Source organism: Tomitella biformata AHU 1821 (assembly GCF_000524475.1).
GTDB classification, from domain to species: Bacteria; Actinomycetota; Actinomycetes; order Mycobacteriales; family Mycobacteriaceae; genus Tomitella; species Tomitella biformata.
This window is the reverse complement of record NZ_BAVQ01000070.1, coordinates 1-115,343: the sequence shown is the minus strand read 5'-3', so window position 1 is coordinate 115,343 and position 115,343 is coordinate 1. Positions and strand designations below refer to the sequence as shown.

The 115,343-nt window shown below is 69.3% G+C and carries 94 protein-coding genes, 1 tRNA gene and 2 pseudogenes (1 of these 97 running past the window's edge); 51 read left to right on the top strand and 46 right to left on the bottom strand.

Annotation, left to right across the window (positions count from 1 at the left end; all coding sequences use genetic code 11):
• From TBIF_RS15770 to TBIF_RS24570, 3 genes are all read left to right on the top strand, one after another.
• On the top strand, positions 1–1,836 hold the 3' portion of the coding sequence (locus TBIF_RS15770; RefSeq protein ID WP_024795736.1) for a (Fe-S)-binding protein. It extends 1,272 nt beyond the left edge of the window; 1,836 of the gene's 3,108 nt are visible here — the last part of the coding sequence; the start codon falls outside the window, past its left edge; the stop codon is at positions 1,834–1,836.
• Positions 1,837–1,944: 108 nt separating this feature from the next.
• Complete coding sequence (locus TBIF_RS15765) at positions 1,945–2,658, top strand: SIMPL domain-containing protein (protein ID WP_024795735.1); 714 nt, start codon at positions 1,945–1,947, stop codon at positions 2,656–2,658.
• Positions 2,659–2,854: 196 nt separating this feature from the next.
• On the top strand, positions 2,855–4,693 hold the full coding sequence (locus TBIF_RS24570) for a DUF222 domain-containing protein (protein WP_024795734.1): 1,839 nt from the start codon (positions 2,855–2,857) through the stop codon (positions 4,691–4,693).
• Positions 4,694–4,826: 133 nt separating this feature from the next.
• On the opposite strand, the gene TBIF_RS15755 is transcribed toward TBIF_RS24570, so the two are convergent.
• From TBIF_RS15755 to TBIF_RS26650, 6 genes are all read right to left on the bottom strand, one after another.
• The gene (locus tag TBIF_RS15755; protein ID WP_024795733.1) at positions 4,827–5,675 is read right to left on the bottom strand and encodes an ABC transporter permease; all 849 of its coding nucleotides are present in this window, start codon (positions 5,673–5,675) and stop codon (positions 4,827–4,829) included.
• Entirely contained in the window at positions 5,672–6,841 is a 1,170-nt protein-coding gene (locus TBIF_RS15750) for an ABC transporter substrate-binding protein (RefSeq protein WP_024795732.1), read from the bottom strand. The genes TBIF_RS15755 and TBIF_RS15750 overlap by 4 nt, the downstream gene beginning before the upstream one ends.
• 2 nt (positions 6,842–6,843) lie before the next feature.
• Positions 6,844–7,572 (bottom strand): ABC transporter ATP-binding protein, encoded by a 729-nt coding sequence (locus TBIF_RS15745; protein ID WP_024795731.1) that lies wholly within the window; start codon positions 7,570–7,572, stop codon positions 6,844–6,846.
• Positions 7,548–8,603, bottom strand: a complete 1,056-nt coding sequence (locus tag TBIF_RS15740; protein WP_024795730.1) for an acyl-CoA dehydrogenase family protein — start codon at positions 8,601–8,603, stop codon at positions 7,548–7,550. Before TBIF_RS15740 ends, TBIF_RS15745 begins: the two co-directional genes overlap by 25 nt.
• A gap of 38 nt (positions 8,604–8,641) precedes the next feature.
• Positions 8,642–9,163 (bottom strand): DUF4242 domain-containing protein, encoded by a 522-nt coding sequence (locus TBIF_RS15735; protein ID WP_024795729.1) that lies wholly within the window; start codon positions 9,161–9,163, stop codon positions 8,642–8,644.
• A 158-nt stretch (positions 9,164–9,321) separates the two neighbouring features.
• Positions 9,322–9,414 carry a putative leader peptide gene (locus TBIF_RS26650; RefSeq protein ID WP_369385424.1) on the bottom strand — a complete coding sequence of 31 codons (93 nt, stop codon included), beginning with the start codon at positions 9,412–9,414 and terminating at the stop codon, positions 9,322–9,324.
• Between the two features lie 63 nt (positions 9,415–9,477).
• On the opposite strand from TBIF_RS26650, the gene TBIF_RS23775 reads away from it, so the two are divergent.
• Positions 9,478–10,080 carry a TetR/AcrR family transcriptional regulator gene (locus TBIF_RS23775; protein ID WP_051461584.1) on the top strand — a complete coding sequence of 201 codons (603 nt, stop codon included), beginning with the start codon at positions 9,478–9,480 and terminating at the stop codon, positions 10,078–10,080.
• On the opposite strand, the gene TBIF_RS23770 is transcribed toward TBIF_RS23775, so the two are convergent.
• Positions 10,077–10,673, bottom strand: coding sequence for a DedA family protein (locus tag TBIF_RS23770; protein WP_038171511.1), 597 nt, complete (start codon positions 10,671–10,673; stop codon positions 10,077–10,079). The genes TBIF_RS23775 and TBIF_RS23770 overlap by 4 nt on opposite strands.
• Positions 10,674–10,730: 57 nt before the next feature.
• Here TBIF_RS23770 and TBIF_RS15720 point away from each other — a divergent pair, with 57 nt between their 5' ends.
• The gene (locus TBIF_RS15720) at positions 10,731–12,017 is read left to right on the top strand and encodes a pyridoxal phosphate-dependent aminotransferase (protein WP_024795728.1); all 1,287 of its coding nucleotides are present in this window, start codon (positions 10,731–10,733) and stop codon (positions 12,015–12,017) included.
• Between the two features lie 17 nt (positions 12,018–12,034).
• Here the strand turns inward: TBIF_RS15720 and TBIF_RS25725 are convergent, their stop codons facing one another.
• A complete protein-coding gene (locus tag TBIF_RS25725) occupies positions 12,035–13,195 on the bottom strand; it encodes a DUF7159 family protein (protein WP_024795727.1) in 1,161 nt (386 codons plus the stop codon).
• Positions 13,196–13,372: 177 nt separating this feature from the next.
• Entirely contained in the window at positions 13,373–13,939 is a 567-nt protein-coding gene (dcd, locus tag TBIF_RS15710; RefSeq protein WP_024795726.1) for a dCTP deaminase, read from the bottom strand.
• 150 nt (positions 13,940–14,089) lie between these two features.
• Between dcd and TBIF_RS15705 the strand changes: the two genes are divergently transcribed.
• Both TBIF_RS15705 and TBIF_RS15700 read left to right on the top strand, forming a co-directional pair.
• A tRNA-Gly gene (locus TBIF_RS15705) sits at positions 14,090–14,160 on the top strand.
• Between the two features lie 132 nt (positions 14,161–14,292).
• Positions 14,293–15,681 carry a dihydrolipoyl dehydrogenase family protein gene (locus TBIF_RS15700; RefSeq protein WP_024795725.1) on the top strand — a complete coding sequence of 463 codons (1,389 nt, stop codon included), beginning with the start codon at positions 14,293–14,295 and terminating at the stop codon, positions 15,679–15,681.
• Here the strand turns inward: TBIF_RS15700 and TBIF_RS15695 are convergent.
• Together TBIF_RS15695 and TBIF_RS15690 are read right to left on the bottom strand one after the other, a co-directional pair.
• Positions 15,678–16,946, bottom strand: a complete 1,269-nt coding sequence (locus TBIF_RS15695) for a calcium:cation antiporter family protein (RefSeq protein ID WP_024795724.1) — start codon at positions 16,944–16,946, stop codon at positions 15,678–15,680. The two genes, TBIF_RS15700 and TBIF_RS15695, sit on opposite strands and share 4 nt — an antisense overlap.
• A gap of 241 nt (positions 16,947–17,187) precedes the next feature.
• A complete protein-coding gene (locus TBIF_RS15690; RefSeq protein WP_024795723.1) occupies positions 17,188–17,655 on the bottom strand; it encodes a PaaI family thioesterase in 468 nt (155 codons plus the stop codon).
• Between the two features lie 324 nt (positions 17,656–17,979).
• On the opposite strand from TBIF_RS15690, the gene TBIF_RS15685 reads away from it, so the two are divergent.
• The 3 genes from TBIF_RS15685 to TBIF_RS25030 all read left to right on the top strand — a co-directional run bounded on the left by TBIF_RS15685 (position 17,980) and on the right by TBIF_RS25030 (position 21,952).
• Complete coding sequence (locus TBIF_RS15685; protein WP_024795722.1) at positions 17,980–19,593, top strand: AMP-binding protein; 1,614 nt, start codon at positions 17,980–17,982, stop codon at positions 19,591–19,593.
• A 26-nt stretch (positions 19,594–19,619) separates the two neighbouring features.
• Positions 19,620–20,522, top strand: coding sequence for an aldo/keto reductase (locus TBIF_RS15680; protein WP_024795721.1), 903 nt, complete (start codon positions 19,620–19,622; stop codon positions 20,520–20,522).
• A 206-nt stretch (positions 20,523–20,728) separates the two neighbouring features.
• Positions 20,729–21,952: a phosphatase PAP2 family protein gene (locus tag TBIF_RS25030; protein ID WP_024795720.1), complete on the top strand. Its 1,224-nt coding sequence runs from the start codon at positions 20,729–20,731 to the stop codon at positions 21,950–21,952.
• Here the strand turns inward: TBIF_RS25030 and TBIF_RS15670 are convergent.
• Positions 21,833–22,411, bottom strand: coding sequence for a TetR/AcrR family transcriptional regulator (locus TBIF_RS15670; RefSeq protein ID WP_235174788.1), 579 nt, complete (start codon positions 22,409–22,411; stop codon positions 21,833–21,835). The two genes, TBIF_RS25030 and TBIF_RS15670, sit on opposite strands and share 120 nt — an antisense overlap.
• Positions 22,412–22,440: 29 nt before the next feature.
• Complete coding sequence (locus TBIF_RS15665; protein WP_024795718.1) at positions 22,441–23,946, bottom strand: AMP-binding protein; 1,506 nt, start codon at positions 23,944–23,946, stop codon at positions 22,441–22,443.
• Between the two features lie 131 nt (positions 23,947–24,077).
• On the opposite strand from TBIF_RS15665, the gene TBIF_RS15660 reads away from it, so the two are divergent.
• Genes TBIF_RS15660 through TBIF_RS15645 form a run of 4 tightly spaced genes read left to right on the top strand, consistent with a single transcriptional unit; the run spans position 24,078 to position 27,932 of the window.
• Positions 24,078–25,289 carry an acyl-CoA dehydrogenase family protein gene (locus TBIF_RS15660; RefSeq protein WP_024795717.1) on the top strand — a complete coding sequence of 404 codons (1,212 nt, stop codon included), beginning with the start codon at positions 24,078–24,080 and terminating at the stop codon, positions 25,287–25,289.
• Positions 25,286–26,350 (top strand): phosphotransferase family protein, encoded by a 1,065-nt coding sequence (locus tag TBIF_RS15655; protein WP_024795716.1) that lies wholly within the window; start codon positions 25,286–25,288, stop codon positions 26,348–26,350. Before TBIF_RS15660 ends, TBIF_RS15655 begins: the two co-directional genes overlap by 4 nt.
• Positions 26,347–27,105, top strand: coding sequence for an SDR family oxidoreductase (locus TBIF_RS15650; protein ID WP_024795715.1), 759 nt, complete (start codon positions 26,347–26,349; stop codon positions 27,103–27,105). The genes TBIF_RS15655 and TBIF_RS15650 overlap by 4 nt, the downstream gene beginning before the upstream one ends.
• 50 nt (positions 27,106–27,155) lie before the next feature.
• Positions 27,156–27,932 (top strand): VOC family protein, encoded by a 777-nt coding sequence (locus TBIF_RS15645; protein ID WP_024795714.1) that lies wholly within the window; start codon positions 27,156–27,158, stop codon positions 27,930–27,932.
• Here TBIF_RS15645 and TBIF_RS15640 read toward each other — a convergent pair.
• Positions 27,913–29,259, bottom strand: a complete 1,347-nt coding sequence (locus tag TBIF_RS15640) for an MFS transporter (protein ID WP_024795713.1) — start codon at positions 29,257–29,259, stop codon at positions 27,913–27,915. The two genes, TBIF_RS15645 and TBIF_RS15640, sit on opposite strands and share 20 nt — an antisense overlap.
• Positions 29,260–29,280: 21 nt before the next feature.
• On the bottom strand, positions 29,281–30,300 hold the full coding sequence (locus tag TBIF_RS15635; protein WP_024795712.1) for a glutathione S-transferase family protein: 1,020 nt from the start codon (positions 30,298–30,300) through the stop codon (positions 29,281–29,283).
• An 81-nt stretch (positions 30,301–30,381) separates the two neighbouring features.
• Here TBIF_RS15635 and TBIF_RS15630 point away from each other — a divergent pair, with 81 nt between their 5' ends.
• The 4 genes from TBIF_RS15630 (at position 30,382) to TBIF_RS15615 (ending at position 35,923) form a co-directional block, all read left to right on the top strand.
• Positions 30,382–30,978 carry a class I SAM-dependent methyltransferase gene (locus TBIF_RS15630; protein WP_024795711.1) on the top strand — a complete coding sequence of 199 codons (597 nt, stop codon included), beginning with the start codon at positions 30,382–30,384 and terminating at the stop codon, positions 30,976–30,978.
• A gap of 316 nt (positions 30,979–31,294) precedes the next feature.
• Complete coding sequence (locus TBIF_RS15625) at positions 31,295–33,130, top strand: acyl-CoA dehydrogenase (RefSeq protein ID WP_024795710.1); 1,836 nt, start codon at positions 31,295–31,297, stop codon at positions 33,128–33,130.
• Positions 33,131–33,245: 115 nt separating this feature from the next.
• Positions 33,246–33,950, top strand: coding sequence for an ATP-binding cassette domain-containing protein (locus TBIF_RS15620; RefSeq protein WP_024795709.1), 705 nt, complete (start codon positions 33,246–33,248; stop codon positions 33,948–33,950).
• 2 nt (positions 33,951–33,952) lie between these two features.
• Positions 33,953–35,923, top strand: coding sequence for a YhgE/Pip domain-containing protein (locus TBIF_RS15615; RefSeq protein WP_024795708.1), 1,971 nt, complete (start codon positions 33,953–33,955; stop codon positions 35,921–35,923).
• 7 nt (positions 35,924–35,930) lie between these two features.
• Here the strand turns inward: TBIF_RS15615 and TBIF_RS15610 are convergent, their stop codons facing one another.
• Complete coding sequence (locus tag TBIF_RS15610) at positions 35,931–37,649, bottom strand: VanW family protein (RefSeq protein WP_024795707.1); 1,719 nt, start codon at positions 37,647–37,649, stop codon at positions 35,931–35,933.
• A 236-nt stretch (positions 37,650–37,885) separates the two neighbouring features.
• Between TBIF_RS15610 and TBIF_RS15605 the strand changes: the two genes are divergently transcribed.
• Complete coding sequence (locus TBIF_RS15605) at positions 37,886–38,962, top strand: AAA family ATPase (protein ID WP_024795706.1); 1,077 nt, start codon at positions 37,886–37,888, stop codon at positions 38,960–38,962.
• A gap of 20 nt (positions 38,963–38,982) precedes the next feature.
• Entirely contained in the window at positions 38,983–40,593 is a 1,611-nt protein-coding gene (locus TBIF_RS15600) for a helix-turn-helix transcriptional regulator (RefSeq protein WP_024795705.1), read from the top strand.
• Between the two features lie 4 nt (positions 40,594–40,597).
• Here the strand turns inward: TBIF_RS15600 and TBIF_RS15595 are convergent, their stop codons facing one another.
• Both TBIF_RS15595 and TBIF_RS15590 read right to left on the bottom strand, forming a co-directional pair.
• Positions 40,598–42,325 (bottom strand): FAD-dependent oxidoreductase, encoded by a 1,728-nt coding sequence (locus tag TBIF_RS15595; RefSeq protein WP_024795704.1) that lies wholly within the window; start codon positions 42,323–42,325, stop codon positions 40,598–40,600.
• Positions 42,326–42,375: 50 nt separating this feature from the next.
• On the bottom strand, positions 42,376–43,383 hold the full coding sequence (locus TBIF_RS15590) for an AurF N-oxygenase family protein (RefSeq protein ID WP_024795703.1): 1,008 nt from the start codon (positions 43,381–43,383) through the stop codon (positions 42,376–42,378).
• A gap of 277 nt (positions 43,384–43,660) precedes the next feature.
• Between TBIF_RS15590 and TBIF_RS15585 the strand changes: the two genes are divergently transcribed.
• Positions 43,661–44,107, top strand: a complete 447-nt coding sequence (locus TBIF_RS15585) for a cupin domain-containing protein (protein WP_024795702.1) — start codon at positions 43,661–43,663, stop codon at positions 44,105–44,107.
• Positions 44,108–44,184: 77 nt separating this feature from the next.
• Here the strand turns inward: TBIF_RS15585 and TBIF_RS15580 are convergent, their stop codons facing one another.
• Positions 44,185–45,552 (bottom strand): acetyl-CoA C-acetyltransferase, encoded by a 1,368-nt coding sequence (locus TBIF_RS15580; RefSeq protein ID WP_038171505.1) that lies wholly within the window; start codon positions 45,550–45,552, stop codon positions 44,185–44,187.
• Between the two features lie 138 nt (positions 45,553–45,690).
• On the opposite strand from TBIF_RS15580, the gene TBIF_RS15575 reads away from it, so the two are divergent.
• Positions 45,691–47,019 (top strand): 3-oxoacyl-ACP reductase, encoded by a 1,329-nt coding sequence (locus tag TBIF_RS15575; RefSeq protein WP_024795700.1) that lies wholly within the window; start codon positions 45,691–45,693, stop codon positions 47,017–47,019.
• Positions 47,020–47,063: 44 nt separating this feature from the next.
• On the top strand, positions 47,064–47,882 hold the full coding sequence (locus tag TBIF_RS15570; RefSeq protein WP_148302299.1) for a MaoC/PaaZ C-terminal domain-containing protein: 819 nt from the start codon (positions 47,064–47,066) through the stop codon (positions 47,880–47,882).
• Between the two features lie 82 nt (positions 47,883–47,964).
• Here TBIF_RS15570 and TBIF_RS15565 read toward each other — a convergent pair whose 3' ends face one another.
• The 3 genes from TBIF_RS15565 to TBIF_RS15555 are packed head-to-tail and all read right to left on the bottom strand — an operon-like array spanning position 47,965 to position 50,301.
• Positions 47,965–48,417: a 6,7-dimethyl-8-ribityllumazine synthase gene (locus tag TBIF_RS15565; RefSeq protein ID WP_024795698.1), complete on the bottom strand. Its 453-nt coding sequence runs from the start codon at positions 48,415–48,417 to the stop codon at positions 47,965–47,967.
• A 37-nt stretch (positions 48,418–48,454) separates the two neighbouring features.
• Positions 48,455–49,069, bottom strand: coding sequence for a TetR/AcrR family transcriptional regulator (locus tag TBIF_RS15560; protein ID WP_024795697.1), 615 nt, complete (start codon positions 49,067–49,069; stop codon positions 48,455–48,457).
• 56 nt (positions 49,070–49,125) lie between these two features.
• The gene (locus tag TBIF_RS15555) at positions 49,126–50,301 is read right to left on the bottom strand and encodes a glycoside hydrolase family 3 N-terminal domain-containing protein (RefSeq protein WP_024795696.1); all 1,176 of its coding nucleotides are present in this window, start codon (positions 50,299–50,301) and stop codon (positions 49,126–49,128) included.
• Positions 50,302–50,396: 95 nt separating this feature from the next.
• On the opposite strand from TBIF_RS15555, the gene TBIF_RS15550 reads away from it, so the two are divergent.
• The 4 genes from TBIF_RS15550 (at position 50,397) to TBIF_RS26730 (ending at position 56,584) form a co-directional block, all read left to right on the top strand.
• On the top strand, positions 50,397–50,873 hold the full coding sequence (locus TBIF_RS15550; protein WP_024795695.1) for a universal stress protein: 477 nt from the start codon (positions 50,397–50,399) through the stop codon (positions 50,871–50,873).
• Between the two features lie 27 nt (positions 50,874–50,900).
• Positions 50,901–52,049: an isochorismate synthase gene (locus TBIF_RS15545; protein ID WP_235174786.1), complete on the top strand. Its 1,149-nt coding sequence runs from the start codon at positions 50,901–50,903 to the stop codon at positions 52,047–52,049.
• A 100-nt stretch (positions 52,050–52,149) separates the two neighbouring features.
• Positions 52,150–52,311, top strand: a complete 162-nt coding sequence (locus TBIF_RS25465; protein ID WP_148302294.1) for a DUF2613 family protein — start codon at positions 52,150–52,152, stop codon at positions 52,309–52,311.
• 25 nt (positions 52,312–52,336) lie between these two features.
• Positions 52,337–56,584, top strand: coding sequence for an alpha-(1->3)-arabinofuranosyltransferase domain-containing protein (locus TBIF_RS26730; protein ID WP_024795693.1), 4,248 nt, complete (start codon positions 52,337–52,339; stop codon positions 56,582–56,584).
• An 11-nt stretch (positions 56,585–56,595) separates the two neighbouring features.
• Here the strand turns inward: TBIF_RS26730 and TBIF_RS25025 are convergent.
• Positions 56,596–57,714, bottom strand: a pseudogene (locus tag TBIF_RS25025) (acyltransferase family protein); the annotation flags it as partial.
• Between the two features lie 150 nt (positions 57,715–57,864).
• Between TBIF_RS25025 and pgfA the strand changes: the two are divergent.
• The 3 genes from pgfA to TBIF_RS23765 all read left to right on the top strand — a co-directional run bounded on the left by pgfA (position 57,865) and on the right by TBIF_RS23765 (position 61,393).
• Positions 57,865–59,058, top strand: coding sequence for a cell envelope lipid trafficking protein PgfA (pgfA, locus tag TBIF_RS15525; protein WP_024795691.1), 1,194 nt, complete (start codon positions 57,865–57,867; stop codon positions 59,056–59,058).
• 193 nt (positions 59,059–59,251) lie between these two features.
• A complete protein-coding gene (locus tag TBIF_RS26310) occupies positions 59,252–59,452 on the top strand; it encodes a hypothetical protein (protein ID WP_235174784.1) in 201 nt (66 codons plus the stop codon).
• A 144-nt stretch (positions 59,453–59,596) separates the two neighbouring features.
• Complete coding sequence (locus TBIF_RS23765) at positions 59,597–61,393, top strand: MMPL family transporter (protein ID WP_268746918.1); 1,797 nt, start codon at positions 59,597–59,599, stop codon at positions 61,391–61,393.
• On the opposite strand, the gene TBIF_RS15515 is transcribed toward TBIF_RS23765, so the two are convergent.
• Complete coding sequence (locus TBIF_RS15515) at positions 61,344–62,576, bottom strand: polysaccharide biosynthesis protein (protein ID WP_024795690.1); 1,233 nt, start codon at positions 62,574–62,576, stop codon at positions 61,344–61,346. The genes TBIF_RS23765 and TBIF_RS15515 overlap by 50 nt on opposite strands.
• 41 nt (positions 62,577–62,617) lie before the next feature.
• Here TBIF_RS15515 and TBIF_RS15510 point away from each other — a divergent pair, with 41 nt between their 5' ends.
• The gene (locus tag TBIF_RS15510; RefSeq protein WP_024795689.1) at positions 62,618–64,360 is read left to right on the top strand and encodes an MmpA family trehalose lipid delivery protein; all 1,743 of its coding nucleotides are present in this window, start codon (positions 62,618–62,620) and stop codon (positions 64,358–64,360) included.
• On the opposite strand, the gene TBIF_RS15505 is transcribed toward TBIF_RS15510, so the two are convergent.
• A complete protein-coding gene (locus TBIF_RS15505) occupies positions 64,277–65,524 on the bottom strand; it encodes a glycosyltransferase family 4 protein (protein WP_024795688.1) in 1,248 nt (415 codons plus the stop codon). The two genes, TBIF_RS15510 and TBIF_RS15505, sit on opposite strands and share 84 nt — an antisense overlap.
• Positions 65,525–65,633: 109 nt before the next feature.
• Between TBIF_RS15505 and TBIF_RS15500 the strand changes: the two genes are divergently transcribed.
• A complete protein-coding gene (locus TBIF_RS15500) occupies positions 65,634–66,437 on the top strand; it encodes a class I SAM-dependent methyltransferase (protein WP_024795687.1) in 804 nt (267 codons plus the stop codon).
• Between the two features lie 142 nt (positions 66,438–66,579).
• Positions 66,580–68,031: an aldehyde dehydrogenase gene (locus tag TBIF_RS15495; protein WP_024795686.1), complete on the top strand. Its 1,452-nt coding sequence runs from the start codon at positions 66,580–66,582 to the stop codon at positions 68,029–68,031.
• Between the two features lie 70 nt (positions 68,032–68,101).
• Here the strand turns inward: TBIF_RS15495 and TBIF_RS15490 are convergent, their stop codons facing one another.
• The 3 genes from TBIF_RS15490 to TBIF_RS15480 all read right to left on the bottom strand — a co-directional run bounded on the left by TBIF_RS15490 (position 68,102) and on the right by TBIF_RS15480 (position 70,505).
• The gene (locus TBIF_RS15490; protein ID WP_024795685.1) at positions 68,102–68,752 is read right to left on the bottom strand and encodes a hypothetical protein; all 651 of its coding nucleotides are present in this window, start codon (positions 68,750–68,752) and stop codon (positions 68,102–68,104) included.
• 201 nt (positions 68,753–68,953) lie between these two features.
• Positions 68,954–69,565, bottom strand: a complete 612-nt coding sequence (locus TBIF_RS15485) for a hypothetical protein (RefSeq protein WP_024795684.1) — start codon at positions 69,563–69,565, stop codon at positions 68,954–68,956.
• 163 nt (positions 69,566–69,728) lie between these two features.
• Positions 69,729–70,505 (bottom strand): enoyl-CoA hydratase/isomerase family protein, encoded by a 777-nt coding sequence (locus TBIF_RS15480; protein WP_024795683.1) that lies wholly within the window; start codon positions 70,503–70,505, stop codon positions 69,729–69,731.
• A gap of 152 nt (positions 70,506–70,657) precedes the next feature.
• Between TBIF_RS15480 and TBIF_RS15475 the strand changes: the two genes are divergently transcribed.
• Positions 70,658–71,623, top strand: a complete 966-nt coding sequence (locus TBIF_RS15475) for a pirin family protein (RefSeq protein ID WP_024795682.1) — start codon at positions 70,658–70,660, stop codon at positions 71,621–71,623.
• Positions 71,624–71,815: 192 nt separating this feature from the next.
• Here the strand turns inward: TBIF_RS15475 and TBIF_RS15470 are convergent, their stop codons facing one another.
• The 5 genes from TBIF_RS15470 to TBIF_RS15450 all read right to left on the bottom strand — a co-directional run bounded on the left by TBIF_RS15470 (position 71,816) and on the right by TBIF_RS15450 (position 77,366).
• Complete coding sequence (locus TBIF_RS15470) at positions 71,816–73,648, bottom strand: phosphoenolpyruvate carboxykinase (GTP) (protein ID WP_024795681.1); 1,833 nt, start codon at positions 73,646–73,648, stop codon at positions 71,816–71,818.
• 190 nt (positions 73,649–73,838) lie between these two features.
• Positions 73,839–74,774 (bottom strand): alpha/beta fold hydrolase, encoded by a 936-nt coding sequence (locus tag TBIF_RS15465; protein ID WP_024795680.1) that lies wholly within the window; start codon positions 74,772–74,774, stop codon positions 73,839–73,841.
• Between the two features lie 81 nt (positions 74,775–74,855).
• The gene (locus tag TBIF_RS23760; protein WP_024795679.1) at positions 74,856–75,176 is read right to left on the bottom strand and encodes a DUF6802 family protein; all 321 of its coding nucleotides are present in this window, start codon (positions 75,174–75,176) and stop codon (positions 74,856–74,858) included.
• Positions 75,163–76,593, bottom strand: coding sequence for an amino acid adenylation domain-containing protein (locus TBIF_RS15455; RefSeq protein WP_024795678.1), 1,431 nt, complete (start codon positions 76,591–76,593; stop codon positions 75,163–75,165). Before TBIF_RS15455 ends, TBIF_RS23760 begins: the two co-directional genes overlap by 14 nt.
• Positions 76,590–77,366, bottom strand: a complete 777-nt coding sequence (locus TBIF_RS15450) for a hypothetical protein (protein WP_148302293.1) — start codon at positions 77,364–77,366, stop codon at positions 76,590–76,592. The genes TBIF_RS15455 and TBIF_RS15450 overlap by 4 nt, the downstream gene beginning before the upstream one ends.
• Before the next feature lie 191 nt (positions 77,367–77,557).
• Between TBIF_RS15450 and trmB the strand changes: the two genes are divergently transcribed.
• The 15 genes and pseudogenes from trmB to TBIF_RS15375 all read left to right on the top strand — a co-directional run bounded on the left by trmB (position 77,558) and on the right by TBIF_RS15375 (position 97,766).
• The gene (trmB, locus tag TBIF_RS15445; protein WP_372435121.1) at positions 77,558–78,340 is read left to right on the top strand and encodes a tRNA (guanosine(46)-N7)-methyltransferase TrmB; all 783 of its coding nucleotides are present in this window, start codon (positions 77,558–77,560) and stop codon (positions 78,338–78,340) included.
• Entirely contained in the window at positions 78,337–78,996 is a 660-nt protein-coding gene (locus TBIF_RS15440; RefSeq protein ID WP_024795675.1) for an NYN domain-containing protein, read from the top strand. Before trmB ends, TBIF_RS15440 begins: the two co-directional genes overlap by 4 nt.
• A 16-nt stretch (positions 78,997–79,012) precedes the next feature.
• Positions 79,013–81,988 carry an MMPL family transporter gene (locus TBIF_RS15435; protein WP_024795674.1) on the top strand — a complete coding sequence of 992 codons (2,976 nt, stop codon included), beginning with the start codon at positions 79,013–79,015 and terminating at the stop codon, positions 81,986–81,988.
• Positions 81,989–82,147: 159 nt separating this feature from the next.
• Positions 82,148–83,872 (top strand): aa3-type cytochrome oxidase subunit I, encoded by a 1,725-nt coding sequence (ctaD, locus tag TBIF_RS23755; RefSeq protein ID WP_051461580.1) that lies wholly within the window; start codon positions 82,148–82,150, stop codon positions 83,870–83,872.
• Between the two features lie 61 nt (positions 83,873–83,933).
• On the top strand, positions 83,934–84,641 hold the full coding sequence (locus TBIF_RS15425; RefSeq protein ID WP_024795673.1) for a class II aldolase/adducin family protein: 708 nt from the start codon (positions 83,934–83,936) through the stop codon (positions 84,639–84,641).
• 109 nt (positions 84,642–84,750) lie between these two features.
• Positions 84,751–85,665, top strand: coding sequence for a carbohydrate kinase family protein (locus TBIF_RS15420; protein WP_038171499.1), 915 nt, complete (start codon positions 84,751–84,753; stop codon positions 85,663–85,665).
• A 75-nt stretch (positions 85,666–85,740) separates the two neighbouring features.
• Positions 85,741–87,270 carry an adenylate/guanylate cyclase domain-containing protein gene (locus tag TBIF_RS15415; protein ID WP_307810581.1) on the top strand — a complete coding sequence of 510 codons (1,530 nt, stop codon included), beginning with the start codon at positions 85,741–85,743 and terminating at the stop codon, positions 87,268–87,270.
• A 4-nt stretch (positions 87,271–87,274) separates the two neighbouring features.
• A complete protein-coding gene (locus TBIF_RS15410; RefSeq protein ID WP_024795670.1) occupies positions 87,275–88,435 on the top strand; it encodes a lysylphosphatidylglycerol synthase transmembrane domain-containing protein in 1,161 nt (386 codons plus the stop codon).
• 100 nt (positions 88,436–88,535) lie between these two features.
• Positions 88,536–89,537 (top strand): annotated as a pseudogene (locus TBIF_RS15405) (FecCD family ABC transporter permease); the annotation flags it as partial.
• 26 nt (positions 89,538–89,563) lie between these two features.
• Complete coding sequence (locus TBIF_RS15400) at positions 89,564–90,655, top strand: FecCD family ABC transporter permease (RefSeq protein ID WP_372435125.1); 1,092 nt, start codon at positions 89,564–89,566, stop codon at positions 90,653–90,655.
• Positions 90,652–91,482, top strand: a complete 831-nt coding sequence (locus tag TBIF_RS15395) for an ABC transporter ATP-binding protein (RefSeq protein WP_024795667.1) — start codon at positions 90,652–90,654, stop codon at positions 91,480–91,482. The genes TBIF_RS15400 and TBIF_RS15395 overlap by 4 nt, the downstream gene beginning before the upstream one ends.
• On the top strand, positions 91,479–93,185 hold the full coding sequence (locus TBIF_RS15390; RefSeq protein WP_051461578.1) for an ABC transporter transmembrane domain-containing protein: 1,707 nt from the start codon (positions 91,479–91,481) through the stop codon (positions 93,183–93,185). The genes TBIF_RS15395 and TBIF_RS15390 overlap by 4 nt, the downstream gene beginning before the upstream one ends.
• Positions 93,182–94,939, top strand: coding sequence for an ABC transporter ATP-binding protein (locus TBIF_RS15385; RefSeq protein ID WP_024795665.1), 1,758 nt, complete (start codon positions 93,182–93,184; stop codon positions 94,937–94,939). Before TBIF_RS15390 ends, TBIF_RS15385 begins: the two co-directional genes overlap by 4 nt.
• 59 nt (positions 94,940–94,998) lie before the next feature.
• The gene (locus TBIF_RS15380) at positions 94,999–96,774 is read left to right on the top strand and encodes a siderophore-interacting protein (protein ID WP_024795664.1); all 1,776 of its coding nucleotides are present in this window, start codon (positions 94,999–95,001) and stop codon (positions 96,772–96,774) included.
• An 11-nt stretch (positions 96,775–96,785) separates the two neighbouring features.
• Positions 96,786–97,766 carry an ABC transporter substrate-binding protein gene (locus TBIF_RS15375; protein WP_024795663.1) on the top strand — a complete coding sequence of 327 codons (981 nt, stop codon included), beginning with the start codon at positions 96,786–96,788 and terminating at the stop codon, positions 97,764–97,766.
• Between the two features lie 23 nt (positions 97,767–97,789).
• Here TBIF_RS15375 and TBIF_RS15370 read toward each other — a convergent pair whose 3' ends face one another.
• Both TBIF_RS15370 and TBIF_RS15365 read right to left on the bottom strand, forming a co-directional pair.
• On the bottom strand, positions 97,790–99,739 hold the full coding sequence (locus TBIF_RS15370; protein WP_024795662.1) for an acetoacetate--CoA ligase: 1,950 nt from the start codon (positions 99,737–99,739) through the stop codon (positions 97,790–97,792).
• Positions 99,740–99,775: 36 nt separating this feature from the next.
• On the bottom strand, positions 99,776–101,059 hold the full coding sequence (locus TBIF_RS15365; RefSeq protein WP_038171498.1) for an alpha-hydroxy-acid oxidizing protein: 1,284 nt from the start codon (positions 101,057–101,059) through the stop codon (positions 99,776–99,778).
• Between the two features lie 47 nt (positions 101,060–101,106).
• Here TBIF_RS15365 and TBIF_RS15360 point away from each other — a divergent pair, with 47 nt between their 5' ends.
• The gene (locus TBIF_RS15360) at positions 101,107–101,508 is read left to right on the top strand and encodes a YchJ family protein (protein WP_024795660.1); all 402 of its coding nucleotides are present in this window, start codon (positions 101,107–101,109) and stop codon (positions 101,506–101,508) included.
• Between the two features lie 29 nt (positions 101,509–101,537).
• On the opposite strand, the gene fahA is transcribed toward TBIF_RS15360, so the two are convergent.
• The 10 genes from fahA to TBIF_RS26005 all read right to left on the bottom strand — a co-directional run bounded on the left by fahA (position 101,538) and on the right by TBIF_RS26005 (position 113,775).
• Positions 101,538–102,722 (bottom strand): fumarylacetoacetase, encoded by a 1,185-nt coding sequence (gene fahA, locus TBIF_RS15355; protein WP_024795659.1) that lies wholly within the window; start codon positions 102,720–102,722, stop codon positions 101,538–101,540.
• Entirely contained in the window at positions 102,719–103,600 is an 882-nt protein-coding gene (locus TBIF_RS15350; RefSeq protein ID WP_038171557.1) for a hypothetical protein, read from the bottom strand. The genes fahA and TBIF_RS15350 overlap by 4 nt, the downstream gene beginning before the upstream one ends.
• Positions 103,597–104,796 (bottom strand): homogentisate 1,2-dioxygenase, encoded by a 1,200-nt coding sequence (locus TBIF_RS15345; RefSeq protein ID WP_024795657.1) that lies wholly within the window; start codon positions 104,794–104,796, stop codon positions 103,597–103,599. Before TBIF_RS15345 ends, TBIF_RS15350 begins: the two co-directional genes overlap by 4 nt.
• A 120-nt stretch (positions 104,797–104,916) precedes the next feature.
• Positions 104,917–105,471: a MarR family winged helix-turn-helix transcriptional regulator gene (locus TBIF_RS15340; protein WP_024795656.1), complete on the bottom strand. Its 555-nt coding sequence runs from the start codon at positions 105,469–105,471 to the stop codon at positions 104,917–104,919.
• A 136-nt stretch (positions 105,472–105,607) separates the two neighbouring features.
• A complete protein-coding gene (locus tag TBIF_RS15335) occupies positions 105,608–107,533 on the bottom strand; it encodes an FAD-dependent monooxygenase (RefSeq protein WP_024795655.1) in 1,926 nt (641 codons plus the stop codon).
• A 4-nt stretch (positions 107,534–107,537) separates the two neighbouring features.
• The gene (locus TBIF_RS15330; RefSeq protein WP_024795654.1) at positions 107,538–108,896 is read right to left on the bottom strand and encodes an MFS transporter; all 1,359 of its coding nucleotides are present in this window, start codon (positions 108,894–108,896) and stop codon (positions 107,538–107,540) included.
• A 133-nt stretch (positions 108,897–109,029) separates the two neighbouring features.
• Complete coding sequence (locus TBIF_RS15325) at positions 109,030–109,959, bottom strand: LysR substrate-binding domain-containing protein (protein WP_024795653.1); 930 nt, start codon at positions 109,957–109,959, stop codon at positions 109,030–109,032.
• 128 nt (positions 109,960–110,087) lie between these two features.
• Complete coding sequence (locus tag TBIF_RS15320) at positions 110,088–111,377, bottom strand: class I SAM-dependent methyltransferase (protein WP_024795652.1); 1,290 nt, start codon at positions 111,375–111,377, stop codon at positions 110,088–110,090.
• An 18-nt stretch (positions 111,378–111,395) separates the two neighbouring features.
• Complete coding sequence (locus tag TBIF_RS15315) at positions 111,396–112,199, bottom strand: enoyl-CoA hydratase/isomerase family protein (RefSeq protein WP_024795651.1); 804 nt, start codon at positions 112,197–112,199, stop codon at positions 111,396–111,398.
• Positions 112,192–113,775, bottom strand: a complete 1,584-nt coding sequence (locus TBIF_RS26005) for a class I adenylate-forming enzyme family protein (protein ID WP_200182754.1) — start codon at positions 113,773–113,775, stop codon at positions 112,192–112,194. Before TBIF_RS26005 ends, TBIF_RS15315 begins: the two co-directional genes overlap by 8 nt.
• A 78-nt stretch (positions 113,776–113,853) precedes the next feature.
• Between TBIF_RS26005 and TBIF_RS24565 the strand changes: the two genes are divergently transcribed.
• Positions 113,854–114,501, top strand: coding sequence for a TetR/AcrR family transcriptional regulator (locus TBIF_RS24565; RefSeq protein ID WP_084611729.1), 648 nt, complete (start codon positions 113,854–113,856; stop codon positions 114,499–114,501).
• Here TBIF_RS24565 and TBIF_RS15300 read toward each other — a convergent pair.
• Positions 114,498–115,130: a maleylpyruvate isomerase N-terminal domain-containing protein gene (locus TBIF_RS15300; protein ID WP_024795648.1), complete on the bottom strand. Its 633-nt coding sequence runs from the start codon at positions 115,128–115,130 to the stop codon at positions 114,498–114,500. The two genes, TBIF_RS24565 and TBIF_RS15300, sit on opposite strands and share 4 nt — an antisense overlap.
• Positions 115,131–115,343: the final 213 nt, after the last annotated feature.

Here is a 115,343-nt window from a genome sequence, read left to right as displayed (position 1 = left end):
ATGCGCCGCTACCAGGTGCTCATCGAGTCGGAGTTCCCGTCCGAGCTGGCCGGGCTGTTCAAGAACCTGGAGAACAAGGGCAATCCGTGGGGCCAGAACTCCCAGGACCGCCTCAGCTGGATCTCCGAGATGGACTTCGATATCCCCGTGTTCGGCAAGGACGTCGACTCCTTCGAGGACTTCGAGTACCTGTTCTGGGTCGGCTGCGCCGGCGCCTACGAGGACCGCGCCAAGCGCACCACCAAGGCTGTCGCGGAGCTCCTGAACATCGCGGCCGTGAACTTCATGGTCCTGGGCGACGGTGAGACCTGCACCGGCGACCCTGCCCGACGCGCCGGCAACGAGTTCCTGTTTCAGCAGCTCGCGATGCAGAACGTCGAGACCATCAACGGGCTCTTCGACGGCGTCGAGAAGCGCAAGCGCAAAGTCGTCGCGACCTGCGCCCACTGCTTCAACACCCTGACCAATGAGTACCCGGAGATCGGCGGCAACTACGAGGTTGTCCACCACACCCAGCTGCTCAACCGGCTGGTTCGCGACAAGCGCCTCGTGCCCGTCGCCAGCCCGGCGAAGGAGGACGTGACTTACCACGACCCCTGCTTCGTCGGCCGCCACAACAAGATCTACGACGCACCCCGTGAGCTCATCGGCACCAATGCGAACATCGTCGAGATGCCGCGCAACGCCGAACGGTCCCTCTGCTGTGGCGCCGGTGGCGCACGCATGTGGATGGAGGAGCAGGTCGGCAAGCGCATCAATATGGAGCGTGTCGACGAGGCCCTGACCACCAAGCCGAAGAAGATTGTCACAGCCTGCCCGTTCTGCAAGGTGATGATGGCCGATGGCGTCACCGCCAAGGAGGACGCCGCCGCGGGTGTCGAGGTTGTCGACGTCGCGCAGGTGCTCCTCGAGGGTGTTCAGCGGGGCCTGGCCCAGCTGAACGTCAGCTCCCCCGTCCGAGAGAAGGCCGCCGTCGCAGCAGCTCCCGCCGCCGCACCGGTTGCCGCACCGGCCCCCGCGGCCGCACCGGCCCCCGCGGCCGCGCCGGCTCCCGCCGCCGCACCGGCTTCCGCCGCCGCTGCTCCGGGCACCCCGAAGCCCGCGGTCAAGGGACTCGGCATGGCCGGCGGCATGAAGGCCCCCGGCAAGGGCCTGGGCATGGCTGGCGGGTTGAAGGCGCCTGGCGCGAAGGCAGCGGCTCCGGCCGCCGCTGACGCACCGGCCGCCGAGGCTCCCTCGGCACCGAAGCCCGCGGTCAAGGGACTCGGCATGGCTGGCGGCATGAAGCCCCCGGGCGCAAAGAAGGCCGCCGCTCCCACGCCCCCCGCCGCAGCGGCACCCGCCGCTGAGGCACCCGCCGCTGAGGCACCGGCTGCGGATGCTCCGGCCGCCTCGAAGCCTGCGGTCAAGGGACTCGGTATGGCAGGTGGGCTGAAGGCTCCGGGCGCGAAGCGTCCGGGCGCACCCAAGCCCCCCGCCACCGCTCCCGCCGCCCCGGCTCCCGAGGCACCCGACGCACCTGAGGCTCCTGTTGCCGAGGCTCCGGCTGCGGCGGAGAAGCCTGCTGGCCTAGCTGTCAAGCCCAAGGGCCTGGGCATGGCCGGCGGACTGGGCGCACCAGGCGCGAAGCGTCCCGGCGCACCCAAGGCTGCGGCGCCCAAGGCTGCTGAGCCCGCGCCTGCAGTGGAGGCTGAGCCTGCGGCCCCCGAGCCCGCCGCGGTGGCGGACGCTGCCGAGCCTTCTGAGCCTTCTGCGGCTCCTGAGACTCCGCCCCTAAGCGTGAAGCCCAAGGGCCTGGGCATGAAGGGCGGCCTCAAGCCGCCCGGCAAGAAGTAGCGAGAGCATCGACGGATCCCCGTCGGCCAGACGTTAACTCGTCTGACCGGCGGGGATCCGTCGTTAGTGCGCAACCGCCCTACCGATGCGCAATAGTGTGGTGTGCGAATGAATAAACGAGCCTCCGCTGCCCTGATCCTCTCCGCCACCACCGCGCTGCTGATCGCCGGCTGCTCCAGTTCCCCAGACACCTCATCCGACTCCACCCCCGTGGGCATCAGCACCATGGGCACGGGCATGGTCACCGGCACCCCCGACACCGTGACAGTGGTGCTCGGCGTGCAGACACAGGGCTCCGCGGCCGAGGGCGCGCTGGCGGAGAACGCGCGGCTCGCGTCCGGGCTGATCGAGACGATCAAGGCGAAGGGCGTGCAGGACGATGACATCCAGACCAGCAACCTGTCGGTGAGCCCGAATTATGATTCCGCCAGCGGGAAGGTCTCCGGATATTCCGTCACCAACCAGGTAACCGCCACAATGCACGACGTGTCCAAGGCTGGCGATCTCATCGATGCCGCCGCCGGCGCCGCAGGCGACGCGATCCGAGTCCAGCAGCTGACCTTCTCCATCGCCGACGACAGCGACCTCCGCACCCAGGCGCGCACGCAGGCCGTCAAGCAGGCGCAGGACCAGGCGAGGCAGATCGCCGATGCCGCCGGAGTCGAGCTGGGCGATATCCGCTCCATCACCGAGGACCACACCTCCAGCGCGCAGCCATTCCCACAGTCGATGGGACGCGCGGACATGGCCTCGGCCACGCCCATCGAGGCGGGCAGCCAGCAATTGTCGGTGTCCGTGGCAGTGGTCTACGAGATCGACTAAGGCTCACCCCGCAGGAAAGTTGGCCCGCTCACGGACACGTGAGCGGGCCTTCCCATTCACGCGCCACCAATCGTTACCTAACTGTTACATTCAACGGCTTCATTCTGGCACTTCTGGACCGATTTGTGTCAGACCCCTCCGCTAGCCTCAAGGCACAATCAAGATTCGAACATCCCAGCGCCCGAGGGGAGTGACGATGACTAATCAGTGGCAGCTCGACGGCCTCTCCACAGCCGAGCTAATGGACCTGTCCACTGCCTCGATCGCCGCCCTGCGCGGCCGTGAATACGGACACCTGGGCAACCTCGCACGCCTGGACCTGCTTGACGAGTTCGAGCACCTCCTCCGGGCCATCCCCGGCATCAATCACGAGCTGATCAACCAGCTCGGCCAACAAAACGCCGCCGAGGAGCTCCAGGCCAAGAAGCTGCACGTGCTCCTGTCCCAGCGCCTGCACATCGCCCCCGCCGAGGCCAAGCGCCGGATCGCCCATGCCGCATTGCTCGGCCCCGGCACCACGCTCGGCGGCCAACCGCTCCCCGCCGAACACGCGCCCACCGGCCAGGCCCAACGCGACGGCGATATCAATCCCGAGCACGCCGATGTGATCCTCAGATTCTTCAAGCGCCTACCTCCATCAATCTCCACCGAGGACCTCGAGAAGGCCGAGGCACAACTGGTGGACCTCGCGAAGCACACCCACCCGGAAGCAGTCGCGGTCGCCGCGAAACAGATCGAGGCGCACCTGAACCCCGACGGCGACGAGCCCTCCGAGCACGAGCGCGAGGGCCAGACTTTCTTCAATATGAAACCGCAGGGCCGCGACAAGCTCACCCGCGGCACCTTCTGTATAGACGCGGAAACCCGCGCCTATGTCGACGCCTATTTCGCCAAGACAGACACGGCGGGGCCCGCTAACGCCGACCATCCCCTATTTGATGTGGTCGACATCGGCAACCCCGCATCCGACGGTGAACGTCCCACTCCCCCACCGCCCACCGCGGCACAGCAGGACCTATTCGACTTCTTCGCCGCCGCCAGGGACAAGCAAGACCGCGCTGACGCAGAGAATCAAGCCGCCCCGGAGGCCACGGCAGCGCCAGTGCCTGACGATCCGGGAGCCGCCGCGACCGCGACCGCCAGCCCCGACACTTCAGCTGACGACACCACGCCATCCAAGCCCCCTGAATCCGGAGAGCCCAGCGCGCCCGAAAATCCCAGCGCCCCAGAAAGGCCCAGCGCTTCAGAGATGCAGTGGCCTCCGGAACCGACGGAAGCTCCTCCAAAGGAACCTCCCGATCCGCCCAGCGACCACTGCGAGGATCCGCCAGTGGACCGGCGCAGCCTCGGGCAGCGTCGACACGACGCGATCAAGCGCCTCTTCCGCTCAGTCCTAGGCTCGCCCGGCCTGGGCCAGCACCGAGGGCTGCCCGTGACCGCCATCATCACCATGACCCTCGAGCAACTCGAACAGGCCACCGGCAACGCCTTCGCCGGCAGCGGAACGATGATCCCGATGCGCGAGGCCATCCGCATGGCCGCCCGCGCCCACCATTACCTGTTGATCTACGACGATGACGGCAGGCCCCTGCACCTCGGCCGAGCGAAACGGCTGGCCTCCGCAGATCAGCGGCTAGTGCTCCATGCCGGGGCCCGCGGCTGCACTTTCCCCGACTGCACTCGGCCCGGCTACCGCTGCGAGGCGCATCACGTCGACGACTGGGCCAACGGCGGCCACACCGACATTGAGCGGCTAACCTTCGCGTGCCTGGAGCACCACCCGCTGATCGGGCCCGGAGATCAAGACTGGGCGACGACGGTGGGCGAGCCCGGGACCGATTACGCCTACCGCACGATCTGGCATCCCCCGGCCTGCATCGACCCACTGCGGCGCGGCCGGGTCAACCACCACCATCACCCGCGGGAGTATCTGCTGCCGCCGGCGCGATTCCCCGGCCCTCCCGGATACATCCCGAAGTCAGCACCTCCGCAGGACGCGGAGCTCTTCGACCCGCCCTGGCGGGAGACGGCGTAGGGATACCGCATGGCGAGGTCGATCAACATCGATGCCGCCAGCCGAGCACGGGTGATGGTCTTCGCGTTCCGCTGAGCGTGCCGCGGCCTGGGACCCCTCCGCCAGAAGGGATCCCGGGCCGCGGTGTTGCCTGCTAGATCGTGTATTCCACGGGTTTCGGCGCGTCCTCGATCTTGTCGACGCTGTCCGACTTTTCCGGGAGCTCCGGCGTCTTTCGCCGGCGCTCGCCCAGGAGGGCGCGGGCGGCGGAGTCCAGGATGTAGCCGAGGATGCCGATCACCAAGATCACCGCCATGACCTCGTTGTACGCCAATTGGTCACGGGCGTTGAGGATTTGGTAGCCGAGACCGGAGCGGACGCCCAGCATCTCGGCGGGCACCAGCACCACCCACGCGATGCCAAGGCCCACCCGCAGACCGGTCTGCACATGGTCGCGGATGGCGGGCAGCACAATGACGAACAGCCGTTCGCGGAACGTGGCCCCCATCGAGCGGGCGACCTGCAGGTGGCCGGGATCGATGGCGTGCACGCCGGCGGCGGTGTTGATCACTATCGGCCACACCGCGGCCGCGGCGATCAGGAAGATCACCGGACGATGGCCAACGCCGAAGAGCGCCACGGCAATAGGGGCCCAGGACAGCGGGGACACCATGCGGAGGAATTGCATCACGGGTCGGCTTGCCCGCTCGAGGACTCCGCTCAGCCCGATCACCAATCCCAGCGGGATGCCGATGACGCCGGCGATGAGCAGGCCCACCAGGAGGCGGTACATGCTGGCGCCGATGTCCGGCAGCAGCACGCCGCGCTCGAGGAGCTCCCACAGCGCTGGCAGGACATGTTGCGGGGCGAAGGAGCGGATCAGCGAGTCGGGCGCGGCCACCACGGCCGTGAGCAGCCACCAGACGGCAATGGCCAACACGATCGCGGCAGCGGGCGGCCAGAAGGCCGACCACGACAGCCTGCGGGGCTTCGTCGCACTCACGTCAGGTCCACTTCCTCAGTTCTGGTCAATCCGGTGGGCAGGCCGAATGCGGAGGGCCCGCCGACACCGGCGATGGAGGACCGCACGAAGCGGTCGTCGATCAATTCTTGGTGCACAGTGTCGATGTCGATGCGGTCCAAGAAGTCCCGGTTGCCGTCCACGACGGTCGAGTGCATGGCCCCCACCAGCGCGGTCGTGAAGGACTCGAACGGGAACGGCTGGTAGCCGATCTTCTGCGGCGACCAGGACGGGTTCGCGATCTGGTAGTTCTCAGGCGGGTAGGTCAGTGCCTTCGCGATGGCCTTCTCCGGCTGCGGCAAATAGCGGCCCCCGCTCAGCATGGCCGCGGCCGCGGGCCGGTCCGCGTTGATCATCATTTGCGCGGCGACGATGGAGTCCGTGAGGCCCTGCACTGCGGCGGGGTTGCGGTCGATCACGTCCTGGTGCACCAGCAGCGCGCAGCAGGCGTGATCTCGCCACACGTCTCCCAGGAAGCAATGGATCTTGCCGATGCCCTTGATCTCCGCGACCGCGTTGAACGGGTCGGCGACGGTGTATGCGGAGATCGCGCCGTTGGCCAGCGCCGGCACCATGTCCGACGGGCTCATCACGACCAGCCCCACCGTCCCGGCGGCTTTCGACGGCGCGGTGCGCACCACGGGAGTCAGGCCGCGGGCACGCAGCATGTCCTGCAGCACGATGTTGTGGATGGACCACCAGAACGGCACTGCCACTTGAGTTCCCGCGAGCTGTTCGAGGTCCGTGATGTGCGGGGCCACGGTCAGCGCGGAGCCGTTGGTGTGGTTCCAGCCGAGTATCCGGGCGGAGCTGCCGAGGGAGTACTTCAGCTGCACGGCCATCGGCATGAGCAGGTGGACCACGTCGACCTGCCGGCTGATGAACGCCTCTGCCAGGCTGGACCAGCTGCGGAACATCACCGGCTGGCTCGAGCTGACGACCTCGGGTTGGAACAGATCGGCGCCATGCGCCACCAGCAGCGGGGCGGCGTCGGTGATGGGCAGGTAGCCGACGCGCAGTTTGTCGGTGCCGTTGGAGCGGTCGGTGGCGGCGGCGCGGCCGAGGTCCACGATCCCGGCCACTCCGCCAAGCGCCGCTAGGCCGAGCGCGCCGCGCAGCACGGTTCTGCGCCCCACACCGTCGATCATCGTCACGACACCCGGATGCGCGTGGATGTGTCCCGGTACTCCGCCAGGATCTCTGTTCGCAGCACCACCTTGTCCACAGCATCTGTGCCGCAAAGCCATTCGCGTCGCACGATCCCGGCTGTGCCGAGCAGTGCGATGCGGTCCCCCAGGGTGATGGCCTCGTCGACGTCATGGGTGACCAGGACGGTGGTGAAGCCCAGCTCGCTGGCGACCTGCCCGAGCCACACCTGCAGATCTCCGCGGATCGCCGGGTCGAGGGCGCTGAAGGGCTCGTCGAGCAGCAGTGCCTGCGGTCGGATGGCGACGGCGCGGATCACGGCGATGCGCTGGGCCTGGCCCCCGGACAGCTGGTCCGGGTAGGAGTCGGCGAGGTCGGCAAGGCCGAAGTGGGTCAGCAGCTCGTCGGCGAAGGCCGCGTCGAAGGCCGCCTTGTTCGCCGCGAACCGCCCGCCCAAGCGGATGTTCTCCCGCACGTTCAGCCAGGGCAGCAGCAGTGGCTGCTGGAACACGACGCCGATGCGCGGGCCCTCGACGGCCCACTCGAGGTTGCCCCCATCGAGGGTCTCCAAACCCGCCATGATGCGCAGCAGCGTGGACTTGCCACTGCCGCTGCGGCCGAGGATCACCAGGAACTCGCCCTGGTCCACACCGATGTCGACGCCTTGGAGCACATCCGGGCGGCCCGGATAGCTCTTGCGGCCGCCGGTCAGCTGGAGCGCGCGAGTTCCCATCGCAGCTGTCCTTCCGACGGTGATTGGACGGGCAGGAAGGCGGCCTCGCGGAATCGGCGGTTGGTCGGCGACTTCATGGAGTAGCCGGCCCCGCCTTTCAGTGTCACCTCGAGGCGCGTCGCGGCCATCGCCAGGCGGGAGCCGTCAAGCCGTAGCTGGATGAGCTCGCGCGCGCTGGCGCTGGTGGTGTCGGCGGCGAAGCGCCCCAAGCGATCTCGCAAGGCGGCGAGCTCGACCGCTAGCTCGGCATGCTCGTCGACAAAGCCCTCGCCGAGCCCGCCGAGGCACTTGGCGGACTCCTCGACGGACGTGCGGGAGATGCCACTGCAGAATGCTGTCTGCAGCAGCAGGAACGTCGGGCGCACACCCTTGACGAACTCCGTCAGGTCCGTGCCGATAATGTTCTCGGCCGGGATGTGCACGGCGTCCAGAACCAGGGAGGTCGACGCCGTGGAGTTCAGCGCGAGCAACTGCGACGCGGGCCGGACGGTGATGCCGGGCGCCGACGCCTCGATGATCGCGACGTACGTCTTGGTGCTGTCCGCGCTGCGGGCGCACAGCACGATGAGCGCGTCGTCGAACACGTTGGATGCCCAGTGGATGGGTCCGCTGATCTGGAGCCCGCCGCCGTCGACCTCGGTGGCCACGAGCGCCACCTCACCGAGCCCGGCGACGTACTTGAGGCCGGCTGCCATCGCCGTGACGCCCACTGCGGCGCCAGACTCCAGCTTCGCCTGGTACTTGGCCTGGACCGCAGCCGGCCCGCGGACCACATATTCAAGCGCCATGCGATGCGCCCAGGCGCTGAAGCCCGCGGACAGGCTCTCGGCCGCCACATCTTCGATGACCGCGACCATCTCCGCCACCGGCCCGCCCTGACAGCCGAGGCCGAATAGGCCCAGCTCACCGAGCTTGGACACATCGATCCGGGTGTCGGTCTCGCCCAGGTCGAGTGCCGCGGCGCGCTCGCGAACGAACTCGCTCGCGCTCACGCGACGCTGCGCGATGGAATCGGTGATGGTTGCGGTCATCGTGTATTCCTACCCTGTCTCGTGTTCGAAGGAGCTGGTCAGTCGAGCTGGTGCAGGCGGCTGACCGGGGTGCTGACGACCTCACGGGCGCGGCGCACAGCATCCTCGTCGGCGGCGTCGTAGAAGCACAGGCACTTGGCCGTGTCCTCGCGGACGTAGGTGCGCAGGAAGCTCACGTCCTTGACATCGGCGTACAGCGGGGACTTCTCCTTCTTGCGGGCCAGGTAGGTGTCCATGTCGATCTCGGCGGGGATGTCCCACTCGACGAGGTAGCCGGCCTCGGGGCGGGCGGCCTTGATCTCTGCCAGCTCGGCGCCGACGAGGCGGACCTGGTGCGGGCCCTCGAGCTCGGCTCCAGCCAGCACGTCGACCTTGAGCTCCGGCGCTGCGCAGCCCGAGAACTCGGAGATCGCGAAGATGCGGCCGTGGTCCTTCGTCACCTGGGTCTCGATGAGCTCGCCGCCGGCGGTGGTGATCTCCGCGGCGAATTCCTTGATGATCTGCGAGATCTCGTCGCGACGCTCGGCCGCGGGAACAATTTCATACAGGTACAGCGACATGGGAATGCCTTCCAGAGTAGATCCGGTGAGAGGAGGCTCGGCCGCCAAGATCGTGTGGCCTAAACAGCCCGCAGTCCCGGCCAAATTATTGGCCTGCGGCGGGATGGCGATCTAGGGAATGGCTCGATGAGCCGAGAATTCGCTGGCGGGGTTGAAAATCAACAGCAACAGCAGCGACAGCGACAACACGCAGCGCCAGCCACCCGCACCAAGTCCAGGTGCAGGCGGCGGGTCAGAACGCTTCGGGTCACAGTGAGCGAGTGTAGCGGTAGCTAGACCGGTCTGTCTATTCTTCTGTTCTCGGCGGCCGGGCGATGTACTCTTGCCCCGTGCCCGCCTCGACCACCACTGCCACGCCCACCAAGCCCAGCCCCGCCGACCGCCTCCTGACGGCGGCCACCGAGCTCTTCGCCGCGCATGGCATCAGGGCCGTGGGCATCGACAGGATCATCGGCGAGGCCGGCGTCGCGCGCGCGAGCCTGTACTCCGGCTTCGGGTCGAAGGACGCCCTCGTCACCGAGTACCTCCACCAGCTGGACCTGCGCGATCGTCAGCGGTGGGAGGATGCCGTCGCCGGCCTCGACAGCCCCGTCGGACGCATCTTCGCCTTCTTCGACCTGGCGATCGCCTCCGCCCCCGTGCGCAACTACCGCGGCTGCCAATATCTCAATGCCGCAACGGAATTCCCGGGCGAGCTGCATGGCGTGCTGAGCCCCGTCAGCGAGCACCGCGTGTGGCTGCACGAGCAGTTGACGGCCCTCCTCACCACGGCCAAGATCCCCGACGCGCCCGTGCTGGCCACCAAGATCCAGACCATCTACGACGGCGCCCTGGCCGGGTCGAAGTTCGCGTGCAGCGAGGAGCCGATCCGCGTCGGCCGCGGCATGGTCGCGGACCTGCTGGCGGACGCGCGCTAGGCCTGCCGCCGCACCCGCCACACCACGACAGCGAGCACCACGAGCACCCCCAGAAGCAGTGCTGTGCCGGTCCCCAGCGCCGACGCCACCCGCTCATAGGACTGCGCGGCCACCACCCCGATCAGCACGTTGCCAATCCCCCAGATGATGCCCGCCGGCACGTTGTAGAACACGAACTTGCGGTAGCGGATCCCCGTGGCCCCGGCGATCGCGGGCACCACGGTGCGGACGAAGGCCACGAATCTGCCGAGGAAGATCGCGACCCCGCCATGGCGGTCCACAAAATCCCCGGCCCGCTCGAATCGCTGCTGCCTCTTGGAACCGTCCTGTCTCGCCGCCAGTCGGGGCCCGAGCCGCCTGCCCACGAAGTACCCGGCCGAGTCCCCCGCGACTGCCGCGACCGACACGACGGCCATCATCAGCCACAGGTTCACCCGGCCCTCGCTCACCAGGACCCCACCGAGAATCGCCGCGGTCTCGCCGGGCACGACGAATCCGAGCAATAGCGCGTCCTCCGCGAAAACCATCAGCCCGACGGCTATATAGATCACGTTGCCGCCGATACCCTGCAGCCATCCGAGCAGCGAGCTCATCACCCAACGCTAGCTATAACACGGTCGCGGCGCGCCTCATCCGCACTCAGTGGCACCATGTACAGGGTGAGCACACAAGAGAATGCGCGCTCGGAGAGCACTCCCGCGCCCAACCCGCACCCGCAGCAGCGTGTCCTGGAACAGTCCAGCAAGCTGCAGAACGTCCTCTACGAGATCCGTGGACCGGTGCACGCTCACGCCGCCCGCCTGGAGGCCGAGGGCCACCGCATCCTCAAGCTCAACATCGGCAACCCCGCCCCGTTCGGCTTCGACGCGCCCGACGTGATCATCCGCGACATGATCGCCGCGCTGCCGTACGCGCAGGGCTACTCCGAGTCCAAGGGCATCCTGTCTGCCCGCCGCGCCATCGTGACCCGCTACGAGCTGGTCAAGGACTTCCCGTACCTGGATGTCGAGGACATCTACCTCGGCAACGGAGTGTCAGAGCTGATCACGATCACCATGCAGGCGTTGCTCAACGACGGCGACGAGGTGTTGATCCCCGCCCCTGACTACCCGCTGTGGACCGCGATGACGAGCCTGTCCGGCGGCACTCCCGTGCATTACCTGTGCGACGAGTCCAGCGGCTGGGAACCAGACATCGAGGACCTCGAGTCGAAGATCACCCCGCGCACCAAGGCGCTGCTGGTGATCAACCCGAACAACCCGACGGGCGCGGTGTACTCCCGCGAGGTGCTCACGAAGATCGTGGAGTTGGCGCGCAAGCACAAGCTGCTGCTGCTGGCCGACGAGATCTACGACAAGATCCTCTACGACGACGCGGAGCACATCAGCCTGGCGTCGCTGGCCCCGGACCTGCTGTGCCTGACGTTCAACGGGCTGTCCAAGGCCTACCGTGTGGCGGGCTACCGCTCCGGCTGGCTCGCGATCACGGGCCCCAAGTCGCATGCGGCCGGGTTCCTCGAGGGCATCAACCTGCTCGCGTCGACACGCCTGTGCCCAAATGTCCCCGCGCAGCACGCGATCCAGGTGGCGCTCGGCGGCTACCAGTCGATCAATGACCTGATCCTGCCCGGCGGCCGCCTCCTCGAGCAGCGCGATGTCGCTGTGGCCAAACTCAACGAGATCCCCGGCGTCTCCTGCGTGGAGCCCAAGGGCTCGCTGTATGTGTTCCCGCACCTGGATCCCAACGTGCATGAGATCCACGACGACAACAAGCTGGTCTACGACCTCTTGCTGCAGGAGAAGATCCTGGTCACGCAGGGCACCGGCTTCAACTGGCCCAAGCCCGACCACATCCGCATCGTTACCCTGCCCTGGGCGCGGGACCTGGCAACGGCCATCGAGCGCTTCGGCAACTTCATGTCCAACTACAAGCAGTAGCCGCTCCGTAGTCGGCGTTAGAGCCCCGGGATCTGCGGCAGCTCGATGGGTGGCAGCCCGGGGATCTCGATAGCCGGCGGCGGTTCCGGGGCAGGAGGCAGGACCGGAGCGGGCGTCGGGGCCGGCGGCGGCGGCGCAGGCTGCGGGACCACCACCGGCTCGGGTGCCGGTGCCGGGGCGGGCGGCTCCACCGTGGTCAGCGCCGGGGCCTCCGAGGGCGGCTCGACAACGGGGGGCACGGCAGGCGCGGTGGTCGTCGGCGTGGTCGTCTCAGTGTCCCCGCTGGAGCCGCCCATATCTGAGAAGGTGCCCATCGCCACCAGGCCCAGCGCGGCAAGACCGCCCACCAGCACCAGCGCCAAAATCCCGCCGACGGCGGCCGCGTTGGGGAACCAGTCCGGCAGCGCCCGCTGTCTCTTGGCGAGCGGAGCCCAATCCGAGTCCGACGCGGCGACGGTGCCCGAGCCGCGCATTGGCCGGCTCGGCAGCAATGAGGCGCCGCGCGCGACGAGCAGCGCAGGGCTGTCGGGGACGATCAGGGGCCGGCCCAGCTCGCGCTCGACGTACTCGAGGTCGGCCACCTCCGCGGCGCTCTCCCCGACCAGCACCACCAGGTCCGGCTCCTGCCGTGCGGAGCGGGCCGCGGCGCTGACGACCGCCGCGATGCCGTCGAGCACGTCCGCATCCGCGGCCACCAGCGACTCCGTGGTCACCGTCTGGATCCCGCCGAGCAGTTCCCCGGAGACGTTGATGACGCCGCAGCTGTAGAGCCACGTGTCCAAGTCGCACACAGCAATCGAGCGGGCGAACCCCACTTGGCGGGTCACCACCAGTGCGGCGAGCGCGGCTGCGGGCGCGGAGACCAGGCTGTAGTTCGACAAACCCAGCGCTTCCATCGCGGTGGTGAGCCGCTTCGCCTGGTCCTCGTCGTGATAGGCGGCGACGACGGAACGGATGGGCACGCCGTCGCCCCGGCCGTCCTCGATCAGCTCCCGCAGCACCGCCGCCGTCTGCTCCTCCGGCGTGCCATGCGCCGGCACCCGCTCGAGGAAAGCCGAGATATCGAGCTCCTGCGTGGCCCGGGGGCGTATTCCGCCCCGACCCGCCGCCGTCCCGCCAACCTCCGCGGTGGGCGCATCGGCGATGGCCATGCGAATCACGTCCCCATTGACGCTCACGCCCAGAATCGCGCTGATGCGACCACTCTCGTGGCTGCCCCCATCTCCACTGACTGCGCGGACCACCGCTCCCCTTACCTCTACTGTGCCGATCGCCACCAGGCGCCGATCAGGTGCGCCACAGCCCCAGCGTAATGGGCCAGGCCGGGAGTTTTGGCCCGAATCGCGGCGGTTACGTCAGCGGGTGAAGTTCAGGTAAGCGCGCGACGGCGTCGGGCCCCGCTGGCCCTGGTATTTCGAGCCCGCCGCGGCACTGCCGTAGGGGCTCTCGGCGGGGCTGGTCAGTCGCAGCAGGCACAGCTGACCGATCTTCATCCCCGGCCACAGCGTGATCGGCAGGTTCGCGACGTTGGACAGCTCCAAGGTGATGTGCCCGGAGAAGCCGGGGTCGATGAACCCCGCGGTGGAGTGCGTCAGCAGGCCCAGACGGCCCAGGCTCGACTTGCCCTCCAACCGGCCCGCCAGGTCATCCGGCAGGGAGAACTTCTCGAGCGTCGAGCCCAGCACGAACTCGCCGGGGTGCAGCACAAAGGGCTCGCCCTCGGCCGGCTCGACGAGCGTTGTCAGCTCGTCTTGCTGCTTCGCGGGGTCGATATGCGTGTAGCGGGTGTTGTTGAAGACCCGAAACAAGCCGTCGAGGCGGACATCGATGCTCGACGGCTGCACAAGGGAGTCGTCGAACGGCTCGATGCCCAACTTGCCTTCGGCCAGGGACGCGCGGATGTCACGATCAGATAGCAGCACCCCGTCAGGGTATCCATCCCGCTTCGCGGCCGAGCGGCGGGCGCGCCGGAGCAGGGCCGTCTCGAGGCCCAGCGGGGTTCTGCTAGAGTCTCAAACTGCAAGCAATCACGGTCTGGGAGAGCTCGAAAGCCCAGGTCGCGAACTTTGTATGCCGATGTAGTTCAATGGTAGAACGCCAGCTTCCCAAGCTGGACACGCGGGTTCGATTCCCGTCATCGGCTCAGATGAAAGCCCCGGCCAGAGCGTTTTCTGGTCGGGGCTTTTCGTCTTGCGGGGACCTAGCAACCGTCCCGGGCGTAGGGTCATTTTCGACTGGCCGAACGGCAGTGGGTCGAACCGAATACGGGAGACGCATGGCATACGAGGAGCCCGAGGACTTCGATCTGTTGGTCGTCGGCGGAGGCAAGGCCGGCAAGTCGCTGGCGATGGACCGCGCCAAGGCCGGTTGGTCCGTGGCGATGGTCGAGCGGGACAAGGTCGGGGGCACCTGCATCAACGTCGCGTGCATCCCGACCAAGGCGCTGGTCGAGTCCGCGCGGGCCCTTGAGACGATCCGCCGCGCCGCCTCGATGGGTATCGACCTCGACGGCGAGCCCGCGGTCTCCCTGGAGGCACTGCGCCACCACAAGGAATCGGTCGTCGGCGGGATGGTGGACGCCCACCGGCAGATGTTCATCGACTCCGGCATGGACTTCATCATGGGCACGGCCCGGTTCATCGCACCCCGCACCGTGCAGATCACGGCCGACGACGGCACCGTCCGAGTGCTCCGCGGCCGGGATGTCGTGATCAACACCGGCGCCACCCCCGCGCTGCCCGATCTGCCCGGCATCGCCGAGTCGCACGTCTGGACCTCGGAGACGATTCTGCGGCTGGACCGGCTCCCGCAGACCCTGCTCATCCTTGGCGGCGGCTACATCGGGTGCGAGTTCGCGTCGATGTTCGCCCTGTTCGGGACGAAGGTCGTGCTGGTCCAGGGCCCCGCCCAGGTGCTGCCCCGCGAGGACCACGACATCGCCGCCGAGGTGGCCGAGATCCTCACCGGGCAGGGGGTCGACCTGCACACCGGCACGCGGGTCGCGTCGGTGCGGCGCGCGCCGAACCACGGCCCGGTCACGCTCACGCTCGAGGACGGATCCACACTGACGGGCGATGAGCTCCTGGTCGCCACGGGACGTGCCCCCGTGACCGCGCAGCTCGGGCTGGAGGCCGCGGGCGTGCAGGTGACGGACCGCGGCTTCGTGGACGTCGACGACCATCTGCGCACCAGCGCGGAGCACGTCTGGGCTGCGGGCGACGTGGCGGGCAGCCCACAGTTCACCCACGCCTCCTGGAACGACTTCCGCATCATGCGCGCGAACCTGACCGGTGCGGACACGTCGACCTCCGGCCGTTTGGTGCCCTACACCGTCTTCATAACCCCCGAACTGGCCCGGGTGGGGATGACGGAGACCGAGGCGCGTGCCGCCGGCCATCAGGTCGCGGTGGCGAAGATTGCCGTCTCCGCCATCCCCCGGGCCAAGACGACGCACGAGCAGACCGGCATGTGGAAGGCGGTGGTCGACGCAGAGTCGGGCGAGATCCTCGGCGCCGCACTGCTGGGGCGGGGCGCCGGCGAGGTGATCTCCGCGGTGCAGATGGCGATGATCGGCGGGCTGCCCTACCAGTCCGTCCGCGACGCGGTGCTGACCCACCCGACGATGGGCGAAGGCCTGAACCTGCTCTTCGACACGCTCGGCTAGAGCCCCGGGGACCCGTGCCCTCTGAACGGCGCTGTCAGGCTCGGCAGGATGTGCCGGCGGTTGACCACCAGCGCGCAGACTGCGATGACCGCGTAGACCCCGCAGATCACCAACCTGCCCTCGGTGGAGGTGATGGGGAACTGGATGAGGAACAGCGCCAGCAGCACCCAGGCGGACCAGCGGTGGAAGCCCAGCGCCAGGATCAGCGCGACGCCCATCATGGTCTGGGTGGCGGTCAGCAGCATCTCCTCGGTCTGGCGCCCGTCGAGCACCAGCGACGCGCCCTCGCCGCCCCCGGCGAGGTACGCGATCGGCAGCGAGCCGACGAGCAGGGTCCACTGGTTCACCTTGGAGGAGATGAGCATCGCGATCGCCGCGGTGCCTTTGCCGCGGGAGGCGAAGATGATCGCAATGATGAACTCCGGGGCCTCGGACGCAAGGGGCGCGAGCCACTGGACCAGCAGGAACTGGTCGATGCCGAGCTCAGAGCCGGCATCAATGAGGCTGTTCGCGAACGGCTCCGCGCACACGAGGATGACCATGGCGGCGAAGACGAGCATCGCGATGACGGTGCTCCGCCGGGCCTTCGTGGACATCCCGCCGATCGTGGCGGCGGTGCCGATCAGCTCCGGCTCCTCAACGTCGCCGCGGGTGAGCTTATAGAGGTAGAAGCCGAACCAGGCGAGCAGCGCGATGCCGAACACCACATGGATCCGGCCCGTCACGGGGATGATGAACGCCGCGATGCCCGCGATCAGCAGGAAGCCCAGCTCGACGCGATTGCCCTGCTCGAGCGCCAACGTGGACACCGGCTTTGCGGTCATCTTCTTCGCCGTCATCTTGTTCGCGACGGCGAGCGAGACCAGCACGACGACCGGCCACCCCAGGCCCATCAGCAGCCGGTTCGAGCCGGTCATGTTCGCCGCGGCGTATTGCACGTACTCGGGGTCGTGGCCCGCCGTATAGGCGTAATAGAGGTCGACGGCGTACTCGGGCAGCACGGCGATCAGCGCCAGCACCGCGATCGCCAGCCCGCCGGAGACGTCCATCTGCGCGGCCTCCGCGGCCCAGGCCAGCAGGAAGCTCGCCGAGATCACGGCGGCGCCGTAGACCACCAGGGCCACGACGGGATGGGGGTCCAGCGCGGAGAAGCGCAGGACCAGGGCGGGCAGAATGAAAACGGCGGTGATCGCCCCTGATCGCCACAAGACGTCCCGGCGCACGGTTACCCCGGTTGAATCTCGCACTGCAATTCGCGACGACATGATCACGGGCCCTTGCGTCAATGGCCATCGACCGTCCGACAGCGCAGTGGGGAGCTAATCCCCTTCGACAACAGACGCTAAAGACTCCGAAAAGGGGCGTGGGTCTTGGGGATTGCCGTGGGATTCCCCGTCGGGGCGCCGCTTAAGTAGATTTCGGTCGACCGGAACGCCGCTGCCCCCCGGCCGGTTCCGCCGGTTCCGGCTGACCTCTCCCCATGACAAACGGCCTCCCCCTGGCGTGCTACTTCCCGTGCGCGCGCAGCTGATACAGGCCGGTCGTGGTGGCCACGACGACGCCGTTCGCGTCCGTGACTGTCGCCTCGAGGGTGAAATCGCACTTGCCGTTCGCGGCGGCCGCCGCGGTGATCCGGTCCAGCTCCGCGTCGTCGAGCGAGGCCTCGGCCGTCACATCCGTCGTCGCGGGCCGGCGGAAGGAGATCTTGAGGTCCTTCACCAGCGGGTAGTAGGCGGCCGCGTCGAAGCTGGCGATCGCCAGGGCTCCGCCAAGGACCTCCGCGACCGTGAACAGCACGCCCGCGTACATCACGCCGAAGTGGTTGCCGTTGCCCTCCATCGGCACTGTGCTCGACGCGTAGCCGCGGCGGGCGACGGTAGCTTCGACGCCCATGCCATGCACCACGGGAATCGTCTTCTCCATCATGCCGTTGATCATGTCGGCGATCTGGGGAGCCTCGTTCGTGTCGGTCACAGCAGTCCTCTCGTGGACGGTTCCGCCACCCGGCGCGGGCGGCTGAGGCCACGGTAGCAACCCGGAAAGAGGCGCGGACGTTAACCGGGGTTCACCCCGGCGAAGCTGCGCGAGACCTGTCGCACGGCGGATTTCGCGCGCTGATCACGAGCACTGGCCCCGTCGCCGAAGTCGTCACCGCCGGCGCCGACGGCAGGAGCGGCCAATACCCTCTTTTGGGTCTACCGGGCGCCGGCCACATTCTGCCAAGCTTCGCTACGCTGGAACTATGACGTGGGACACAGTCCCCGATAGTCGAGAACACTGTGCCGGGAGGCGGAACCGATGACGGACATGGCCGAGTATGTCGAGGACCTGATCAACCAGTACAGCGCCCCGGAGGCGAGTGCCGCGGGCCTGCTGTGCGACCGACATGCGCCGGACGCCGTCGCGTTCACCATCATCGCCGCCGACCTGAGCTCCCAGGACATCACCTATGGCGAGCTGCGCACCCGATCCGAGCAGGGCGCCGCCGCACTGGCGGCGCTGGGCGTGCAGGAGGGCGACGCTGTCGCGACGCTGATGGGCAAGTCCGCGGACCTGGTCTTCACGCTCATGTCGATTTGGCGTCTTGGCGCGGTGCACGTGCCGCTGTTCACCGCATTCGCCTGGCCTGCAATCGAATTGCGCCTAGATGCCAGCGGCGCCCAGGTGGTGGTGACGGACCAGGACCAGCGGGCCAAGCTCACCGAGGCGAAGGCGTCCGTCGTGGTCGCCGGGCCCGACCCCGTGCTGGCCGGCGGGGACCTCTCGCTGGCCGCGCTCTTCGACGCCCAGGAGCCGGGCCGGGCCGCCGCGCAGACCGGGCCCGACGCGACCATGGTCATGATCTTCACCTCCGGCACCACCGGCACCCCGAAGGGCGTCCCGGTCCCGGTGTTCGCGCTGGCCTCCTTCCACGAGTACGTGGAGTTGGGCCTGGACGTGCGCGCGGACGACGTGTTCTGGAACGCCGCCGACCCCGGCTGGGCGTACGGGCTCTACTACGGCATCCTCGGGCCGCTGGCCGCGGGACGGCGCAGCCTGCTGCTATCTGCGGGCTTCTCCCCCGCCCTGTCCGTCGCTGTCCTGCGCACCTTCGGCGTGACGAACTTCGCCGCCGCCCCCACCGTCTACCGCTCGATGCGCGCCAAGCCGGAGGCCATCGGCTCCGGCCACCCGCTGCGCTGCGCGTCCTCCGCCGGCGAGCCGCTCACCCCCGAGGTGATCAGCTGGGCCACAGAGACTTTCGGCATCCCGGTGCGGGACCACTACGGACAGACCGAGCACGGCATGATGATCGTCAACGGCTGGCATGACGCGATCCGCGCCGACCTGCGCGCGGGCTCGATGGGCGAGCCCCTGCCCGGGTGGTCCGCGGAGGCGCTCCAGGAGGAGACCGACGTGCCCGCCGAGCGCGGCGCGATGGGCCGCATCGCGATCGACACCCCCGCCAGCCCCATGATGTGGTTCCGCGGCTACTACCAGTCCCCCGACAAGACCGCCGAGCGCTTCTCCGAGGACGGCCGCTGGTACCTCACCGGCGATGCCGGCGCCATCGATGAGGATGGGCACTTCTTCTTCTCCTCGCGCGATGACGACGTGATCATCATGGCGGGCTACCGCATCGGGCCGTTCGACGTCGAGAGCGTCCTCGCCACGCACCCCGCCGTCGCGGAGTCCGCGGTGATCGGCGTGCCCGACGAGATCCGCGGCGAGGTCCTCGAGGCCTACGTGGTCACCCGGGACGGCACCGTGGAGGACGACGCACTCGTCGCCGCGCTGCAAAAATGGGTCAAGGACGAGTTCGCCGCGCACGCGTTCCCGCGTCAAATCCACTTCACGCGGGCGCTGCCGAAGACCCCCAGCGGAAAGATCCAGCGCTTCCTGCTGCGCAAGGAGCGCGCTGAACAGCACTGACGTTGGTGCGCGCTAGCCTGGGACGCATGAGCGAACTAGGCGGCGGCGCGCCCCAGAAGAGTCCCACGGTCACCCTCAACTCCGGCGCGGCGATTCCGCAGTTGGGTCTCGGCGTCTGGCAGGCCACCGACTCCGAGACCGAGGGCGCCGTCGCCTACGCGCTGGGCGAGGCCGGCTATCGGCACATCGACACCGCCGCGGCCTACGGCAACGAGGCGGGCGTCGGGCGCGGGCTCGCCACGTCGGGAGTCCCTCGCGAGGACATCTTCCTCACCACCAAGCTGTGGAACTCCGACCAGGGCTACCAGCGCGCGTTCGACGCGTTCGACGTCAGCCTGGACAAGCTCGGCGTCGACTACGTGGATCTCTACCTGATCCACTGGCCGCTGCAGGACCGCGACCGGCTGCTGCGCACGTGGGAGGCGCTCGAGGAGATCGTGGCGTCCGGGCGCGCGAAGTCCATCGGCGTGTGCAACTTTGAGCCGCACCACCTGGAGTTCCTGGCCGACCGCGGCTCGATCCTGCCGGCCATCAACCAGGTGGAGCTGCACCCGCACCTCCCTCAGCATCAGATCCGGAGCGCTGCAGCGGGACTGGGAGTCGCGGTGCAGTCATGGAGTCCGCTGGGCGGCACCGCCAATGCCGGCTGGGGCCAAGACTCCAAGCCGAACACCCTCCTGACAGATCCCGCCATCGCCGCCATCGCGGGTCGGCACGGCAAGTCCCCGGCGCAGGTGTTGATCCGCTGGCACCTGCAGAACGGGCTGATCGTCATCCCGAAATCCGCCCACCCGGAGCGCATCGCCCAGAACATCGACGTGTTCGATTTCGACCTGACCGATGTGGACCTCGCCGAGATCGGCACCCTCGATGACGGGGCCCGCGTCGGCCTCCACCCGGACGAGATGAATCTCGGCGCGCCGGAGTGACCAACAACAAGTAGCCGGCCGTTCAGCTGCAGTACACCCGGCCGAAACCCGCCGCCACCTGCGGCCCCCGCGAATCGACGCGGGCCGATTCGATGACGAGGCCCGCTGCCGACGCGGTGGCCCCAGGTCAGGCTGTCCTCCCCCGGCTAACATTCACCTGCCGCTAAGGAATATCTGGACTATCAGCCCCACAGAGGACAAGCCGCATGCCCCAGCTGGAACCCGCTCGCGCCACGCTGTCCGAACAGGACGTGGCGCCGGACTCCCAGACTGGAGATGGGGACGTTGGCACAGCCACCTCCCCGCCGCGCGACCTGACCATGATCCGCCGCTGGGCCTATCTCGGCTGGGCCGCCGTCGTCGTCCTGCGGGTCGCGATCCTCGGCTGGTCCTTCGACCTCCTCCAGCTGCTGATCCTGATCTGCCTGGGCCTGGTCGCCACCAGCATCGGCCGCCGCTCCGTCCTCTTGGTGCTGCGGGACTGGCTGCCCTTCGCGCTCCTGCTGGGCGCCTATGACCTGAGCCGCCGCGCCGCGCTGGTCATCGGCATGCCCACCCAGTGGCATTTGGCGGTCGACGCGGACAAGTGGATGTTCTTCGGCCAGGTGCCGACGGTCTGGCTGCAGTCGCACCTCAAGTCGGTGGACGTGCCCTGGTGGGAGGTGCTGGTCAGCACGGTCTACATGTCCTACTTCATCATCCCGATCGGCGTGGCGACGATCCTGTGGCTGCGTAATAGGCAGGCGTGGCGCAGGTATGTGGTGCGGTTCGTGGTGATCTCGTTCGCGGCGCTCATCGGCTACATCCTGGTGCCGGCCGCGCCCCCGTGGGCCGCGGCCCGCTGCACCGCGGAGCAGGTCGCGGACCACCCGTCCAGCCCGCCGTGCATGTTCGACTCGCCGGCCGACGCGCCGAACGGCGGCCTCCTCGGCGTCGTCGACCCCCACCACCCCGGCGCGGCGCCCTACGTCGAGCGGATCTCCACCCGCGGCTGGGACGAGACGCACCTGACCGCGGCGACCACCGCCGTCGAGTCCGGCCAAGCCGGCTCCAACCTCGTCGCTGCGATCCCGTCCTTGCACGCGGGCCTCACGATGATGGTCGCGCTGTTCGTGTGGCCGCTGGTCCGCCGGCGATGGTGGGCCGTGTGGGCGGCGTACCCCCTCATCATGGGGTTCGCGCTGGTCTACACCGGCGAACACTATGTCCTTGATGTCCTCCTCGGCTGGGCCATGGCAGCCGCCGTGATCGTCGGCTGTGCCGCGGTCGAGCGTTGGTGGGCACGCAGGGGCGCGACCACCACCTCGGTGCTATCCCCGCCGAACCGGGCAGAACCGGACCGCATCCTCGAGCACGTCGGCCACCCCGATCTCGGGGACCGCCAGCCGGTCCACAGCGAGCGACTCCACCATCGACCACCAGCCTCGTAGCCGCAGCAGCGTCAGCGGCGTGGACTCCACGCCGAGCGCGACAACGGCCCGCTCGGCCATCGTGTCTTTGAGGTGCTCGTGGATCTCGCGAATCTGCGGGTCGGAGCCGAAGCCGCCGTGGAAGAACTCCTGGTAGTTGACCCCGTGCCGGTCAACAAAGGACACGAAGGCCGCGACGATGGCCCGCAGCTGATCGCCCGAGTCATCGTCCTCATCGGGCACGGCGGCGCGCAGCAATCGGCGCGCGGCCGCCGCCACGACGGCCACGTAATAGTCGTGTTTGGTGGGGAAATAGCGGAAGAGCAGTCCGCGGGAGATGCCGGCGAGCTCCGCGATGTGGTCGATCGACAGGGCCTGGATGGGTCTGTTCGACAGCTCCTGCAGGCCGATGGCCACCAGTTGCCGGCGGCGCTCGTCCGGCGGCAGGCGCTTACGCTGGGGCCGCTCTGTCGTGCTCACACCCGCCAGCATAACTGAGCATTGCTCAACTATCGGGAGCTCTCATAGGCCTCGCGCAGCGCTCCCCTGTTGACCTTGCCCATGGGCGTGCGGGGCAGCGCGGCCACGACCTCGAGCACTCGCGGGAGCTTGAACTTGGCCAGGCTCTCGCGGCAGTGCCGGGCCAACTCCTCGGTGCCGACCGGCTCCCGCAGCTCGACCAGGGCCACCACGGACTGACCCCACTCCGGGTCCGCCGCGCCGAAGACGGCGGCGTCATGCACGTCGGGATGCGCCAGCAGGACGCCCTCGATCTCCGCCGGGTAGATGTTGACGCCGCCGGAGACGATCAGGTCTGTGCGCCGGTCGCACACGAACAGCCAGCCGTCCTCATCGAGGTAGCCGATATCGCCGGGGATGAAGTAGCCGTCCTGGTAGCTGCTCGCCGTCTTGGCCGGGTCGCCGATGTACTCGACGGTGAATCCGGTGTGCAGCTGGATCATTCCCGTCGTCCCCACGGGCCGCTCCACACCGTCCTCGCCGCAGATGCGCACCTTCAAGCCGGGCTTCGGCCGACCAACGGAGCCCTCGTGGCGCAGCCAGTCCGCGCTGCCGATGAGGGTGACCGCGCGCGACTCGCTGGAGCCGTAGTACTCCATCAGCACCGGGCCGAGCCAGTCGATCATCGCGCGCTTGACGGCCACCGGGCACATGCCGCCGCCGTGTAGGACCGTGCGCAGCGAGGACACATCGAACTCCACGCGGCCGGGGGCCGCCAACAGCCGATGCATCATCGTCGGCACGAGGAAGGTGTCGGTCACCGCATAGTTCTGGATCAGGGCCAGCGCGGACGCCGGGTCGAAGCGCGGCGCGAGGATCACCGTCTGCCCCAGCTGCAGGCCCATGAACATGTTCTGGTTGGGGGCCGCATGGTAGAGCGGGCCCACGGACAGGAACATTCCGTCCGGCGTCATCCCCAGCGCCTCGCCGGCCTCGATCATGCGCTCCTGCTCCAGCTCCGGCGTCAGGCCCGAGAGCTGGCGCAAGATCCCCTTGGGCCGCCCGGTGGTCCCGGAGCTGTAGAACAGCATGGCCCCGGCGACCCGGTCCGCGGGCGGGGTCGGCTCGCCGAGCAGCGCCGCGTAATCCCGCAAACCCGCTACGACGCCGATCCCATAGACCGCCGTGATCCCCGCCTGGGCCGCGGCCGCCACGGCCACCTCCGCGGTGCGCTCGTCCACCACCACTAGCGCCGCCCCGCTGTCAGCCAGGATGTGCGCGGTCTCCGGCGTCGTCAGATGGCGGTTGACCGGCAGCAGGTGCAGCCCGATCTGATGTGCCGCCAGCTGCAGGGCCAGGTATTCCACCCGGTTCGACAGCACCAGCGCCAGCACGTCGCCGACCCCCAGCCCGCGCCCGCGCAGCCCATTGGAGAGCCGGTTCGCAGTCGCCGCCAGCTCGCCGAAGGTCGTGACCTCCCCGTCCGCCACAGTTACTACGGCCGGGCGCTGCGGGTCCCGCGCCGCGAGCTTCCAGAATCCACGGATGGTCGTCATGCCCGCAATCAAATCACCCCCGCCTGTCCGACGAGCCTCCACCTGGATTATCCAAACCCTTGATTCGCCCGCGCCCGGGACGCTAACCTAACTAAGCATTGCTCAATTAGACCCGCTCCGGGAGGAACCCCATGGACTTCGCCCATTCCGCACGCTCGCGCGAGTACCTAGAGAAGCTCCGCGCCTTCATCGCCACCGAGGTCGTGCCGGTCGAGGCCCAGCTCAGGGCGGAACGCGCCGCCGCCGTGGATTGGACAGTGCCGCCCGAGTACCGCGAATTGCAGCGCAAGGCCCGCGCGGCCGGCCTGTGGAATCTCTTCCTGCCCGACGCGCAACTCGGCGCCGGCCTGTCCAACGTGGAGTACGCCCCACTGGCCGAGGAGATGGGCCGCTCCCCCTTCAACGCCGGCGTCTTCAACTGCAATGCCCCCGACACCGGCAACATGGAGGTGCTCTACCACTACGGCAGCACCGCCCAGAAGGAACGCTGGCTGCAGCCCCTGCTCAACGGCGACATCCGCTCCGCGTTCTGCATGACCGAGCCCGACGTCGCCTCCTCCGACGCCACCAATATGGCCGCGACCGCCACTGTGGAGGGCGACGAGGTGGTCCTGAACGGCCGCAAGTGGTGGAGCACCGGGGTCGGCAGCGCCGACTGCAAGGTGCTGATCTTCATGGGCGTCACCGACCCGGAGGCCCCACGCCACCAACGGCATTCGATGGTCCTGGTCCCGATGGACACCCCCGGCGTCAGCGTCGACCGGATGCTCTCGACCATGGGCCTCTACGACGAGCCCGGCGGGCACGGCCAGGTCAGCTTCGACAACGTCCGGCTGTCCCTGGACGCGATCATCGCCGGGCCCGGCCGCGGCTTCGAGATCGCCCAGGGGCGCCTCGGACCCGGCCGCGTGCACCACTGCATGCGGCTGGTCGGCCTCGCGGAGATGGCCCTCGACCTCGCCTGCAAGCGCGGCCTCGAGCGTGTCGCCTTCGGCAAGCCGGTGATCAACCTCGGGGGCAACCGCGAGCGCGTCGCCGACGCCCGCATCGCCATCAACTCGCTGCGGCTGCTCGTCCTCAACTGCGCCTGGCTGCTCGACACCCAGGGCCTCACCGGCGCACAGTCCGCGGTGGCCGAGATCAAGGTCGCCGCGCCGCGCGTAGTCCAGCAGGTCGTCGACTTCTCGATGCAGATCCACGGCGGGGCAGGCCTTTCCGACGACTTCCCACTCGCCGAGGCGTGGACCGTCGCCCGCGCCCTGCGCCTGGCGGACGGCCCCGACGAGGTGCACCAGGGCATGGTGGCCCGCTACGAACTCGGAAAGCACGGGGCGGGCCGATGAACTCCGACCTCCCCGCCAACGCACTGCCAGCCAACGCCCAGCCCGTCCGCGCCGAGGATGCCTTCGACGTCGCCGCCGTCGCGTCGTGGCTGGCGGCCGAGGCTGGCGTCGAGGGAGTTCCCGAGGTGCGCCAGTTCGCCGGCGGCGCATCGAATCTGACGTATCTGCTGCGCTACCCGGGCCGCGACCTCGTGCTGCGCCGGCCCCCCACGGGCGCGAAGCCGTCGTCGGGGCACGACATGCACCGGGAGCACCGCATCCAGTCGCTGCTCGCCGGGGCGTATCCACACGTGCCGCAGATGATCGGCCTGTGCCAGGACCCCGCCGTCATCGGCGGCGATTTCTACGTGATGGAGCGCGTGCCCGGCCAGATCCTGCGCGGGGACGCGGCGCCGGACCTCTCGCCGGCCCAGGCCCGCGCGCTGTGCACGAGCGTGTTCGACTTGCTCATCGAGCTGCACCAGGTAGATCCCGTCGCCACCGGCCTTGACGAGTTCAGCAGGGGCGCAGGCTATGTGGCGCGGCAGGTGTCTGGGTGGACCGGCCGCTTCGCCAAGGCGCACACGGAGAACGTGCCGGACTTCGCGCGCGTGACCCGGTGGCTCGCCGAGCACCAGCCGGTGGATGTCGCGTCGGCCGTGATCCACGGGGACTTCCGCCTCGACAACATCGTGCTCGGCCCGGACCTCGCACCCGCCGCGGTGCTGGACTGGGAACTCGCCACCATCGGCGACCCGCTCATGGACCTCGGCGCAGCGCTCGCGTATTGGGTTGAGGCGGAGGATGATCCGATGATGCGGCTGACCAAACGCCAGCCCTCGGACCTGCCGGGCATGCTCACCCGCGCCGAGATCGTCGAGTACTACCTGGACAAGACCGGGCTGTCCACGGACAACTGGCGCTTCTATGAGGTGTTCGGCCTGTTCCGCCTGGCCGTGATCGCCCAGCAGATCTACTACCGCTACCACCACGGGCAGACGACCAATCCGGCGTTCAAGGACTTCTGGGTCATCGTCGGCTACCTGGACTCCCGCTGCACGCAACTGATCGAGGCCGCATGACCAAAAAGCACCGCCAAGCCATCCTCATCACCGGCGCCAGCTCGGGCCTGGGCGCCGGGATGGCCCGCGAGTTCGCCGACCGCGGGCGCGATCTCGCGCTGTGCGCGCGCCGGACCGAGCGCCTCGAGGCGCTGCGCGCGGAGCTGACGGCGAAGCACCCCGGCATCCGGATCACGGTGCGCGCCTTGGACGTCAACGTCCACGAGGATGTGTTCACCGTGTTCCGCGAGCTCGACGAGGAGCTCGGCGGTATCGACCGCTTCATCGCCAACGCGGGCCTGGGCAAGGGGCAGCCCCTCGGCACCGGCTACTTCCACGCCAACGCGCAGACCGCCAACACCAACTTCCTCGGGGTGCTCGCCCAGAGCGAGGCGGCCCTGGAGTTGTTGCGGCCCAGGGGCGATGGCCACCTGGTGCTGGTCTCCTCCATCAGCGCGATGCGCGGGATGCCCCGCAACCTCACCACGTACGCGGCGTCGAAGGCGGCCGTCGCCACCCTCGGCGAGGGCATGGCCGCGGACCTGGCCGGGACCGGCATTACGGTGACCACCGTCTTCCCCGGCTTCATCCGCTCGGAGATCAACGAGAAGGTCAAGAAGGCGCCGTTCATCGTCGACACCGAGACCGGCTGCCGGGCCCTGGCCGCCGCCATCGAGCGCGAGCCGCGGAAGGCCTCCGTGCCCGCCTGGCCGTGGGTGCCGCTGGGGCTCGCGATGCGGTACCTGCCGTTGCCGATTGTCGCCAAGATGGTGTGAAGTCGGCGTAGATTCGAGGCTGCCCCTCGCCCCTCGATTGGAGCATTCGTATGACTGTGAGACCTCTCCCCCTCGGCACGCCCTGTTGGATCGACCTGATGAGCTCCGACACCGCGGCCGCCATCGACTTCTACTCCGCGGTGTTCGGCTGGCAGGCGGATGTCAGCGACGACCCGCGCTACGGCGGCTACGGGACCTTCAGCAAGTACGACAGCCCGGTGGCCGGCGTCATGCCCGCGCAGGAGGGCAATCCAGACCAGAACGTGTGGTCCGTCTACCTCGCCACCGATGACATCGCGGCCAGCTCAGCCAAGGCGGAGTCCGCTGGCGGCCAGGTCATCATGCCCGCGATGACTGTCCCCGAACAGGGCCAGATGGCGATGTTGACAGACCCCGCCGGCGCCGTCATCTCGCTGTGGCAGGCGGGCGGGCACAACGGCTTCGACCGCTCCGAGCGCCCCGGCACGCCGGTGTGGTTCGAGTCCATGTCCCGCGACTACGCCAAGGCGGTGCCGTTCTACACCGACGTGTTCGACCTGACGGCGCAGGTCCAGGGTGACACCGACGAGTTCCGCTACAGCACGCTGACCCGCGCCGGCGAGGATCTTGCGGGCCTCATGGATGCCGACGGCTTCCTGCCCGCGGGGGTCCCCTCGTTCTGGCAGGTCTACATCAGCTCGGCGGACGTCGACGCCACCCTCGCCGCCGTCATCGCGAACGGCGGCACTGTCGACCGCCCCGCCGAGGACACCCCGTACGGCCGCATGGCCGGCGTCGCCGACCCCCTGGGCGCGCGTTTCTGCGTGATCACCCGGCCTGCGAGCTGACCTTGTCGAACGCGCGGTCGCGCGGCGCCTGGATCGCCAGCAGCGCCGCGAGACCGAGCGCCAGCACCACCAGCAGGCCCACGATCCCCGCGCGGTCCGCGCCGAACCACCAGGCGAAGAAGCCGAACAGCGTCGGGGCCAGGAAGGACACGGCGCGGCCCGTCGTGGCGTAGAGGCCGAACATCTCGCCCTCGCGCCCCGGCGGGGTGATGCGGGACATGAACGCGCGTGAGGACGCCTGCGCCGGGCCCACGAACAGGCACAGCAGCAGCCCGAATAGCCAGAACATCGCCGGCCCGCTGACGATCAGCAGCGCGATGCCCACACCGATCATCGCGAACAGCGAGAACACGATGACGGCCTTGGGCCCCACCTTGTCGTCCAGCCGGCCCGCGATCAACGCGCCCGCCGCGGCCACAACGTTCGCGGCGACGCCGAACAGCAGCACGTCCGCCGCGCTGATGCCGTAGACGCCCACCGCGAGGACCGCGCCGAACGTGAACACGCCGGCGAGCCCGTCTCGGAACAACGCGGAGGCGCCCAGGAACCACACCGTCGCGCGGTCCTCGAGCCACAGGCTCTTCAGATCGCCCCAGAGGATCTTGTACGACGCGAGCAGGCCCGGCTTCGGTTCGCCAACGGCGGCGGTCGGCGCCCTCTCCGGCACCGCGAACAGCACCGGCAGCGCGAACACCGCGAACCAGAGCGCCGCGAACAGTGCGATGAGCCGGATGTTCAGCCCGCCGTCCGTGGTGATGGACAAGAACCCCCGATTGTCGCCGTCGCCCGCCACGAACCCCGTGTAGACCAGCAGCAGCAGCACAACGCCGCCCAAATAGCCCATGGCCCAACCGAATCCGGAGACACGGCCGACCGTCTCAGGTGTGGACACCTGCCGGAGCATCGCGTTGTAGGGCACCTGCGCCAGCTCCGCGACCACCGAGGCCGCGCCCAGCAGCACCAGGCCCAGCCACAGGTAGTGGTAGTCGTCCTGGACCAGGAACATCAAGGCCATCAGCGCGACGGTGCCGAACGTGAGCAGGGCCAGGGACTTCTTGCGGCGACCGTTCGCGTCGTTCTGCCGGCCCGAAACCGGGGCCACCAGCGCGATGATCAGGCCCGAGAGGCCCAGCACCCACCCCAGCCAAGAGCTCGCGGAGATCCCGCCGGGCAGGTCGTCCCCCACCGCGTCCGTGAGGTAGACGGAGAAGACGAACGTGAGGATCACCGCGTGGAACGCGGAGCCGCCCCAGTCCCACAGACCCCACGCGAACACCTGCCGACGGGGCACTGCGACGGACGGGGCGAGATCCGCGGTTGCGCTCATGGCTGGGAGCCTAGCCGCAGCTCAGGCCCGCAGCACCCGCTCGTCCTCGCGCACCGGCTCGGGCAGCGTGCCCTCGCCAAACGGCCGCCCGCCGAGCATCTCGCGGTTGTGCGGCTCCAGCCAGCCGAACAGGCTCGGCCCCTTGGGCACGATCTGCGTGGGGTTCAGGTCCCTATGCACCACGTAGTAGTGCTTCTTGATCTGCCGGAAGTCGGTGGTGTCACCGAAGCCGGGGGTCTGGAACAGGTCCCGCGCGTAGTTCCACAGCACCGGCATCTCGGAGAGCTTTTGCCTGTTGCACTTGAAGTGCCCGTGATAGACCGCGTCGAAGCGGGCCAGGGTCGTGAACAGTCGGACGTCGGCCTCGGTGATGGTGTCCCCCATCAGGAAGCGCTGGCCCAGCAGCCGCTCGGAGAGCCAGTCGAGGCGGGCGAACAGCGCGTCGTACGCCGACTCGTAGGCTTCCTGGGAGCCGGCGAACCCGGCCTTGTAGACGCCGTCGTTCACATCGGTGTGGATGGTCTGCATCAGCTCGTCCATCTCGGCGCGCATCGACTCCGGGTACAGGTCCGGGGCTCCGCGGCGGTGGAACTCGCCCCACTCGAGGGACATGTCGAGCGTGATCTGCCGGAAATCGTTCGTCACGACCTGGCCAGTGGGGATCTCGACCATCGCGGGCACGGTGATGCCGCGGGGATAGTCGGCGAAACGGGCGAAATACGCGTCCTGCAGGCGCGGGATCTTCAGCACCGGGTCCACCCCGCCGGGGTCGAGGTCGAAGGTCCAGGAGCGCTGGTCGTGCGTTGGCCCGCACAACCCCAGCGAGATTGCGTCCTCCAGCCCCAGGAGCCGGCGCACAATCATCGCCCGATTCGCCCACGGGCACGCGCGTGCGGCGACGAGCCGGTATCGGCCGGCCGCCACCTGGTAGCCGCTTGTCCCGTCCGCGGTGATCCGGTCGTTGATGTAGTTCATGTCGCGGTCGAACGGCTCTCCGGCCTTCACATAGAGCTCCTCGTCGACATTCTTGTCCGCACCCATGTCCGCTCCTTTTCAACTGTTCCCGCTTCGCCCCCACCGTAGTGCCGAATCAGGATTCTCGGGGGCGCTAGATTTGGACCCATGGACGCACAGGACTGGGACAACCGCTACCAGGGATCCGAATTGGTCTGGGGCGCACCGCCAAATGAGATCGTCGTGGAACTGGCCACGGCTCTGCCCCGGGGACGGGCCATCGACATCGGCTGCGGAGAGGGCCGCAACGCCCTGTGGCTGGCAACGCGCGGTTGGCAGGTCGAGGGCCTCGACTTCTCCGCCGCCGCGCTCGAGAAGGCGGCCGCCACCACAGCCGACGCGCCCGCCGCCGTGCTGGAGCGGCTCACCTGGACGTGCGCGGACTTGCGCGCCGCGCCCCTCGGCGCGGACGTCGACCTCGCGCTGATCGTCTACATCCACCTGCCTGCCGACGAACGCGCCCAGCTGCTGCGCCGCGCACAGGATGCCCTCGCCCCCGGCGGCGCGCTGCTGGTGCTTGGCCACCATGTCCGCAACCTCGCCGAGGGCGTCGGCGGGCCCCAGAACGCCGCGATCTTATTCAGCCCTGCAGATATCGTGGCGGAACTGGACCCGACGATGCAGGTCGACTTCGCCCGCGACCTGGGCCGGGACACCCCGCACGGGTTGGCGATCGACGCGCTCGTCTTCGCCCGCAAGCCGTGACCGCCGCACCGTGGGGCAGGCGATAGCGCGGCCCGCGGGCGCCGGACGTCATTCCGAGCACCCGGGTGCGTTGTACACCACAGGAGCAATTTGAGCAATGCCTCACGTTTGCAACATTCAGATTTAGGCGTAGGCTATCCGTAAGTTACTGACCAGTAGCATGCCTGTGGGCCAGTAACCGGCAGTCACACTGACCGCCGACGACAGAGACCACCACCCCAACTCCACCGCAATGTGGCCGGAAGACTGGCATGATCAGTCCACGCACCGGGCACACCGCCAGCCGAGTCAAGGCTTGTCACGAAAGAGCGCAGACATGGGCCATTACAAGAGCAACACCCGCGATATCGAGTTCAACCTCTTCGAGGTGCTCGAGATCCAGAAGCCGATGGCGGACGGAGCCTGGGGCGACCTGGACGAGGACACCGCCCGCACCATGATCGACGAGGTCGCGAAGCTGGCCGAGGGCCCGCTCGCCGAGTCCTTCGCCGACACCGACCGCAATCCCCCCGTGTTCGACCCCAAGACGCACACCGCCTCGATCCCCGAGGGCTTCAAGAAGGCCTTCAAGTCGATGTGGGACGGCGAGTGGTACCGCATGGGCCTCGCAGATGAGCTCGGCGGCATCCCCGCGCCCCGCGCGCTCGGCTGGAGCCTGAACGAGATGATGCTCGGCGCGCAGCCTGCGGCGTTCATGTACGCGGCGGGCCCGTCCTTCGCCGGTGTGCTGTTCGAGAACGGCACACCGGAGCAGAAGAAGTGGGCCGCCACCTGTGTCGAGCGCGGCTGGGGCGCCACGATGGTGCTCACCGAGCCCGACGCCGGATCGGACGTCGGCGCGGGTGTGACCAAGGCGATCGCGCAGGATGACGGCTCGTGGCACATCGAGGGCGTCAAGCGCTTCATCACGTCGGCGGACTCGGACGACATGTTCGAGAACATCTTCCACCTGGTGCTCGCCCGCCCCGAGGGTGCCGGCCCCGGCACCAAGGGCCTGAGCCTGTTCTTCGTCCCGAAGACCCACTTCGACTTCGAGACCAACACGATGGGCGAGCGCAACGGCGTTTTTGTCACGAACGTCGAGCACAAGATGGGCCTGAAGGCCTCCACCACCTGTGAGCTCACGTTCGGCGGCCACGGCGTCCCGGCGCAGGGCTGGCTCGTCGGCGAGGTCCACAACGGCATTGCCCAGATGTTCGATGTCATCGAGCACGCCCGCATGATGGTCGGCACCAAGGCCATCGGCACCCTGTCCACCGGCTACCTCAACGCGCTGGAGTACGCCAAGGAGCGCATCCAGGGCGCGGACATGACCCAGATGACGGACAAGGCCGCGCCGCGCGTGTCCATCACCCACCACCCGGACGTGCGCCGCTCGCTGATGGTCCAGAAGGCCTACTCCGAGGGCCTGCGCGCCATCTACGCCTACACCGCCGCGCACCAGGACGACGCGATGGCGCTGCACGTCTCCGGCGCGGACCACGCGACCGCGCACCGCGTCAACGACCTGCTGCTCCCCATCGTCAAGGGTGTGGGCTCCGAGCGCGCCTACCAGCACCTGACGGACAGCCTGCAGACCCTCGGCGGCTCCGGCTTCCTGCAGGACTACCCCATCGAGCAGTACATCCGCGATGCCAAGATCGACTCGCTGTACGAGGGCACCACCGCCATCCAGGCGCAGGACTTCTTCTTCCGGAAGATCGCCCGCGACCGTGGCGTCGCCCTGGCCCACCTGGCCGGTCAGATCCAGGCGTTCCTCACCAGTGACTCGGCGGACAGCCGGCTCAAGGGCGAGCGCGTGCTGCTGGCCACCGCCCTCGAGGACATCCAGGGCATGGTCACCACCATGACCGGCTGGCTCATGGGCGCGCAGGAGACGCCGACCGACCTGTACAAGGTGGGCCTGGCCTCCGTGCGCTTCCTCATGGGCTTCGGCGACCTGCTCGTCGGCTGGCAGCTTCTGCACCACGCCGAGATCGCCCTCGCCGCGCTCGACAACGAGCCCGCCGAAAAGGATCGCGCCTTCTACCAGGGCAAGGTGTCCGTCGCCCAGTTCTTCGCCCGCAACATGCTCCCCGAGCTGACCGCGTCGCGAAAGGTCGTCGACCACACCGACATCGACATCATGGAGCTCGACGAGGCTGCGTTCTGATTGCCAGCCCTGTGCTGATCCCGATCAGCGCCGAATAGCCAGATGCGGCCCTGCAGCCAAGCTCCACTGCCGGGCCGCATCTGTGTTTCAGCTACCACCAAAAGAAGGAATCCCTGTGTCCACCCCCGACACGCCCCTGCCGCCGCCCCGTCCAGGCATCACCGCCCGCGGCCTGAGTGTCGCCGGCCCCGACGGCATCGCATTCGGCCCTCTCGACCTACGCCTGCCGGCCGGTGGCCTGCACGTGCTGCATGGCCCGTCCGGATCCGGCCGCACATCCCTGCTGCTGACGCTCGCCGGCCGCTTCAAGCCGGTCGCCGGCGAGCTCGACGTGCTGGGCGCCCACGAAGCCCGTGCGATCCGCGGCATCAGCACCGTCGCGGGCTTCCGCGACATCGACGTGCTGGACGATGCAGTCCGCGTGCGCGACGTCCTCAACGAGCAGATCGCGTGGGACACGCAGTGGTTCCGCCGAGCACCCAAAGTCGACGCGCAGAGCTATGACCGCCTGTGCGGCCCCGTCTTCGGGCCCCGGCCCCTGCCTCCCCTGGACCGGTACATCAGCGACCTCGCGGAGCTGGACCGCATGCTGCTGCGCATCGCGCTCGCCGCCTTCTTCTCCCCCCAGCTGCTTGTGGTCGACGACCTCGAACAGGTCCGCTCGCTGCCGGAGCAGGCCGAGCTGATCGACCGGCTCATCGAGTTGGGCCAGGTTGCCACCGTCGTCGCGTCCGCGATCAACCCGCTGCCCGCCGCCCCCGGTCTGCAGGTCCACCATCTGCCCGCACTCGGCTCGTCCACAACAGCAGAAGAGGTCTAGTCATGGTCGCCGGACTATCCATCGGCACCGAGCTGAGACGATTCAAAAAGGGCAAGATGCCCAAGATCGCGCTCCTCGCCATCGTCCTGATGCCGCTGCTCTATGGGGCGATGTACCTGTGGGCGTTCTGGAACCCGTTCGGCCAGGTCCAGCACCTGCCGATCGCCCTCGTCAACAACGACCGCGGCGCGGTGGTCGAGGGCACCGCCCTCAACGCCGGCACCGAGATCACCGACCAGCTCCTCGCCGGCGGGGACCTCGACTGGCAGACCGTCACCGCCGAGGAGGCCCAGGACGGGGTCAAGCACGGGCGCTACTACTTCGCGCTCGAGATCCCCGCGGGCTTCAGCGCCGCTGTCGCGTCCCCCATGTCGGCCGACCCCCGCCAGGCGCAGCTCGAGGTCACCTTCAACGATGCCAACAACTACCTCTCCACCGTCATCGGCGAGAGCGCCATGAACCAGGTGCTGGCCGCGGTGACCGAGAAGATCAGCGCCCAAGCGGTCGACAAGGTGCTCGTGGGCCTGCAGACCGCCGGCGACGGCATCGCGCAGGCCGCCGACGGCGCCCACCAGCTCAACGACGGCGCGGCCCAACTCGACGAGGGCGCACAGCAATTGGGCGACGGCTTGAACACCGCCGAGTCCGGCTCCGCGGAACTGGCCACCGGCGCGGCGACACTCTCGGAGGGCATCGACACCGCTTCCGTCGGCGCCTCCGCCCTCGCCAGCGGCCTCGGCCAGCTCAACACCGGCGCGGCGCAGTTGGGCGATGGCGCCACCCAGATCAGCGGCGGCATCGACACTCTCGTCGGCACCCTCGACCCCGTCGCCCAGGCGCAGCAGGAGGCACTGACCTCCGTGCAACAAGTTGCGAATTTGCTGCGCGCCAACCCCGATCCGCTCTCCCGCCAGGCCGTCACCGCGCTCGACCAACTCTCGGGCACTCTCTCCACTGAGGGCTTCAACCAGTCGATGGTCGGTCAGCTGTTCCAGCTCCGCGACGGCGCACGCCAGCTGGCGACCGAGCTGGGCGACCCGTCAAGCCAGTTCCGCGGCGGCCTCTCCCAGGCGGGCACTGGCGCGAACGAGCTCAGCTCCGGACTGATCCAGCTCTCCGACGGCGGCCACCGGCTGACCACCGGGGCCACCGACCTGCACTCCGGCCTGATCCAGCTCTCGGACGGCGCGGTGACGCTCGCCGACGGCACCTCCCAGCTCCGCGACGGTAGCGGCGAGTTGGCCACCAAGCTCACCGAGGGCGCGGACTCCGTGCCCAAATGGAACGACGCCGAACGGCTGAAGGTCGCCTCGACTGTCGGCGCGCCCGTCGCCCTGTCGACGATGAGCATGACGCACGCGCCCACCTTCGGCACGGGTTTCGCGCCGTTCTTCCTGCCGCTGGCGCTGTTCGTCGGCTGCATCATCATCTGGATGCTGATGCGCCCGCTGCAGACCCGGGCGCTGTCCACCAGGCTCAGCTCCCTGCGCGTCGTGGCCGCGTCCTACTGGCCGGCCCTGTGGATCGTGATCGCACAGGTCACAGTGATGTTCCTGGTGGTGCGCTTCGCCGTCGGGCTGCACCCCGCGCACACCTTCGGGATGGTCGCCTTCCTCCTGCTGATCGCGGCCACCTATCTGGCGCTGATCCAGGCGTTCAACATCGTGTTGGGCGTCTCGGTGGGGCGCGTGGTCACCCTCGCGTTCTTAATGGTGCAGCTGGTGTCCTCGGGCGGCGTCTATCCGGTGGAGACCACGGGCAAGCTGTTCCAGATTCTGCACCCGGTGAACCCGATGAGCTATGCCGTCAACGGGCTGCGCCAGCTCACGCTCGGCGGGATCGACCAGCGGCTGTGGACAGCGATCGCCGTGCTGATCGGGGTGCTCGTCGTGTCCCTGGCCGCCAGCTCTCTCGCGGTGCGCCGGGACCGGCGCTGGTCCATCGAGCGGCTGCACCCGCCGCTGCAGGTCTAGGCTCCCGCTATTTGCAGACCACAATCGGCGACGGGTCGTAGCGCACGTTGCGGGTGCTGCTGGAGAGCTGCTTGCCCGAGTTGGCGTCCTTGATGATGCGGGTGTCGCTGGTGGTGAAGCCCGGCGCGCCGCCGGATGGGGAGCAGTCGGGCTCCGTGACCGTCACCGTGTTCGGCTGCGTCGGGGCCCAGCGGCCGCCGTTCTTCGACGTGACGTCGACCGTCTTGGTCCCCCAGACCCGCACGGTGATGTCGGAGCCGGTGCCGATGGCCTCGATCAGCACACCGGTGTCGGAGTTGGCGCGGAACTGCAGGTCGATCGCGCCCTCGAAGACGGTGGCCTCGCGGCCCGCGGGGTAGCGCGAGATGTAGTAGCTGTGCTCGGTGTGGCCCGCGTCCTCCAGCCCCGCGAAGTACGCGGCGTTGTAGAGGGTCGTCGCGAACTGGCTGATGCCGCCGCCGACCGCGTTGTCCGCGCGTCCGTTGTTGATGATGCCGGACTCTACGTAGCCCTGCGCCGTCCCGCGCGGGCCGGTGTAGCCGTTGAGCGAGAACGTATCGCCGGGCCGCACCACCGCGCCGTTGACCTGCTTGGCCACCTGGCGGATGTTCACGCCCGACGCGTAGCTGAAGCCGCCCGTCGTGTACTCGGAGATGACCTCCTTGATGCCCATCGCCTCCGCGTCGGCCGTGGTGAACGCGGCTGGCGCGGGCTCGTAGACGGCCGGAGTCTCGCGCGCCGGGTTCACAGCTTGGGCCCCCAGCAGCGCTGGCAGCTCGGCCAGGGTGTGCTCCCAGTTGATGCGCTCACCGTCCGTAGACGGCACCACCTCGGGGCGGCCGCCGGCGAGGCGCACCGTGGCCTCGACGGTCTTCGTCTCGGTCGGCTCCAGCTGCGGCGCCAGGATCCTGGTTGCGGCCTCCGCATCGAATACGGGGTTGAGCACGCCGTCCTCGCCCAACTCGAATCGCAGCACCTCCGCCACTTGTGGGGGCGCCAGCACGGCGCGGGCGCCCTCGTGGCCGGTGACCACCACGTCGGCGCTGGTCGCGGGAACGGCGACGTCCTCGAACATCGCGCGCACCTGCGCTGGCCGGCTGCGCGTCGGCAGCGTCTCGGCGGCCAGCACGATTGGCTCCCCGCTGAACCATTGGGCGGCGAGCGCATCCTGCGCGGCGGCCGGGTCGGCGAGCGCCTGGCCGATCGTCGGCACCGTCTCCACCGGCAGCCCGTCCGCGAGCTCGATCGCCCCCTCCACCGGCTCCACCCGCGCGGCCGCCTCGACCTCGCCGACGACGGAGGCCAGCGCCTGGGTGTTCACCAACGGAATGATCTCGATGTCCCGGCTGCCGAAGAGCGAGGTGAGGCGGGTCAACGGGTTGAGCGGCTGCGTCCCGATCAGATCCAGCGTCGAGTCCAGATCCACGGTCAAACCTGCGCGCGAGGGCATCACCTCTTGCGTGATGTCCCCTACCTGCACGATCAGCGGCTTTCCCTGGATCTGGTCGACATGCGCCCCGATCACCTGCGCGACCTCCCCCCGTGTCATACCGCCAACCTCAATTCCCGCCACCCGGACGCCGCGCGGGGACTGGCCGGAGGACAGCGCTAGGTCCACGACATAGGCGCCTCCGGCGAGGACGAGCGCCCCCGCGACCGCCCAAACCAATCGCCGTCCCCAGCGGGGCGCGTCCGAGCCTGCGGGTGGGGCCGGGTGGCCGGGCATGGCTTCCTCCAAGTTGTTCACATGTTCAGCGGACCATTCTGGACCGCCACCAGCATATCGGCGACAGACAGAAAGCAGACCGCATCTCCTCGCCGGTCGGGGTTTGGCGAGGAAATGCGGTCTACTCCAGTTATCGGGACCACCTCCGCCGCTGTTACACCTCTTGGCCGCGGGCATCGCGGTTGGAGCCTGCCATTCGACGACCCCGATCCCCAGGCGTGAGTAACCTTCTGGCCATGTCACTGGGAATCTCGACGCGGCGGGAGCTGGTCGAGGAGGTGGTCGAGGGGGTCTCCGCCGCGTTGGGGCCGAAGCCGTCGAGCGGCGCCGACGTGTTCGCCGTTACCGGCTCCGCAGGGATGGGCAAGACCCACCTGCTCACCGACGTGGCGCGGCGCCTGCGGGCCGAGCTTGACGCCACCGTGCGGCTGACGACGGCCGAGGAGTTGACGACGTGGCATCCCGGCTCGGTCCTGGCCCAGTTGGTCGCCCAGGCACAGCCGCCCGCCGACGCGGCCGGCCAGTTGACGGCGGCACTGGCCGCACTCGAGGAGATGTCCGCGCGCGGACCCCACGTGCTGTTGCTCGACGACGCGCAGTTGGCCGACGGCGATTCGCTCGCCGCGCTGCACCGGCTCTCGCTGGAGCTGCCCCGCCTGCCGATCGCGCTGGTCATCGCGTGGCGGCAGGTCCCCGCCCGCACGGCGCTCGCGATGCTCGCCAGCGCCGTAAATGCCCGGGAGGTGCGGCTGCAGCCCTTGTCCGAGGACGAGGCGGCGGGATTGACGCGGGTCTGCATCGGCGCGGCCAGCGGCCCCAATTTACGGGGCGCGGTGGCGGCCACCGGTGGCAATCCGGGCCTGCTCACCCGGCTCTTGAACCAGGTGGGCGACGACGGCTTCCGCCGCGATCCAGTGGACGGCGCCCTGGACACCAGCCAGTCCGCCGACGAGCTCACCCGGGCCCTCGCCCGCACCGCGGTAGGCCACATCGCGGTGCTCGACCCTCAGATCCGGCAGTTGGCGGAGCTAATCGCGACGTGGGCTCGGCCCGTCGACATCGCCGACCTCGCGCGCGCCCGGCGCCAGCATCCGGGCGAGCTCGTGCCGGCCATCGATGCCGCGGTGGGCACCGGCATCCTCGGCTGGCAGGGCGACGCCCTCTGGTTCACGGCCGATGTGTACGCGACGGCCGTCCGCGCACAGCTCAGCGGCCCGATGCTCCGCCTGATCAGCGATTCAGTGGCTAGCGCCCGAGGCGCCGTCGCACCCGTGCTGGATGGGCGCCGGGAGCAGTCGAACGACCCAGCCTGAGTCTGCCCGCCACCCTGCAAGTGCATGGATCCCTACGGCTCGAGGGCCCGCCAACAGCCGGCGGCCGGCCCGCCGCGGTCGGCTTCGGCCCGGACCTCGCCAACGTCGAGGAGGTGCTCGCGCACGCGGCGACTCTTGCCGATAGCGGCCGGATGCTCGATGCGCGCGAGCTCACCCGGCGCGCGGCCTCGGTGGCCGACGGGCCGGATGCCCAGATCGCCTTGGCCTTCATGGCGATGGCGTTCTCCGTGATCTCGGCCCAGGTGGACGACGCGCTCGACTCGATCCGTCTGCTCGACACCCTCCCCACCCCGCCAGAATCCCTGGCCTGGGCACGGCAATGTGGGCACTGGCTCCTCGCCGTGACCGGCGCGGCGAAACCGCGGGATCTGTCCCCTCCCAGGCCGGCGGACGCGGGCATCACCGCCGCGGGCGCCGCGCACGCTATCTGGCAGCTTCTCGGGGGCGACTGCGTCGGCGCGCTGGGCGCCTTCGACGCCGCGCTGGAAAGCCGAGCCGGCCCCGGCCAGTGGCTCGGGGCCGAGGCCGCGGCGGCCTCGGCCTGGTCGCTGTGGGCCACCCGGTCCGCCTACGGCCCGGCGCTGGCGATCGCCCGCGCACCGCACGAGTTCGGACCGGACACGCGGATCACCAACCGCTGGCTCGGCCCCTTCCGCCAGGGCCTTCTCGCCGAGGCGCACATGGCCACCGGAGATCTCGGCATCGCCGCGATGCTGTTCGACGAGGCGCTGGTCGAGGCCGAGGGGATCGGCTCTGGCTGGATGTCCTCTGCCGTCGCCGACCGGGCACTGCTGGATCTGCACCTTGGACGGCTAGACCGCGCGGGCGAACGCCTGGACGCATGGGCCGCCCGGGCCCTGCCGGACCTGTTCGGCTTTCCGGATATCGAGTTGGCCCGCGCTGAGCTGCACCGACTGCGCGGTGAGGACGAGCTGGCCCACGCCGCGGCTGCCGGGGCCTTCGAGCTCGCTGCACGACAGGAGTTGACGCCCTGGGTCCTCGCGCGGTCGCCCATGCTCGCCCGCCAGGCCTCGCTCTCACACGATTTCGGGCTGCTCCGCCAGATCGCCGCTCGCACCGAGTTGTGCTGGGGCGCCGCGCATGCGCCGGCTTTGGAGAGCGCAGTGCTGCTCACGCGGGCGATGGCGGCCGGCGATCACCGGTTGGCCCAGCGGGCGGCGGTCGGCTTCCAGTCCACCGGCGACCTCATCGCGGAGACCATGGCGTTCGAGGAGGCCTCCTACCTCGCCGCCCGGACCGACCCCGACGTCAGCCGTGAGCTGGCCGAGCGCACGCTGGAGCTGGCGGAACGCATTGGCTCGGTTACGGTCTCCCACCGATTGCGCAGCCGGCTGCGCGCACTCGGCATCGTGCTCGGCCACCGCACGGGGCACCGCGATGCGGACCGCGGCTGGGAATCGCTGACGGCGCGCGAGCTGGCGGTGACCATGCTTGTCGCCGACGGGCTGACCGGCCCGAAGATCGCCTCTCAGTTGGCGATCTCTCCGCGCACCGTGCAAAGCCACGTGTCGCACGCGATGTCCAAGCTCGGAGTTGCCACGCGGACCGAACTGGCCGCCGTGGCCATCCGCCGACGCGCGCGCGGATAACGGCCTACCGACGCAGGCTCCGCAGGAGCTTCCTAGCCCCGGCCGGCGGCGCCGCCTGGGCGGCGACCTCCACCAGCGCGGCAGGGTCGGTGATCTTCTCGCGGACTCGGCCCCCGCGGGCGCCCAGCTCCCGCTCTGCCCGATCGATGGCATGCCAGCCAGCCCGGTCCACGACCGTGGGCTGGCGGCGGCGCACCAACTTGTCGAACTCCCGCGGTGTGGTGGCGGGCGCGGTGAGCTCGCCGTCGTTGTAGTCGTCGACCAGGCGGTTGACCGTCTCCTGCGCGCAGGACTTGTTGGTGCCGATGAAGCCCGACGGGCCCCGCTTGATCCAGCCGGTGACGTACGCGCCCGGCAGCACCTCGCCCGCGGGCTCTCGCAACACGCGGCCCCCGGCGTTCGGAATGACACCCGCGGCCTCGTCGAACGGCACACCGGCCGTCGCGACCCCGCGGTAGCCGATCGAGGTCAGCACCAGCCCGGCGTCCAGGCGCACGGTCTCGTCGGTCGACTCGATGCGCGCGGCACCTCCCGCATAGGCATTGCGGGACAGGACGATCCCGGTCACCGCGTCGTCTCCCGTAATCTCCGTGGGGCTGAGCAGGTAGCGCAGAGTGATCGTGCGCCCGCCCGCGGACTCCCTGGCATCGAGCGAGTCGAGCAGCGCCAACTTATGCTCCACGGCATGCGACAACCCGGCCTCGCCCTTGCGCCTCTTGGTGTCCGCGTCGAGCAGGTCCTCCCCGGGGTGGATTGCGACATCGATGCCGGGCGTCTCGATCAGGCCCGCGAACTCCGGGACCGTGAACGCAGACTGTCCCGGGCCGCGGCGGCCGATGATCACGACCTCCTCGATCTTGCTGGCGCGCAAGGCCTCCAATGCCTGGCGGGAGATGTCGGTGCCCGCAAGTGTCTCCGGGTCGACGGTGAGGATGCGCGCGACATCGAGGGCCACGTTGCCGTTGCCGATGATCACGGCACGCCGGTGCGAGAGGTCGTAGGTCTCGCCGGAGTGCCGGGCGTCCCCGTTGTACCAGGCCACAAAGTCGGTGGCGGAGCTGCTGCCGGGCAACCCCTCCCCCGGGATGCCGAGCTTGCGGTCCGAGGACGCGCCGACGGCGTAGATCACGGCGTGGTGTCCGGCGAGCAGCTCGTCGTGCGTGATGGCCCCAGAATCTGTATCCGCGCCGATCTCCACATTGAGGTAGTACTCCAGCCCGTCCTGCTCCGCGAACTTGTCGAACAGCTTGGTCACGCCCTTGGTCCGTTGATGGTCCGGGGCAACGCCCGCGCGGACGAGGCCATAGGGCACTGGCAGCCGGTCGAAGATATTGACCTGAGTGCCGGGCAATGTCAGCAGCTCGTCCGCCGCGTACATGGCGGACGGGCCGGACCCGACGATGGCGACCCGCAGCGGGGCCTTCCCCGGTGCCACCACCGGCGCGGGGATGACGGGCGCGAGGATCGGCCGGTCCCGACGCTCGCGGTAGAAGCTCGCGTTGATGTCGAGGAACACCAGCTCCGAGGGCAACAGCTGCGCCTCCGGCACGATGGCGTCCACCGGGCACGCGGAGACGCACGCACCGCAGTCGACACAGGCCTCTGGGTCGATGTGCAGCATCTCCGCGGTGAGGAAGTCCGGCTCATCTGGCGTCGGATGGATGCAGTTCACCGGGCAGGCGTACACGCACGAGGCGTCGCTACAGCACGGCTGGGTCACCACGTGGGGCATGTCGAGAGCTTCCGATCGTGTGTGGCGGGCGAGGCGCTAGGGCAGGAAGTTCAGGCCGCGATGTCTAGACCGCGGGCGGGCTCGCTGCGGTAGCGCGAGGCCTTGCCGTCGATCTTGAGCGCCTTCCAGACCAGCTTCGAGACGGGGTTCATCAGGCCGGAGTCGTGCGCGAGCATCCGCACGTCGGCGAAGTAGTCGCGCAGCGACTGGCGCGCGGCCGGGCTGGACCAGAACAGGTCCTTCCGCACCTGCTTCGGGATGTCGAACTCCACCCAGAACTGCTTCGGCGGGATCACGATGGCATCGCACAGGGTGCGCATGATCACCGGCATCATCAGGGATGCCAAGAAGCGGCCCAGCTTGGACATCTTCGGGACGCGGCGGCGCAGGAACTCATGCGCGAAGGAGATGTGGCGGGCCTCCTCGGCGACGTGGATCCCCATGACGCCCTTCATGATCGGGTGGATCACGCCGTCCTCGCGCAAGACCGCCTTCTGCACGTGGTCGATCGGCTCCTCGCCGGCAAGCACCCCCATGAAGAAGATCACGGGGAGCGTGTTGCCCGCCAGGGGAATGAACTGCGCGATAAAGCGCAACGCCGGGCTCATCCCCGGGGTGTCCTTGCCGATGCGGTTGACCATCTCCTGGAACATCATCGTGTGGTTGCACTCTTCGATGACCTCGTGCGTGCAGTACCGCGCCTCGGGCGAGCCGTTGGGGGTCCCGAAGACGTACTGCATCATCCCGCGGATCAGGATGTTCTCGAACTGCAGGCCGACCTTGGCGACGTTGGCCTGGCGCCACATGCCGATCTCGATCTGCTTCTCGACCGGCTGCGCCTGATACCAGGAATGGCTGCCGATCGGGTCGGATTCCTTCTGCAGCACCCAGCGCGGGTCGTTCGGGGTGACCGCGAACTCGGGGGCGTCCCAATCGATATCCGTGAAGGGGTCGAAGTTCTTGTGCACGGAGCCGGCGGAGAGCCGGTTCAACATCGCGTGGTACTCCGCCGTCGAGCCTACGGGGTGGTCCACGCGGGAATCTGTGGTGAGAGTCATGCTGCGCCTCCATCAGTGGTGCTGTTGAAGTTACCGTAACTCTAAGTCCCGCTAATTTCTAGGGGCAACTGTCCCCGCGCAGGTCAACACCCCTGAATCTGCTCGAAAGTACCCGTTATCCGGGGATCCACGGGCCGATCACGCCGCCCGATCGCTGGCCGCGACCGGGCGCGCGCAATCCAGGCGATCGCCGCCATCCCCCACCGTGATATGTGATACTGATCACATACGGCGACGGCAAGAGTGCGATCGCCGACTCGCGACGGAAGGCGCCCGCATGCGGCCACCCATCCACGCTCGGCGCGCGGCCACGATGGCCTGCGCGATTGCCTGCGCGATTGTCTCGGCAGCGCTCACCCCCGCAATAGCCTCGGCCACGCCGTCGAGCGGGGTCACCGCGGAGGTCATCGGGGCGATCACCGTGCCCGACGTCGCCACCGTCACCCTGCGGCACATCGCCATCGCCCCCGGCGGCGCGACGGGCTGGCACTATCACCAGGGCCCGGTATACGCGCTGATCACGGCGGGGACTCTCACCCGGACATTGCAGGACTGCACAGTCGTCGACTCCTCCGCGGGCCAGGTGGTCGAGGAGTCACACGGGGCAGACCACCCGCACATCGGCGCGAACAACGGCGCGACGTCAGCCGAGCTGTGGACGGTGTACGTGGAACCCGCCGGCGCGCCGCTGTCCGACGACGCTCCCGCCGTCGACTGCAGCTGACCCCGCAGACAAGGGCGCCGCCGACCTCACGGTCGACGGCGCCTCACAAAGCTGATCCGGAATCAGCGCTCCAGGAATCAGCGCTCCAGGATCATCGTGACGCCCTGGCCGCCGGCGGCGCAGATGGAGATCAGGCCGCGCACAGGGCGCTTCTCCTCGGCCGCCTTCTCATCGAGCATTTTCGCGAGCGTCGCGACGATGCGCGCGCCGGTCGCCGCGAACGGGTGCCCGGCCGCGAGGGATGAGCCGTTGACGTTGAGCTTGGCGCGGTCGATCGAGCCGAGCGGAGCGTCCAGGCCCAGGCGGTCCGTGCAGTACTCCGCCGACTCCCAGGCCTGCAGGGTCGCGAGTACCTGCGAGGCGAAGGCCTCGTGGATCTCGTAGTAGTCGAAGTCCTGCAGGGTCAGGCCGTTGCGCTCGAGCAGGCGTGCGACGGCGAACGTCGGGGCCATGAGCAGGCCGTCCGGGGTGCAGCCGTCGTGGCCGTGGATGAAGTCGATGGCGGCGGTCTCCGAGTCCGCGATGAACGCGAGGGGCTCGTGGCCGTGCTCGGCGGCCCACTCCTCGCTGGCGAGGAGCGCGACGGACGCGCCGTCGGTGAGCGGGGTCGAGTTCGCGGCGGTCATTGTGGCCGCGCCAGCCTTGACGCCGAAGACGGGCTTGAGGGTGGCGAGCTTCTCGATGTTGGAGTCCGCGCGCAGGTTGTCATCGCGCGTCAGGCCCAGGAACGGGGTGACGAGGTCGTCGAAGAAGCCGCGGTCGTAGGCGGCGGCCATCTTCTGGTGGCTCTCGACGGCCAGCTGGTCCTGGTCCTCGCGGGCGATGCCGAACTCCTTGGCCGTGATGGCCGCGTGCTCACCCATCGACATCTTGGTGCGGGGCTCGCCGTTCTGCGGGATGTCCAGGCCGATCATGCCGGGGCGCGCCTTGGCCAGCAGCTTGATGCGGTCGCCCATCGTCTTCGCGCGGTTGAGCTCGAGGAAGAACTCGCGCAGGTCGTCGCCCACGGCAAGGGGCGCGTCGGACGTGGTGTCCGTGCCGCCGCCGATGCCGGCGTCGATGCGGCCCGCCGCGATGGCGTCGCCCACCGCGATGATCGACTGCAGGCCGGTCCCGCAGGCCTGCTGGAGGTCGAAGGCCGGGGTGTACGGGCTCAGGTGGCTGCCCAGAACCGACTCGCGGATGAGGTTGAAATCCCGCGCGTGCTTGAGGACGGCGCCGCCGGCGACCATGCCCAGCTGCTCGCCCTGGAGGTTGAAGCGGCTGACCAGGCCCTCGAGCGCCGCAGTGAACATGTCCTGGTTCGACGCGTGGGCGTACTTGCGGTCCGAGCGGGCGAACGGGATGCGGTTGCCGCCCAGGACGGCGACGCGGCGGGCCGCGCGGGGGGTGCCGGGGGCCTTCGCCGCGGCCTTGGCGGAAGTGGAATTCGGACTGGTTGCCACGTGGTTCTCCAAGCGGTCGGGTCGGTGATTCGAGGATCTGTCCTGTATTCTTACTCATGAGTAAGGTCGCTGTCGACACCGAGGGGTTGTCGGCAGCACCACACGCATCCGAAAGTCGACTCATGCAGAAGGTGACCCGTGGCTAACTCTGATCTCTACTCCACGTTCGTAAACTCAGGACCTGGCGCGTTTGTGGCCAGCAAGGTGGGGCTCCCGCAGCCCGAGGCCCTGCGCCGCTACCAGCAGGGCGAGCCCGCGCTGCCTGGCCCGCTGAAGGTGGGCGGCAGCGGCCGTCTGGCCGAGCCGGTCCGCGAGCTGCTGTCCGACTACCCGCAGTCCGCGGACTCCGCCAAGTACGGGGCCCTGGTCTTCGACGCGACCGGAATCACAACGCTCACCGAGCTCGAGCAGCTCTTCCAGTTCTTCCAGCCGGACCTGCGCGCCCTGGCCCCGTCGGGCCGCGTCGTGGTCCTCGGCACCACCCCCGAGCTGACGTCGGGCGAGGAGCACATTGCCCAGCGCTCGCTCGAGGGCTTCACCCGATCCGTCGCGAAGGAGCTGCGCCGCGGCGCCACCTGCCAGCTCGTCTACACCTCGCCGAAGGCCAAGCCGGGCAACACCGGTCTCGCCTCGACCCTGCGGTTCCTGCTCTCCGGCAAGTCCGCCTACGTCGATGGCCAGGTCATCCGGGTCGATGAGAAGGACGCGGCGGCGCCCGGCAACTGGGACAGGCCCCTGGCCGGCAAGGTTGCCGTCGTCTCCGGCGCGGCCCAGGGCATCGGCGCGACCATCGCCGAGGTCCTCTCCCGCGACGGCGCGCACGTGATCTGCGCGGACATCCCCGCGGCCGGCGAGAAGCTCTCGAAGACGGCCAACAAGGTCGGCGGCACGTCTCTCGCAGTCGATGTCACGGCCGATAATGCGGCGGAGATCATCGCGGAGGCCGTCAAGAAGCAGGGTGGCACGCTGGACATCATCGTCCACAACGCCGGTATCACCCGCGACAAGCTGCTCGCGAACATGGACCTGAGCCGCTGGCACTCGGTCCTGAGCGTGAACCTCATCGCCCCGCAGCGCATCACGGAGAAGCTCATCGCCGACGGCGTCCTGGGCCAGGGCGGCCGCGTCATCGACGTCTCCTCCATCGCGGGCATCGCGGGCAACCGCGGCCAGACCAACTACGGCACCTCGAAGGCCGGCGTCATCGGCCTGGTGGACACGCACTCGAAGGCCTACGAGGGCAAGGGCATCACCGTCAACGCGGTGGCTCCCGGCTTCATCGAGACCGACATGACCGCGGCGATCCCCTTCGCCACCCGCGAGGTCGGCCGTCGCATGAACGCCATGCAGCAGGGCGGCCAGACGATCGACGTCGCCGAGACCATCGCGTTCTTCGCCAGCCCCGCCTCCGGCGCGGTCACCGGGAACGTGGTCCGCGTGTGCGGCCAGTCGCTGCTGGGCGCGTGAGGTCGGTGGCCAACAAGATCGAGCGCCTCGACGGCCCGCCGAGCATGCTGGCCGGCTACGCGCAGGCCGCACTGGGGCTGCTGCCGCTGCCCGGCGGGTCCTCGACGCTGCCCGAGCGCACCCTCGCGCTCGAGGGCTACCAGGTCGATCCCGCGAACCTCGCCGCGTACGCGGGCGTCTGCGGGCTGCGCCTGACCAACACCCTGCCGCTGACCTACGGGTTCGTCCTGACCTTCCCCATGGTCATGAAGCTCCTGGTGGCCCGCGACTTCCCGCTCCCGGCGATGGGCATGGTGCATGTCCAAAACCGCATCGAGCAGTCCCGGCCCGCCACGGTCGACGAGCCCCTCGACATCACCGTGCGGGCGGAGAACCTGCGCCCGCACGACAAGGGCACCCAGCTCGATTTCATCAGCGAGATCAAGGTGGGCCGCGAGCTGGTCTGGCGCCAGGTCAGCACCTTCCTCAAGATCGGCGGGGGGACGGGCGCCAAAGACAAGAAGGCGCCCGAGGAGCTGACGCTCGGCGCCCCGGCGACGGTGCTCAAGGCCGATCAGAAGCTGATCAGCCGCTACGCCGCGGTCTCCGGCGACCGGAACCCGATCCACGTGTCCTCGCTGGGCGCGAAGGCCTTCGGCTTCCCGCGGACCATCGCGCACGGCATGTGGAGCGCGGCGGCGGCGCTGGCCATCGTCGAGGGCCGCATCCCGGACAACGTGGTCTACGACGTGCGCTTCGGCAAGCCCGTCATCCTGCCGGCCAAGGTCAACGAGTACGCGGAGCAGCGGGCGGACGGCACGTGGGAGCTGGCCCTGCGCCATCCCAAGAAGCTGTACCCGCACCTGACGGCGACGCTCGGCTGACCACATGCTGGGCTGACTCCAGCCTCGCATGGCACTGGCCCCCGACCCTCTCGCGAAGGTCGGGGGCCAGTCTCGTCAGGGGTTAGAGCTCGCGCAGCGACTTCACAGTGGCGTCCACCGCGCGCGCGGCCTCCGCGCCCTTCTTCGTGAAGTGGGCGCTGAAGTAGTCGATGTGCTCGGCGTGCTCGTGGAAGTGGTGGGGCGTCAGGACCACCGAGAAGACGGGGACGTCTGTGTCGAGCTGCACCCGCATGAGTCCGTCGATGACGGCCGTCGCGACGAAGTCGTGGCGGTAGATGCCGCCGTCGACCACCAGGCCCACCGCGACGATGGCCTGGTAGCGGCCCGTCTGCGCCAGCCGGCGCGCGTGCAGCGGGATCTCGAACGCCCCCGGCACCTCGAAGTAGTCGACGGTGTCCTTGGCGTAGCCCAGCCCGACGATCTCGTCGGTGAACCCATCGCGCGCGCGGTCCACGATGTTCCTGTGCCACGTCGCTTGGATGAGCGCGATGCGCTGTCCCTCGGTCTCACTCATGGCGCCAAAACTATCGCACGCGGCCCCGGACTGGAAGTCAGGACTCCTTCTTGCGCCCCGAGAGGCCGAGCCATGCCAGCCCCATGATCGCGTCGGTGGCGGCGCTGGCGTTGAGGCCGCCCTCGGCAACCCGGTTCGCGACAGCCTCGCCCGCCCCGACCAGCGCGACGGCCATGAGCTCGAAATCCTGCCCCTCGTCGGGCTCTTTGGTGCCCGCGCGCAGCAGGTCCGCGGTCAATCCCACAAGGGTCTCGCGACTCTGGTTGATGTCCTGGGCGAACGCGCTGACGGACGACGCCTCACGCACCAGCACCCGCCACGCGTCGCGGTGCTCGTCGACGAACTCGAGCACGGCGCCCAGCGTGACCTCGAGGGTCTCACGCGGGCTCAGCGACGGGTCGCCGCCCTTGGAGATCGCCTCGAGGAATCGGCCGGACTCGCGATGCAGGCAGGCGGCGAACAGCTCGTCCTTGGACCCGTAGTAGAGGTACAGCATCGGCTTGGAGATCGCGGCTTCCTTGGCGATCGCGTCCATGGACGCTTGATGGAAACCGTTGAGGGAGAAGACCTTGAGCGCGGAATCGAGCATCTGCTGCTCACGAATTGCCCGGGGGAGCCGCTTTCCCCGGGTCGCGACCTTCTCTTTCACCATTACCTGATCTTACCCGTCAGTAAGGATCGCGGCCAAGCCCGATCCACTAGTTAGGACTAGCAGTTCGCCACGCTTTTGAGGTTCAGGATCCGAGCGACGGACGCGTCAACCTGCTCGATCGGCAGTTGCCCGGAGGCCACGGCCGTCTCAAGCGCGTCGAGCACCTCGGACACCCGGTCCGTCGAGCCCCACAGCGCCACGTCCGCGCCGGCGGAGAGCGCGGCCACGACGGCCTGCGGCAGCGTGAAGCGGTCGGTGATCGCGGCCATCCCGCTGAGGTCGTCGGTGAAGATGACACCGGTGAACGGCGCCGCGCCATAGCCGACGCCGTCGCGCAGCAGCTGCATCGCGGCGGGGCTCACACTGGCGGGGACGCCGGGCTCGGTCAGTCCGGGCACGTCGAGGTGCCCGACCATCACGCCCACCCCGGTGCCCACCATCGCGCGGAACGGCACGAGGTCCTTGTCCTGCAGCTGCTCGAGGGGCGGCACCGTCGCGGCGCCCATGTGCGAGTCGCCGGAGGAGGAACCGTGTCCGGGGAAGTGCTTGATGACGGGGAAGACGCCCGACTCGCGCATGCCGTCGGCGAACGCGGTCGCGTACTCGGTGACGACGGCGGGGTCGTCGCTGTAGGAGCGGTCGCCGATGACGGCGTCGTCGGGCTGGGCGCTCACGTCGACGTCGGGCGCGAAGTCCACGGTCACGCCCATCGCGCGAAGCTTGGCCGCGCGCTCGAGCGCCTCCTGCCGCGCCTGCTCCACCGTCATCGTCGCCGCGACCTCGCGAGCGGACGGGGTGCGGCCAATAAGGTTGGGGATGCGCGCGACGCGGCCGCCCTCCTCGTCGATGGAGACCAGCGGGGCGATGGCCGATGCCGCGTTGACCCGCTCCACTCCGCCCTGCAGCAACTCGTTGGCGGTGCCGCCGCTGATGAAGATGCCGCCGATCTTCTCGCTGGACATGATCGCGGTGGCGTCGTCGGTGCCGGTGACGCCGACGGTGATCATCTGCGCCAGCTTCTCGCGGGTGTTCAGGGAGGCCAGCAGAGCGTCGCAGGCGTCGGGCTCCGGCGCCGGGGCAGCCGTCTCCACGGTGCTGACCGTCTCCGCGGTGGCAGTGGGGGTGAGGTTGGCATTGCCGGTGGCGGTGCTCCCCGACCCACACCCTGCGAGCAACCCGAGCGCGGACGCTCCGACCGCAGCCACCTGCAATACCCGACGCGTTCTCTTCATAGCCACAATTGCACAGCTTAGACGCCCAAAATCGGCCCTGCGGTAGTACCGTGGCTTGTGCCCAGTACTCCCACCACGAGCAAAGGTGCAGTGCCATGACGACCCAGCCGGCCGATTTGATCCTCATCGCCTACGACGGGTCCGAAAACGCGCAGCGCGCAATCGAATACGCGGGCCGCTTCCTCGCCGCCGAGCGCGCGGTGCTGGTGACTGTGTGGGAGCCGATGATCCGCCAGGCCGCCCGAATGTCCGGACTCTCCGGCATGATGCAGCCGGATTGGCTGCCCGACGAGGGCGGCGACGACGTCGCGCATGTCGAGGCGCGGGACGTCGCCGAGGAGGGCCTGGCGCTCGCCCGCAAGGCCGGGCTGACGGTGGAGGCGCGCTGCGTGGAGTCCGGCACCACGGTGTGGACCACCATCGTCGAGATCGCCGATGAGTTGAACGCCGACGTCATCGTCACCGGCACCCGCGGCACCACAGGCCTGCGTTCGCTGATCCACTCCAGCACCGCAGATCAGGTGCTGCGCCACAGCCGCCGACCCGTGCTGATCGTCCCGCCCGGCAAGTGAACACGCCGCGCCAGGCATGATGGACGCGTGGAATCCTCCAGTGGCCTGGGCGGCCTGATCAGCGCGCGGCCGCCGTTCTCTATCGTCGACGGCTTCTTGCTCTCCGGCCCCGAGCGCACGCTCCGCGCCGGCGGCTGCCTCACCGCGTTCGATGATCACCAGGCGGCCCGCGCCGCACTTGCCGCTGGCGATGCCCGAATTGTGGTGGGCGCATTGGCCTTCGACCACGAGCACCCGTGCGCGCTGACCGCCCCCGAGACCGTGGAGTTCAGCGCGGGCCCCTGGCTGCCCCCCGCGCCGGAGTCCCTGCCCGACGCGCCCGCGGTCCGCATCACCGCCCAGGCCCCGGCACCGGCGGAGCACATTGAGCGGGTCAACCAACTGATCGCGCGCGTGCGCTCCGGCGAGCTGGACAAGGTGGTCGCCGCCCGTTCGGTGCTCTTGGAGGCCGACGGCCCCATCTCCCGGACCGCGCTGCTGTCCCGGTTGATCGCGCAGGACCCCAATGGCAACGGCTTCACCGTGGACCTGAGCCCGGCCGGCGACGAACACGTGGGCCGCGCGCTGGTGGGCGCCAGCCCGGAGACGCTGATCCGCCGCCACGGCGACCTGGTCACCTGCTGGCCGCTGGCCGGTTCCGTCGCCCGCTCGAAGGACCCGGTGGCCGACGCCGCCGCCGCCGCCGAGCTGCTGGAGTCCGAGAAGAACCAGCATGAGCACGCCTTCGTGGTCGATTGGCTGCGCGAGGTGCTGGACCCGCTGTGCTCCCGCCTGGAGATCCCGCTGGCGCCCACGCTGATCGCGACCCCCGACCTGTGGCACCTCGGCACCCGCATCACGGGCACCCTCGCCCACAGCGGCAGCGTTACCGCGTTGGACCTCGCACTGGCGCTGCACCCGACCCCCGCCGTGTGCGGCACACCCCAGGGCGCGGCGATGCAGGCGATCCGTGAGACCGAGGAGGATCGCGGCTTCTACGCCGGCGCCGTCGGCTGGTGCGACGCCGCAGGGGACGGCGACTGGATGGTGGCGATCCGCTGCGCCGAGCTCAGCGCGGACCGCCGCAGCGCCCGCGCGTTCGCCGGCGGGGGCATCGTCGCCGGCTCCGATGCCGCGGACGAGCTGGCGGAGACCGACGCGAAGTTGCGCACCCTGCTCACCGCGCTCGGCATGTGAACCGGCATTGCTCGGCCCCGATCGGCGCTGCGATGCTCGAGTTGGACGCATGAGGTGATACTTTGGGCCGAGCAGACCGCACCTTCCTTTAGGAGACCCCATGCCGTTCGGAGCATCCGCCTTGATCAGCGCTGTCGCCGGAGGTGCGATCGCAGCCCTGGTCACGATCTTCGCCATCACGCCCGCCATCGAGGGCTCGTCGCGGCCCGCCGTCGACCAGTCCAGCCTGACTCAGACAGAGATTGAGTACGGCACCCGCTGATCCACGCCTGACTCCCGGTAGCGGTATGCGCGCCGGCCCCGTGCCGCGGCGCTGGCTGTGGATCGGCTCTGTTGTCGCGTTCTTGCTGGCGTTCCTGCAGGCCCCCGGCCAGTTGGCCGCGGACACCAAGCTCGACCTGACCGCGAACCCGCTCGGCTTCCTGGCCCGTGCCACCCATCAGTGGTCGTCGATCGCGCCGCTGGGCCAGGTGCAGAACCAGGCCTACGGCTACTTCTTCCCACACGGCTCGTTCTTCGCGCTGGGGCAACTTGCCCACATCCCGCCCTGGATCACGCAGCGGCTGTGGTGGGCAGTGCTGCTGGCCGCCGGTTTCTGGGGCCTGGTGCGGGTGGCCGACGCCCTGGGCATCGGCAGCCGCTCCTCCCGCGTGCTGGCCGCCGCGGTGTTCGCGCTCTCTCCCCGTGTGCTCACGACCATCGGCTCCATCTCCTCTGAGTCGCTGCCGATGCTTCTCGCGCCGTGGGTGCTGCTGCCGGTGATCCTGGCATTGAACAACACAGACTCCCCCCACCGTGCCCCGCGGAGCATGCGGGTGCTCGCCGCCCAGTCCGCCGTGGCCGTCGCCCTCATGGGCGCCGTCAACGCCGTCGCGACCGTCGCAGCCTGCCTGGTGGCGGGGCTGTGGTGGTTGGCGCACCAACCGAACCCGCGGTGGCGCGCATTCACCGCGTGGTGGATCCCGTCGCTGCTGCTCGCGAGCCTGTGGTGGATCGTGCCGCTGCTGTTGCTCGGCAAGGTCAGCCCGCCCTTCCTGGACTTCATCGAGTCCTCGGTCACCACCACCCAGTGGACGTCCCTGACCGAGGTGTTGCGCGGCACCAGCTCGTGGGCCCCGTTCATCTCGCCCGAGCGGGCAGCGGGCGTCGCGCTGGTCTCGCAGCCAGTGATGGTCCTGGCCACCGGCCTGCTGGCGGCGACGGGACTGGCCGGGCTGTGCCAGCGCTCGATGCCGGCGCGCGGGCGGCTGATGCTGATCCTGCTCGTCGGCCTGGTCGGCATGGGCCTGGGCTACGACGGCGCCCTCGGCTCCCCCATCGCGGACACGGTGCGCGCCGTCCTCGACGGCGCCGGCGCACCGCTGCGCAACGTGCACAAGCTCGAGCCGCTCATCCGGATCCCCCTCGTCCTGGGCCTGGCCCATCTGCTGCGCCATGTGCCCCTGCCCGGCTCGGCGCCGTGGCGGCGCGTCCGCGAGGCCGCCGCGCACCCCGAGCACCAGCCGATGACGGCTATCGCCGCGCTCGTCCTCGCCGCGCTCGTCCTGGTCAGCAACCTGGCCTGGATGGGAAACCTGGTGCCGTTCAACGGCTATCGAGATATCCCCGATCACTGGGCGCAGGCTGCGGAGTGGCTCGGCGAGAACGCCGCCGGCACCGACCCCTCGCAGGACGTGCGGGCGCTCGTGGTCCCCGGCTCTGGTTTCGCCATGCAGGAGTGGGGCCTGACCCGCGATGAGCCGCTGCAGCCCCTCGCCCAGACGCCGTGGGCGGTGCGCGACGCCATCCCGCTGACCCCGCCCGGCGCGATCCGCGCGCTGGATTCGGTGCAGCGCCTGCTCGCGGCCGGCCAGCCGTCTGACGGTTTGACGGCGACGCTGCTGGGCCAGGGCATCGGCTACCTGGTGCTGCGCAACGACCTCGATGTGGACCGGGCCCAATCCGTGCTGCCCGTGCTGGCGCATCAGACAATCGACGGCTCCCCCGGCCTGCGCAAGGTGGCGGAGTTCGGCAAGGAGTACGGCGCGAAGGAGCTCGACGACGTTGTCGTGGACTCTGATCTACGCCAACGCTATCCGGCGATCGAGATCTACCAGGTGGGCGAGCGGACCACCGTGGGCCCCTACACCACGCCGCTGGCCCAGGTCGACGTCATAGCGGGCGGACCGGAAGTGCTGTTGCGGCGCAACGCCCTACGCGGGGAGACGGTCCGCCCCGCGCCGGTGCTGCTGGCCGCCGACGCACGCGCCGCCGGGCTGACACTGCGCGATGTCCTGCTCACCGACACCCCCGCGGACCGCGAGACCGACTTCGGCCGCGTTGACAACGCCACCTCGGCGATCCGGTCCGCGGACGACCCGCGGCGCACCCCCAACGCCGCCGCCGACTACCCGGCGCCCGGCGCCGAGCTCACCCACGCCGAGTGGGAGGGCGCGCAGGTGACGGTGTCCAGCGCCGCGTCGGATCCCACCCAACTCGGCGCGGTCGCCCCCGGCAGCGGGCCCGCGGCGGCCTTCGACGGCGACCCTGCGACCAGCTGGATCAGCCGGGGCGTCTCCAACGCGCTGGGGCAGTGGCTGCGTCTGGACTTCGACACCCCGATCAACGGCGGCGGCATCACCGTGCGGACCAGCCCCGCCACCTACGGACCGGCCGTCACTGCGCTCGAGGTGCAGACACCCAACGGCACCTCCGCGGTGGCCGTGCCGCACCCCGGGGAGCCAGTCGACATCGCCCTGCCGCCGGGGCTCAATCCCTGGGTCATCATCCGCCCCGTGGGCATCGAGGACGGCTCTGCCGGCAAGCAGTTCGGTCTCGCCGAGGTCGCCGCCTACGCCGGCGGCGTGCCCGTGCCCATCCGCCACCGCGTCGTGTTGCCCCCGGCCCCCGTCGATGCCCGGGTGCTCGGCTGGTCGCTGGGCCAGGACCTGCCGAGCCGCCACCAATGCGTCGATAGTCCAGAGCAGGCGCTCTGCGGCGCGGGGCTCGCGGTCGCCCCGGAGGAGCAGGCCCAGTTCAGCCGCACCCTGTCCGTGCCGACCGACGCGCCACTGGCCGTCGAGCTGACGGTCCGCACGCGCGTCGGCGAGGCCCTCGATGATCTGCTGACCATTCCGGGCGCGGTGACCGCCGCGGCTCCCAGCGCGGTTAGCGACCCCCGCGGCTCCGCACTCGCCGCCACCGATGGCGACCCCCAGACCAGTTGGCGGGCAGTCGAATCCGCGAACAACCTGACCACGACGCCGCCCACCCTCACGCTCACGCTGCCCGCACCTCAACTCGTTTCGAGCCTGCGCCTCACCCCCAGCGCGGGCCCCACCCCGGCGAACCCACAGGTCGTGACGATCAACCTCGGGACCGGTCCGCAGCAGCGCACGGTACCGGCGGACGGCCTGATCGAGATCGCCCCGGCCGTGACCGACCGGGTACAGATCACGATCGACTCCTGGTCGGAGGTCTTCGACCACAGCGGGCTCGGCTTCGCCAGCAAGGTGCTACCCGGCCTGGCGGAGGTCGCGGTGTTCACCGACACCGCAGGCGAACAGCACATCGGCGCGCTCCCCGATCCCGAGCGGGAGCTGACCGTCGGCTGCGAGTTCGGACCCACCATCTCGATGTCCGGCCAAATCCTGCAGACCTCCATCACCGCCACCGCCGCGCAGCTCCGCTCGGGAGCGCCCCTGCGCGCGACAGTCTGCGGCGGCCAGCAGATCACCCCCACGACCGGCAGCCAGGACCTCGAGGTGCGGCCTGGCCCGGCCTTCACCGTCGACGGCGTCGAGCTGCGGGCGCACGGCTCCGCAGAGCTAGCCCCCGCTGAGCTCACCACGTTGCAGCCGTCCCATCTCCAGACAACCCAGTGGACGCAGAACCGGCGCGTGATCGACGTCGCGGCCGCCACCGAGGACCGGCTGCTGGTGGTGCCCGAGTCCACGAACACCGGCTGGGTCGCCACCACCGCGGACGGCACCACACTGAACCCCGTCGTCGTGGACGGCTGGCAGCAGGGCTGGGTGCTGCCGGCGGGCGCGGACACCACCGTCACCCTCGCGTTCCCCACCGACGTCGCCTACCGCATCGCGTTGTTTGGCGGGCTCGCGCTGCTCATTCCCCTGTTCGGGCTGGCCCTCGTGCGCCGGCATGCGCCTGGAGCCACCGGCGAGCCCGCCCGTGCGTGGGGCTCGTCGGTGGCGGCGCTCGCTGGGGTCACGGCCGCCGCGGGCCTGCTGTCCGGGCTGGTCGGTGTCCTCGTCGTGGCCGTGGTCGCCGCGGCATTGGCCCTACGCGGCCGGCGCCGCGCCGCCCTGGCCTGCGGGCTCGCGATGATGGTTGCCGTCACCGCACTCGCGAGCGGGCCGTGGCTCTCCCCCACCGGTTATGCCGGGCACGGGGCTCTTGTTCAGTTCGCAGCGTTGGTGGCGCTGGTGATCGCCGCGCTGTCCGCGGTGCCGATCGCCCCGCGCGTCGACGCCTGGCTGCGGCGGCTCTCCCACCGCACCAGGGCCCGGCGGGCCGGCTCCTCGACCAACGCGTAGCTGGCCGCCGAGACCAGCAGCGTCAGCACCACCGTCAGCACCCAGACCAGCGGCATATTCCCACTGAAGGGCGCGATGCCGAACGCCGGGAACACCATCGACAGCACCGCCAGGTGCCACAGGAACACGGAATACGACCAGCGGCCGATGGTCAGGCCCACCGGCCCCGCGAGGACGCGGTGCGCGGCCCGGTCCCCCTCCCGCTCCGCCTTGTCCCCCAGAATCAGCGGCGCCAGCAGGACGAATCCCAGGATCGCGCCGAACAGCGTCTTGAGCAGGTACTGCCATGGCGCCGGCTGCACCAGGCCAGGCGGGCCGGACAGGTTGGTGCAGGAGAGTGCGTAGACGGCGATCGCGACCAGCAGCAGCACAAGCCGGCGCTGCGCCAACGCGTGCCAGCGGCCCGCCGTGCCCACGGTCAGCTCGGCGAGGATCATCCCGGCCGCGAACCACGAGACGTAACCGGGCAGCCAGTTGTCCGTGTTGACTCCGTACGACACCGGCAGGTCGACGAACCCCCAGCCCAGGCTCAGCGCGCTTGCCGCCAGCAGCAATGGGATCCGAAACCGGGCACGATCGCCCGTGAGCCGGCACATCGCCAACGCGATCAGCGGCAGCACCAAGTAGAAGGCGATCTCCACCGACAGGCTCCACATGTGGGTGAGGCCGCCGGTCAGGCTCAACGGCACGAAGACCTGCGTCAAGGTCAGGTTCGCCAGCCACCCCTTCCAACTGACTCCCGCCGCCTCTGGCAGCAACCACAACACCGCCAGCACGACCACCAGATAGGCGGGCAGGATGCGGACCACACGTGAGCGGTAGTAGCGGCCGGCCGGTGGGCTCGGCCGCAATCCGCGCGCCGCCCGCGCGTGCCCGCGCCACAGCAGGAACCCTGACAGCGCGAAGAACACCGCCACCGCGAGGTCCAGGCGGCCGAATGCCCGGCTCAGCACCGCGCCGCCCGCGTGTCCCGTCTGGAACGCCACGTGCGTGGTGAGCACGCCAAATGCCGCGAGCGCCCGCATCCCCTCCAGCGACGGGATGAATCCACGCAGGCGAACGGGCGCCAATGTGCCAATCTGATCGGATTCGGCGGCTGGAACTAGACGATCGTCAGGGGTTGAGGTCATCGTTGACCATTATGTAGCAGTACACGCCGCACTGGAGCACAGAGATCTACTGGTCGACTGTGTAGTGTCACCTGCAAACACCGCGAACAATGGGAATTGCGCATCGCGTACGCAGATGGCAGACGCGGGAAAACTTGAGGAGAGTCGTCGATGGCGCAGGGCAAAGGTGGAACCGGCAAGATAGTCGGCGCAATCTTGGTGGGTGTGGGAATGTTCCTCTTGGTGGTCGCAATCCTTCTGCCGACTTACAGCAAGGGCAAGGCGATGAAGACTCCGGTGGACCTTGAGGTCACCACCGTCGCCGTCGGCACAGCCAGCATTCTTGACTCCGCCTCGCTGCTCGCCGGCACTCCCCGCATTGACACGAACGTCCCCATCGAGGCCGTCCGGCACGTCGTCACCGCAGATCCGACCAACCAGACCATCATCACGGTCCAGGCCGGCCAGCGCCTCCTGCGCCTGGACAAGCCCGAACCCGCCGAGGGCGCCAAGGTGGACCCGCGGCTCCTGACCGGCAGTATCGACCGGGTCACCCTCGACCGGATCTCCTCCGAGCCCGTCGCCGACCATCCCGGCTCGCTGGCCACCGAGCCGAATATGACCGGCTCGGGAGACACCGAGTTCGTCGAACTGCCGCGTGAGGGCCTGCAGTACAAGTTCCCGTTCAACGTGGATAAGGACACGCAGTACCAGTATTTCGACCTCACCGCTCGCACCACCCTGCCGATCGACTACGTCGGCGACGAGGAGATCTCGGGCCTGAAGGTGTACCACTACACCCAGGAAGTCGGCCCCATCGACCTGTCCGTCGTAGCGCCGTCCGCGAGTAACAAGCTGACGGTGCCCGCGGCGGCCCTGGGCATCCAGGCCGAGGCGCCCGCACCCGCGCCAGAGGCTCCCGCTGAGGGCGCGGCCGCTGACGGCGCTCCCGCCGCCGAGGCTGCAGAGCCCGAGGTCGAGGTTCGACGCTTCTACACCAACACCCGCGACCTGTACGTCGACCCCCTCACCGGCGTCATCGTCAAGGGCGTCGAGCAGATCGACCAGTACTTCGCGCAGACGGCCGATGCCCCCGAGCGCATCATCGCGCTGTCAGTGAGCCCCGAGACCGGCCTAGGCTTCGACCAGGAGACCATCGACTACCAGGTCAAGCAGGCCAAGGACGGCGCGGACAAGATCGATCTGCTGACCAAGACGCTGCCGCTGATCATGGGCATCGTCGGACTCCTGATGATCCTGGGCGGGCTGTTCGTGGGCCTGCGCGGCGGTCGCGGCGCAGGTGCCAGGGCCGCTGACGGAGGCAACTCCCATTCGGCTGACACCCAGGTGATCCCGAGACAATAACTCAGTCCGCAACAGCGGGGCGTGGTGGTTCTTCGGAATCGCCGCGCCCCGCTTCGCGTTTATCCACCCGCATATCTTATTGTGAGATGAATCACTATTTGCTACTGTGGCACCTGAAAGTTTTCCGCACCCTGCTCCAACCGTCAACGCTGGGATCACCTCACGAACGCCAATAACAGGGCGGTTGTTTCCTATGTTCGGTCTTATCGCCCGCAAGGTGATAGCGAATCCATGGAAGACGATCGCAGTCTGGGCAATTGGCGTGGTGCTCATCATTTTCTTCTCTCCCAACCTGGCCGACTACACCACCGGCAATCAGCAGAGCTTCCTGCCCACGAGCTTCGAGTCGGTAAGAGCGCAGTCCGCGGGCGCCGAATTCTTCCCGGCCCAGTAGGGCGCGGCGGGGTCCCTGATCGTCACCCGCGCCGACGGCGCACCGCTCTCCCCCGCCGACCAGGACGAGGCCGGCACCCTGGTGGGTGCCCTGCAGAACGACGGCATCGATGGGGTCCTCGCCGTGTAGGCCACCCCGCAATCGCTGTCCGCCGACGGCAAGGTCATGGCAATCCAGGTCGCGTTCGACGGCCAACCCGGCGACGAGAAGGTCAACGCCGCGGTGCCCGCGGTACGCGCCGCCGCCGCGGCCAGTCTGCAGGGCACCGACCTGACCAGCGAGCTCACCGGCAACGCGGCCATTCAGGTGGACACCACCTCAGCCTTCGACCACGCCGACAGCATCATCACCATCGCGACCGTGATCCTCATCGTGGTACTCCTCGGCCTTATCTTCCGCAGCCCCCTCATCTCGATAATCCCGATCATCGTGATCGGTATCGTGCTCCAGGTCGTCACCGGTATCACCGCGGCGCTCGCGGACGGCTTCGATTTCGAAGTGAGCACCTCGCTGCAATCGATCCTGGTCGTCGTGCTGTTCGGCATCGGCACCGACTACATCGTGTTCCTGCTGTTCCGCTATCGCGAGTCCGTCCGCGGCGGCCGGTCGCACGACGAGTCGCTGGTCTTTGCCGCCACCGTGGTCGGCAAGGTGGTCGGCTCGTCGGCACTGACGGTGATCGGAGCCTTTGCCGCGCTGCTCCTCGCCCGCCTGGGGTCGTTGAGCACGCTCGCCCCGGGCCTCATCGTCGCCGTCGCGGTCATGCTGATCACGACCCTCACCCTGATCCCCGCGGTGTTCGCGCTCCTCGGCAAGCACCTGTTCTGGCCGCTCGGCGCGGGGCAGAACAGCGCGCGCAGCCCGTTCGCGGCGATCGGCGAGTACACCGCGCGGCGGCCCGCCCTCGTCGCTGGCGGAGTGGCGGTCGTGCTGATCATCCTCACTGTCTTCTCCACCGGGTTCAAGCCCACCTACAACACGCTGGCGGAGTTGCCGTCGGACACCCCCGCACAGCAGGCGTTCAACACGATGAGCGTCTCCTTCCCACCCGGCACGCTCAGCCCCACACAGGTGTATGTCGTCGGCACCGCCCCGCTCGACCCGGCCTCGCTGGCCCCGCTGTCCGCGGCGTTGGCGGCCGTGCCCGGGGTCGCGTCGGTGACACCGCCCAAGCCGAGCCAGGACGGCACCGCGGCGCTGATCAACGTGATCCTCGAAGCCGACCCGTTCGCCAACGAGGCCATCGACCTGGTCGAGGGGCCGGTGCGGGCGGCTGCCCACGGCGCGGTGCCCGGCGCGGACGTCTACGTCGGCGGCCAGACGTCGACGTTCGTGGACGTGCGCGCACAGCTGCACTCGGACACCCGGCTCGTGTTCCCCGTGGCCGCGGTCATCATCTTCCTGATCCTCGGGCTGCTGCTGACGTCGCTGCTCGCGCCGCTCAACCTCGTCGTCTGCGTCGGGCTGACCTTCGCCGCCACCCTCGGCGCCGTCGTGTTGGTCTTCCTCGACGGGGTCGGCTATTCGGGCGTCGACTTCACGATCCCGATCGTGCTCTACCTGTTCGTCGTCGCCATCGGCACCGACTACAACATCCTGATCGCGGCGCGCTTGCACGAGGAGTTCCGCAACGGGCACCGGCCTAGAGAGGCCGTGCGGATCGCGATCGCGAACGACGCACCCACCGTCGCCGCGGCCGGCGTGATCCTGGCATTCACGTTCGCCTCGCTGATGCTCACCGGGATCGCCAACCTCGTCGAGCTGGGCTTCGGCGTCGCCGTCGGCATCGCCATCGCCGCCTTCGGGATGGCTCCGCTGCTGGTGCCCGCCCTCTCCGCGCTGCAGGGCCGCGCGTTCTGGTGGCCGACGAAGGTCTCGCCGCGCGCCCCGGCTAGCGCGCAGGCTCCGCCGCCACCGACCGCAGCACCAGCGCAGCCATAGCCGCAGTCGTCACGGCCACGCAGATGGTCGCGCCGACCAGCATCGCGAGCATCGAGCCCGTGAGAGACAGCACCACGGCCTCGATGCCCAGGCCCACCCACGCAACGGCGGCCAACGCCGTGCGCTCGCGGGCAATCGCCCCGATCAGCGCCCCCTGCAACAGCGCGAGCACCGCGCCCTCGAGCGCGAACAGCCACAGCAGGCCGGTGATGGGACGGTAGTCCTCGCCGACCAGCATCGGGAGCAACGGGCCCGCGAGTGCCGCCCCGATAACCACGACGGCGCCGACCCCCAGCAGCACCGCGAGCGTCGTGCGGACCGCCTTCAGCGACTGCTCGGGCCTCGACATGCGCGGATACAGCACGACGCCGACGGCTTGCGGAAGCCAGAACGCGGCCTTCGTCGCCACCGCGCCCATCGCGTAGAGCCCGGCATCGGTCTCGGTGAGCACGGCCCGGGCGATCAGCAGGTCGATCGAGCTCAGCGCGATCAGCACCAACTGCACCTGCGAGGCGCGGAGCACTGCGGCGACATCCGAGGAGCCAGACGCCCCCGCGGATAGCGCGCCTGCTGCCACGCGCCGCGAGCCCACGAACCGGGCCGCCAGCACCACGACGGCGGTGCCCGCCGCGCCCGCCGCCAGCGCCCCGGCCGCGCCGGAGCCCAGTGCCAGCGCCGCCACCGCGGGCAGCACCTTGCCCAGCCCTGCGGCGGCGAGGATAGCGCCGAGCGCCCCGAAGCGCTCGCGCCCCTGCAACAGCCCCTGCTCCCCCGCGAGCAACACCAGCAGCGGCGCCGCGACTAGGGCGGACGCGGCGGCGGTCAGCGAGGTCGTGAACAGCCAGGACAACAGCGGGGTCAACGCCGCCGCGAGCACCGCGACCACCGCCGCCGCGCGGTATGTCAGCGCGCGGGCATCCGACTCGCCGCCGCCTCGCGCGGTGGAACGAGCGATCACCGTCTGCAGGGCCAGCGCCGGCACCGCGAGGACCAGCTGCGCCGTGAGCAGGCTCGCGAACTCGCCATAGCCCTCCGGCAGCAGCATCCGCCCGGCGAGCAAGTGCAGCAGGTAGGACAGGACGTTGGCGGTCATCGCGCCGACCGTCACCAGGGCCAGCCCCGAGGTGACGAACCGCCGGCCGGACACCGCGGTAGCGGGCGGCGAGGTCGGCTCCGGGATCATCCCGCAATGATCGCAGGTGCGTCCCCCCGTAAGGTTTGCGCATGCGCGTCCGCCGGATTCCCCAGCCCAGGCAATGGATCCCGGCGCTGTACTCATTGGTCCTGACGCTTGTGATCCTGGGACCGCTGCTGGGCCCGGGCTATCTGCTGCTGCGTGACGCGGTCTCCACCCCGCGCTCGTATCTCACCGACTCCGCCCTGGGCATCTCCGACGCCGCGCCCCGCGCCGTGCCGCAGGATGCCCTACTGGCCGTCGCCTCCTCCATCGTCGACGGCGGCATCCTCGTGAAAGCGATCCTGCTGCTGTCTCTGTGGGCTGCGGGATACGGCGCGGCCAAGATGGTGCGGACGGTCCTCCCCGCCGTCGGCTTGGGCGGCCAGCTAGTCGCCATCACCGTGGCTCTGTGGAATCCCTTTGTGGCAGAGCGACTTCTGCAGGGGCACTGGAGCCTGCTCACCGGCTACGCCGCACTGCCCTGGATCGTGTCCGCCGCCGTGTCGATGCGCCGGGGCGGGTCTGCCGGCGCGCTCTTGGTCGCCCTGGCAAGCGCGGGCCTCACCCCCACGGGCGCGGTGCTGGCGGGCCTGCTCGCAGTCATCTTGGCCGCGCTGCCAGGCGGGCGCCGCCGCGCCCGACGGCTACTCATCGTCGTGGCCGCCCTCGCCGCCGTCGCCGCCCCCTGGCTCGTGGCGGCGGTGCTCGGCGGCGGCGCGGGCTCCGACCCGGCCGGGGTAGCCGCGTTCGCCGCGCGGGCGGAGCCGGGCCTGGGCACCCTTGGCTCTCTGGCCGGGCTCGGCGGCATCTGGAACTCCCTCGCCGTGCCCGGCTCGCGGACCACCCTGTTCGCGCTGGCCTCGACCGCGCTGCTGCTGGCACTGGTCGCCGCTGGGCTGCGGGGGCTATGGCGGCGACGCCGCAATCCCGTGATCGCGGCGCTCGTCGTCATCGCCGTGCTCGCCATCGTCCTGCCGGCGCTGGCCGCGACTGGTCCGGGGCTGGCGCTCTGCCGCGCGATTGTGGCGGCGGTGCCCGGGTCCGGCCTGGGCCGCGACGCGCAGAAATGGGTGGCCCTCGCGATGCCCGGCTATGTGCTGGCGGCGGCGCTGGCCGCGGACCGGCTGCGGGCGCGCCGGCCCAAGTCCGCCACGCCCAAGTCCGCCAAGTCCAGCGCCGTCGCCCTCTGCGCGCTGCTCATCCTCGCGCTGCCGGACCTCGCATGGGGAGTCGGCGGCGCACTGCGGCCGGCGCACTACCCGGTGGGCTGGGCACAGGTCGCACAGCTCGCGGCGCCGGGAGACGGGGATGTCGCGGTGCTGCCGGCGGGCAGCTTCCGGATGTTCGACGGCGGACCGGTCGTGCTCGATCCCGCCGCGCGCTGGCTGCAGGCCGACGTTCTCGACCCCGGCGCGCTGATAGTCGGCGGAGTGCGGGTGGCCGGCGAGGGCTCACGGGCGCAATCGGTGTTGCTCTCCGGCGCAGAACCCGCCAAGCTCGCCGAGTTGGGGGTCCGCTGGGTCCTGGTGGAGCACGGCACGCCCGGCGATCTCGGCGCGAGCGCGACAACCCTGGCCAAGCTGGAGCCGTTCTACGCCGACGCCGATCTCAGCCTGTACCGCGTCCCGGGTTCTGTCGAGTGGGCGCCTGCCAGCCAGGCGGCGCGGGCGACCGCGATCGCCGCCCACCTGCTGTGGCTGGCGGTCCTAGCCTGCGGACTGGGCTGCGGTGTCGTGCGTGATCTCGCGAAACGCCGCAGTCGCCGAGGACTCATCCGGGACGAGCTCTAGCAGGTCGTCGGTCACCACACCGCTGACGTGGGCGCCACGGGCCATCGAGGTCAGCACCGAGCGGACGGCCATCGCGGAGCGGACCCAGGAGAACTGGCCCACCCTGGCCCGCGCCTGCTCGCCGAGCTCCAGCCGCCACGCCTCGTCCTCGAGCAGCCGCCCGACCGCGTCGACCAGCTCTGCCGGCGTGTCCACCAGCACCCCGGTGGCACCGTCGACCACCGAGTCCGTCAGGCCCCGGGAGCTGCGGTAGCCGACCGTCGGCACGCCGTGTTGCGCCGCCTCGATGACCACCAGCCCCCAGCCCTCCTTGCGGGAGGGCATCACGTGCACCCACGCGCGGGCCAGCAGCTCGTTCTTGCGCTCCTCGGAGACGTGCCCATGGAAGGTGACGGCGTCGACGATGTCCAGAGCCGCCGCCTTGTCCCGCAGCTCCTGCGCCCACCAGCCGTCCCCGATCACGTCCAGGTGGAGTTCCGGCAGACCCGGGCGCAGCCGCGCGACCGTCTCCAGTGCATCCTCAATCTGCTTGTGCGGCACCAGCCTTGAGAGCACGCATAGGCTGGGGTGCGTCGAGCGGGTGAGCTCGCTGCCGGCCGCGACGCCGTCGGGGATCGGGTCCAACCCGGCGCGGGCGATGGCGATCCGGGCACCCTCCACGCCGAGACCCTCGAGCTCCTGCGCGGACGGCAGCGACACCGTCAGGTACTGGCTCGACCGGTGCAGCCGCGGGGAGATCCGGGACTCGATGAACCAGCCGACGCGCCCCATCAGCCGGCCTGCCACCGGCCACTGCTCACGGTGGCAGTGGTGCACCAGAAGCGCGACGGGCGCCTTCGTGAACGTCCTCGCGAAGAACGGGATGCCATTCTGGGTGTCGATGACCGCGTCGGGCCGCACGCCGCGTAGCGGGCCGAACCCACGCCGGCCCGCCCACATCGCGGCCCACGCACGGGGGTAGACGGTGAGGCGGCCGCCGCCGCGGCTGATGTCGATGCCGTTCACGTGCTCACGCTTGGGGGCACCCGGATAGCCCGCGGTCCGCAGCGTCACCCGCACGCCCTGCGCCGCGAGCACCGCGCCGATCTCCTCGAGATAGCGCTCGCTGCCGCCGCCCTGGGGGTGGCCGGTGTCCCGCCAGCACAGCAGCAGCACCTCTCGCACAGCGCTCACATGGTTCCGATCGTCAGTAGGTCCTGGCCCGAGATGAGTTTAGCCGCTGCCGACGAGGGAGTTCGATGACCATCACAGGCTGCCCACTAGAGTCGGCCCGGTGAACATAGGAGCGAGGAACATAGGAGCGGGGAAGTCACGATCTGCGACGCGCCATCTGGCCGCCCGCGCCACGCTGCGTCGGGCCGTCGGGCTGCTGGGCGACTTCCGCTATGAGCAGACCGACCCGGACCGCTTCTACGGCGCGCTGGCCAAGGACTCCGTCGAGCTGCTGCGGGACCTGTACCTCGGCGCCACCGGCGAGGGCCTCGACGGGCGCGTGATCCTCGACGTGGGCGGCGGGCCCGGCTACTTCGCCGACGGCTTCCGGCAGGTCGGCGCGCGTTATATCCCCGTGGAGCCGGACCCCTCCGAGATGCACGCCCGCGATATCGATCTGACCGGCGTCGCGGTCCGCGGCTCCGGGATGGCGCTGCCGATCCGCTCGGACTCCGTGGACATCTGCTTCTCCTCCAATGTGGCCGAGCACGTGCCCGAGCCGTGGACGATGGCCGCCGAGATGCTGCGAGTGACCAAGCCCGGCGGGCTGATGGTGCTCTCCTACACCCTGTGGTGGGGCCCGTTCGGCGGGCACGAGACCGGCCCCTGGCACTACCTGGGCGGTGAGCGCGCGGCCCGCCGCTACGCCCGAACACAGGGCCATGAGCCCAAGAACCGCTTCGGCACCTCCCTGTTCGCCGTGCACTGTGGGGAGGGCCTGCGCTGGGCTCGTGGCGCGGCGGGGGCGGACCTGCTCGCCGCCTTCCCCCGCTACCACCCCCGCTGGGCGTGGTGGCTGGTGCGAGTCCCCGGGCTCCGGGAACTGCTGGTGAGCAATCTCGTGGTGGTCTTGCGCAAGCACTGACACAGGTTCACCTACCGCCGGCCGGGCCTCAACCAGCAACTATTGGTACCCGCCTAGCTAATTTCTGACACACGTTTTACTCTTGTGACAGAGATCTCCACCGGCGTGACCTCGCGGGTGGCGTCGAGACCAGGAGAACCGCATGACCAAATACGACACCCTCTTTATCGGCGGCAAATGGGTGGCCCCCAGTTCCGGCGAGTCCATCGAGGTCACCTCGCCCGCGACGCTGCAGGTCGTGGGCAGCGTCCCCGTCGCGGACAACGCCGATGTGGACCGCGCGATCGCCGCCGCGGTCGCCGTGAACGAGGACGGCACCTGGGCTCGCACGGCGCCCGTCGACCGCGCCGCGATCCTCACCCGCGCCGCCGAGATCATTGGCAACCGCAAGCAGGAGCTCATCGACATCACGTCCGCCGAGATGGGCGCGACGCCCGCCGGCATCGACATGATGCAGATCACGCCGTCGCTGGCCACCCTCGCCGCATACGCCGCGCTGGCGGAGACCTTCCACTGGGAGGAGAAGCGCACCGGCATGTTCGGCGAGAGCCGCGTCATCCGCGAGCCCGTCGGCGTCGTCGCCGCCGTCACCGCCTGGAATGTCCCGATCTTCCTGGCCATCAACAAGCTTGCGCCCGCGATCATGGCCGGCTGCACCATCGTGCTCAAGCCCGCGCCCGACGCGCCCCTGTCGACGAACCTGATCGCCGACATCTTCGCCGAGGCCGGCCTGCCCGAGGGCGTGTTGTCCGTGGTCCACGGCGGCGCCGCCACCGGCGAGCACCTCGTCTCGCACCCCGACGTCGACAAGGTCACGTTCACCGGCTCCACCGCGGTCGGCAAGCACATCGGCAAGATCGCCGCCGAGCAGCTCAAGCGCTGCTCCCTCGAACTCGGCGGCAAGTCCGCCGCGATTATCCTCGAGGACGCCGACATCGCCGCCTCCGCGCCGATGCTCGCGATGTCCGGCCTGATGAACTCCGGCCAGGCCTGCGTGGCGCAGACCCGCATCCTCGCCCCGCGCTCACGCTACGACGAGGTCGTCGAGGCACTCGTCAACGTCACGTCGATGATGTTCAACGTCGGCGACCCCGCCGACCCCGCGAGCCAGCTCGGCCCCGTGATCAACGAGAGCCAGCGCGACAAGATCGAGGGCTACATCGCGAAGGGCAAGGCCGAGGGCGCGCGCGTCGTGCTCGGCGGCGAGCGCCCGACGCACCTGGGCGATGGCTACTACGTCACCCCCACGATCTTCGCCGACGTCGACAACACCATGACCATCGCGCGCGAGGAGATCTTCGGCCCCGTCCTGTCCGTGCTCCCGTACGACACCGAGGAGGAGGCCATCGCGATCGCGAATGACTCCGACTACGGGCTCGCCGGCACCGTGTGGACCACCGACATCGACCACGGCCTCGAGGTGGCACGCAAGATCCGCACCGGCACCTACGGCATCAACTGGTACGCCTTCGACCCGGGCAGCCCCTTCGGCGGCTACAAGAACTCCGGCATCGGCCGCGAATGCGGCCCCGAGGGCATCGACGCGTTCTGCGAGATCAAGTCCGTGCTCATGCCTCCCGGCTACACCAGCTAACACCGCATCCCGACGACAGCGGCCCGCATCCCATCAGGGGTGCGGGCCGCTGTTCGTGGCGCCGAGGGACCTAGTTCAGGCCACCCACCATGTCCTCGAACATGCCCTGGACCATGCCCTGCAGCAGCGGGCTCTGGATGAGCTTGGGCAGCAGGCCGCCGAGCTCATCACCGGACTCGAGCACCACGCTGCCAAAGGCCAGCGCCGGAGAGATGCTGCCGATGCCGCTGGGCACGATCAGCGGCTGCAGCGTGAAGCCGGCACCAGATGGGTCGGAGAGGGTATTCCCGCCAACGCAGAGGCCGGCAAGCAGGTACACGCCGTCGGCAACGTCCCAGTCCGTGGTGGAGCTGTTGGGCCCCTTCTTCAGGAAGTAATTGATCGCGAGGTTTCCGGTCCGCACATCCTTGGACGTGATGATCTTGAAGAGCTCGCCGTAATCGTCCGCCTCGAAGGCGAGCAGCGCCCGGATGGCGGCCTCCCCCTCGAGGAGCACCGGGCTGCAGGCAGTCGCGTCCAAATAGCCAGAGACGATATTCGGGTTCGTGACCTTGACCTGAACATTCTTGCCGCCGAAATCGCCCTGCTCGGCCGTCATCCCGGGGCCCTCATACGACGGGGCCGCCGCGGCCGTGGTCGGTGCGGCGAGCGCCAGCCCGCCCACCATGGCAATCGATGCCGCAATTCCCGTCGCCGCGCGCTTGATTCCGCTAAACCTCATCGATACGTCTCCATCCATGATTTCGACACGCCCCGACGCGTCTCCCTATTTGCGAGCAAAGCGCTCCGATAAGCGTCATCCTGACGTAACTTCAGCCCCATTGGCCACATAGGCCCCAAATCGTTATGTCGACCGCGTGATAACAGTGTGGCCCGCAACCTGTCCGGTTGCGGGCCACACTGGGAGATCGACGAGAAGTGGCTAGCTCAGTCCACCGACCAAGCCGCCAGCGCCGAGCAGCAGCGGGAGGACGCTGGTGAGCGCATCGCCGGACTCGAGCAGCAGGCTGCCGAAGGCCAGGCCCGGAGCGATGCTGCCGAAGCCGCTGGGGACAATGACGGGCGCGATAGCGACCCCGGAATCACCCAACAGAGTCCCCGTGCCTCCACAGATGCCCACGAGCACGTAGACGCCGTCGTCCACCTGGAATGCCGTGCTCTTGCTGTTGTCGTTACCGTCTACAAGGTTGTTGATCGCGGGGAGGCCCAGGAACGCGTTATTCGCGGTGACCACGTCAATCACACCGAGAATGTCGCCGCTGTCCACCGCCACCAGCGCCTTGAGCGCGGCCTCGCCGCTCAGGAGCGTGGGGGTGCAGATCGGCGCTGGGTCGAGGATCCCCCAGTCGTTCGGGTTCGTGATCGTGACCTGGACGTTCTTGCCACCGAAGTCGCCCTGTTCGACCGTGAGCACCGGCTTCTCATAGCCCGGGGCCGCAGACGCCGTCGCCGGCGCGGTCAGCGCCAGCCCGCCGACCATTGCCGCCGACGCCGCCAGGCTGATAGCAATGCGCTTTACTCCGCGAAGCTTCATTTTATCTCCGTTTTCTAGGTTGCCGACACCTGAGGGCACCACACCGTTTCCGGTGCGGTGCCACAATGCCCGTCATCCTGTCCTAGCGGCCGTTCTTTCCGCAAGCTATCCCGGAAAACTCAACCATTTCGGAAAGTTCTCACTCACAAGTGCTTGCGGTTTCCTAGTGCTGGTAAACGGCCGGACGACGCTCGACGAACGCCGCGACACCCTCCCGCCCGTCCGGGCTGCCGGCGCTGATACCGATGCTCGTGGCCTCCGCGTCGAGCTGCTCGCGCAGGCTGCGGTTCTCCCCGTCGCGCACGAGTGCCTTGAGTCGGGCGTAGGAGCTGGCGGGGCCGGCCGCGAGCTGCCCGGCGAGCTGCGCGGCGGTCTCGTGGACCTCTGCGTCGTCGACGACGCGGCTCACAACGCCGCACGCGAGCGCCTCGTCAGCGGTGAGCATCCCACCCGTCATCAGCAGATCCATGAAGCGAGTCCGGCCGATGGCGCGGGGCAGCGTCCAGGACATGCCGCCGTCGGGCGTCAGTCCGATCGCCAGGTACGCCGGGCGCAGCTTCGCGGAGCGCCCGCATACGACCACGTCGCCGATGCCGGCCAGGCTCAGGCCCGCGCCGCCGACACCGCCGTGCAGGCCCACGACCACAGGCACGTCGAGCTCGGCCAGCGCGTTGACGGCCACGTGCAGCTGGCCCGCCAGTGCGGAGATGAACACGTCGGGCTCCGCCGCCGCCCCGAACTCGCCCAAGTCGCCACCCACGCAGAAGTGCTTGCCTGCGCCGACGATGAGCACCGCGCCCACGGACTCGTCAACCTGTGCAACGGCTGCCGTCAGTGCCTCGGCCAGGGGCATGTCGATCGCATTGCCATTGGCTGGACGGTTGAGGGTGATCGTCAGCACCCGGCCTTCGCGGGCGGTGAGGACGGCGGGCTCGGACATGTTCTACCCCTTTGGGACGGCGGTCGGATTGCCGTCAGCATCCCACAGCGACGCGGCGCGGGAATAACCGTCCATGCCATACGTTGTGACTCATTGAAAGTAGTTGCGGACTCAACTAGATTGGGCGCACAGAGAATCAACCGGAGGACGCCATGCCCGCTATCACCGTCGACAACCCGTTGACCCTGCCCCGCCTCGACCCCGTCGACCCCACAACGAGCCGGGGGCGCCCAGTCTTGGCCGTCACCACCGCGCCGTCCGGCCACGAGGGCGAGGGCTTCCCGGTGCGCCGCGCGTTCGCGGGCATTGACCTGAAGCACCTGGACCCGTTCATCCACATGGACCAGATGGGCGAGGTCGACTACGCGCCCGGCGAGCCCAGGGGCACCTCCTGGCACCCGCACCGCGGCTTCGAGACCGTCACCTACATCATCGACGGCATCTTCGAGCACAAGGACTCCAACGGCGGCGGCGGCACCATCAGCAACGGCGACACCCAGTGGATGACGGCCGGCGGCGGCATCCTGCACATCGAGCGTCCGCCCGAGCACCTCGTGGTCTCCGGCGGTCTGTTCCACGGCGTGCAGTTGTGGGTGAACCTGCCGCGCGCGGACAAGATGGCACACCCCCGCTACCAGGACATCGGCTCCAGCCACATCAAGCTAATCTCCAGCCCCGATGGCGGCGCGCTGATCCGCATCATCGCCGGCGAGGTCGACGGCCATCAGGGACCTGGCTCCACCTACACGCCAATCTCCCTGGTCCACGCGACCATCGCACCCGGGGCGACGGTCAAGCTGCCGTGGGACCCGAGCTTCAACGCGCTGGCCTTTGTGCTGGCGGGCGATGGCACCGTGGGCGCGGAGCGCAGGCCCGTCACCACCGGCCAGATGACCGTCTTCGGCAAGGGCGACTACCTGGAGATCTCGGCCGCCGACACGCAGGACTCGCGCACCGAGTCTCTGGAGATGTTCATCCTGGGCGGGCAACCGATCCGCGAACCTGTCGCGATGCACGGCCCGTTCGTGATGAACACCCGCGAGGAGCTCGTCACCGCGTTCGAGGACTTCCAGGCCGGCCGGCTCGGCTCGATCCCGGCCAACTACGAGTCGATGTGAGGACAGCCTGAGTGCCCTTGCGCCCGCTTCGTGGCCGTACGCATCATGCAGTGTGCGCACGGCCACGGAGCGGGCGCAAGGCTTGAAGAAAGTCGACCTGACAGCAGTTCGCCCCCGCTTCTTACCCTGGTCCCCGTTGCAACGGGGGCGAGCGCAAGAAACGGGGGCGAACTGGCGTGCAGCGGTAAAGATCTAGCCGAGGCGGGTCTTCAGGGCCTCGAACTCCTCGCGGATGCCAGCCGGCAGCTTGTCGCCGATGAACTCGAACCACTCCTCGATGAGGGGCAGCTCGGCCTTCCACTCGTCGACGCTGACGGCCAGGGACTCGTTGACGTCGTCGGCGTTCACGTCGAGGCCCTCGAGGTCCATCTGCGCGCTGGTCGGCACGTAGCCGATGGGCGTCTTGACAGCGTCGGCCTTGCCCTCGATGCGCTCGACGACCCACTTCAACACGCGGGAGTTCTCGCCGAACCCGGGCCACAGGAAGCGGCCGTCCTCGCCACGGCGGAACCAGTTGACGTAGAAGATCTTCGGCAGCTTGCTCGCGTCAGCCTTCTCGCCCAGCGTGATCCAGTGGTTGAGGTAATCGCCCACGTTGTAGCCGATGAACGGCAGCATCGCCATCGGGTCGCGGCGGACGTTGCCGACCGTGCCCTCGGCGGCGGCGGTCTGCTCCGAGGAGAGCGTCGCGCCCATGAACGTGCCGTGCTGCCAGTCAAACGACTCGGTGACCAGCGGGACGGTCGTCTTGCGGCGGCCGCCGAACAGGATCGCGGAGATCGGGACACCCTGGGGGTCGTCCCACTCGGGCGCGAGGATCGGGCACTGCGACATCGGAGTGCAGTAGCGCGAGTTCGGGTGGGCGGCCTTGACGCCGGACTCGGGGGTCCAGTCGTTGCCGTGCCAGTCGATCAGGTGCGCCGGCGCGTCGGTGCCGATGCCCTCCCACCACACGTCGCCGTCGTCGGTGAGCCCAACATTGGTGTAGATGGTGTTGCCGCCCTCGACCGTCTTCATGGCGTTCGGGTTCGAATCGTGGCTGGTGCCAGGTGCGACGCCGAAGAAGCCGGCCTCGGGGTTGACGGCATAGAGCTGGCCGTCCGCACCGAAGCGCATCCACGCGATGTCATCGCCCAGGGTCTCCGCGCGCCAGCCGGGGATGGTCGGCTGGATCATCGCGAGGTTGGTCTTGCCACACGCGGACGGGAATGCCGCCGCGACGTAGTAGGCCTTCTCCTCCGGCGAGATCAGCTTCAGGATGAGCATGTGCTCGGCCAGCCAGCCCTCGTCGTGGGCCATGGCCGACGCGATGCGCAGCGAGTAGCACTTCTTGCCCAGCAGCGCGTTGCCGCCGTAGCCGGACCCGAAGGACCAGATCTCACGGGTCTCGGGGAAGTGGGTGATGTACTTGGTCTCGTTGCACGGCCACGAGACGTCCGCCTGGCCCTCTGCGAGGGGCGCGCCCACGGAGTGCAGGCCCTTGACGTACGCGCCGTCGGCACCGATCTTGTCCAGCGCGGCCTGGCCCATGCGGGTCATGATGCGCATCGACACGACGACGTACGCCGAGTCGGTGATCTCAATGCCCAGCTTGGGGTCCTCGGCGCCGAGCGGGCCCATGCAGAACGGCACGACATACATCGTGCGGCCCTTCATGCAGCCGGCGTAGAGACCGCGCATCAGTGTGCGCATTTCCTCGGGTGCCATCCAGTTGTTGGTGGGGCCGGCGTCGACCTCGTCCTCGGAGCAGATGAAGGTCTTCGACTCGACGCGCGCCACATCGGCGGGGTCGGAGGAAGCGAGGAAGCTGTTGGGCTTCTTCTCCTCGTTCAGCTTGACGAACGTGCCGGCCTCGACCAGCTCTGCCGTCAGGCGGTCCCACTCCTCGTCAGAGCCGTCGGCGAACACGACGCGCTCCGGTTGGGTGAGCTCGGCAACCTCGGCGACCCACGCGAGGAGCTCAGCGTGCTTGGTGGGCGGGTTGTCGTCCGTGCCGTTCAAACCTGGAATCGTCGCTGCGGTCATCAGCCTCTCCTGCAGTGTGGGTGCTGCTCACGCGCCAACAGGCACGAGTCCGCGGTCACAAAATGACCGACAAAACCGCGCTTGATGGCAGGTGAGCGCCGGAAGTCCTGCACCGAGGTTAACGCCGTTTGCAAAAATTCACGAAAGCGGGTCCCCCGTTACCAGTCAGTACGCGATATAACCTGGCGTTTTAGCTGCCTGAATGGTCCCAAATGTTGAGTAGCGTGGCCAAGATCTCCTCCGCCACGCCCAATCCGCCGAGGTGGCTCTCGCCTTCCAGCACGCGCATCGTGGCGTGTGGGAGCAATGCCACGCAGTGCTTGCCATGGCTCAGCGGCACGATGTGGTCCGCATCGCCGTGCCACCAGGTGACCGATGGCCGCACCTCGCCCAGCCGGAAGTCCCACTCCTTGGAGAACAGCATGATGTCCGAGAACGGGGCCGAGAACTGCTTGCGACTGCCGTTGAGCAAGTCGTCGAGGAACATCGCCTTGAACTCCGGGCGCGCGAGCAAATTCCGGTCCCCGGCGGGCGAGAGGAGGCCGTACATGTCGATGATCGGCGAAGCGAACGGCTTGACCATCCGCACCGTGGCCGTGAGCCCGATGCCGATGGGCACCCGGCCAGCCGAGACCAGGGGCGCGAATCGCGCGCCGAGGCCGGCGAGGCCGCCTGCGATGGCATCGGGTCCGCGGGTGGGAGCGACGCCGCCGAGGACACCGGCCGCCTTCACACGGTCGGGCATGTGGTCCGCGGCCGCGAGGGTGTACGGCCCGCCGCCGGAGAGTCCGACGACGGCCATCTCGCCAATGCCCAGGCAGTCCGCCACGATCTCCAGGTCGCTCGTGAACTCACGAAAGGAGCCGTACACGTGGGGAGTCGACGAGCCGATGCCCGGCCGGTCCAGCCCCACGATGCGGATCCCCTCACGGAGCGCGAACTCGCGCGCCTCGTTGGGGATCTGCCGCCGGGCGCCGGGTGTGCCGTGCAGCCAGAAGACCGCCCGCCCGGTCGGCGCTCCGAACTCCGAGAAACTCAGCCGCCGGTCCCGGCGCAGCCCCACCGCGATGGTCCCCTCCACCCGCGCGCTGTGGATGTCACTGAAACTCCCACTTTTACTACCCATACCTCCATGATGGCCCGTCTCCCCGTCCCAGGCGGTACGCGCCCCCCGGTGATTGCGCCGGGGATCGAGCCGACGAGGCGGCTAGGAGCCGTCGACGCGCCGCCAGTGCCATTGGCCGTCCTCGTCGCGCTCATCGCGCCACGACATCGGTTCGCCGGTTTCCTTGAACTCCGTCTGGAAGTCGGTGAGCCCGTCCCCGTCGAGGTCGTAGACCAGGGTCAGATCGTCGCCGTCCTGGACGATCATCGTCTCGAAGATGCCGTCGCCATCGGTGTCGATCGCGGTCAACGAGTCGAAGGCGATGGGCGTGAACTGCACCTGATCGCCATCGGGTGCCTCCGGGTGGCCCTCCCCGCCACCCTCTATCCCGCCGAAGCCCACGAACTCATCAGACGTCCACATTTTTGCTGTCCTCCCTCGTCATCGAGCAGTCCGCGGTCATCGACCACCGCACGTGCGGGGCGAGCGCTGCCCGCAGTCGCTCCGCCTGAGCCACTCTGGTGTGCACTGCCGCCGCCTTGCCCTCGCGCTCGCGGCCCAGGCGGGAAAGCCTCGTCTCCAGCTCGGCGAGCCGACGGTCTGTCTCCTGCACGACGCGCGCGTGCTCCTCGCCCAGCATCCCAACGGCCGCCGCCTCCGCGTCGAGGGCCCGCTGGGCGAGTGTCCGCTCCCAGCGGGCCTTGAACTCCGCTATCGCCTCCCCGGCCCAGTGCCGCATCCGTTGGCGGTCGCCGGCATTCGCGCGTGCCCGGACGATCCACCAGGCGAGCGCCGCGCCCACCACCAACATGATGGGCACGGCGAGCACTTCCGGGAGGCCCACGACTTGCAGGGGCGTCGTCAACAATCGCCCCAGGCCCAGGCCCCCCGAGGCGCCCATCACGATCATCAAGCGATCCTCGAAGGCGAGGGCGCCGCCCCGTGGCTCCTCGATCCCTGGCCCGGGGCTGTCCGTGCTGCCGACCGGCAGCGCGGGGGCGAGGGCGCGCAGCCGCGCGGAGATGTTCCGGTCCAGGTCGGTCCCAAGCCCGGACAGGGCGTCGTGCAGCCGGTGAGGGAAGCCGCGCAGGTCCTCCTTGGTCGCCGCGTCGAGCTCCAGCCGCACCGTGCTCGAGACGTGCCGGCACTGGCTCGCGAGGTCGTGGCCAAGATCCACCCGGGCCAGCCCGAAGGCGGCCCGCAGCCCCGCCAACTGCGCCGGGAGGCCGCCAGCTCCCCCGCCCTGGGCCTGTGCCCCGTGCCGAGATCGCAACATCACAGCCCGCTCCGCCCGCAGGCGGTCGAATTGCGGATCCCGCTGCAGGGCCGAGAGCCGCCTGCGCTGCCGAGCAGCCTCGAAGTCGATCGTCGACGCGGCCACCTCCGCCAGGCGGTCCCGGCCCCGCATCCGCTCCGACGCCGCGGCAACGGCCGCCGCCAGGACATGGCTCTGGCCCTGGCCCTGTTCTAGGTCCAGGGGCACCATCGGCGCGAACTCCAACCCCGGCGTGAACGCCGCGAGGAGGGCACGATTGCGTTCCTGGATCGCCCGGCTCACCTGGTCGGCCGCGCCGCCACCGGCTAGCGCAAACACCACCCCGGCGGGCGGCGCCGGCACCTCGCAGAGCATCGCCAGCTCGTCGGAGCCGAGCGGCACCTCGCCGTCGAGCACCACGACCGTCACCGCGCCGTCGCAGGGCAAGTCCGGCACCTCGGCCACGCCGGACGCGTAGAGCACCCGCGGCCCGGGACCGCCCGCGCGGGCCAGGCGTCGGGCCCCGGGGCCCTCACCGAGCCAGGCCCGGACGCCGTCGAGCAGTTGCGCGTCGACCCCGCTCATCCGACTTCGCCTTCGCCGCGGCCAGCACCCAGTTGACCAGCGCCCAGTTGGACCGCGCGGGCCACGTGCCGCCGATGCCAGTTGCGGGCCCGCTCGGCGTCCGCCGGCTGCGGGGCGGTGTTGGCCAGCACCCGCCAACGGGCCGCCGCAGCCAACGCGCCCTCGACGGTGTCGGTGGTGTCGGCCCAGTTCTTGGCGCCGGTCATCCGTAGGCGCAGCGCGTCGGGCCCGGCCAGCAGCCGCTCGAGACGATCCCGCTCGGTGCCCTCCAGTGCCCACCGGTCCAGCTGGGCCAGCTCTCGGTCCGCCCGCCCCGCCAGGATCTCGGCGATCCCCGCCGACAGGCAGTCCACCAACTCGTCCAGGCCGAGCCATCCCCGATTCCGGTCCAGCCCCACGGGCAGCAGCGGCAGCTCCGTGCACCTTTCCGCGACTGCCCAGCACTCTGGGGTCGTGTCGGCCCGGGCCAGCACGCCCAGCACCGGGATCCCGCGGCCGCGGTGCATGCGGATAGCGGCGCGGTCGGAGTCCTGCGGCGATCGCAGGATCATGTGCACCACGATGTCGATCGGAACGTCCCGGCCATACGCGTCGGGAGCGCGCACACGATCGTTGGCAGTGGGATCGTTGGAGGGCGGCAACTCGCCGACAGTCAGGGGCCCCAGTCCCGCCAGCCGTCCCGCGAGCGCATCGACCAATGTGGATCGGCCCACGCCCGCACGGCCGCCAATCGCCACACAAACCGGCTGGACCTGCGCTAACTGCGACGTCATCTGCCCCACCACCCCAGCGCCTCCCCGGCAATCCCCCATCGAGGGGCCGTCACGCCATCCCCCCGGACACCACGTGACCCACCTCACGTCCGATCAGAATAGCGTGTCCCGCACAGAACCGCGATAGCCGGGCAACCCCCTAAATATGGCCCCGCCTCTCCCGGCCAAGAGAGATACGGAAGCATGTACGTGTGGACAATGCCCAAACGACGCCTCAAAATCAGCCGGAAGACGCCCCCAACGCCACGGAATCGCGTGGGGTGGAACCGGACGCGGTGGAGCGGGACAAATACGGTCGCTCCCGCCTGCATCCCCGCGTCACCAGCTTTCGCACCCGCAGCGGCACCCTGACCCCGGCGCAGCTGCAAACGTGGGAGGAGACGTGGGGGACGATCGGCCGCGACGTCTCCGACCAATTGATCGACGCCGAGGAGTGGTTTGGCCGCGTCGCGCCGCTGATCCTGGAGATCGGCGCCGGCACGGGCACCTCCACCGCCGCGATGGCGCCCCTGGAACCCGAATTCAACGTCATGTCCGTCGAGGTCTACAAGCCCGGACTGGCCCAGCTGCTGCACGCCATCAAGCGCGGGGGCATCACCAACCTGCGGTTGCTCCGCGGCGACGGTGTCGATGTGATGGAGAACATGATTGCCCCCGAGTCACTGACCGGCGTGCGGGTTTTCTTCCCGGACCCGTGGCCGAAGAAGCGCCACAATAAGCGCAGGTTGCTGCAACCTGCGACGTTCTCGCTGATCGCGTCGCGGCTGAAGACCGGCGGCGTCCTACACGTTGCCACCGACCACGCCGATTATGCCGAAGCGATCGCAGAAGCGAGCCTCGCGGAGCCCGCACTGCGTAGGCTCGACGGAGTTGCCCCGATCAGCCTCGACCGCCCTGTCACAAAGTTCGAGGGCAAGGCTCAACGCGCCGGGAGCCCCGTCACAGAGATGATCTGGAGAAAAACCGACTCATGAGCCAGGACCACCAAGACGCAGCGCCCGGCAAGCACGTCTTGCTGGTGTGGGACGCGCCCAACCTCGACATGGGGCTCGGCGCGATCCTCGGCGGACGCCCGACGGCCGCGCACCGGCCCCGGTTCGACGCCCTGGGACGCTGGCTCCTCAACTTCACCGCCGAGCTCACGGCCCTTGAGGCCCCAGGGCAACGCGAGCTGCTCGAGCCCGAGGCGACGGTGTTCACGAACATCGCGCACGGCAGCGCGGACGTGGTCCGGCCGTGGGTAGAGGCCCTGCGCAACGTGGGCTTCGCGGTGTTCGCGAAGCCGAAGATCGACGATGACAGCGATGTCGACTCCGACATGCTCGACCACATCGCGCTGCGCCACCAGGGGCCCGGCCTCGCGGGCCTGGTGGTCGCGTCAGCCGACGGGCAAGCTTTCCGCGAGCCCCTGGAGCTGATCGCCGCCGCCGGCATCCCGGTGCAGGTCATCGGCTTCCGCGAGCACGCCAGCTGGGCGGTGAGCTCGTCCCTGCTGAGCTTCGTCGACCTCGAGGACATCCCCGGGGTCTTCCGCGAGCCGCTGCCGCGCGTCAGCCTGGACTCCCTGCCCGACGAGGGTGCTTGGCTGCAGCCGTTCCGCCCGCTCTCCGCCCTGCTCAACAGCCGCTAGATAGGAGCACCGAACGTTGTTCGCCTTCTGGGGGCGGTTCGTCTACCGCCATCGCCGCCTTGTTGTCGGCGTGCTGACCTTGATGTTGCTCATCGGCGGCGTGTTCGGCCTCGGGCTGCCCGCCCAGCTGAGCCAGAGCGGCTACGACGACCCGAACTCGGAGTCCACCCAGGCGGCGATCCTGGCCGACCAGACCTTCGGCCGAGACCACTCCAGCGACATCATCCTCGTCTTCACGGCCCCCGCGGGCCTGACGGTCGATGACCCGGCGTTCGCCGAGAAGGTCGCCGGGCACCTCGACCAGGTCAAGGCGGACCACCCCGACACCATCGGGACGATCAACAGCTATTGGTCGCTCAAGACACCGGCCCTCGCCGACCCGACGAAGCACCACGCCTTCGCGAGCGTGGAGTTGACCGGCACCACCGACACGGAGTCGCTGAACCAGTTCAAATCCCTCGAGGACGCCTTCGACATACCCGGCACCACCGTGGAGGTCTCGGGCCTGCAGGCCATCGGCGATGCGCTCGGCACCGGCATGGAGAAGGACACCCTCCGCGCCGAGATCATCGCGCTGCCCCTGGTCGCACTACTGCTGTTCTTCGTCTTCGGCGGCGTCGTCGCGGCCAGCCTGCCGGTTATCATCGGCGTGCTCACGATTGCCGGCGCCACCGGCGCGATGTGGGTGTTGACGCACTTCATCGAGGTCAACACCTTCGCCCAGCCGGTGGTGACGCTGATTGGGCTCGGCATGGCCATCGACTACGGGCTGTTCATAGTGAGCAGATTCCGCGAGGAGATAGCCGAGGGCTATGAGGTGGAGGTGGCGGTCCGCCGCACCGTCATGACGGCCGGTCGGACCGTCCTGTTCTCGGCCACGATGCTCGTCGTCTCGTTCGCGGGCCTGCTGATGTTCCCGCAAGGCTTCCTGAAATCTGTGGCGCTCGGCGGCCTCGCCGCAATCTTCCTCGCCGCGTTGCTCTCCATTACCGTGCTGCCGGCGCTCCTCGGCATGCTCGGCAAGCGGGTCGACGCGTGGGGCCTGCCGTTCCTGCGTCGCACCAAGACGAAGGAGGAGATCGAGAACGGCTTCTGGGGGAAGTTGACCGACTGGGTGATGAAGCACCCGGCCTGGGTCGCCACCCCCATCGTCGTGGTTCTGCTGCTCCTGATCGTGCCCTTCAAGAGCATCGCGTTCGGTGGGCTCAGCGAGACCTACCTGCCCCCGAACAATGAGACGCGCGTCGCGCAGGAGCACTTCGACGAGCTGTTCCCGACCTTCCGCACGAACCCCGTCAACGTCGTCATCACCGGCGCCGACGACCAGCAGTTCATGGACATCGCCCTCCAGGTGCAGCAGGTCGAGGGCTTCACCGGGCCCTTCGTCGCCAAGCCCTCGGTCGACGGCGTCAATATGCTGACCTCCGGCCTGGTCGACTCCGATAAGCCCGGCACCACCATCGACGAACTGCGCGCCATCTCCGCGCCCGACGGCGTCGAGATCCTGGTCGGCGGTGTGCCCGCGATGACGCAGGACACCGTGACCGCGCTCTTGGACCGACTGCCCATGATGCTGATATTCATCGTCTTGGTCACCACCATGCTGATGTTCCTGGCCTTCGGATCGCTGGTGTTGCCAATCAAGGCCGTCCTCATGAGTGCGTTGGGACTCGGCTCGACGCTCGGCATCCTGACGTGGATCTTCATCGACGGCCACTTCTCCGAATTCCTGAACTTCACCCCAGGTCCACTGATGTCCGCGGTGTTGGTGCTGTTGGTGGCGATCATCTTCGGGTTGTCGACCGACTATGAGGTCTTCCTGCTATCTCGAATGATCGAGGCCAGGGAGAACGGCGCGACCACACAGGAGTCCATCCGGGCTGGCACCGCCCACACCGGCCGCATCATCACGGCCGCGGCGCTGATCTTGATCGTCGTGACCGGGGCCTTCGGGTTCTCCGACATCGTGATGATGAAGTACATCGCGTACGGCATGATCGCCGCGCTGGTCCTCGACGCCACCGTCATCCGCATGCTGCTGGTCCCAGCGGTGATGACGCTGCTCGGGGATGACTGCTGGTGGGCGCCGCGCTGGATGAAGCGCATCCAGCACAAGATCGGCCTCGGCGAGGTGCACCTGCCCGACGAGCGCCCCGTCCACCGCGCCGTCGCCGCCAATCAGGTGACGACGATCATTCCGCGGATCACTGCGGACCTGACGCCGGCGTTTGCCGCGGAGCCTCTGGCCCCCCGACGCATCGTCCCCGAGATGCCCGTGGCCCCTGCCGCGCCTGTCGCCACGGCCGCACCGGTGTCGCCCCCGGCTCCGCGGCCGATCCAGCGCCCGACCATCCTCCCGCCCCGCTTCGGCATGCCCGACGCGCCGGGAGCGGGCGGCCCGGCAAATGGCCCAGCGAATGGCCCGGCGAACGGCCCAGCGGGCGGGGCCACCGCGCCGCATGTCGCGCGGTTCCCACTGCCACCGGTCACGCCCTCGGAGCAGCCCAGGTCCGAACCCCTCGCGCCGCCAGCCACGCCACCGCGCCGTGCGCCCAAGCCTGCCGAGCCCCGAGTCACCGAACCCCGAGTCACCGAGCCGCAGGCGCCTGAGCGGTCGGCCACCGAGCCACCCCGTCGGCGGCGGGCGACGCCGCCCGGCAACCTGCCGAGCGATGCCGCTGCCCGCCAGTTCTCCGGCAAGTCGTCCTGGACTGACCGGCCGCAACCGCTGTTCCCCTGGGAGGACCGGCCGACCGCGCCCGCGCGGCGCCCGCTGCCAGCGGCCGGGAATCCCCCGGCGACTACTAGTCCGACCGCCGGCACCCAGCCCGGCGCTCCGCCCGAGGGCAAGCGCCGGCGCCCGACGGAGCCGCCGGCGGAGCCCGCGGCCGAGGGCGGCCAAGACAACCGCCGGCACCGCGACGCCGACAACGCCAAGCAGGTCACCGTCGAAGACCTGCTGCGACGCAGTCGAGAAGACCACGACAAGTAATTCCCAGCATTGACGATGGCCCCGGAGATCTGCTCCGGGGCCATCGCTTATTTAGCGGACAGCGACTACGGTATTTGGCAATGCGCTCTTGATCTGCTGTGCCGAGCTGCCTCGACCACTCTCATCTGCGTCCAGCGAGCCGAGCGAACGGTGTTGGATATGACAGATATCGCGCCCGCACCCGGGGTGGAGCCGACCCTGACTCGGCCCCATCCCGGCACGGGCGGGCTGTCCGGCACCGCCCTGTACCGCATTATCACCACCACCGATCACAAGGTGATCGGCATGCTGTACCTGTTCACTAGCTTCGGGTTCTTCCTCCTTGGCGGGCTGATGGCCATGCTGATGCGCGCGGAGTTGGCCCGGCCGGAGCAGCAGTTCCTCTCGAACGAGCAGTACAACCAGCTGTTCACGATGCACGGCACGATCATGCTGCTGCTGTTCGCCACCCCGGTGCTGTTCGGCTTCGCGAACGCGGTCCTGCCCCTGCAGATCGGTGCCCCGGACGTCTCATTCCCCCGTTTGAACGCGCTGTCGTACTGGCTCTATCTGTTCGGCGGGCTCATCGTCGTCGGTGGGTTCCTCACCCCCGGCGGCGCGGCCGACTTCGGCTGGTTCGCCTATACCCCGCTCTCCGACGCGACCAACTCTCCCGGCGCCGGCGGGGACCTGTGGATCATGGGCCTCGCGCTGGCCGGCGTCGGCACCATTCTCGGCGCGGTCAACATGATCACCACCATCGTGACTCTGCGCGCGCCGGGCATGACGATGTTCCGGATGCCCATCTTCACCTGGAATATCCTGGTCACCTCGATCATGGTGCTGCTCGCATTCCCGGTGTTGACCGCGGCTCTGCTGGCGCTGGAGTTGGACCGGCAGGTGGGCGCGCAGATATACAACCCGGCCAACGGCGGCGCCATCCTCTACGAGCACCTCTTCTGGTTCTTCGGCCACCCCGAGGTGTACATCGTCGCGATTCCGTTCTTCGGCATCGTCTCCGAGGTGTTCCCCGTCTTTTCCCGGAAGCCGGTTTTCGGCTATGTCGGACTCGTGTACGCCACCATCTCCATCGGCGCGCTGTCGATGACGGTGTGGGCACACCACATGTTCGCCACCGGCTCCGTGCTGCTGCCGTTCTTCTCGCTGCTCAGCTACCTGATCGCGGTTCCGACCGGCGTCAAGTTCTTCAACTGGATCGGCACCATGTGGAAGGGGCACTTGACCTTTGAGTCGCCGATGCTGTTCTCCGTCGGCTTCCTCGTGACCTTCCTATTCGGTGGCCTGACCGGCGTCATCCTGGCCAGCCCGCCCCTGGACTTCCACGTCACGGACACCTACTTCGTCGTCGCGCACTTCCACTACGTGCTTTTCGGCACCATCGTCTTCGCCACGTACGCCGGAATCTACTTCTGGTTCCCGAAGATGACAGGCCGGATGCTCGACGAGAAGCTCGGCAAGTGGCACTTCTGGCTGACGTTCGTGGGCTTTCACGGCACGTTCCTGGTCCAGCATTTCCTCGGCAACGCCGGCATGCCGCGGCGCTACGTGGACTACCTGAACACCGATGGGTTCACCGTCCTGAACACGATCTCGACGATCTTCGCGTTCGTGCTCGGCGCCTCGATGCTGCCGTTCCTGTGGAATGTGTTCAAAAGCTTCCGCTACGGCGAGGTCGTCACGGTGGATGATCCATGGGGCTACGGCAACTCACTGGAGTGGGCCACCAGCTGCCCGCCGCCGCGGCACAACTTCACGGAGCTGCCCCGGATCCGTTCCGAGCGGCCAGCTTTCGAACTGCACTACCCGGAGATGGTGGACAGCCTCCGTGCGGAGCGGCACGCGGGCCGCCGCGAACCGCAGCACTCCCACACCATCGAGGAGTAGCGCTCCAGAGCCGAGGTCCCCAAGCCCGTGCCCGACGCGCCAACTGCGGTAGCGTGGGAAAATGAGCGCTCCGCAATTTGACCAGGCCCGCAGGCAGATCGCCGACACCTGCCGAGAGCTGGCCCGCCGCGGCCTCGTGCTCGGCACCGCCGGCAACGTGAGCGTCCGCGTCGCCCGGCCCGGCAGCGCGGAAGCTGATGCGTTTGGGACCTCTGACGCGTTCGCCATCACCCCCACCGGCGGCGACTTCGCCACGATGGAGGCGCACCACGTGGTCCTGGTCGACGCCGACGGCCACGTGCTCGCCGGCGACCTCCAGCCAACGTCCGAATTGGGGCTGCACCTGGGGCTCTATCGCTCCAGCGACACAGGCGCCATCGTCCACACCCATGCGCCGATGGCCACCGCCGTCAGTTGCGTGCTGGACGAGCTGCCCTGCATCCACTACCAGATGCTCGCCCTCGGCGGGGCCATTCCCGTGGCCACCTATGCCACCTTCGGCACCCAGGAGTTGGTGCGCTCGGTCCTCGGCGCCATGGAGGGCCGTCCCGCGGTGTTGATGGCCAACCACGGCGCCCTCACCCACGGGCAGAACCTGGAGATTGCCGTGGCTCATACCCTGCTGCTCGAGTGGGCCTGCGAGATGTATTGGCGCGCGGCAAGTATCGGAAAGCCGCGGGCGCTCGACACCGAGCAGCAGATGGCGGTCATCCGGCAGGTGCTGGTCCGCAACTACGGCACGACGCAGCCCATAGCGGAGGCCGACTGATCCCGCCGGAGTTTTGCGGTCTCGGCACGCGAGCGTGACCGTCCCACTACATTCAGGGACGGCGGATCGCCGGGCGCGAAGACTTGAGGGAGCTGGAGAATTGTCGGATATGCGAGTGGTGACCCTCGGCGTGCACGTGCTCGACGTGTTGGTGCGCCCGGTCCAGTCCATCCCAGAGGGCCAGGGCTCCCAACTGGTGGAGCAGATCAAGATCACCGCGGCCGGCACGGCGGGCGGGACCGCCCTGACACTGGCCAAGCTCGGCGCGCGGGTGCGCACCGCCGGCGCGGTGGGGGCGGATGCCGCGGGCGACATGTTGCTGAGCCTGCTCGAACGCGGCGGCGTCGACACCGCCGCCATGGTCCGCCGAGCGGACGTGCAGACCTCCGCCAGCGTCCTGCCCATCCGCCTCAACGGGGACCGGCCCGCCTTCCACGTAGTCGGCGCCAACGCCGGCTATGGGCTTGACGACGTCCCCTGGGACGCCATCGCCGAGTCCACCCACCTACACCTCGGCGGACCGGAGTTCCTGGGCGGCGAGACCGCGGCCCAGATCCTCGCCTTCGCCCGCGAGCACGGCGTCACCACCTCCGCGGACATCCTCACCGACGGCAATCCGGGCCTGCTCGAGTGGATCTCGCAGGCGCTCCCCCTCCTAGACCACCTGCTGCCGAATGCGGAACAGGTCCTCGGCCTCACCGGCGAGACCACCCTGGCGACCGGCTGCCAGGCGCTGCGCGAGCGCGGGATCGGCACCGTCGTGGCCACGGCCGGCGCGGACGGGGCGCTGGTGGCCGATGCGGACGGTGAGTTCACCGCCCCCGCGCTGGCTGCGCACGTGGTCGACACCACCGGCTGCGGCGACGCCTTCTCCGCGGGATATCTCCGCGGCCTCTCGCTCGGCCAAGCACCGCGCACAGCGGCCGTCCTGGGCAACGCCACCGCCGGGCTCGTCGCCGGGGGGCTCGGCTCCGATCACGGCGATTTCGATCTGGCCCGGGCCCAGCTGCACGCGGCGGGTTGATCCCGAGACGCCAGGCGCACAGAGATTTCAGGACAGTTGCGTGCCCACGCCGATCCGCCGCACTACGGTGATGCGGTGAGCACCTTCCGTCTGCTGGTTTCCCGCGGCTACCAGAGCCGCTGGATTCTCTACATCCTCAGCATGATGGGCGCCAACATCTTCGCCTCCGCCATCGGCACCGTGCTGGTCCGGTGGGTGCTGCCAGTCAAGGCCACCCCTGCCCTGCATGACAACCTCTCCCTCATCTACTCGATCTCCTACGCCTACCTGGGCGTCGGCCTCATCATCAGCGCCATCGCCGCCGCCGCGATGCTGGCCCCGGTCGTCCGCTGGTACGCGCGCGGCGGATCGCCCACCCCCGCGGAACAGTCCGCCGTCATGCTCGCGCCGCTGCGGCAATCCCGGATCCACCTGGCGATCTGGCTCCTCGGCGGGGCGCTGTATGTGGCCCTCACCTACGAGCAGTCGCCCGACTTGGCTGTCGCGTCGGGCGCGGTCGTCACGCTGGTGTCCATCGGCACTTTCGGCACCAGCTACCTGCTCGGCGAGCGGATCCTGCGCCCCGTCGCCGCCCGCGCCCTCTCCGACGGCGAGTTCGCGCCGCACTACGCCCCTGGCGTCAATGTCCGGCTCCTGCTGGCCTGGGCTCTCGGCACCCTGACCCCGGCCGTCGGCGTGCTCGCGCTCGCTCTGGCCGACCTCGGCGGCTTCATCGACGCGACCCCCCAAGCCGTGGGCATCGCAATCATCGTGATGATCGCCTTGACGATGGTCACCTCGCTGCTGCTAACCGCGCTCGTGTCCTCCCAGATCTCCGACCCGATCCGCCAATTGCGCGAGGCGATCCTGCGGCTCGGCCGAGGCGACAAGGACGTGGCGGTCTCCGTCTACGACGGCAGCGAGGTCGGCATGCTGCAGGTCGGCTTCAACCGGATGGTCCAAGATTCCGAGGAGCGGCGCCGCATTGAGCAGCTCTTCGGCCAACACGTCGGCGTGGACGTGGCCCGGCGCGCCATGCGCAACGACACCGTCCTGGGCGGCGAGACCCGGTTCGTCGCAGTGTTATTCGTCGACATGATCGCCTCCACGGCGCTGGCCGCGGCCCGCCCGCCCACCGAGGTGGTCGAGCTGCTCAACCAGTTCTTCCGGGTGGTCGTGGACGTGGTGCACCGCAATGGAGGCTTCGTCAACAAGTTCATCGGCGACGAGGTCTTCGCCGTCTTCGGCGCCCCGCTGCATCGGCCCGACTCGCCCACTGCGGCCCTGCGCTGCGCCCGCGAGCTACACGTGGAGCTGTCCCGACTGACGGGGATCGACGCGGGCGTCGGCGTATCCGCCGGCATCGCGGTGGCCGGCAACGTCGGCTCCGCCGAGCGGTTCGAGTACACGGTGATCGGGGACCCGGTCAACGAGGCCGCGCGGCTTACGGACCTGGCCAAACGTGACCCGTCCCGGGTATTCGCCTCCTCCACGATCCTGGGGGAGGCCGCCGCGGCCGAGCAGAGGTTGTGGACACTCGGTCAGCAAATTCAACTGCACGGGCGTAGCAAGGTCACCCAGATAGCGCATCCCGTCGGGGACTGCGAAGTCCACGAAGTAGTCTGACCAAATGGCCCAGCCCACCGCGACTACCGGCGACTCGGTGCCCCGACACCGGTTCTGGTGGGTAAAATGGGCGTTAGGCGTTGCCCTCTTGACCGTGCTCACCGTCGAGGCGTTCATCATCTGGCCCTCCCTGAGCAAATCCTGGCAGGACCTCACCGAGATCCACTGGGGCTGGGTGGCCGCCTGCATCTTGGCGCAAGCCGCCTCGATGAGCAGTTTCGGTCGGGTCCAAAAAGTACTGCTCGGCGCGGCCGGGGTGAAGATCTCCCAGCTCAAATCGTTGTCCGTCATCTACTCCAGCACCGCGATGAGCCTGACTCTGCCTGCGGGCCAAGTGTTCTCCACCGCGTTCACCTATCGCCGCACCCGCAGCTGGGGCGCATCGCCGGTGGTCGCGTCCTGGCAGGTCGCGATGTCCGGCGTGCTGGCCGCGGCGGGGCTCGCGGTGCTGGGCGTCGGCGGCGCGCTGTTCGTCGGCACCGCCGTGAACCCGTTCACCATCGTGTTCACCATCGTCGGGCTGCTCGCGATGCTCTTCGCCGGCCGCTATGTGGCCTCGCATCCGGACTCTCTCGAGGATCTGGGCCGCTGGGCGCTGCGCGGCTATAACTGGGTGCGCAGCAAGCCCGAGGAGCAGGGCCTCGAGCGCTGGCACGCGATCATCAAGCAGCTCGAGTCCGTGCAGATGAGCAACAAGCACACCGCGGAGGCGTTCGGCTGGTCGTTCTACAACTGGGTGGCGGACATCGCCTGCCTCGGCTTCGCCTGCCTCGCGGTCGGCGCGGAGCCGGGTCTGGCGGGGCTCGCGATCGCCTACGCGGCCGCGAAGGCCGTCGGCGCGATTCCCCTGGCCCCCGGCGGACTGGTCTTCGTGGAGGGCACCCTCATCGCCGCGCTCGTGGCCAGCGGACTCACCAGTGCCAAGGCCGTCGCCGCCGTGCTGATCTACCGCCTCGTCAGCTTCATCCTGGTCGCGATCATCGGCTGGATCATTTTCATCGTCATGTACCGGCTCCAGGACCGCGAGGACCTCCAGGCCGATAAGGACCTCCGGGTGCGCGAACTCGCCGAACTCGCGGATGGCGCAAAAGGCACGGCGGGCACGGAGTCTGAGGCACCGCGCAACGACGAAGCCAGCGGAGCCGAGCCACCCCGATCCGACTAAGTGGGCGCCCCAGCACACAGGAACGCAGTGGCAAGGCTAGCCTAACCGGGTGCACTCGACCGTTGAACGTCCCCTGGCTGCGCCCCGCCCTGCGGCGCCGGCCAGCCTCCGGCGACGTAGGCTCGGCTGGCTGCTCGGCCTGGTGGTGCTCCTCGCCTGCACCATGCTCGCAAGTGTCGCTCTCGGCGCCCGCCCGATGTCGCTGTCGGAGATCGCCGACGGCATCCTGCACGGCGGACAGACGGACACCGCCATCATCATCCGAAGCATGCGCGTCCCGCGGACCATCCTCGGCCTCGTCGCCGGCATCGCCCTCGGCATCTCCGGCGCGCTGATCCAGGGCCACACCCGCAACCCCCTGGCGGACCCCGGCCTGCTCGGCGTCAGCGCCGGCGCCGCGTTCGCCGTGGTCGTGGCAATCTACGTGCTGCGCATCACCAGCCCGTTCCAGTTCCTGTGGTTCGCGTTTCTCGGCGCGGCGGTCGCCTCCGTCGTGGTGTTCGGCCTGGCGTCCCTGGGCGCGGGCCGCTCGAGTCCCCTCAGCCTGATCCTCGCGGGCGCCGCCGTGTCCGCGTTCCTAGGGGCGATCACGTCCGCGGTTGTGCTCATCGATGAGACCAGCCTGGACCAGATGCGGTTCTGGGTCGTCGGCTCCATCTCCCGCCCGGACTACGGAATCATCTGGACCGTCCTGCCCTTCATCGCGGTCGGAGTGCTGCTAGCCATCGTGGGCAGCCCCGGGCTGAACATCCTCAGCCTCGGCGACGACGTTGCCCGCGCCCTGGGCACCAACCTCGCCGCGACACGCGTGCTCGGCATCATCGCCATCACCTTGCTGACCGGCGCCGCGACGGCCGCGTGCGGACCCATCGCGTTCCTCGGCCTCGTGGTCCCCCACGTGGTCCGGGTGTTCACCGGCCCTGATTACCGCTGGATCATCCCGTGCTCCGGGCTGCTCGGCGCCGTGCTGCTGCTGCTGGCGGACACCCTCGGCCGCGTCGTCGACCGTCCCAGCGAGATCCAGGTCAGCATCATCCTCGCGCTCGTCGGCGCGCCGTTCTTCGTCGCGCTCGTGCGCCGCCGGAAGCTGGCGGCGCTGTGACCGCCGAACTGGCAGGGACCACAGAACTGGCGGGGACCACCGAGCTGGCGGGCAAGACCGGGCACCGGACCGTCCCCGGCCGCCCCGGCGTGCGACTCGGCCCCATCTCCCTGGTGTGGCGGCCCCGGCAGGTCCTCGTCACCGCGCTGCTGGTGGCGGCGCTGTTGGCCGTGTTCTGCCTGAATATCGGCCGCGGCGATTTCCCCATCCCACCCGGCGACGTCCTCGCGTCGCTCTTCGGCCACGGCGAGAAGCAATACGAGTTCATCGTGATGGAGTTGCGGCTGCCCCGCTCGCTCATCGGCCTGCTCGTCGGCCTCGGCCTCGGCATCTCCGGCGCGATCATGCAGTCCATCTCCCGCAACGCGCTGGCCAGCCCCGACATCCTCGGCATCACCCAGGGCGCCAGCGTCGCCGCGGTCTTCCTGATCCTCGGCGGCGGGGCCACCTCCGGCGCGCTGGCCGCGTTCGGAGTCCCAGCCGCCGCGCTGCTCGGCGGGCTCGCGACGGCCATCCTGATCTACGTCCTGGCGTGGCGGCGGGGGGTGGACGGGTTCCGGCTGATCCTCATCGGCATCGGGGTTGGGGCCGCCCTGCAAGCGCTCACGGCGTGGATGATCGTCCGCGCCGACATCAACGACGTGGGCCGCGCGCAGGTGTGGCTGACGGGCTCGCTCAACCGGGCGGCATGGTCGCAGGTCGCCCCCACCGCGTGGACGATCGGGATCGTCGCCCTCGTCGCGGTGGCCGGCTCCTTCGCGCTGGCCATCATGCGCCTGGGCGACGACGTGGCCCGGGGTCTGGGCCAGCGGCTGCAGGGCGGCCGCGCGCTGCTCATGCTCGCCTCGGTCATCCTGGCCGCCGTCGCCACTGCCGCGGCCGGCCCCATCGGCTTCGTGGCCTTCGTCGCCCCGCAGGTGGCGCTGCGCCTCCTGCGCTCGCCGGGGCCGCCCATCATCGCGTCGGCCCTGTGCGGCGCGATCCTCGTGGTCGGCGGCGACCTCATCGCGCGCACGGTCCTGCCGGTCGAGCTGCCCGTCGGCATCGTCACCTCCGCCATCGGCGGCCCCTTCCTGCTGTACCTGCTCGTGCGAGCCAACCGAAAGGCGTCGGCATGACCCCCAACCAGGCTCCCGGCCAAACTCCGAGACTGGCCGCCACCGGCCTGCGCGTCGGCTATGGCGACCACACGGTGATCGACGACCTCACCCTGGACATCCCCACGGGCAAGGTCACCACGATTATCGGCCCCAACGGCTGCGGCAAGTCCACGCTGCTGCGCGCCCTGTCCCGCCTGCTCAAGCCCTCGGCGGGCATCGTGCGCCTGGACGGCGCGGATATCCGCGGGATGCGAACAAAGGACGTCGCGAAGCTGCTGGGCCTGCTGCCCCAGGCCCCGACCTCGCCAGAGGGCCTCACCGTCGGGGACCTCGTCAGCCGCGGCCGGCACCCCCACCAGTCCTGGCTGCGCCAGTGGTCCAGCGACGACGAGGACCACGTGGCGGAGGCCCTCGAGCTCACCGGCATACTCGACCTCGCGGACCGGCCCGTCGACGAGCTCTCCGGCGGGCAACGCCAGCGGGTGTGGATCTCCATGACCCTCGCGCAGGGCACGGACCTGCTACTACTCGACGAGCCCACCACCTACCTCGACCTGGCGCACGCCGTCGACGTCCTAGACCTCGTGGACCGGCTGCAGGAGGACCTCGGCCGCACCGTCGTGATGGTGCTGCATGATCTGAACCTGGCCATCCGCTACTCCGACCACCTGATCGTCATGCGCGAGGGGCAGATCATCAAAACCGGCCCGCCCGCCGACGTCATCACGGCCGAACTGCTGCTCGACGCCTTCGGACTCAACGCCGCCGTCATCGAGGACCCCGTCGCCGGCGGCCCGCTGGTGGTGCCCATCGGCACCCGCAACACCGCCCGCGCACGCCGGTGAGCCTCCCCCGCACCCTGCGCATCCCCGCCGACCACCGCGAGGCACGGGTGCGGCCGATCCTCGTCGACCAGGACACGACGCCGCGCCAACTGGTCTTCCGCGTCATCGCGTCCCAGCCGTGGCGCACCGTGCCCGCCGGGCTGCTCGCCGTGGGGCACCAACTCGGCGAGGCGATGGTGCCGATCATCATGGGCCTGGCCATCGACCGTGCCGTGGCCACCGGCGACCGCGGCCAGCTCGTGCTGTGGGTGGCCGCGCTGATCGTGAACTTCGCGGTGCTGTCCTACTCGTACCGGATCGGCTCGCTGATCGGGTTCACCAGCGCGAATATCGTCGAGCACCGCATCCGGCTGCTGGTCGTCGGCCGCCTCCTGCACCCCCGCGGGCTCGGGGGCCGGCGCCGCCAGCCCGGCGAGGCCCTCTCCATCGCGAACTCCGACACCCAGGCCCTGGCGCGGTCGGTCGCGCTAGTCGTCTACCCCATCGGCGAGATCGCGGCCGTACTGTTCGCCGGCATCGTGCTGCTGCTCATCTCCTGGCCGCTGGGCCTGGCGGTGCTGCTCGGCGCGCCCCTGCTCTTCCTCACGATGGACAAGCTCGGCGCACCCCTGCGCCGCCGCAGCGCCACGCGCCAGGCCACCGCCGCCGAGGCCGCGGGCTCCGCCTCCGACCTCGTGTCCGGCTTCCGCGTCATCAAGGGGCTCGGCGCGGAGCGGGCCGCATCCGCCCGCTACGAGGCCACCTCCCAGGCCGCGCTGCGGGCCACGCTCGCCGCCAACCGCTCCCAAGCCGGCTTCACTGGGACGATGGACGCCATCGCCGGGATCTTCCTCGCCGCGATCGCGATCGGCGCTGGCGCACAAGCGATGTGGGGCGATCTCTCTGTGGGCCAGCTCATCATGGTCGTCGGCGTCGCCCAGTTCATTATCGGCCCGATGGGCGCGCTCAGCCGCAACGTCGGCGTCGTGTGGGCCGCCAGCCTCGCCTCGTCCGGCCGGATCCTCGAGGTCCTGCGGCAACCATTCGTGACGGCCCTACCAGCTTTCAACGGGCCCGCGTTCGCAGCCGGTCCCGTCCCCGTCCTGCGCCTCGACGATCTCGCAGGCCTGTCCCTCACGCTCGAGCCCGGCCAGACGATCGTCGTGCGCGCCGACCCCGAGACCACCGAGGCCGTGACCGCGGCGCTGGCCTGCCGCGCGCTCCCTGCCGACGGCGCCATCACCCTGGACGGGCGCGACGCCCTCGACCTTGCCCTGGAGCAGGTGCGGAGCACGGTGCTCGTCGCGGCGCACGACCTCACGCTGTTCGAGGGCACCGTTGCCGAGAACATCGCGCTCGGCACCGGCGGGCCCGCTACTGTCTCCTCACTTGCCACTGCCATCGCCCCCGCCATCCACGCCTCCGCCTCCGATGACGTGCTGCGGGTGCTGCGCGACGGCGCCGAGACCGAGGTCGGCGAGGCCGGCCGGTCGCTGTCCGGCGGCCAGCGCCAACGCGTCGCCCTGGCCCGCGCCCTCGCCGCGAAAGCCCCGGTGCTGGTGCTCGTGGACCCGACCTCCGCCGTGGACTCCGTAACCGAGCAGCGCATCGCCGAGCGCATCCCCGCCGTGCGCGCCGGCCAGAGCACGCTGGTGTTCACCGACTCCCCCGCCTGGGCCGCCGCTGCGGACCGCGTGATCGACCTCGTGGGGGTGCCGGCATGAGCGCGCCTGTCCTGCCCGTCGCCAGCCTGCGCCGGGTGGGAACCCACTGCGCAACGCTCGTGCGCGGCAACCGCCCGGCCCTCCTCTTGACCTTCGTCGTGCTCACCGCGGCGGCGTTCGCCGGCTTGGTGACCCCGTGGGCGCTGGGCCGCGTTGTCGATCTCGTGGAAGACGACACCGCCACCGGCGCGGACCTGGCCTGGCTGGGCGGATCCATGGCCGCCGCCGTGCTCGCCGCCGCGGCGCTCGGGGCCGTCGGCTTCGTCCTCTCCGCCCGGCTCCTCGAGACGATGATCGCGCGACTGCGCGAGCAGATGCTCGACGTCGGCCTGTCCCTGCCGCTGGCCCGTATCGAGGAGACCTCCTCCGGCGACCTCGTCTCCCGCGCCACCGACGACGTCTCCGCGGTCTCGAGCGCAGTCAACGAGACCCTGCCTGCCATCACGGGCGCACTGTTCACGATCGGCGCGACATTCGTCTTGCTGGGCGCGATGGACTGGCGCTTTGCGCTGGCGCTGGCCACGATCCTGCCGTTCCACGCCTTCGCCGTCTGGCGCTACAGCCGCACGGCGCCGGCCATCTACGCCGCCGAGCGCCGCGCGATGGGCGTGCGGGCGCAGCGGGTGCTCACCGCCATCCACGGCGTCGACACCGTGCACGCCTACCAGTCCGGCCCCGCCCGCGTGGAGGACATCGCCCGCAGTTCCTGGGCGGTGGTGCAGCTGTCGATCTCCGCGCGGCTGGTCATCAACCGCTTCTTCGCGCGGCTCAACCTGGCCGAGCTGGTCGGCATGACCGCGCTGCTCGTCGTCGGCTTCACCCTGGTCGACGCCGGCGCGGCCACCGTCGGCGCCACCACCGCCGCGATGCTGCTCTTCCACCGGCTCTTCGGGCCCATCGGCCAGCTGCTGCTGGTGATCGACACCGTCCAGTCCGGCGTGGCCTCCCTGCAGCGCATCGTCGGGGTGATCGACGAGCAGCCCGCCGCGGTGCCGATGAGCCCGCCGGCCCCCGACGCCGCCGCCGACTCGCGCCTGGAGATCCGCGGCGTCTCCCACTCCTACAGCGCCGACCATCCCGTGCTCCGCGACGTCGACCTGACCATCGAGCCCGGCCAGAAGCTGGCGCTCGTCGGCGAGTCCGGGGCCGGCAAGAGCACCCTCGCCGCGCTCGTCGCGGGTGTGCGCACCCCGTCCGCCGGCTCGATCACCCTCGGCGGCGCCATCCTCGGCCCGCAGTCCGCCGGCCGCACCGTCGCCCTAGTCACGCAGGAGACCCACGTGTTCGCCGGGCCGCTGCGCGAGGACGTCCGCCTGGTCGCGCCCAGCGCCTCCGACGACGAGATCCTCGACGCGTTCGAGACCGTCGGCGCCACGGACTGGCTGCGCGCCCTGCCCGACGGGCTCGACACCATCGTCGGCGCCCACGGGCACCGGCTGACCCCAGCCCAGGTCCAGCACCTGGCGCTGGCCCGCATCGTGCTCCTCGACCCCCCGCTGGTGCTGCTCGACGAGGCCACCGCGGAGGCCGGCAGCGCCGGCGCGAGGCAGCTGGACGACGGCGCCCGCGCGGCGCTGGCCGGCCGCACCTCCCTCGTGATCGCGCACCGCCTGAGCCAGGCCGCCGACGCGGACGTCGTCGCGGTCGTCGCGGACGGCCGGATTGTCGAGACGGGCTCCCACGAGGCGTTGGTCGCGGCGGGCGGCAAATACGCGCAGCTGTGGGCGAACTGGACCGCGGGGCGCGAAATCTGAGGGCGGCCGAACACCCATCCTGCGCTTAGGCTAGCCTGCCCTAAGTCTATGGAGGTGTGATGGCCCGCTCAATCCGCACGCGGTCGGTGTACCCGATCTACCGTCGCCAACTCGAGGTCCTCGAGGTGCTCGACCTCACGCCCGGGATGCGCCGGGTGACCCTCGGCGGCGCCGGCCTCCGGGCCCACGACGCCGACGGCGCCCAGGTGCCGGAGTTCCGCAGCACGGGCTTCGACGATGACGTCAAACTGCTTCTCGCACACCCGGAGACGGGCCTGCCGACGCTCCCCGAGCAGCTTGACGGCCGCCTGGACTGGAGCGCCGAGTCCATCGAGCTCGCCCGCACCTACACCGTCCGGGAGTACGACCCGGCTGCCGGACGCGTCGTCGTGGACTTCGTCCAGCACACCGGCGGGCTGGCCGCGAACTGGGCCAACAGCGTCCGGGCCGGGGACCGCCTCGACCTCGCCGGCCCCAAGGGCTCCGCCCCGCTGCCCGACGGCCTGGACTGGCTGATCCTCGCTGGGGACGAGACCGCACTGCCCGCGATCGGCCGCTGCCTGGCGGACGCCCCCGCCGGGCTGGCCATCACCGTGGTCATCGAGGTGGCGCACCCCGAGCACCGCCAGGACCTGCCCACCGCCGCGGACGTCGACATCCGCTGGCTCTACCGCAGCGCGGGCAGCCCGGGACTGGCCGCCGCCGTCCAGGAGCTCGGACCACGGGCCGGCAGCGGCTACGCCTGGGCCGCAGGCGAGGCCAACATGCTGCGCCCCATCCGCCAGCACCTGCGCGCGTACTGCGGCCTGACGAAGGACCGCGTCGAGATCGTCGGCTACTGGCGCCAGCAGGAGGTGACGCCCAACCAGCCCGGCGCTGCCGCTCGCCTGCACGAGATCACCGAGCTGTTGCCCCCGTATGCCATCCGCGTCGCCGCCACCCTGCGCCTCCCGGGCCTCATCGAGTCCGGGGCCAACACCACCGCGGCCCTCGCTGCCGCCACCGGCGCCGATCCCCGCGCGCTGGGCAAGCTCCTGCGCTACCTGTCCACCATCGACGTCGTCGCCACCACCGCGCCCGACGAGTGGGCCACCGCCGCCATGGGCGCCGTGCTCGCCGAGGAGGGCCCCGGGGCGGAGGTCCTCGACCTGCGTGGCGCCGCGTCGCGGATGGACCTGGCCTTCGCTGGCCTGCTCGGGGCTGTGCGCACCGGGTCCGCCGCCCCCTTCGAGGGCGGGGTCTTCACTGCGGCAATCGAATCCGACCGCGTCCTCGGCGACTCTCGGCATGACGGCGTCACCACCCTCGCCGCCTACACCGCCCCACTGCTACCGCAGCGCGTCGACTTCTCCACCGCCACCGCCGTCGCGCTCGCTGGCGAGGCGGCGGGCGTCTGGGCCGACGAGCTGCTGCGCGCGCACCCCGGACTGACGGTGTACCTCGTAGGTCTGCCGTCCGCGCTCGACCGCGCGGTGGCCGACGTCCGAGCGCCGGGAACCGTTGTGCGCCATGAGGGCTCACTGTTCGACGGCACTTTTCCCGCCGTGGACGCCATCGTGCTCGTGGACGTCCTCGACGAGCACGCGGACCGCGATGCCGTCGCGCTGCTGCGCAGGCTCGCGCCCGCCGCGGAGACGCTGCTCGCCGTCACCCAGGTCCTCGACGAGTCTCGGCGCGACGAGCACGACGCCGAGGAGGACCTGCGCCGCCTGTGCTTGTTCGGGGCCGGGCGCCGGACGGCGGCGGAGTTGGCAGCACTAGCCGACGCCGCCGGGCTCGCCGTGTCCGCCAGCGCCATCGGTATGAGCTTCGACCTCGCCCGCTTCACCCGCTAACCAGGAGACCAATGAAAATCACGTTTTCCACCCGCGCCCGCCGCGCCATCGTCGGCGGCCTTGCCGCAGCCCTGGCACTAGCAGGCTGCTCCTCGGCCGCGGACTCGGCCGACGGGTCCGACGGCCCGGCCGCCGGTGTCCGGGTCATCGAGATCCAGGGCGCGAGCTATGAGATTCCCGCCGAGCCGCAGCGGCTGGTCGGCGTCCACAACGCCAGCATCCAGCCCATCCTGGAGGCCGGCGGCACCCTCGTCGCGGCCGCCCAGTACCCGGAGTCGATCATCGCGCCCGGCAACCGCGCGGCCTATGCGGCGATCCCCGAAAAGTTCGACGTCACGGACGGCGTCAACACCGAGCAGGTGCTCACCTTCTCCCCCGACCTCGTGCTGGCGATCGACCGCAACACTCCCGAGGAGCTCGCGCACCTCGAGGCCGCTGGCCCCCTTGCCATCTTCAAGGTCGACGGCGAGGCTCGCAGCGACTGGCGCGGCCGGGTCGCCGGGGCCGGCGAGATCCTCGGCACCTCCGACAAGGTCGACGCTCTGGAGAAGAAGTACCAGGACCGCGCGGCGCAGATCAAGAGCGAGTACGCGGCCGAGCTCGCCGCCAACAAAATCGTCGTCATCAGCTCCTGGGACAACACCGGCTTCACCGCCTACGGGCCGGACTCCATGGCGGGCCGGATCTTCACCGACGCCGGCGCCACGTTCATCGACGCCGTCCAGGACGATTCCGGGGAGAAGAGCCCCGGCGAGTTCATCGGGGCGTTCGAGAACCTCGGCGATGTCACGGACGCCGGCATCGTGCTGGTCGGCTCCAACTTCGAGGGCGAATACGACGAGTTCCAGCGCACGCTCGTCGAGAGCCCCCTGCTGTCCGCAAACGCCAAGGTCGTCGCCCCGGTCGGCCTGACCACCGTCAGCGGGTACTCGCAGGCCTTCTACATGCTCGACCAGTTCGAGGCGGCGCTGCAACAGACCCGCGGCGCGTAGCCGTAGTCCCCCAGCCGTGGTTCCTAGCCGCGGCTCTGCCCCACATACCAGTCGATGAGCTCCGGCACGTCCACGGCGGTCAGGTCGATCGTCGTGGCCGGGTCGGCGCCCATCAGCAGCCGCTTGACCGGCACCTCGAGCTTCTTGCCGGTGCGGGTGTGCGGGATGCCGGGGGCCTCGAGGATCTCGTCGGGCACGTGCCGCGGCGAGGCCTGCTCCCGCACCGCCGTCCGGATGCGCTCGCGCAGCGCGTCGTCGAGCGCAAAGCCCTCGCGCAGCACCACGAACAACGGCATCCAATACCCGCCGCCGGGCTCCTCGACACCCAGCACCATTGACTCCGCGACCTCCGGCAGGGACTCCACCGCCTGGTAAATATCCGCACTGCCCATCCGGATGCCATTGCGGTTGAGCGTCGAGTCCGAGCGCCCGTGCACCTCCACGCTGCCCCGGTCGGTGACCAGCACCCAGTCGCCATGCCGCCACACGCCCGGATACGTGTCGAAATAGGCGGCGAGGTAGCGGGCGCCGTCGGGGTCGTTCCAGAACCTGACGGGCATCGACGGCATCGGCGCGGTGATCACCAGCTCCCCGACCTCACCGGTCACCGGCCGCGCGTGGTCGTCATAGGCCGCCAGTGCGACGCCCAGGTAGCGTGCCGACAGCTCGCCCGCCCACACCGGCACATTCGGCGCGGCGCCGATGAACGCCGTGACGACGTCCGTGCCCCCGCTGATCGACGCGATCTGCACGCGCTCGCCGACCTCCGCCATGATCCACCGCGCGGAGGACGCAGGCAGTGTCGCGCCGGTGACGCCCAGCACCATCAGCGCGGACAGATCGTGCTCCGCCGCGGGGTGCGCGCCCGCCTTCTCACAGGCCAGCACATAGCCGGGGCTGGTCCCCAGGAAGGTCACCTGATGTCGGGCGGCCAACGCCCACAACGCATCGGGGGTGGGCGTGGCCGGACTGCCGTCATAGGTCACGATGGTCGCGCCCGCCAGCAGCCCCGCCACCTGGAAGTTCCACATCATCCAACTCGGGCTCGTGAACCAGAAGAACGTGTCGGCCGGCCCCAGATCTGACTGCAACACAGTCGCTTTCAGATGCTCCAGCAGGACGCCGCCATGCCCGTGCACGATCCCCTTCGGCAATCCCGTGGTGCCAGAGGAGAACACCACCCACAGCGGATGGTCGAACGGCACCCGCTCCGTGACCAGATCGTGCTCGCCCGCCGTCGCGTCGGCCCACGCCAAGGAGCCATCGGGGAGGTTCGGCTCGCCCAGCCGCGGGACCACAATCGTCTGGCGCAGGCTGGGCAGGCCCGCGCGCAGCTCCCCCACCGCGTCCAGCTGCCGGCGATCCTTGCCACCGAATCGATAGCCGTCCGCGGTGACCAGCACAACGGGCTCCAGCTGCCCCAGCCGGTCGATCGCCGCCGGCGCGGAGTAGTCCTGGCCGCACGCCGCCCACGTCGCGCCAATACTGGCCGTGGCCAGGAACGCGACGACTGCCTCGGGGATGTTGGGCAGGTAGCCGACGACCTGGTCTCCGAGACCGACCCCGCCCGCACGGAGGGTGTGCGCTAGCGCGGCGACCTGTCGGCGCAGCTCCGGCCACGAGGTCTCAGCCGCGTCGCGGCGCTCACCCAAATCGATGATCGCGGGCCGCGCGTCGTCCCCGCGTTTGAAGATCTCGTCCACGTAGTTGATCCGCGCGTGTGGGAACCATTGCGCGCCAGGCATTTCCGCAGTCACCAGGGCCGGGCCGGGGTCAGTGTCGGTGGCGGTGGAGATCTCGAAGTAGTCCCACACCGCCTGCCAGAACTCGCCCAGCTCCTCGACCGACCACGCCCACAGGCCCGCGTAGGTCCCCACGTCCACGCCGCGGGTGCGTGCCACGAAGGCCGCGAAATCGGCGATCCTCGATGCGGCGATGTCAGCCTCGGCGGGTTCCCACAACAGTTCAGCCACTAGGTCCTCCGCCGCTCGAGCATCAGTTGTGCCCAATTATATTCTGGTGAGCGCATCCCGTGTGATGGCAGAGATGCTGGTGAGGCCGGAGAGCCCGAGCGTGAGGTCGAATTCCGCGACGATGTTCGCGACCGCGTCCCGCGCCCCCGCCCGGCCGCCCAAGGCAAGGCCGTAGAGATGCGGACGGCCGACGGTGACCGCGTCGGCCCCCAGTGCGAGTGCCTTGAAGACGTCTGCCCCGCCCCGGATTCCACTGTCGAGGATCACCGTCGCCCGGCCCTCGACCACCGGCGCGATGGTCTCCAGCGCGTCCATCGCCCCGATGCTGCCGTCGACCTGTCGGCCGCCGTGGTTGGAGACGAGGATGCCGTCGACTCCCGCGTCGACCGCATGCCGCGCGTCGTCCGGGTGCAGGATGCCCTTGAGCAGGATCGGCAAGCTGGTCCGCTGCCGCAGCGTCGCGATATCGTCCCAGCTCAGCGACGGTCGCGAGTAGATATCCAGGAACGTCTCCACCGCGGCACGGGGCTCGGGCGAGCGGAGGTTCTGCAGCACCTTCCCCGGATAGCGCCTGCTCATCGAGATCAGCGAGCGGATCGCGCCGAGCGTGACCTCCACATCGGCCTGCACCCCTGCCGGGTTCTTAATGCGGTCCCGCACAATCTCGAGGAACCGCGGGTCCGACGTGTATTGCGCGATGCCCTTGCCGCGGGCGAACGGCAGCGAGCCCAGGTTCAGGTCCATCGGCCGCCAGCCCAGCATCGTCGTGTCGAGGGTGACCACGATGGCGTCGGCCCCGGACTTCTCCGCCCGCTGGAGCAGGCTGTCCACGAGCTCCTCGTCCTTGCTCCAGTACAGCTGGAACCAGTGTGGGGCGGTGCCCATCGCGGCGGCGCTGGCCTCCATCGGCGCGCTGCCCTGGTTGGAGAAGATATAGGGCAGGCCCAGGTCCGCGGCCGCCCCGGCGATGGCGACGTCGGCGTCGGGGTGCACCAGCTCCGCCGCGCCCACCGGGGCGAACAGGATCGGCGCGGGGATCCGGCGCCCGAACAGCTCCACGGACAGGTTCCGGCTGGAGACGTCCCGCAGCACCCGCGGCACGATCTTCCAGCGGTCGAAGCCCTCCCGGTTGGCGTCCATCGTCGAGCCCGCGCCGGCCCCGCCCGCCACATAGGCCCACGCCGTCGGCGAGACCTTCTTCCGCGCCGCCCGCTCCAACGCTGCGAAGTCCGTGGGGATCTTGGGGTTTCGCCCCAGCACGCCGTCGCGATAGATCACATTCTGGCGCGCACGCCCAGGCCCCTCGGCATTGTCCGTCATGCCTCGGAGGATAATGCGGATGTGCCTTCTATGGAGCTGGGTCCACCATGAGCCTGTGTCCGTGCGGATCCGGCGAGCAATACGAGCTCTGCTGCGGCCGATTCCACAGCGCCCGATCAGGCGGTGCCCGATCAGGCGGCGAGGCCGCCGCGCCGACCGCCGCCCAGCTGATGCGCTCCCGGTACAGCGCCTTCGCCGTACGCGACGCCGCCTACCTGATGCGCACCTGGCATCCCGCGACCCGCCCGCGCAGCCTCGAACTCGACGACGACACCGAGTGGACCCGTCTCACCATCTTGAACACCACCGGCGGCGGCCTGCTCGACGCCGAGGGCACCGTGGAATTCGTGGCCCAGTACCTGTCCGGCGGCCGCCGCGGCCGCCAGCACGAGAACAGCCGGTTCACCCGGGTCGACGGCGCCTGGGTCTATGTGGATGGGGCCGTCTGAATCGGCGGCCCCATCCCGTCAAGCATCGGTCAGTTGACGGCCGGCAGGATGGCGGCCCGGACCTCTCCGAAGCCGATGCGCTGGCCGTTCACGCCCGGCGCGGTGGCGCTGATCGCGATCGTGTCGCCGTCTTCCAGGAACGTGCGCTGCTCGCCCGCGACCTCGACCGGCTCGGCGCCGCCCCAGGTGAGCTCGATGAACGCGCCGCGCTCCGCCTTCTCCGGCCCGGAGATGGTGCCCGACGCGAACAGGTCGCCCGTGCGCGACGATGCGCCGTTGACGGTGGTGTGCGCCAACATCTGTGCCGGGGACCAGTACATGGAGGCATACGGCGGCCGGCTCACGACGTCGCCGTTCCACTCGACCTCGAGCGCGATGTCCAGGCCCCAGTCCTCGGTGCCCTGCAGGTAGGGCAGCGGGGTCGGGTCCTGCGTGGGGGTCGCGACGCGGGCGGCCTCGAGGGCTGCGAGCGGCACCACCCAGGGGGAGATGGACGTGGCGAAGCTCTTGCCTAGGAACGGGCCCAGCGGCACGTACTCCCAGGCCTGGATGTCTCGGGCGGACCAGTCGTTAACGATCACGGCGCCGAAGACGTGATCGGCGAACTCGTCGGGCGCGATCGACGTGCCCTGCTTCGACGGCGTGCCGACGATGAAGCCCATCTCGGCCTCGATGTCCAGGCGCCGCGACGGGCCGTAGGTGGGCGCGTCGTCCTGCGGGGCCTTGCGCTGCCCGCACGGGCGCACGATGTCGACGCCGGAGACGATGACGGTGCCCGCCCGGCCGTGGTAGCCGACCGGCAGGTGCTTCCAGTTCGGCATCAGCGCCGCGCTGTCGGGGCGGAACAGCCGTCCGAGGTTCGTGGCGTGGTTCTCGGAGGCGTAGAAGTCCACGTAGTCGGCGACGTCGACGGGCAGGTGCAGCGCGACGTCGGCGAGCTCGAAGATGGCGGCATCAGCAACATCGGCGGCGATCGCGTCCTGGATGCGGCTGCGCGCCGAGTCCCAGGCCGCACGGCCCTGCGCCATGAACGGGTTGAGCGTCGCGGCGCTGAAGACGTCGTCGCCCAGCAGGACTGCCAGGTCGAGGACCTTGTCCGCCACCCGCACCCCGACGCGGCGCGCGGAGTCTGCTTCCGCGGACACGGTGAAGATGCCGTAGGGCAGGTTGTCGCGGCCGAACAGGGAGTCGGCCGGAATCTCGATGATGCTCATAAGTTGGTTCCTTCTGTCTCGAGAGTGATCAGGGCCTGCGGGATCAAGCCCAAGCCCGTCAGCTCACCCAACGGGTCTGTGATGCTGCAGGTCCCGAAGGACTGGAAGCTGTGGCGGACGGCGGCCTGTTGCGCGCCGTCCAGCGCGGCGAGCGCTGCCGCGATGGCGGCGCCGTCACGGCCCGCGAGCGTCTCGGCGAGCGCATTCTCGTCCGCCCCCTGCAGCGCGCGGTGCGTGGCGAGCAGGATGTTCAGGAACCCATGCTGCTCGAAGCCCGTGTCCGGGTCCGTGTTCCGCACCGCGTGGTGCAGGCCGGCGGTCGCCTTGAATGGGATACCGGCGGCTACCACCGACCGCACGGCCGAGGCCAGCTCGGCCCCGTCGGGGTATTTGTCTGCGGTCACCCCGCCCGTGCGAAACTTGGCCGAGTAGGCGGTGCCGGCGAGCCGTGTTAGGAAGTCCGCCCGGCGGTCATCGCGCGGGATCTCCACGAACACAGGCGCTTTCAGTGCCGCCGCGTCGAGCGTCTGCAGCACCTGCTGCGCGGACTCCTCGGGGCCGGGGGCTAGTTCGACCGCAGCCAGGCTGGTGCCGGTGATCGCGGCCAGATCCGCCACCGCCGCCGCTAGGGCCGCTGCCCCGGGGACGGTCAGGCTCACCTCGAGCGGGCCCTCGAACGTGGCCTCGGCGAGCTCCGGCAGCCGACCAGCGGGGAAGACAAACGGCCCCACCAGGTCTGCGTGGGCGGAGGACAGGTGCCTCTCGCGAGCGGGCAACGCTTCGGCCAGCGGCGCGTTGCCCGGCGGGAACAGCGCGGCGTCGTCGCAGATCCCGGTGACGAGCGCGGATAGTGTCGGCTGGGCAGGCTGTGCGGTCATGACGCCGGCCCCCTTCCGGCCCAGCTCCACGCGTAGGCGGCGTCCTCACAGGCCAGCGCGCCCTCGCCCAACTCGAGCGGCTTGAACGTGTCCACCATGACGGCGAGCTCGTCGAAGAACTCGGCCCCAATGCTCCGCCCATATGCGCCAGGCTGCGGGCCGTGCGCGTGGCCGCTGGGGTGCACCGAGATCGAGCCCTGACCGATTCCGGAGCCCTTGCGCGCCTCGTAGTCCCCGCCGCAGTAGAACATGATCTCGTCGGAGTCCACGTTGGAGTGGTAGTACGGCACCGGGATCGCCAGCGGGTGGTAGTCGACCTTCCGGGGCACGAAGTTGCAGATCACGAAGTTCTCGCCCTCGAACACCTGGTGCGCAGGCGGCGGCTGGTGCACGCGCCCCGTGATGGGCTCGTAGTCCTCGATATTGAAGGTGTACGGGTACAGGCAGCCGTCCCAGCCAACGACGTCGAACGGGTGCGTCGCGTACACGTAGCGGGTGCCGACGATGCCGGTGGAGCCACGATGCTTGACCAGCACCTCCACGTCCGTGCCCTCGTATTGCAGGGTCTCCGCTGGCCCGTGCAGGTCCCGCTCACAGAACGGCGCGTTCTCCAGCAGCTGCCCGAACCGCGACAGGAAGCGCTTCGGCGGCACGATGTGGCCGTTGCCCTCGATGACGTAGGCGCGCACGGGCTCCTCGCCCTGCGGCAGCCAGCGGTGCGTCGCCGCCCGCGGGATCAGCACATAGTCGCCCGCACGGGCGTCGAGCGTGCCAAACACCGTCTCGACGCGGGCGGTGCCGGACTCGATGTAGACCAGCTCGTCGCCTGTCGAGTTGCGGTACAGGGGGGACTCCTTGGCGGAGACCACGTAGGACAGGCGCACGTCGGCATTGCCGAGGATCAGCCGCCGGCCGGTGACGACATCGGTCTCGGCCCAGATCTCCTGTGGGAACAGGTCGGGCAGCTTCAGGTGCCGGGGCTTGAGCGGGTGGTTCGGCGTGGTGCTGTGATCACGCAGCTCCCACACGGTCGCGTCCACGATCGCGGCCGGGATCTCGCGGTGATACAGCAGCGACGAGTCGGAGGAGAAGCCCTCCTCACCCATCAACTCCTCAAAGTAGAGGTCGCCGTTCTCGTCACGGTGCTGGGTGTGCCGCTTGGGCGGGATGCTGCCGAGCTGCCGGTAGAAGGCCATGACCAACTCCTCGTGAGTCTGGGGGATGCAACCTGTAGTTAGTAAACACATTAACTATATTTTTGGGCGGGGTCAAGCATGGGAAGACCTACTCCCTCTGCTTGGGTTCCGGCCGCCTCGTCAGTTGCGGCCGCGCACGCCCATCTGCTCGCGGTTGGTGATCAGCTTGTCCAGCAGCAGCACCAGCACCCGCTGCTCGGCCTCGGTGAGACCACTCGCCCACGCCTGCTCACGCTCGTTGTGGTCGCGATAGATCTCGCTGATCTTCTCCTGGCCGGCAGGGGTCAGCAGCAGGCGCACCGACCGCCGATCGTCCGGGTCCGGCTCACGCTCCAGCAGGCCGGCGCTCTGCAGGCTCTTCGAGAGGTTCGACACCGCCGCGCGGCTCATACCCGTCAAGCGCGCCGCGTTCTTCGGCTCGATCGGACCGGTCAGCCAGATGACGAACATCAGCCGGAACGTGGGGAAAGACAGCCCATGCGGTCGGTGCACCGTGGCCTCGAGGTCGTAGGTGACGACATTCGCCGCGCGGTTGAGCGAGAGCAGCACCTCGGTGGCCAACTGATGGGTGGACCCGAACTCCGTGCTCAGGCGACGGTTCGCCAACTCGACGAAGGACCAGAAGTCCAAGTCGTCGAGCGAGACAGCCTCCCTCCCCGACGCCTCGGACGACATGCGCTGTTCAGACACGTTCGGCCCCTCCGGTCTTCACCATGTCGACAGCCCAGTCGACGCGCCCCTAGAGAATTAGGGAACGCAGAGGAAATGGTAGTACATCCATTTTCTATTTTTAAGCCTTCTGGTGCCGGACTCAGGCGTCGACGGATAGCTCCGTCAGCGTCTCTGCCACCGCGCCTGGCGCGATAGCCGCGCTGGCCACCGCCTCCTGGAGCTCCAGGTGGGTGCACTGGGAGCCCAGCAGCATGGCCAGCCGCACCAGGAAGCCCTCGCGATCGGTCTCGTCGACGGCGTCGAGCGCCTCGGACAGCCCCAGCCACGCGCGCTCACGCCGGGCCGCGTCCTCGGTCTGCGTCGCGTCCTCCTCCGGTCGCGCGACAGCGCCGTCGGCCGCCACGCCGAATCCTGCCGACACCTGCGCCACCTGGGCGAGGTCGTCGACGCGGCACAGCAGCAGGCCATCGGGGCGGACGACGAAGATCTCGCCATTGCGCGCGCCGAAGCTTGCGGCCACTGTGCCGTCAGAGTCAGGCACAAATACGACGTCGGGCACGAATACGACATCGGCGCGCACCGGGCCTGAGGTCCCGACGCTGATGGCCCGCACCGACTCGCCGGGCAGCTTGTCGGCCAGCTCTGCGGCTGCCACGGCCAGCGCCGCAGGGTCGACACCGAATCCGTAGAGGCCGAAGCCGGTCCCGCGGACGCGGTGCACAGAGGATTCTCCCTCGGTGGTCGCCACCCGGCGGTCCTCGACAGGCTCGCCGGGCAGGATCCCGCGCGCGTCGGCGCGGCACCCCCAGGTCAACGGCGAGCGGCGCACATGGGTCGCGCTGGATTGGCGCGGGTCGATGAGGTGCCCGAACTCGGGTCGGTGCACCGCGAGCGCCAACACCGCGTCCCTGGTGGTGCGGTAGCCGTGGGTGCCGGGCGTCATGATCAGTGTCGACTTGCCCGCGTTGTCGATGTTCTGCTGCCAGGCGTCGTGCCGCTCGGCCGAGTAGGCCGCCAACAGCTGCAGTCCGGCGGCGCCGTTGACGACGGCGGCGAGCTGCCAGGACAACGCCTCCGCGTCCTCAAGGCCGGAGTTGAGCCCACGCACGCCGAAGATCGGCACGAGGTGCGCCGCGTCCCCGGCGAACACGACCCGGCCGTGGACGAAGTTGTCCAGCGCCAACGCGCGTGCGCTGTAGAAGCCGTGCCATTCGAGGGTCCACGGGCGCTCGTCGCCCAGCCACGTCAGGTGCCGGGCGATGCGCTCGCGGATGCGGTCTTCCTGCGTCTCGTAGTCGGCGTCGTCCGCGGCGTCGAGCTGGTAGTCGATGCGCCAGATATCGCGGGGCTGGCGGTGCATGATGATGGTCGAGCCGGGGTTGCTGGGCGCGTCGAACCACACCATGCGCTCGGCGGGAAGGTCTGTCTCCCAGTGGATGTCGGCGATGACGTAGCGGCCGTCGTAGCTGGCCCCGCTCATCCGCAGGCCGGAGAGCTCGCGCATGGCGCTGCGCCCGCCGTCCGCGGCGACGACCCACGCTGCCCGCAGGTGGCGCAGTCCGGTGGCGGTGTGCACCTCGAGGCTGACACCGTCGGGGTCCTGACGGTATCCGGCGACGCCCGCGGACCAGTGCAGGGTGATGAGCGGCTCGTCCGCGATGGCGTCGACCATCACCTGTTCAATCTCGGACTGCGACACGTTGACCATCGGGCCGCGCACGTCCAACTCGGAGTGCGGCATCCGGAAGGCCATGACCTCCTGGTCACGGTAGAAGCTGCGGCCCCCCTGCCATGGCAGGACGATCTTCTCCAACTCCCTGCCGAAGCCGAGGCGCTCGGCCGCCTCCAGGCTGTGCCGGGAGATGCAGATGGCGCGGCTGCCGAAGGAGACCTGGTCTGCCGCCTCGAGGATGGTGACGGCGATGCCCCTGCGGGCGAGCCCGAGCGCGACGCCCATCCCGACGGGGCCGGCCCCCACCACCACGACGGGCAGCGCGGGATCGGCCTCGACCATGGAGGGGAAATCCGCGGGGGGCTGGGAGGTGGGCTGGAAATAGTTCGACATGTCCTCAGGCCTCGACTCGGGGGTTGGCGTCTGCGATCGCGGCGGCGGCGGGCACCGGCGCGGACTCGCTGACAGGGGTGCCGCTGTCCTCGCCGCGGCGCGCGCGCAGCGCGAGGATCGCAGCCAGGCTGATCAAGCTGACGATGACGCAGTACACGGTGATCGCGTGCGTCGTGCCGAAGCCGGCATACAGCGCGGTGGCGATCATCGGGGCCAGGCCGCCGCCGAGGATCGCGCCCAGCTGATATCCGAGCGATGCGCCGCTGTAGCGGATGTGCGCGGGGAACAACTCGGTGAACAGCGCAGACTGGGGGCCGGCGGTGCAGCCCAGCGCGAAGGCCATCAGCGCCATGGCGAGCACGATGATCGGCAGCGACGCCGTATTGATGAGCGGGAAGAACACCACCGACATCGCGAGGATCGCGACGGAGGCCCAGGTGTAGACGGTCACTGTGCCCCAGTGGTCTGCCTTGTAGGCGCCGAAGGCCATGCCGGCCATCCAGATGGGACAAACGCCGATCAGCACCCCGAGCATGGTCGACTTGGTGAAGCCCAGCTCTGTGGTGCCGTAGCTGAGGACGTAGACCATGAAGATGTAGGCGATGGCGTTCGTGGCGATGAAGGTGCCCGCAGCCAGCGCGACGGTCCGCTTGTTCTTGGTGAGCACCTCGAGCAGCGGCATCTTGGCGACTTCGCCGCGCTTCTGTGTCTTGGCGAACTCGGGGCTCTCGCCCACTCCCAGCCGAATCCACATCGCCACGCCGACCAGCACGAAGCTGAACAGGAACGGCACGCGCCAGCCCCAGTCATAGAAGGCCTCGTCGCTCAGGCTCGTCGTCATGGCCAGGAAGACGAGGTTGGCGAGGAGCACGCCCGCGGGCACACCCAGCTGGGGTGCCGCGCCGTAGAGCCCGCGTTTGCCGGGGGGCGCGTTCTCCGTGGCCATGAGGACCGCGCCGCCCCATTCGCCGCCGACGCCGATGCCCTGGATGAATCGCAGCATCACCAGAATAATGGGCGCGGCGACGCCGATCGAGGCGTAGGTCGGCAGCAGGCCGATACCCACGGTCGCGGCGCCCATGATCGACAGCGAGAGGACCAGCATTGATTTGCGGCCGATGCGATCGCCATAGTGGCCCATCACCATGCCGCCGATAGGCCGGGCGATGAACCCGACGGCGAACGTCGCGAACGCGGCCAGGGTCCCGGCCACGGACGACTGGCCGGGAAAGAACTGGGGGCCGATGATCAGGACTGCGGCGGTGCCGTAGATGAAGAAGTCATACCACTCGATGGCGGTGCCCACGAAGCTCGCCAGCACCGCCCGTTTGGCCCCTGGATGGGCAACGGCTGCAGTCGTCATGCGTACGCACCTTTCGCTGTGTACCGCGAATCCCTTATGTCTTGGATCACGGCGATCCAACAAGGATGACTGCGGACATAGCTCTTGAAAAGTGCCAAATTCAACCGATGTTCCTCAGGAATTCCGAGGATGTTCACTTGGACGGATGTTCACGTTCTGTGGCGAACTTGATAAACGCCCTGGCCGCACGGCTGGGTGTCGACCTCTGGGGCCACGCGATCACCACCGAGACATCTGCCACGACAGGATTTCCGATGAGCCTCGCGACGAGGGGCAGGCCCTCATAGGTGACATCCAGGCGGGGCCGCTGCACCAAGATCGTCCACCCGAGGCCGCGCCCGACGAACGCCCGCGCCGTCTCGTAGTTGTGGGTCCGGAAGGCGATCCGCGGGCCGAATCCGGCCTCCGCGCACAACTGCAACGCGTGCTGCGCGCTGGGCGGGGAGTCCAGCAGCACCATAGGTTCCTCGCGCAGGGCCGCGAGGTCGATAGGGCCGTCCCCTGCCGCCAGCGGCTGGTCGGCGGCGAAGAAGACACTGGGTTGCCGGCTGGCGAGCCGCACCCGGTGCCACTCATCTGGCAGGTCCAGTTCGTAGACGATCACCAGGTCCAACTCGCCGCCCTCGAGCCGCCCGTGCAACCGGTTCTGGGTGTCCTCGTGGAATTCGACGTTCACACCGGGATACCGCGCCGTGAACTCGTAGAGGAGCGACGGCAGCATCGTGGGCCCCAACGACGGATAGCAGCCGATGGCCAGCGGCCCGGAGACCAGCCCCTGTGCTCCCGTCGCAACGTCCTCCAGGTCGCCGGCCTGCCGAAGCAGCGCACGTGCCCGATCCAGGACCGCCTCCCCTGTCGGGGTTAGCTGCACTCCGTGGGCCCGACGCCGGATGCACAGCTGAGCGCGCAGGGCCCGCTCCAGCTCCGTGACCGCCGCCGACACCGAGGACTGCGACAGGTGCAGCCGCTCCGCCGCCCCACTGATGGTCCCGGCGTCAGCCACCGCCACGAACGCGGCCAAGTGCCGCATCGTGTAGTCGGGAGCCCTGCTCGCACGTGGCATCGGCCGTCAGCCCCGGCCCTGTGAACGGTACGGCGAGTCGGGGCGAGTCGTGCCCGGCTTGGGAGTGATCACGTCCTCAGCGTAGACACACCCTCCTGCACTGCTGTGCTCTCGCGCTCCCGCGTTCGTCAGCGGTACCACTCGCGGCGGGTGGTGGGCATTCCGCTGACTCCGCTATCCATGGGCCGCACCGCCAACACCTGGTTGATTGTGAGCCGGTCTGGGGCCTCGAAACCGAGCGCGCTCGCGGCGAGATAGAGCAGCCAGGTGCGCGCCCTCTCCGTCCCGACCAGGCGCACCGCCTCGTCCCAGTTCCCGCGCAGGTTCTCGACCCACGCCCGTAGCGTCAGCGCGTAGTGCTCGCGCAGCCCGTCGCAGTCGCGCACCTCTAGTCCGGCCCGCTCGAGCGCGTCGACGGTCTTGCTCAGCGGCAGGATCTCGCCGTCGGGGAAGACGTAGTTGTCGATGAACGACGGCGTCCGAGCTGGTTTCTCGGGCAGCGGCCCCACGCTCGCGATCGCGTGGTTGAGCAGTCTTCCGCCCGGATTGAGCAGTCCGAACATCTGCCGCGCGTAGATGGGCTGGTTGGCCAGCCCCACGTGTTCCGCCATGCCGATGCTGGAGATCGCGTCATAGGGCCCGTCGTCAACCTCCCGATAGTCCTGCAACCTGACCTCGACCCGGTCGGTCAGCCCGGCGTCGGCCACCGCCATTTTCGCCCACTCCACCTGCTCCTGGCTGAGCGTCACGCCGACGACGTCGACCCCGTAATTCTGTGCTGCGTGGATGGCCATCGAGCCCCACCCACAGCCGACATCGAGCAGTCGCATGCCGGGTTTCAGTCCCAGTTTGCGGCAGATCAGGTCGCATTTGGCCTCTTCCGCGTCGTCCAGCGTCCCCGCCGAGCCTTCCCAGTAGCCGCAGGAGTAGACCATGCTGGGCCCCAGTAGCAGACGATAGAACTCGTTGCCCACGTCGTAGTGCTGCGAGACGGTCAAACTGTCACGGGACTCGCTGTGCTTGGCGCTGCGGCCATGGCGCATCTCCACGGCCGGCGGCCTCGGTGGCAGTCCCACACCGCCGAGGCGCAGGAGCGTCCATGCCGCCCGCCCCACCGCGGCGGGCCGCATGCCCCGCACCCGGTACTCGCCGATACCGGCGATCAGGCCCGGCACGTCGAGCAGAGCAAACAGGTCGCCGTGGACCTCGAGGTCACCCGCCACATACGCCCGCGCCAGCCCGAGTTCGTTGGGCGACCATAAGATCCGGCGCAGCGCCCGCCTGCTGGTAAATTCCACCCGCGCGGCGCTATCCGCAGGTCCTGCCTCTGAGCCGTCCCAGCAGCGAACTCTGATCGGCAGGTCGGTGCCGAGCATGTCCTCGAGGGTGGACAAGATGTCGCTGGCTGCGCGCGTCATACCCCCAGTGTGGACCTATCAGCTCATCGCCGCTCCAGGATTGACGGAAGGGAATACGGGGGGCCGACGCTCGAAGAACGACGCCGCGCCCTCCAGGTGGTCGCCATCCGGGATCAGGTCGGCCCAGTGGCCGCGCTCCAGAGCGAGCCCATCCTCAAGGGGCACCTGCAGGCCCTCGTCGACACAGCGCTTGACCGCGCGCACCGCGCGCGGGCTGTTCACCGCGATCTTCCGGGCGATCTCGATCGCGTCCTGCAGTGGGTCGGGCGATGCGGACACCGCGTCGACCAGCCCGATCCGCAGCGCCTCTGCGGACGTGACGGGCTCCGCCGTGTACATCATCAGCTTCGCCGCGCCGGGGCCCACCGCGCGCGCCAGCCGCTGGGTCCCGCCGGCCCCGGCGAGCAGTCCCCAACGTGTCTCCGGCAGACCCATCCGCACGCCATCGCCCGCCACCCGGATGTCACAGGCCAGGGCGAGTTCCAGCCCGCCGCCCAGCGCGAACCCGTTCACGGCCGCGATCACCGGTGCCGGGATCGCGGCGACGCCGTCGAGCATCCCCTGCACCTGGGTCACAAAGTCCACCGCCTTATCGCGGCTGTCCAGCTGCTGGAACCGGCTGATATCTCCCCCTGCGCAGAAGTTCCGGCCGGTGCCGGTCAGGACGACCGCGCGGGCGGCGGAGCGGTGGAGGCCGTCGACCACCGTCACCAGCGCCTCGCACAACTCCACGGTCAACGCGTTGACCGGCGGGCTCTGCATCGTCACCACGACGATGCCGTCCTCGATCTCCGCCGTCGTGATCAGGTCTTTCTCAGCCATCGGCCCGGTCCTTCCTTGAGACCCGCTGGCCGGCATCCGTCGGCCGGTCGGCGAGCACATTCTTGAGAATCTTCCCGGACTCGTTGCGCGGGATATCGGTGGTGAACTCGATGAATCGGGGAGCCTTATAGCCGGCGATAGATTCCCGGACCCACGCGTCGAGGTCCGCCCGGGACAGCTCCACACCCGCCGCCGGGATCACGAACGCCTTGACCGTCTCGCCCCAATCCGGGTCGGGGATGCCGATCACCGCGACGTCCGCGACCTGCGGGTGGGTCCGCAGCACGTTCTCGACCTCTTGGGGGTAGACGTTCTCCCCACCGGTCTTGATCAGGTACTTGGTGCGGTCCACCATGCGCAACAGGCCCTCGCCCTCATGGACGAAGGTGTCGCCGGTGTGGTGCCAGCCCCCGCGCAGGGTCTCCGCCGTCGCCTCGGGACGACCCCAGTAGCCGTTCATCACGGTGCCCCCGCGGATGACAAGCTCGCCCGCCTCGCCGTCCGCGACATCGTTGTCGTCCGCGTCGACGATGCGGTAGACGACGCCGGGCATCGCCGAGCCGTAGGTTCCGGGGTTCGCGCGCAGCTGGTCGGAGGTGGCCCAGGTGATCTTGGTGCCCGACTCGGTTTGCCCGTAGATCGTGACGACATCCGCCCCGAGCCGCTCCGCCACCTCGTCCACCAGTCCGTCACGGTCCAGTCCCGCGGCCGTGATCACGAGCCGCAGGCTGTCGGTATCCGTCTCCGACGCGCCGGGGTAGTCCATGAACGGGCCGGTGATGCCGGGCACGACGAACACGATCGTGACGCCGTGCTGCTCGATCAGCCGATACATCTGCGCCGGATCGGCCGTGGCCTGCGTGACCACCGTGCCGCCGAGCGCCATCTGCGAGAGCAGGGTGCCCAGCCCCGCGACATGGAAATAGGGCAGCAGCGCCAGATAGACGTCATCCCGCGACATCTCGATGGCGGCCGCCATGTTGAGCGCGTAGCCCGTCCAGGTCCGCTGCGGCAGCTGGCAACCCTTGGCCCGGCCGGTGGTGCCGCTGGTGAACAGCAGCGTGCAGGTGGTCTCTCCCGTGGGCTCCCCGATCCGGGCCGTGGATCCGCCCGGTCCGCGGATGCTGTCCACACTGACCCAGCCCGGCGTCGCCGCGCCCAGGGTGAGCTTGAGCGGAATATCTACCTGGGCGACGATCGCCGCCGCCAGTTGGCCCATCGCCGCGTCGGCCACGATGCCCGACGCGCCCGCGTCCGTCAGGTTGGCCGCCGCCTCCTTTGGATGCAACCGCAGGTTCAGCGGCACCGCGATCGCGCCCAGCTCCGCGAGTGCCCACAGCAGCTCGACATAGCTCAGCGAGTTCATCGCGACGATGCCCACCCGGTCCCCCGGCGCCACCCCGGACTCGCGCAGGCCAGAGGCGAGCGCGCACACCCGATCGAGGAGTGCCGCATAGGTGACGGACTCCCCCGTTCCACCGTCGATCACCGCGACGTGGTCGGGTCGCTCAAAGGCATGCCGACGCAGGAACTCCGGTAGCGCCGGGCTCGCCAGCGCCATCGTCTCTGCACTCACGTGAACCTCTCTCAGATACTGACTATTTAGTATGTTTCGTACAGACTACCCTGGGCGCACGCGCTGCGAAAGGAAAATATGTCAGTATCCGAGAGCCGCCCCTCGGGCCTCGTGCCAAACGACGTTCGCCGACGCCGGAGCATGCAGCACATCCTCGATGTCGCGGAGACCCGTATCGTCCGCTCAGGCTATGCGGCCGCGACGATGGATCGGATCGCCGCGGACTCTGAGCTGACAAAGGGCGCGGTCTACTTCTACTTCTCCAGCAAAGAGACGCTGCTGGAGGCATTGATCGACCGCTCGGAGCGCACCATCTTCCAGCCGGGCCTCGATCTCCTCGCCGCCGCGGAGGGGTCCGCGGCCGACCGCCTCGTGGCGTACTTCAACTATTTCGGCGCGACTACCGACCGGTTGGGCGGATACCTCCTGCCAGTCACGGTGTCACTGCAGTTCGACGCGATTCCCCGCAAGGCCCACGAGCGGATCGTCCGCCTCTACGACCAGATCCAGACGCAGCTCCAGTCCGTGATCGCTGAGGGGCTCGAACGACGGGAGTTCGCCTCGGCGGTCCCAGCCGCCGAGCACGCGGCCATGGTGATCGCGACGATGGACGGCATGCTCCTCGAGTGGCATCGACGCGGCGATCGCCTCGATGGCGAGAGCTTCCTCCGGGCCGGGCGGCAGAGCCTGATCGGCGGACTACTCGGGTTCCGCCCGCCGGCCTAGAACGGCCAGCTCGGCAGCTCCGGCAGCCCCGCTGTGGTCGGACGGCCGATGAGCCAGGCCAGCAGCTCGTGGCGGGCCAGTTCGGCCGGCACCACGACCCGCGGCTCCAGCGCGGCCAGCGCCGGCAGTTCCACCGCCAACGTCGCCTCCACAAACTCCGCCGGCCAGTCTGCCGCGGTGTACTCGAGGCCGAGGTCAACGTGATGGATCTCCAGCTCGCGCCAGCGCAGTTGCGGCAGGAATCGCGCCTCCACTGGCCGTTTCCACGCGACCGGCGTGTCCAGCAGTTCCGCCGGCACCGCGCCGAGAGTCTCCACGACCCTGCGGCCAGCGAAAGTCGCATCGGCGGTCAACAGCTCGGCGGGCCTGTCCGCGCCCTCCTCAATGGCGGCCGCTCGCGCCTTTGGTCCGCCCGGGTACATCTCCGTTTCCAGCTCGCCGGTGATCACGCCCCCGGCGAACCGATTGAGCGCGTCCGCATTGCGCGCCAGGTGGGTGACCACGTGGCCTCGAGTCCAGCCGGGCAACAGCGACGGTTCACGCGCTTGCCTCTCTGTCAGCCTCCCGAGCGAGTCCTCCAGCGCAGCTTGCGAATTGCGAGCTGCGTCTACCGCCTCCGAAAAATTCATATCGGGCTCCCGTCGTAGTTGCGCTGCGCCCCATCGTAATCCCAGCCAGGCCCAACCCCACCGCTTCTCGCAGGCGGGAACCAGGCTCTGAGCATGACGAGGACGTCGGCCAGATCGAGTGGTCTATCGGTCGTTAGGTGTTCTCGTGTGGTTATTCTCGTTGTGGCGGTGGTTGACCGTCCGGCCCAGGAAAATCGGGTGTCTCACGTAAAT

Coding starts and splice junctions, on each gene's coding strand:
- fahA (WP_024795659.1), bottom strand. CDS start 102,722: ATGAGCATCATCGAGATTCCGGCCGACTCCCTGTTCGGCCGCGACAAC.
- TBIF_RS26310 (WP_235174784.1), top strand. CDS start 59,252: ATGTTCGGTCTTATCGCCCGCAAGGTGATAGCGAATCCATGGAAGACG.
- TBIF_RS15680 (WP_024795721.1), top strand. CDS start 19,620: ATGAGCGAACTAGGCGGCGGCGCGCCCCAGAAGAGTCCCACGGTCACC.
- TBIF_RS15450 (WP_148302293.1), bottom strand. CDS start 77,366: ATGACGTCGCAGTTAGCGCAGGTCCAGCCGGTTTGTGTGGCGATTGGC.
- TBIF_RS15380 (WP_024795664.1), top strand. CDS start 94,999: ATGGCCCGCTCAATCCGCACGCGGTCGGTGTACCCGATCTACCGTCGC.
- TBIF_RS15655 (WP_024795716.1), top strand. CDS start 25,286: ATGAACTCCGACCTCCCCGCCAACGCACTGCCAGCCAACGCCCAGCCC.
- TBIF_RS23770 (WP_038171511.1), bottom strand. CDS start 10,673: ATGAGCTCGCTGCTCGGATGGCTGCAGGGTATCGGCGGCAACGTGATC.
- TBIF_RS15560 (WP_024795697.1), bottom strand. CDS start 49,069: ATGGTGAAAGAGAAGGTCGCGACCCGGGGAAAGCGGCTCCCCCGGGCA.
- ctaD (WP_051461580.1), top strand. CDS start 82,148: ATGACAGATATCGCGCCCGCACCCGGGGTGGAGCCGACCCTGACTCGG.
- TBIF_RS23775 (WP_051461584.1), top strand. CDS start 9,478: ATGTACTCTTGCCCCGTGCCCGCCTCGACCACCACTGCCACGCCCACC.
- TBIF_RS15570 (WP_148302299.1), top strand. CDS start 47,064: ATGCTGGCCGGCTACGCGCAGGCCGCACTGGGGCTGCTGCCGCTGCCC.
- TBIF_RS15650 (WP_024795715.1), top strand. CDS start 26,347: ATGACCAAAAAGCACCGCCAAGCCATCCTCATCACCGGCGCCAGCTCG.
- TBIF_RS15365 (WP_038171498.1), bottom strand. CDS start 101,059: ATGACGGACAATGCCGAGGGGCCTGGGCGTGCGCGCCAGAATGTGATC.
- TBIF_RS26730 (WP_024795693.1), top strand. CDS start 52,337: ATGCGCGCCGGCCCCGTGCCGCGGCGCTGGCTGTGGATCGGCTCTGTT.
- TBIF_RS15565 (WP_024795698.1), bottom strand. CDS start 48,417: ATGAGTGAGACCGAGGGACAGCGCATCGCGCTCATCCAAGCGACGTGG.
- TBIF_RS15360 (WP_024795660.1), top strand. CDS start 101,107: ATGAGCCTGTGTCCGTGCGGATCCGGCGAGCAATACGAGCTCTGCTGC.
- TBIF_RS15660 (WP_024795717.1), top strand. CDS start 24,078: ATGGACTTCGCCCATTCCGCACGCTCGCGCGAGTACCTAGAGAAGCTC.
- TBIF_RS15515 (WP_024795690.1), bottom strand. CDS start 62,576: ATGATCCCGGAGCCGACCTCGCCGCCCGCTACCGCGGTGTCCGGCCGG.
- pgfA (WP_024795691.1), top strand. CDS start 57,865: ATGGCGCAGGGCAAAGGTGGAACCGGCAAGATAGTCGGCGCAATCTTG.
- TBIF_RS15485 (WP_024795684.1), bottom strand. CDS start 69,565: ATGAAGCTTCGCGGAGTAAAGCGCATTGCTATCAGCCTGGCGGCGTCG.
- TBIF_RS15425 (WP_024795673.1), top strand. CDS start 83,934: ATGAGCGCTCCGCAATTTGACCAGGCCCGCAGGCAGATCGCCGACACC.
- TBIF_RS15745 (WP_024795731.1), bottom strand. CDS start 7,572: ATGGGAACTCGCGCGCTCCAGCTGACCGGCGGCCGCAAGAGCTATCCG.
- TBIF_RS24570 (WP_024795734.1), top strand. CDS start 2,855: ATGACTAATCAGTGGCAGCTCGACGGCCTCTCCACAGCCGAGCTAATG.
- TBIF_RS25030 (WP_024795720.1), top strand. CDS start 20,729: ATGCCCCAGCTGGAACCCGCTCGCGCCACGCTGTCCGAACAGGACGTG.
- TBIF_RS15345 (WP_024795657.1), bottom strand. CDS start 104,796: ATGGCCTTCTACCGGCAGCTCGGCAGCATCCCGCCCAAGCGGCACACC.
- TBIF_RS15605 (WP_024795706.1), top strand. CDS start 37,886: ATGTCACTGGGAATCTCGACGCGGCGGGAGCTGGTCGAGGAGGTGGTC.
- TBIF_RS15610 (WP_024795707.1), bottom strand. CDS start 37,649: ATGCCCGGCCACCCGGCCCCACCCGCAGGCTCGGACGCGCCCCGCTGG.
- TBIF_RS15510 (WP_024795689.1), top strand. CDS start 62,618: ATGCGCGTCCGCCGGATTCCCCAGCCCAGGCAATGGATCCCGGCGCTG.
- TBIF_RS15350 (WP_038171557.1), bottom strand. CDS start 103,600: ATGACCGCACAGCCTGCCCAGCCGACACTATCCGCGCTCGTCACCGGG.
- TBIF_RS15585 (WP_024795702.1), top strand. CDS start 43,661: ATGCGGCCACCCATCCACGCTCGGCGCGCGGCCACGATGGCCTGCGCG.
- TBIF_RS15720 (WP_024795728.1), top strand. CDS start 10,731: ATGTACAGGGTGAGCACACAAGAGAATGCGCGCTCGGAGAGCACTCCC.
- TBIF_RS15325 (WP_024795653.1), bottom strand. CDS start 109,959: ATGCCACGTGCGAGCAGGGCTCCCGACTACACGATGCGGCACTTGGCC.
- TBIF_RS15735 (WP_024795729.1), bottom strand. CDS start 9,163: ATGTCGCTGTACCTGTATGAAATTGTTCCCGCGGCCGAGCGTCGCGAC.
- TBIF_RS15395 (WP_024795667.1), top strand. CDS start 90,652: ATGACCCCCAACCAGGCTCCCGGCCAAACTCCGAGACTGGCCGCCACC.
- TBIF_RS15340 (WP_024795656.1), bottom strand. CDS start 105,471: ATGTCGTCCGAGGCGTCGGGGAGGGAGGCTGTCTCGCTCGACGACTTG.
- TBIF_RS15410 (WP_024795670.1), top strand. CDS start 87,275: ATGGCCCAGCCCACCGCGACTACCGGCGACTCGGTGCCCCGACACCGG.
- TBIF_RS15665 (WP_024795718.1), bottom strand. CDS start 23,946: ATGACGACCATCCGTGGATTCTGGAAGCTCGCGGCGCGGGACCCGCAG.
- TBIF_RS15320 (WP_024795652.1), bottom strand. CDS start 111,377: ATGACGCGCGCAGCCAGCGACATCTTGTCCACCCTCGAGGACATGCTC.
- TBIF_RS25465 (WP_148302294.1), top strand. CDS start 52,150: ATGCCGTTCGGAGCATCCGCCTTGATCAGCGCTGTCGCCGGAGGTGCG.
- TBIF_RS15420 (WP_038171499.1), top strand. CDS start 84,751: ATGCGAGTGGTGACCCTCGGCGTGCACGTGCTCGACGTGTTGGTGCGC.
- TBIF_RS15555 (WP_024795696.1), bottom strand. CDS start 50,301: ATGAAGAGAACGCGTCGGGTATTGCAGGTGGCTGCGGTCGGAGCGTCC.
- TBIF_RS15475 (WP_024795682.1), top strand. CDS start 70,658: ATGCCCGCTATCACCGTCGACAACCCGTTGACCCTGCCCCGCCTCGAC.
- TBIF_RS15440 (WP_024795675.1), top strand. CDS start 78,337: ATGAGCCAGGACCACCAAGACGCAGCGCCCGGCAAGCACGTCTTGCTG.
- TBIF_RS15470 (WP_024795681.1), bottom strand. CDS start 73,648: ATGACCGCAGCGACGATTCCAGGTTTGAACGGCACGGACGACAACCCG.
- TBIF_RS15645 (WP_024795714.1), top strand. CDS start 27,156: ATGACTGTGAGACCTCTCCCCCTCGGCACGCCCTGTTGGATCGACCTG.
- TBIF_RS15700 (WP_024795725.1), top strand. CDS start 14,293: ATGGCATACGAGGAGCCCGAGGACTTCGATCTGTTGGTCGTCGGCGGA.
- TBIF_RS15750 (WP_024795732.1), bottom strand. CDS start 6,841: ATGATCGACGGTGTGGGGCGCAGAACCGTGCTGCGCGGCGCGCTCGGC.
- TBIF_RS15480 (WP_024795683.1), bottom strand. CDS start 70,505: ATGTCCGAGCCCGCCGTCCTCACCGCCCGCGAAGGCCGGGTGCTGACG.
- TBIF_RS15615 (WP_024795708.1), top strand. CDS start 33,953: ATGGTCGCCGGACTATCCATCGGCACCGAGCTGAGACGATTCAAAAAG.
- TBIF_RS15640 (WP_024795713.1), bottom strand. CDS start 29,259: ATGAGCGCAACCGCGGATCTCGCCCCGTCCGTCGCAGTGCCCCGTCGG.
- TBIF_RS15385 (WP_024795665.1), top strand. CDS start 93,182: ATGAGCGCGCCTGTCCTGCCCGTCGCCAGCCTGCGCCGGGTGGGAACC.
- TBIF_RS15765 (WP_024795735.1), top strand. CDS start 1,945: ATGAATAAACGAGCCTCCGCTGCCCTGATCCTCTCCGCCACCACCGCG.
- TBIF_RS15335 (WP_024795655.1), bottom strand. CDS start 107,533: ATGTCGAACTATTTCCAGCCCACCTCCCAGCCCCCCGCGGATTTCCCC.
- TBIF_RS23760 (WP_024795679.1), bottom strand. CDS start 75,176: ATGTGGACGTCTGATGAGTTCGTGGGCTTCGGCGGGATAGAGGGTGGC.
- TBIF_RS15455 (WP_024795678.1), bottom strand. CDS start 76,593: ATGAGCGGGGTCGACGCGCAACTGCTCGACGGCGTCCGGGCCTGGCTC.
- TBIF_RS15300 (WP_024795648.1), bottom strand. CDS start 115,130: ATGAATTTTTCGGAGGCGGTAGACGCAGCTCGCAATTCGCAAGCTGCG.
- TBIF_RS15375 (WP_024795663.1), top strand. CDS start 96,786: ATGAAAATCACGTTTTCCACCCGCGCCCGCCGCGCCATCGTCGGCGGC.
- TBIF_RS15315 (WP_024795651.1), bottom strand. CDS start 112,199: ATGGCTGAGAAAGACCTGATCACGACGGCGGAGATCGAGGACGGCATC.
- TBIF_RS15740 (WP_024795730.1), bottom strand. CDS start 8,603: ATGACCGCAACCATCACCGATTCCATCGCGCAGCGTCGCGTGAGCGCG.
- TBIF_RS15490 (WP_024795685.1), bottom strand. CDS start 68,752: ATGAGGTTTAGCGGAATCAAGCGCGCGGCGACGGGAATTGCGGCATCG.
- TBIF_RS15590 (WP_024795703.1), bottom strand. CDS start 43,383: ATGACTCTCACCACAGATTCCCGCGTGGACCACCCCGTAGGCTCGACG.
- TBIF_RS15595 (WP_024795704.1), bottom strand. CDS start 42,325: ATGCCCCACGTGGTGACCCAGCCGTGCTGTAGCGACGCCTCGTGCGTG.
- TBIF_RS15495 (WP_024795686.1), top strand. CDS start 66,580: ATGACCAAATACGACACCCTCTTTATCGGCGGCAAATGGGTGGCCCCC.
- TBIF_RS15625 (WP_024795710.1), top strand. CDS start 31,295: ATGGGCCATTACAAGAGCAACACCCGCGATATCGAGTTCAACCTCTTC.
- TBIF_RS15685 (WP_024795722.1), top strand. CDS start 17,980: ATGACGGACATGGCCGAGTATGTCGAGGACCTGATCAACCAGTACAGC.
- TBIF_RS15330 (WP_024795654.1), bottom strand. CDS start 108,896: ATGACGACTGCAGCCGTTGCCCATCCAGGGGCCAAACGGGCGGTGCTG.
- TBIF_RS15465 (WP_024795680.1), bottom strand. CDS start 74,774: ATGGGTAGTAAAAGTGGGAGTTTCAGTGACATCCACAGCGCGCGGGTG.
- TBIF_RS15550 (WP_024795695.1), top strand. CDS start 50,397: ATGACGACCCAGCCGGCCGATTTGATCCTCATCGCCTACGACGGGTCC.
- TBIF_RS15630 (WP_024795711.1), top strand. CDS start 30,382: ATGGACGCACAGGACTGGGACAACCGCTACCAGGGATCCGAATTGGTC.
- TBIF_RS24565 (WP_084611729.1), top strand. CDS start 113,854: ATGTCAGTATCCGAGAGCCGCCCCTCGGGCCTCGTGCCAAACGACGTT.
- TBIF_RS15635 (WP_024795712.1), bottom strand. CDS start 30,300: ATGGGTGCGGACAAGAATGTCGACGAGGAGCTCTATGTGAAGGCCGGA.
- TBIF_RS15695 (WP_024795724.1), bottom strand. CDS start 16,946: ATGTCGTCGCGAATTGCAGTGCGAGATTCAACCGGGGTAACCGTGCGC.